Genomic DNA, 90,367 nt, shown 5'->3' on the forward strand with positions numbered 1-90,367 from the left:
AGCCTCGCCCTTGATGCCCTGAACATGGGATTGTGGGCGCGTTCGCGTGCCGGCCAGGACGTGGCCGGGCTGATCCACCACTCCGACCGCGGAGTGCAGTATCGAGCCATCCGCTACACCGAACGATTGGCCGAGGCCGAAGCGGTGACTTCGGTTGGCTCCAAAGGGGATTCATACGACAATGCGATGGCTGAGGCGTTCAACTCGTTGTTCAAAGCCGAATGCATCCGTAACCCGGTGATGCGCCCGCGAGGCGGCTGGGCAGGTGTGGGCGAGGTCGAGATCGCCGTCGCTGAGTACGTCGATTGGTTCAATCACCGCCGCCTGCACGGCGAGATCGGACACGTCCCGCCGGTCGAGTACGAGAGCGCCTACTGGTCGACCCACACCGTCACCAGCTACCGTGAGAACCCGGTCCCCGCAAACGCTGGAGCCAACTAACCGAGCCTCCAGCAAACCCGGGGCGATTCAGGTCGTGCAACCCCGCACGGATTTAACGATGGGCCAGCGCAATCACTACATCCGCGGCCGAACACACGCGGAGTTGACCGTATGACCAGGATCGACATCCTCCGCCATGGTTCCGAGCAATCGACGCCGGAGCAAAAGCTCTGGGAGATCACCAAAGAGGGGCAGCCAAGACTAAGAAATTGGGTGGGCATTCTTACGATCAGAGTAAGACGGATGGGCTCTGGTGGTCACGTGACACAGCGGGCCACGGAAGAGTTGTGTAGGAGGTTTTCGAAGAGGATGGTCGCGGAGTGCGCTGGATCGTCGACGCAGATGAAAGGGACCGGTGGGCAAGCTCATACCATGGAAGGATTTGAATTGATCGAGTCCGTTGCCGAATACCTTGCACTATGGGACAGCGAAGACCCGGACGACCACGATCGGGCTATTCACGATGAAGCGCCGACAGAAGTCTGGTTAGAGGTCATCGCAGCCCACCCCGAGTTTCGGGCGCTTGTAGCCCAAAACAAGACTTCACCGGATGAGGTTCTCTGTGCCCTTGCTGACGATGATGACCCTGACGTCAGGTTCTGGGTAGCGATGCGACGCGCTGCGGGCAAGAACGACTCCATTGCGCGGCTCCTGGTCTCCGATGCGAACCCGCGAATCCGCGCTGCTATCGCGCGCAATCCGAAGCTGAGTGTCGAACTGCTTCGCGAACTAACGCGCGACGATAATGAGTGGGTACGCACACAGGCTCTCGGCCACTTGACCCGTCGTACGACGTGAAGGTCGCGCCCCGCTCCGTCTGAAAGCGGTCCGTCGCGGGATTAGGTCACCGTCTTTCAAGGCAACGCTCACGTGTTGGTTCGCGAACGGCTCCTGGACAACACATCCTGACTGTGGTGACACCGAAGGGTTAACGGTATGGACAAGAAGAAGAGACCTTCAGATCCGGCAGTCATCGATTGCACCGAGCTCCCGCATTTCCACGTGACCCTCGAAGCAGCGTCGAAGCAACGTCCTCCGACCAACCGGAACACCGACGCCCAGAGGAGCTCCTACGCCTAGCGGAGGCAGGTAAAGTCGGGTGTTACCGCACCTGCGTTCGGGCAGCCCGGTGGCGGCATTCAATACGCGCTCCCCGATTCGGTGAAAACCCTCCGCCGAGAGGGCTGTCTGCGACTAGTCAATGAAAGGATGTTCGATGGCGGATTATGACGACCGGCGTCGGTTCGCTCCGAACGTTCTCGAGGAGAGCCTGCATGAGGTGGTCAAACGCTTCGAGGCCATCAGTGGGCGGAAGGTACGCAAGTCGGAACTCCCAGGTGAGTCTGCCGATGATCCCAACGGATTCTTGAGTGTTGACCCCGGTGGGACCTTTAGATTCGAGGTCCGCGAAAGGGGTCACCCTGTCGCCGAAACAGTCTCGGAGAACGTTGAAGATGTTCTATACGCGGTGATGGACGAGATTGTGCGCGCTCACGCGGGCAGTGTTGCATTGTCGAATCCGGCTTACGAGTCTATGCGCGACACCAGGCGACTGTGGTTCCCACTATGGCGGCGATGGATGGGTGAGCTGTCCTCCGACTGGGCCACGCGGACTCAGGAAGAGATCCAACGGATACTCGAGTCGTACCCATTCGAGTAGCAAAGGTTAAGTCCGCATATTTGTTTTGGGACGCATTTAGTCAATCCGACCGAATCGCAAGTGGTCACTTCGGTCTGGGCTCCTGAATCGCGGTGGCCGATGTCGACCATTGCTGATGTGCTCATCGATAGATCACGGAGCCAGTCCCGTCCCTGCCCGGCCTATCGGATCCGTCCGTCCCGGACATGTCCGTGGGTTGATCATGGAAGCCATCGATGTGGCCTCTCCTAGTTCTACTGTGAACTCATGGACTCCGACCCCACCCATCGCCTCGACGACCTCGCCCACATCGAGGCGATCAAGCAACTCAAGCACCGTTACTGGCGTTCTTGTGATGCCAAGGACGTCAACGGCTTCCGCGGTTGTTTCATTGCCGAGGGAGCACGCATCGACTACGGACCGCTCGGAACCTTCGACGACGCGGAGCCCATGGCAAAGATCTTCGGGCAGGTGGCGCTCCACCAAGTCGACGGCCAGTACGTCATCTTCGACATGCACCACGGCCACCATCCCGAACTCATCCTGACCTCCGAGACCACAGCGACGGGGCGGTGGACGCTGGAGTTCCGTCAGGTCAATCTGCTGGACCGCACCGAAACCCTGATGACAGGGGAGTACGACGACAAGTACGTTGTGGAATCAGGTGAGTGGAAGATGTCCGCTAGCAAGCTCACCGTTCGATGGTCAGTGCGACGCCCTCTCGGTGACGACGCCGAGGTGCGGGCAGGAACCTTCGATAGCTGACTCCAACAGGAAGTGATCGGCACGATGTTCGTCAGGTGCAACGAAACGTATGTCGACGGTTGCATGAGGGGCTTTTCGGGCCTGGAGTTGCAGGCTGGCGAACTCTATCCGTGCACCGCCCACAGCGTCGTGAACGATGACGCCCGCCTGCTCATCGGCGGCTTTTACCGGCCGAAGTGGCTCGAGGCACGGTACTTGGATGATGCCTACCCCGGACGTCCATGGCCGCTTTCAGCACAATGGGGCGTGCTCTCGGACCATTTCGGAGACCGCTGGTCCCGGCTCCTGATGGCACCTCGGCAGTTGCTGCCGCTCGCGGACCAACTGCAAGACGGACTCGGCATCGACGAGGAGATCATCATCGACGTCGAAGAAGCTTTCCGACGCGAAACCGCACGAGATGAGCTGATCCTGAACTTGTACAGAGCTGCCGACGGCAAGGTTGGCTGGTCGCGGTTCGCCACGTGGGCGCAGGAGACACTCGAGGAAACCTCTCCCAAGGCCATCCCGGTGTTTTCGGACGAACAGGTCGTTGTGCTTGCCGAGATCAGCGCGATGACCGATGCGCCAGACGATGTCGAGGCCTTCGTCGGCTGCGCCGTGACGAGAATTTGACCATTACGCCGGCTGCCGGACCATCACCGCCAGCCGTTCGAGGGTTTCCGTCATACCCTGCCGCAGATCGGTCTTCCGGTCCTTGAGGCCGTAGAGCGTGCCGATCAGGAACCACCCGAATGCGTTGAGCGGCTCGGTCACTTCGTACGATTCAGTGACGGTCGTGCCCGTCGCGTCAGGCTCGAAGCGGTAACTCCACCGCAGAGTGCCGCCGATCCACTCCGTCCGTTCGAAGGCGAACGCACGCCCACGATCGGCGACCGTGATGACGGGTTTGTTGAACCAGTCCGGTCCGCGGCCGGCGCTGTTGCGGGCCCGGAATCGCGCTCCTACGGCCGGACCAGTCGCCCCGTCGAGCCACTTCACATCCGCTATCTCCGAGGACAACTCGGGTGTGCGCGTGACGTCGGAGACGATGTCGTACAGCTCTTGGGGGCTCGCGTCGATGTGGCGCGACACCGAGTCGCTGGTGAGATCCTGACGCATGATGTTCCTTCCTGAGTGCCCCGAGATTCGCTCAGGGCGAATAGTGACGCACCCACATCTGCAGGGCGTCGTCGAGTAACCGCGTGTACGAACCGGATTCGTAGGTCGCGCCCGGTTCATTCGACATCTGCTGCGAACCGATGCCCGAGACGACCGATGTGAGGAGGCGCAAGGCAGCCTCGGAGTCGCCAGCTGGACTCAGTTCACCGCGTGCGACCGCGGTGGTCAGGTCCTCCCGAGCTTTGTCGACGATCGCCCGCGCCGGAGCGAACGCCGCCTCGCTCGGCTCGAAACCGGGAACCGGCCGCCAGAACAACAGCGCCGCCAGGCCCGGTTCGGTCATCGACCAGCGGATGATCGCCCGTGACTGTTCGAGCAGTTGATCCAACCCGGGCTCACGGCTGAGTCGTGCGTCATCGACGTACCGACTCAGCTCGACATTTCCCATCTCGAACAGCATGTCGTACAAGGCGTTCAGCGACGGGAAGTACTTGTAGAGCGACGGGGGTCGCATCTGCATCCGCCGAGCGATCTCGGAGATGGACACCGCTCCCGCTCCCTGCTCGGCGATGATGTCGCGAGCATGGCCGACAGCCTCGTCGATAGTCGTCTGCCGACGATCGGACTTTCGCGATGAGCTATAGGCTGTAGCCATAGCTAAAGGATATAGCTGCTGATGGCGCAGAACAATGGTTGCGGCGGAGAATCTCGTGTTCATGGCACCTTGGACCTATGACGGATCCGGAGCACACCCCCGACGGCCACTACGTGGTGATCAACGGTCGCAAGTGGCGTGCGACGGATCCGCTCATCCCGGACGAGCGACGGTCCGAACTGCAGTCGATCCTCATGGCCTGGCGACGGGACGTGAAACGGACACAGGGTGCCCCCGAATCGCGAGCCGGCGTCCAGGCCGCGAAGGTCGCGTTGGGGGAGCGAGGTACTCCGTGGTGGGAGCAGACCGACGACGAGCGTCGTACTCGTTGGGAAACGTCGGTCCCACGACCGACCGGCGAGTGACCCTCAGCGCGGCACTATCGACTCGGCCGCGTATCTCCCTGCCCGCTCGAAGGTTTCGGTGATATCGAGGTCGGGGTCGATCCGCCAGTAGCGCATCGTCGACAGGTAGATCGCCGCCACCATCTGGGCCAGGAACTCCACCGGATGATCAGTGCGCAGATCGCCTTGTTCCAGGCCGGGCTCCAACAGGCGCCGCACCTGCGTGGTGAACAGATGACTGCGCTCGCCAAGGCCCTCCGACGCCGTCGCCAGACGCTCGATCTCCCCGGTCACCACACGCATGTAGTCGGGATCGGAAAGCACGGTGCCGGGAAGACGACCCTGCTGACGACCCTGGCCGGATTGCTACCGCGTCTCGGCGGTGACGTCACCGTCGCCGGACAGTCGGTGAAACCGGGCGACGCCCGCGCGGCCGTCCGCGCCGGACTTGTCCTCGTGCCCGACGACCGGGCGCTGTTCCGCCGTCTGACCACCCGCCAGAACCTGCACCTGGCGACACGTCTGCGGGGACGGGCGCGTGCGGAGGCCGTCGACACCGTACTCGGCCACTTCCCGTCACTGACCAAACGCCTGACGGTGTCCGCCGGTGACCTGTCCGGCGGAGAACAGCAGATGCTCGCCATCGCCCGTGCGCTGCTGCAGAACCCGAGGGTGCTGCTCATCGACGAGCTCAGCATGGGGTTGGCGCCCATCGTCGTCGAGTCGATCCTCCCGGTTCTGCGCCAGGTCGCCGACGCGGACCGCACCGCGGTCGTCCTGGTCGAGCAGCACGTGCGGCTCGCCCTCGACATCGCCGACCGGGCCGTCGTGCTGGTCCACGGCGAAGTCGGGCTGGAGGATTCGGCCGCCGTGCTGTCGACCGACATCGAGCGAATCGAGGAGGCCTACCTTGGGACGGCACGCGCGTAGACGACCCCGTAGGCGCCTTGCCAAGGCGTCTGCCGTCTCGCCGGAGAGTCTCGGGTCAGGCGGTCTCGGGGTGCGGCCGGTAGATGGCGTCGGTGATGCGGTTGGCGATGTCGGCGTGGGTGAGGAACCGGGCGGGCGACAGCAACTCGGCACACACCGCGCTGACCATGAACTCGACGGCGGCGTCGGGGCTGGGGGACAGGTACCGCGCGATCGGTGACTCGATGATGAACGCGAGAGCGCGGTCGGTGACGATGTCGATCAGGGTCGGATGGCCCTCGCGGCGGATCAACCACGGCGTCAGCGACCCCGCGTCGTAGCGCAGTGCGGCCTGCACCAGCTCGTTGCCGGCGTTGTAGTCGAGGACCTCACGGACAAGCATGTAGATCGTGTCCCGCGGGTCGTCGGTAAATCTGAGGCGGCTCAACATCACCCGTTCCAACGCATCCAGTTCGGAGGAGACGATGGCCGAGATCAGTTGGTCGCGTGAGGCATACCGGCGGTAGATGGTGGCGCGGCTGATGCCGGCCTCCTTGGCCACCGCGGCGAGTGTGAGCGCGCCGACCCCGACGCGACGAGCCACGGCCCGTGCCGCGCTCGTGAGGTCTTCTCCGCTCGTCATGCCGACATCGTAGATTACTCCTGGTGAAACACTCTTGCGGAATTTGTCTCACACGTGAGACGCTTCAGTCATGTCTGTATCAGACCTGACTCGGACCAGTTCGCGCGAAACCGGCGGCGAATCCCCGTGGGATTCCCAGCACGAAGAGTTCGACTACGAGGTCGACGACATCGAGGGCCAGATCCCGTCCTCTCTGCGTGGCGCACTGTTCCGCATCGGGCCCGGTCGCTTCGAGATCGGTGGGCACCCGATGACGCATATCTTCGACGGCGACGGCATGGTGTCCCGATTCGACATCTCGCCCGACCGCATCCATTACCGCAATCGGTACGTCCGCACGCGGAGCATGAAGCGCGCCAACGAGACGAAACTCCCACCGAAAGGGTTCAACACCCAACGCGTCGGCGGTCCGCTGGCCAACGCGCTGAAGTTTCCCGAGAACCTCTCCAACACCAGCGTTCTCGTCCACGACGACGTGCTGTACACGCTCTGGGAAGGCGGACGACCCCACCGCCTCGACGCCGAGACACTCGAGACGCACGGCAGCGAATCCTTCGACGGCGCGCTGAAGCGCATCGGCGCATTCTCCGCACATCCGAAGATCGACCCGCGTACCGGTGACGTCTTCAACTTCGGCCTGGACTTCTTCCCGCGTCCGATGATCCGCTGCTACCGGCTCGACAAGTCCCGACATCTGCACAACGTCGGTACGGTGCCGATCCCGAAACTCGGCTTCGTCCACGACTTCGCCTTGACCGAGCGCCATCTCGTGTTCGTGCTCGGCCCGCTCGTCGTGAGCCGGCCCATCCCGGTTGCGCTGGGCATGCGACCGTTCGGCGAAGCCCTGTCGTACAAACCGGAGTTGGGCACCACCATCGTGCTGGTCCCGCGTGACGGCGGGAAACCCACACGCATCGAATACGATTCGCTCTTCCACTTCCACGTCGCGAACGCGTACGAATCCGGGCCCGAGACCGTCGTCGACATCGTCGCCCACGACGCGACCGGCGGCTGGACCCAGTGGAACAACTTCCTCTGCAACTTCCGCGAGAAGGCCGGACCCGCGTTCGGCGGCACACTCACCAGATTGCGGATCAATCGCAACACCCAGGCGGTCACGCGCGATCCGTTGAACGAGCTCGGATGCGAGTTCCCTCAGGTGGATCCGCGGTTCGTCACCACGACGCACCGCTACACGTACTTGGCCGAAGCGTCGGTGCGTGGTGGCGACCCCGACTCGATAACCACCGTCGACACGACGACCGGCGCCCAGGATCGATACACCACACCGGGCAACACCGTATGTGAGCCGCTGTTCGCCGAGGACCCCGAGAATCCGGGCGAGGGTCGCGGCTGGTTGCTCAGCCTCGAGCACCGCCCGTCGGACAAGCGATCCCGGTTGATTGTGCTGAAGGCCGACCGTCCGAGCGACGGCCCGGTTGCCATCGCGACGCTCCGGCATCACGTACCCATGACGTTCCACGGGGCGTACAAGCCGGCCGCGGTTTGAGCGGTCCGGCTGGCTTCGACACGGCTCCACCGCGGTTACTTCCGCTGGCCGAGTAGTCCTGAGGCGCTAGCCGAGGGACGTATCGAGGTCAGCCTTCCGCTCCCTGAGGTGCGAGGAGCGTTAGCGACGGCGGAGTTCCTGCTCCCTGAGGTGCGAGGAGCGTCAGCGACGGCGGAGTTCCTGCTCCCTGAGGTGCGAGGAGCGTCAGCGACGAGCCACGAAGGGCCTGGTGAGAAGGGTCGCCAAGCCGCCCGAGATGAAGTTTCGCGTGCGACTTCGATCGGGCCGGACGACCTCGGCTGATGTCGTTGCGCCGGAGCAAGCTCGCACGCGACATCAATCCCGAAGGGTCAAGCCCCGAAGCGCGAGTTTCGCCGCTGTCTAGTCAGTTCGTAGGGCCCGTCATAGCTTGTCCGACCCGCTTCGCGTAAACGAGGAATCGCCTGTCTGGCGCACCCCGCAAACTATCGGTGCCGCAGAAGATCGCGGCCAAGCTGCTCCGGCAGCGTGAACAGAACCGGGACCGGTGCGTCCGCCTCACCTGGATCATGCGCCGCCTGGTGCGTGAACAGGGCCGTCGCCTCACCGCTCAGGGCCGCATCGATGCCCTCGACGAGCTGTTCCACCTCACTCTGGGCGTCCTCATCGACCCACCCGAGGGTGTTCGCGAAACCATCGCGCGCCGGAAGGCCGAGCGCGAGAAGCTCGAACAGCTGCACATGCCGCCCATCTTCGCCGAGAAGTGGCAGGCCGCCGAGGTACTCAAGCCGCTCGAGGCGGGGGAGAAGCTCGACGGTATCGGAATCTGCGGCGGCAAGATCGTCGGCCGCGCGCGAATCGTGGAGCCGCACACCATCGACGACGTCGAACCGGGCGAGGTCATGATCGCCCACGTCACCGACATCGGATACACCGCGCTGTTCGGACACGTCGCGGCGGTCGTCACCGACATCGGCGGCGTCATGTCGCACGCCGCCGTCGTCGCTCGTGAGTTCGGCGTCGCGTGCGTCGTCGACACCCAGGTCGCGGCGTCGCGCATCCCGAACGGCGCCCTGGTCGAGGTCGACGGATCCGCCGGAACCATCACGGTTCTCGAACTCGGGATCGGCCGACCAAGCTGCGCTGGTGTCGAATCCGGGATGAGCACACCCAGCACCATGACAGCGGCGATCCGTGCCGTCGTCTTCGACTGGTCAGGGGTCCTCACCGAGTCGCCGCTGTCCGGACTGCGCCGGTACAGCAATGAACTCGGGCTTCCCGAGACCGCTCTCGATCGCTACATCCGCGGCGACGAGGAAATCTCGAAGGTGGAACGCGGGGAACTGTCGGTTCGTGACTACCTCAAGGGTGTCTGCGTTCGGGTCCGGGCGGAGCACGGCGTCGAGATCGAGATCCGACGCCTCGGCGCCGCGATGGCCGACACCCGCACGCTCCGCCAACCCATGCTCGACCTCGTCGCCGAACTCAGCGAGCATTACACCCTCGCCGTGCTGACCAACAACGTCGCCGAGAACCGGGAACACCTGGCGACGACGCTGCCGCTCAACCACTTCGCCTTCGTCCTCAACTCCGCGGATGTCGGGGTGCGCAAACCGGATCCGCTGATCTACCGGGAGTTGCTGCGTCGCCTGGATTGCGAGGCCTCGGAGGTCGTGTACATCGACGACTTCGCCGAGAACCTGCCGCCGGCAGCTGACCTCGGCATGGCGACGATCGAGTTCACCGATCCGGAGAACCTACGAATCCGCCTGGCCGAGTTGGGTATCTGAGCCCCGCCGGCCGAGTAGGTCCGAGGGACTTCCCGAGGACCGTATCGAGGTCAGCTCGGCGAGTGGTTTCGACACGGCTCCTCGCTGCGCTCGTCGCCTGCTCAACCAGCGGAGGTCAGTCCATGACATCCCGGACGCGAGTGTTCTCGTGTCCGGCGAGAAGGGCCTTGTTGGAGTTCTTCATGTGACGCTGCCAGTGGGCGGCGGCCTCGGTGCCGTCGCCGGCGCGGACGAGGTCGACGAGCTTCTGGTACGAGCGGATGAGCTTGGTGTACTGCGAGCGCGGCATCGGGCCGTCGTGGATGGTGCTGGCGATGTGACGCTCGGCGATCTCGTGGAGCATGCCGGAGATCATCGCCATCGCCGAATTGCCGGACAGCTCGATCATGCGGCGGTGGAACCAGACCGACGCCTGGGCCATGGTGCCGTCTTCGTATGCGTCCTTGAGTTGGTTGTCGATGATCGACTGGAGTTCGTCGAACGCCTCGGTGTTGCCGGTCTCGGCGAGCATTTCAGCGGCAGCGGGTTCGATGACCTCGCGGGCCCGCATCACCTCGGCGATCGTCGTCCCGGACAGCTCCAGCAGGAGACCTGCGGGACGCGCGACGATCTCGGGGCCGGGGACACGGATCCGGGCACCGGTACGGGAGCCGCGACGCACCTCGACGAGGCGCTCGGACTCGAGGACACGGACCGCTTCACGCAGCGTCGGGCGGCTCACCTGGAAGTGCGCCATGAGATCCGCTTCGTGGGGAAGAAAGTCGCCCTCCTTGAGCTGACCGTCGACGATCATCCGGCGCAGGGTGCGTGCCACCAGCTCAGCGGTTTTGGGGGACCGGATCGCACCGGTCGTGGTCGCGGGGACCATCATGGGAGCCAGGTTGACGGGCTTGGTCATGGGCGCCTTCCTCTTGCGTAACCACCGACGCACCCGAAGTGAGCGCGATGGCCGAACCGGATCTGAGCCCCTGGCCGATCTGATACACCCAGTTGTCAAACCCAGTAATACAAGTCGAGTCTACCCAATCGCGGCGAGTCGGTCGCCGGCAAAACCGATCGCGGCGTCGTTGAATCGTGCACGTGCCCTGCGCCCGACGAGAAAGCTGGGGCACGACAGGAATCCGACGTCGGGAAGATCGGTGCGTTTGCCGAGCATCTCGCTCGCCTGCGCGGTGTCCCCGCAGATCGCGATCGACCACAGCATGTCGTCGGAAACATGGTCGCCGATCGTCGTCGGCGCCTCACGGAAGGCCCGGCGGATGGCTGCGACCTCGTCCTGCCAGCCATGCAGTTCGACCAGCGGGTCGTAGGTCTTGACCGTGAGGTAGAAGGCGATCTGGCGGCGTGCGGCGGCGATCGCGGCCTCGGGATCGTCGTGGTCGACGGCGGTGATGACCCATCCCCAACGGGTGATGTCGTCGACCGATCGTCCGGAATCCGCTGCCCCGAAGGCGAGTTCGGGTGCAACCGCCTCTGACCACCAGCGGTCGGTGAAGATGCCGTGGCCGAGGATGCCGTCGGCGTCCCGGCCGACCGTCCGCACCATGTACTTGTTGAACGCGCCGATGAGGATGGGTATGTCGAGTGCCCCGAACACCGGGGCGCGTACATCGGCATCGATCGAGTAGAAGCGACCATCGAACGTGATGGGTTCACCGTTCTCGGCGGTGAGGAAGGCGCGGATCACCCGGATCAGCTCAGACATCCGCGGCGCGGCGTGACTGGAGTCGACGCCGAACCAGTCCCGATTCATGCGGAAGCTGGTCATCGCGGGCAGGCGACTCGCCGATGTCGTGTTGCCTATTGTCAGGTGTGGCCGACGTGTTCCATGCTCTCGACGATCCGACGCGGCGTGCGATCCTCGACGAACTCGCCGACCGCGACGGTCAGACGCTGTTCGAGATCTGCGGACGACTCACCACGAAGCGGGGCCTCAGCCTGACCCGACAGGCCATCTCGCAGCATCTCGGGGTACTCGAGGCCGCCGGACTGGTCCATACCGAGAAACGCGGGCGCGCCAAGTTCCATTACTTCGATCCGGCGCCGCTGGCAGAGATCACCAAACGGTGGCCGCCGACACGAAAGGCATGACATGCGAATCACATTGACCTCGAGCTTCGTCGACGACCAGCGCAAGGCGCTGAGTTTCTACACCGACGTACTCGGCTTCACCAAACACCACGACATCCCCATGGGGGAGAACACCTGGTGGCTCACCGTCAGATCACCGGAGGCGCCCGACAGCGCCGAACTCCTGCTGGAGCCGGCCGGGCATCCGGCGGTGAAACCCTACCGGGACGCGCTCGTCGAAGACGGAATCCCGTTGGCGCAGTTCACCGTCGACGATGTCGAGGCCGAGTACCGACGCCTCCGGGAACACGGTGTCGTCTTCACTCAGGAACCGACCGACATCGGTACCGCGGTAGTGGCGGTCTTCGACGACACCTGCGGAAACCTGATCCAGCTCGCCGCGATCAAGGAAGACTGACGAGCGGGTCCTCTCAGAGTTCGGTCGCGCGCGGATGACGCGGCTCGTACAGTCCGATCGACGCGCCTCCCGGCAACCGGAATCCGGTGAGAACGCCCCACCCTTCATCGGTGACCTCGTCGAACTCGACGCCGGATTCGGCCAGCTTCGCCATCGTCTCCTGCAGGTCGTCGGCCATCAGGTACAGCTCGTGGCGGGTCTCGCCGTCGGTGGGATGCACCGCGAGCTCGGCGGGCGGCAACCTGAAGATCAGCCAACCGTGCCCCGCGTCGACATGCGGATACTCGAGGACGTTCTGGAAGAACGCCCGGTCCGCGTCGGCGTCGTTGCTGTAGATGATGACGTGTGCACCCGTGATGGCCATGGCTCCACGATTGCAGACCGGCGCCGAACGGTGGAAGAGAATGATGCATGGCCCGCTCGAAGGTCCGCGTGCGGTTTACTGGTCCGATGAGCAATCTCGCGTCCAGACTCACGTGTGCCGCACTCGCCGCGGGCGCTGTTGCGGGTGCCGTGGTCGGCGTCGGGTCGGCCGCGGCAGCGCCCGCGGTCCTGGCCCCCGGGACGGAAGGCCTCGTTCCCGGCCTCGCCGCGTCGTACACATTCGCCTCGAATGAGGCTCGGGCGCAGGGGATTCCGATCTGGATCACCTCGGGGAAACGGTCCGACGCCGAGCAACGGCAGCTCTGGCGGAACGCGATCGCCACCTATGGCAGTCCCGAGGCCGCCCGACGCTGGGTCCTGCCCGCCGAGGAGTCGCCGCACGTTCGGGGCAAGGCGGTCGACGTCGGTCCGTGGGAGGGTGCAGCCTGGCTCGAACGCCACGGTCACCGGTGGGGGTTGTGCCGGACGTTCCTCAACGAGTGGTGGCATTTCGAGTTGGCTACCACGCCGGGGACACCGTGCCCGCCGATGTGGCCGGATGCCGCAGTCCGGGCGGATCGGCGCGGGAAGTGAGCCATCGGTCGTAGGCTGTCGATCGACGGGTCGCACGCTCGTCATCTCCTCACACGGACCGAAGGCCGGTCCTCGTGATCAGGAGGTCGACCATGCACTACTCACTCTTGCTGCACTACCCCGAGCACGACGCCTCGACGCTCGGCGACGAAGCCATCCAGGCCGGTCAGGCCGCATTCTCGGCCTACACCCGTGCGCTGCAGGATGCCGGCGTCCTCGTGAGTGCCGAAGTGCTGCGGCACTCGACCGCCTCCACGACGATCCGGAAGGTCGACGGCGAGCTCGTCGTTCAGGACGGACCCTTCGCAGACACGAAGGAGCAGCTCGGCGGAACGATCATCATCGATGTCGCCGACCTGGACACGGCCATCGAGTGGGCTCGTCAGGCGCCTCCGATCGAGTGGGGCGTCATCGAGATCCGTCCCGGTGCGACGTACACCATGAACGGGGTCTGGACCCCCAACAAATGACGCCCAACCGATGACCGGGGAACCCACGACCCGGGGCGGGGCGCACGCCGCCGCCGATCATGCCGCACGCGAATCGTATTCGCGGCTGGTCGGATTTCTCGCCGCGGCATCCGGCGACCTCGCACTCGCCGAGGACGCATTGGCGACCGCCTTCGAACGCGCGCTGAGCACGTGGCCGGTGAACGGCACACCCGAGAATCCCGCCGCGTGGCTGCTCTCCGTTGCCCGTAACCATCAGCGCGACGTCTGGAAGTCCGCGGCACATCGGAAGTCGACCGAACTCGACGACCGGGCCGACGCAGTGGGGGAGGTCAGCGTGACACCCTTCGACGAACTCGACCCCGATGCCATCGGCGACAAGCGTCTCGAGCTGCTGTTCACCTGTGCGCACCCGGCGATCGACCCCGCCATCCGGACACCGCTGATGTTGCAGGCGGTGCTCGGGTTCGAGGCAGCCGATGTCGCCGCGGCGTTCGCGGTGGCGCCTGCGACCATGGCACAGCGTCTCGTACGCGCGAAGCGACGCATCCGGGACGCCCACATCCCCTTCGTCGTGCCCGACCGCGCCGCGATGCCGGCACGCCTCTCGGCAGTACTCGAGGCGGTCTACGGGTGCTTCGCCATCGCCTGGAACGAGACGAACGGTTCTGGCACCGGCGCTGTCGACTCGATGGCCGGGGAGGCGCTGTATCTGGCGGTGACGCTCGCCGATCTCCTCGACGACGAACCCGAGGCATGGGGCCTGGCCGCTCTCATCGCGTTCTCGTTGTCACGGGCGCCCGCCCGTACCGGACCGTTCGTCCCTCTGGAGGAGCAGGACACCGACCGGTGGAACAGAGACCTGATCCGCGAGGGCGAGGCGATGCTGCATCGTGCCGCCTCCCTCGACGCACCGATGGGACGGTTCCAGCTCGAGGCCGCGATGCAGTCGGTGCACACCGATCGCGCACGCACCGGTGTCGTCGCCTGGGACGCCCTCCGGTCACTGTCGACCGCGCTCGTCGCCGTCACCCCGACCCTGGGTGCACGGGTGGCTCACGCGGCGATCGTGGGGCGCGCGGGGTCACCGGCCGAAGGTCTGGCCTTGCTCGACCAACTCGAGTCGGAGCACGATCTCGACGACTTCCAGCCGTTCCACGCCACTCGTGCGGATCTGCTGTTCCGCAACGGCGCGACGGCCGCCGCACGGCACCACTACGAGCGTGCCGCAACGCTGACACGTGACCCTCATGTCCGCGAGTGGCTACACCACCGAGCGGGTGGCGGGTACTGATCCCTATTCGGGTGGCGACGTTCGGGTCGCGACGGACGAGACCCGGTGCCATAGGAGTGGGCTAACTCTTCCATAGGAGCAAATCATCGGCTGCACAGCGCTTTCCGCACGGTTCACGGCCTAGGGTGATGACTCGGTACGACAAGTCGGACAACGGGTGTCCGCCGCCATTGGGAGGCCGAAATGACCGCAATCGCCGAGGCCATCACCGACCTGACCTCCGAGCCCCACCGCTCACGCCGCAACCACTGGAACAACCAGGTCCGCCGGCACGCGCAGATGACCCCCGACGAGCCCGCGCTCACCTTCCTCGGCGAGACCCGCACGTGGAAGCAGATCGAGGAGCGGTCCCGTGCGTTCGCCGCAGCGTTGAGCCGACGCGGCGTGGGATTCGGCGACCGGGTCATGATGGCACTCCTGAATCGCACCGAATACGCCGAGGCGATCCTGGGAGCGACCCTCATCGGCGCGATCGCAGTACCGGTGAACATCCGTAACAGTCCCGGCGAGATGGCCTACCTCATGACCGACAGCGGCGCGGACGTCGTCGTCACCGAGACTGCGCTGACCGGCATGCCCTCCGACTGCGGCACCTCAGCTGGGGCGGGGCGCCCGCGTCGGACACCGTGCTCAACGCCATCAACGAGACATTCCCCGGCGTACTCAACATGACGTCGTTCGGGCAGACCGAGATGTCACCGGTGACCTGCATCCTCGAAGGCCGGGACGCGCTGCGCAAGATCGGGTCGATCGGCAAGGTGGTGCCGGCCGTGACCGCACGGATCGTCGATCCGCTCATGAACGACGTCGAGCCCGGTGAGGTGGGGGAGATCGTCTATCGCGGCCCGACCCTGATGAAGGGGTACTGGAACAAGCCCGACGAAACCGCCGACGCCTTCCGCGGCGGCTGGTTCCACTCCGGCGATCTGGTCCGTCAGGACGAGGAGGGGTTCCTCTTCGTGGTCGACCGCGCCAAGGACCGACCGCGCCAAGGACATGGTCATCTCCGGCGGGGAGAACATTTCCTGCGCCGAGGTCGAGAACGTCCTCTACGGCCACCCGAGCATTGCCGAGGCAGCGGTCATCGGACGAGCGGACCCGAAGTGGGGCGAGGTGCCCGTCGCCGTCGTCGTCCTCGCCGACGGCGTCGACGACCTGAACCTGGCCGAATTGGAGCCACATCTGAACGAGAACCTGGCACGGTTCAAGCACCCCAAGGACCTCGTGATCGTCGACGAGCTGCCGCGCAACGCCGGTGGCAAGGTGACGAAACCCGTGCTGCGACAGCGCTTCGGCAGCAAGGACGCCGGTTTGTCCGATTGACCCGCCGAAAGCTCACGAGCAACCCGTCGAGTCTGCGTAGGGTGTGACGCAGACAACTGTGATGCAGGCAACAATGTCGAGCATCGCACGATCGACACGGGAGCCAGTGAATGACCGCAACGTACGAAGCCACCGCCGATCTGACCACCGAGCCGTATCGCTCGCGCCGTAATCACTGGAACAACCAGGTTCACCGGCATGCGCTCATGACGCCGGACAAGGTGGCGATCACCTATCTGGACAAGTCCACGACATGGAAGCAACTCGACGACCGGTCGAGGGCTTTCGGCGCGGCGCTGAGCCGACTCGGCGTGCAGTTCGGTGATCGCATCCTGATGGTGCTGCTCAACCGCACCGAGTACGTCGAGGCCGTCCTCGGTGCGACGCTGATCGGCGCGATCCCGGTTCCGGTGAACATCCGCATGAGCCCCGCCGAGGTCGCCTACCTCGTCTCGGACAGCGGCGCCAAGGTCATCGTGACCGAGAAACTCCTCGCACCCCTGGCCGACGCCGTCTCTGCGTCCACCGGCGGGATCGACACCCTGATCGTCGTCGACGGCAGCGAGAACCCGCAGCACCTCGAGTACGAAGGCCTTCTCGCCCAGGGTGATGCGGACCTGCCGGCCGTCGACGTCCCCGAAGACACCGTCGCGGCGATCATGTACACCTCGGGCACCACCGGAAAGCCCAAGGGCGCCATGCTGACCCATCAGAACTTCCACGCCCAGGCGGTGACCACGATGGCCACCACCGCCAATGCGGACGCCGATGACGTCGCATCGGTGGTGCCGCCGATGTTCCACATCGCCGGCCTGGCCGCCTTCGCCCCGGTCTTCTACCGCGGCATCCGCGCCGTCATCCACCCGCTGGGCGCCTTCGACCCCGACGCCATGCTCGACACCCTCGAAAGAGAAGGCACCACTTCGGTGTTCATGGTGCCCGCGCAGTGGCAGGCGGTGTGCGCGGCCCAGAAGGCCCGTCCGCGAGAGCTTCGTCTGCGCAACATCAGCTGGGGTGCAGCCCCGGCGTCGGATACCGTCCTCAACGCCATGGGGGAGGCATTCCCCGAGGCGCTCAACATGACCGCGTTCGGGCAAACCGAGATGTCCCCGGTGACGACGATCCTCGAGGGCAAAGACGCACTGCGTAAGAAGGGTTCGATCGGCAAGGTGGTGCCGGCCGTGACCGCGCGCATCGTCGACCCGCTGATGAACGACGTGAAGCCCGGCGAGGTGGGGGAGATCGTCTACCGCGGACCCAACCTGATGAAGGGTTACTGGAACAAGCCCGAAGCGACCGCAGAAGCGTTCCGCGGCGGGTGGTTCCACTCCGGCGACCTTGTCCGTGAGGATGAGGACGGTTTCCTCTTCGTCGTCGACCGCGCCAAGGACATGATCATCTCCGGCGGGGAGAACATCTACTGCGCCGAGGTCGAGAACGTGCTCTACAGCCACCCGGCGATCATGGAGGCGGCCATCATCGGTCGCGCCCACGAGAAATGGGGCGAGGTGCCCGTCGCCGTCGTCGTCCTCGCCGAGGGTGTCACCGATCTGACGCTGGCCGAACTGGAACCCCACCTCAACGAGAACCTGGCCCGTTTCAAGCATCCCAAGGACCTGGTCATCATCGACGAGCTGCCGCGCAACGCCGGCGGCAAGGTCGTCAAGCCGAAGCTGCGCGAGACCTACGGCAGCAAGGATGCCGGGCTGGCCGACTGAGAACTCCCGCACGCACGAACGAATCAACCCGCCACCTCGTCGAGGTGGCGGGTTGACGTTTTCAGTGGTGGATCTGTCCGACCGTCACTTCTTTTTCTTCTTGTCCTTCACCGGGCGGGTCGCCGCGAGCTCCCGGCCACGCCTGCGGTAGCGCCAGATGAACCAGCCGACGGCGATCGCCAGGACGACGCCGATGATCACGCCCCACAAGGTGGCGGCGCGGAATCCGGGTGCGTCGACGTCGAAGATGCGTTCACCCGCGTGCGCCCCGTTACCGCCGCCCGCGACGACCGACAACGTCAGCAGATTCGGGATCGCGACGATGACGCCGAGCACCGCGAAGCCGATGGCAGGGACGTTTCTCATCCGGCTGCGGCTCAGGAACGCGAACACGAACAGCAACAGCGGGACGAACGTGCAGACGACACCCAGCACCAGACCGGTCCAGACTCCGCTGGCCATCGACCCGTCGACCCGGCGACCGATCTGCCCGGCCCACCAGCGAGGTAGGAACGCCTCCAGGATGAAGTAGGTGATCACCAGGAGGGCCGCGATGATCAGGCCGATGACGACCTTCTTGACGATCGCGTTCGCACGTTCGGCGGCCGTCGGCTTCAGCGGCGCCTCGGTCGTCGTCGGCGCTGCCGGTGGTGTCGAGCCGGCTGCGCCCGGCGGCATGTCGCCGGCCGGTGCCGACGTGGGCGGGAGCGGCGCGGTGTGCGACCCGGGCGGCGGATCGACCGGATCTGGCGAATGGCCCGAGAACTGCTCGTTACTCATGAGGCCGAGTGTAAGCGCGGAAGATGACCTTTCAGGTGCGACGCCGCCGACCATCTGCAGACGGCAGAGAATCGGCTTCTCGAATCCCGCCGTAGATTCCCCGCCGCACGATCAACGGCTGCAGTACCGCGTCCACCGACCACGCGGGAAATCGGAATGCCCGACCGTTCGGCGCGAACACCTGCAAGCCGTCATGCTGCGCGCCGAGAACCGACCCCCACCGTCGCCGGGGCGGCACATAGCTTCGTGCGCGGCCGGGCCGACCTGACAGGTCCGCGCGGATGTTGTGGGCGAGCAGCCGGTCGGCGCGGTTGCGTGCCGAGCTCCGAAGAGCATCCGTCGCGGCGATGTCCCCGACGGCGTAGACGAGCTCGTGGCCGGGAACCCGCAGTTCCGGTGTCACACGGACGAACCTTTGAGCATCGAGGATCTCCGCGGGCAGCCACTCCGAGTTCGGGGTGACCCGACCGATTGCCCAGAGCACCGCATCGGCCTGCACGGGTTGTTGCCCGGTGGACCATCGCACGGGTCCGGTGGTGAGCTCATCGCAGGCGAAACCGTCGGGTACCTGCGCTCGGTGCCCGCCATGTACTCCGACGCCCAGGCTGCGCAGGCGCGCCGACACGTTCTGCCAGGTCCGACGGTGGTGACGGAGTAATGCGCGGTCGCCGGGGTGGTAGAGGTCGATCTGCTTGTCCGGCCACGTCGCGGCCAGGTTGGCGGCGGAACTCACCGCGGCGGCGCCACCCCCGATCACCACGATCGAATCCGCCTCCGCCAGCCGGGAATGCGCCGCGGCGAGGTCACGGTCGACGTCAGCCGGTGACTGGAGGCCCGGGCGGCGCCAGAAGCCGTTGCGGAGACCGGTTGCGATCACCAGGGCGTCGAACGGTTCGACGTGCTCGGTTCCGTCGGTACCGGTGACCGTCACCGTTCGTCCGTCGAGGTCGGCCGCGGTCAACGATCCGTGGATCGTACGAACACCGTCCAGCTTGCGGAACCGATCGAACGGGATCCGGTAGTCGCGGGCCCAGGCCTCTGGCCGGCTGAGACGTAGCCCGAGTTCCTGACCGCTGACCAGCCCGGGCTTCGACGAGATCCCGACGACGTCGGCGTGCCCGGACAGATGGATCGCGGTCAGTACTCCCGTGTCACCGAGGCCGGCGATGACGACGCGGGGTCGGGTCATCCCGGGATGCGCTCGGTGGATTGCGGTGGTCGGGCACCGCGCGGCGGCCGGGGTACGAACAGCGACACCCGGGCGACGACGTCGGCGTAACCGGGGCGTCGTGAGAGGCTGCGCTGCTCCATCATCGGGATACTCGCGCCGAGGAACATCGCCAGCATCACCACGACACCCACGAGCAACCACCACCAGTCGGAGGGTGCGGCGGCGATCCCGAACAGCGCCATCGCAACCCAGAAGGAGAACTCGCCGAAGTAGTTCGGGTGCCGGGACCACGACCAGACGCCGGTGTCCAGGACCGCTCCCGGCGCGCGATGTGCCGTGAAGCGACGCAGCTGCGCGTCCGCGACGTACTCGAGGGCGACCGCGGCGAACCCCACGACTGCGCCCAGTGCGGTCAGCCAGGCGAGCGTCGAACCCGTATGCGTCACCGCCACATATACCGGGACCATGCCCAGGAACACCTGGATGGTGGGGATGACGTGGATGGCGAACAGGTCGACGACGATCGCCGCACCACCGGCACGCTCCTTGAGCATCCCGTAGCGCCAGTCCTCGTGGTCCAGACCCGGCCACCCGGTCGCCCAGTTGGCGGTCAGCCGGATCGCCCACACCCCGACGACGACGGCGATGACCCAGCAGTGCACGGCATCGACGCCGACATCGCCTGCAGCCCACCAGTACACGAGCAGCACGGGTGGAATGACACTCCAGTAGGCGTCGTACATGCTCGAGTTCGCGTACCAGCGGCTGAAGCCGAAGATCACCAGCGTCCCCCCGAGGTCGGCGATGAGGGTGTCGAGCCACAGGTGGCCGGTGTCGGGCCCCAGCCACAACCACGCGGCGGCGACCCCGAGTGCCACCACGTAGGCGATGATCACACGCACGAACGACGTTGTCCGGCTCACGATGTCTCGTCCCTTTTCGTCTGCGGGTCACAGTTGTTTCTCGATGGACCCGACCAGTTTTTCGGGTTTGGTCGCCGGCGCGAAGCGTTCGACGACGATACCGTCGCGATTCACCAGGAACTTGGTGAAGTTCCACTTGATCCGCCCGCCGAAGACTCCCGACTTCTGTGTCCGCAGCCATTCGAAGAGAGGGTGGGCGTCGGGTCCGTTCACGTCGACCTTGGCGAACATCGGGAAGGTGACGTCGTAGGTCAGCGAGCAGAAGTTCTTGATCTCTTCTTCGTTGCCGGGCTCCTGATGAGCGAACTGGTCGCACGGAAAGCCGAGTACTCGCAGTCCCTGATCCTGGTAGTCACGATGCAGCGTCTCGAGCCCCTGGTATTGCGGCGTGAAGCCGCACTTCGACGCGGTGTTCACGATGAGAAGGGGGTTGCCCCGGAACGTCGAGAGGTCGACCGGTCGGCCGTCGATCCCGGTCGCGGTGAAGTCATACGCGGAAGTCATGTCGCCACGCTACTTCCGGTCGGCGCACAGCAGCAGGCAATGAACCGGACCCGCGGGCTGCGTCGTGTCAGTCGCCGAATCGCTCCGTGCGGATCCGGGACGGTTCGTGACCGGCGTCGACCATCCACTTCGCAGAGTCCTCGACGAACCGGTTCGGCCCGCAGATGTACACGGTCGGGGAGCGCGAGGGATCCAGTGTGAGTGCCGCCAGTTCCCCGGATTCCAGGCGCCCCGGCGGTCTCGTCGACCCCGCGGGCGCGACACGCGTGTGGATCACGTGGAGATCCATCCGCCGGTGTTCGATGAGCTGCCGGATCTCGTCGCGGTAGTAGACGCGTTCGGGGCTGCGCACCGAGTAGACCAGGTTGAAGGGCGTCAGCGGCGCCTCGACCTCGCGGCTCCGGATCATCGACATGAGTGGCGCGACCCCGGATCCGCCGCCGATGAGTTGCACCGGGCGGTCGTCGCCGGAAGCCCACGTGAAGTACCAGCCGTGCGGGCCGCTGATCTCCAGCGGGTCGCCGACCTCCACCACGTCGACCAGATACGGCGACACCTCCCCGTCGTCGAGACGTTCGACGGTGACCTCGATCGACCGTGTCTCCCGGGCGTCCGACACCGAGTAGGTGCGGGCAGTCGAGTAACCGTCCTCGGCGGTGAGTCGGATGTCGACATGCTGGCCGGGCAGCACGTGGAGAGGCTCGGGGAGTGACAACCGCAGCGTCCGAGCGGACGGGGTGATGTCGACGACGGACGTGACCGTCGTCAGCAGCCAGTCGGTCACGAGTACCGCTGCTCACGCCAGGGGTCGCCGTACATGTGGTACCCGCGCTCCTCCCAGAAACCCGGGGTGTCCTCGGGCATGAACCGAAGGCGCCGAATCCACTTCGCGCTCTTCCAGAAATAGAGGTGGGGCACGAGGAGCCGGGCGGGCCCGCCGTGCTCGGATGCCAGCGGTTCGCCGTCGTAGGTGTCGGCGATCCAGCCCTGTCCGCCGGTCAGGTCGGCGAGCGGAACGTTGGTGGTGTACCCGCCGTAGCAGTGCGCCATGACGTACGGGGCCGGTTCGAACGGCAGTGCACCGAGAAGGGTGTCGAAAGAGACCCCGCGCCAGCGCGTCGCGAACTTCGACCACCTTGTGACGCAATGGATGTCGGTGGTGATCTCATCGTGGGTCAACGCCTGAAACTGTTCCCAGGTGAACGTCGCGGCACGATGTTCGGCGGACTGGACGGCGAGCGACCACTTCTCCAGCGGCACCGATGGTGTGGGCTCGGCCGACAACACCGGGAAGTCGAGGGTCGTGTACTGGCCCGGGGGCAGACGGCGGACATCGCGGTCGCGGCGGCCCACGAAGCCTCGGTTGACGATCGCCATGGTGGCGGAGTCTACGCGCAGGCGTCCCGGGCGGCCGGACGATGAGGTTTGGCCGAGCGCTACCCGTGGGCATTCCGGATGATGGCGATCAGTGAGAACGACACCGTCCGTTGGAACACCTCGCAGGGTGAGACCGAGGGGACCGCGGAGGAGAAGCGCACCAAGGAGTTCACCTTCGAAGGGCAGAAGTTCAAAGCCAGTGAAGACGAACCGTATTGGATCGTGAAGTCGTCGAAGACCGGTGCCAAGGCGGCACACAAGGAGTCATCGCTGTCCAAGAAGTAGGCGCCGCCAGGCCGCGAGACCTCGAATAACCACGGCGAACCGCGTATCGTCGAAAACCGTCGGGGCCGAATCCGTCGCGCACGAAGGGTTGTCCCATGGCCACCGACTCACCCCATCCCATACGAAAAGCCCTGCGCCAGAACGCGTTGGCGTTGCTCTCTGTTCTCGCCGCCCTCCTGGCGACAACGGTGTCCATTTCGTCCGCCTCCGCCGCGCCGACCCCGACGATCGTGCTGGTACACGGAGCCTTCGCGGACTCTACCGGCTGGGATGGCGTCGCGACCCGGCTGTCGTCGAAGGGTTATGCCGTTCAACGGTTCGACAATCTGCTGCGTGGGCCCGCCCACGATTCGGCGCTGCTGGAGAAGAAACTCGCCACGATCGACGGTCCGATCGTGCTGGTCGGTCACTCCTACGGCGGCTTCGTCGTCACCAATGTCGACGACCCAGACGTCAGCGCCAACGTCTACATCGCCGCCTTCGCGCCGGCGCCGGGCGAGTTCGTTCAAGGCTTGCTGAACCCCATCGTCTATCCCGGCAGCCGACTCCTCCCACCGGCGTTGCAGGTCAAGGTGGTCGACGATCCTACGGGCGTGGCCGGGCGGAACGCCGACGGTTACATCGCGAAGCCGTACTTCCGTGAGGTCTTCGCCCAGGACGTGAGCGCCGCGACTGCTGCTGACATGTTCGCGCATCAGAAGTCCGCGGCACTCGTCGCCAATCTCGAACCCTCCGGTCCGGCGTCGTGGACGCGGGTGCCGAGCTGGTACCTGGTGTCGCGACAGGACCGCGTGATCCCGCCTGCGCTCCAGCGCTTCATGGCGTCACGCGCAGCGCCCGGACACACGTCGGAGGTCGACGCCTCCCACGTGTCGATGGTCTCTCACCCGGCCGCGGTGGCCGCGGTGATCGAGAAGGCCGCCACCGCTTAGGGCCGACTCGGTCTCGATTCGGGCCTACCTCACCAGCTGCTGTGCAACGATCAGGGCGATCGTCGATCCTGGAGGTTCGCCATGCCCAGCGGAGTGTTCGACGCCACCGGGACACCTGCCGACCTCGCCGTTGACGTCCGTGGTCTGCGCAAGTCGTTCGGCAGGTTCGAGGCACTGCGAGGGCTCGACCTGACGGTCCGTCGCGGCGAGGTCCACGGTTTTCTGGGCCCCAACGGAGCCGGCAAGTCGACGACGATCCGCGTGCTGCTCGGTCTCTTGCGCGCCGACGCGGGCGAGGTCCGCCTACTGGGCGGCGATCCCTGGCGCGACGTCGTCGAACTCCATCGCCGGCTGGCCTACGTCCCCGGCGACGTCTCCTTGTGGCCGTCGATGACCGGCGGCGAGATGATCGATCTCCTCGGCGCGATGCGCGGTGGACTCGACGAGGAGCGTCGTGCCGATCTCGTCCGACGTTTCGAACTCGACACCACCAAGCGGGGACGCCAGTACTCGAAGGGCAACCGCCAGAAGGTGGCGATCGTCGCTGCGCTGGCATCCGACGTCGAACTGCTGATTCTCGACGAGCCGACCTCGGGCCTGGATCCGTTGATGGAAAGCGTCTTCCAGGACGTGGTCGGCGAGGCGAAATCCCGTGGTACGACGGTCCTGCTGTCGAGCCACATCCTCGCTGAGGCCGAGACCCTCGCCGATCGACTCAGCATCATCCGCGACGGCGCGATCGTCGCCACGGGCACTCTTGCCGACCTTCGCGGCCACACCCGTACGTCGGTCCGTGCCGACCTCGACACCGTCCCCTCCGATGAACAGCTCGCCGAACTTCATGATGTCACCGTCGACGGTCACCGTCTCGGTGCCACAGTCGATTCGGACCGGATCGGCGACGCGATGGCGATGCTGACGTCGTGCGGCCTACGGTCGCTGACCGTCGAGCCGCCGTCGCTGGAGAGCCTGTTCCTCCGGCTCTATGAAGCCGAAGGTGCGATGCCGGGGGAGCGGTGAGATGACCGCCGCCTCGATCGCCGGTACACGACCACTGTTGAAGGCGTCGCTGCACCACGAGGGAAGAACCTTCGCCCCGTGGATCGTGCTACCGACTGCGTTGGCGGTGTCGTCGGTCCTCGTGTACCCGTGGCTGTTTCCCGATGCGCTGGAACGAAAGGCGTTCGCGGCGACGGTCGGGGCCAACCCGGCGCTGGGACTGATCTTCGGTCCCGCCTACGACCTGTCGACGACCGACGGCTTCACCGCGTGGCGCAGCCTCGCCCTCGGTGGGTTCATCGCGGCGCTCGGTGCGATCTTCGTCGTCGTCAAGGCCAGTCGCGGACAAGAGGACTCGGGTCAGGCCGAACTACTGGCATCTGGTGTTCTCGGTAGGTCGTCGCGACTGCTGGTTGCGCTGGTGATGGCGATGATGTGCTCGGTGGCGATCGGCGTCGTGTCCGGCGTGACCACCGGTCTGTGCGGCGGCGCCTGGGGCCCGTCGATGTTGCTCGGTGCCGGATTCACCGTCACCGGTTGGATGTTCGCCGCGGTCGCGGTGGTCAGTGCACAAGTGGGCGCCGATGCCCGTGCGGCGACGACCATTTCGGTGTCACTGCTCGGTGTGCTGTTCATCCTCCGTGGGTTCCTCTACTCGGTCAGCGCACCGACCTGGACGACCTGGGCCAACCCACTCGGCTGGATCCAGGAGACGCGGCCGGCGACCGGCGACCACTGGTGGCCGCTGGGACTCGGGGTCGCATTCGCGGTCGTGGTGGCCGGAGTGGGCTTCGCGCTGCAGGTCTCGCGGGACTTCGGGCAGGGACTGATCCCGCCGAAACCGGGCCCGCGGAGGGGCCGGATCGGATCGCCGACGGCCCTCGCCATCCGACTCAACCGAGCATCCATCGCATCGTGGTCGGTGGCCTTCATCGGACTCGGCGTCGTCTTCGGCTACTTCACCCGATCGGTCAAGAGTCTGCTGGAGACGAATCCGGCGCTGGCGATGGTCTTCGCGTCCGGTGCCGCGTCGCCGGCCGACCTGATTTCGGCGTTCGTCACGACGATCTTGAGCCTGGTCGGGATCATCGCCTCGGTAGCGGGTGTGCAGATCGTCAACCGTGTGCGCACCGAGGAACTCGAGGACCGAACCGAAGCGGTTCTCGCCACATCGGTTGCCCGCGTCCGCTACTTCGCCGCGAGCGTGCTGGTGGCGTTCCTGGCGTCGGGGGTGTTCCTGTTGCTCGCGGGGGTGGTGGTCTGTGTCTTCGCGTCGACCGCCGACATCGGCATCGGCTTCGGGAACGCGCTGCTGCAGGCGGTCGTGACGGTCCCGGCAACGTGGGCGGTCATCGCCTTTGCGGTCGCGGTGATCGGGGCCCGCCCCATGGCCCGGCCGGCGATCTGGCTCGGCGTGCTGGTGTCCTTCGTGATGACTATCCTGGGGCCGAGCTTCAACTGCCCGGCTGGGCACTGGGTTTCAGCCCGTTTCATCACGTTCCGGACGTGGCCGCCACCGGTACGGACTGGTGGGGCCTGTTGTGGATCGGCCTGGTGACCGTCGGGTTCCTGCTGATGGGCTTCGCCGGTTTCCGACGCCGCGACATCCCGTGAGGGGCATTCGGATGCGTATGACGTCGAGCCCGGGTTCCGGGCTCGACGTCATACCGAGATCCGCGTGGTGGCCCCGAAGACAGGTTGCGTTGTGTCTCGGAGACCGGGACACAACGCAACGTGATCAGTTCTGGCCGAGAGCCTCCGCGAGGCGACGCCACTGCTCCCGCGGGAACCCGCGGTGGTCCTTCTGGAGGACCTGGACGCAGACATGGTCGGCACCGGCGGAGCGGTGCTCGTCGATGCGGCCCAGGATCGCCGACTCGTCACCCCAGACGATCAGGGCGTCGAACAACCGATCGCTGACCGTGTCGAGGTCCTCGTCGGTGAAACCGAGGCGGCGGAGGTTGTTGGCGTAGTTCGGCATGGCGAGGTAGCCCGTGAGCCACTTGGTGCCGATCGAACGTGCCTCGTCGCGGTCTGCGGCGAAGATGGCGGTCTGCTCGGGTGCGAGTAGCGGCCCGGCGCCGAGGGTTTCACGTGCGGTCGCGGTGTGGTCCGGTGTCACCAGGTACGGGTGTGCACCGAGTGTGCGGTCTGCGGCGAGTCGGAGCATTTTCGGTCCGAGGGCCGCAAGAACCCGGCTGTCCGCCGGTACCGGCGTCGGCGCGGAATCGAGTCCGTCGAGGAACGCACGGGTCGTGGCCAGCGGCTTCTGGTAGCGACCCGCCTCCTTTGCGTCGATCAGCGGTGCGTGGCTGATACCCAGGCCGAGAAGGAACCGGGGACCGAACTCGTCGGCGAAACTCGCGTGCGCCGCAGCGACATCGTGTGGTTCGTGCATCCACATGTTGAGGATGCCGGTGGCGATCACGGCCTTCTTGGTGGCACCGAGGAGGTTGCGCACCGAGTCGAGAACAGGGCCACCGACGTCGGGGATCCACAGGGCGGTGAAGCCCAACTCGTCGAGCTCGGCTGCGGCTTCCGCGGCCTCCCCGGCGTCTCCATAGCGTAGTGGCGAACTCCAGATTCCAACCCCGTCGAGATTCATGTTCTCGACCCTACCGACGACATCCGGCGTCAGGGTACGAGCACCGGTTCACGCCTTGGTCGATGTTCCCGGTGCCGTCTGGGCCAGGCGGGCGTCGAAAGCGGTGGTCAGCTGTCGGAACACCTTGATACCGACCGCGCCGACGACGATCACGATGATCCCGGCCACCGCGCTCAACTCCTCGGTCAGCAGACCGGCGATGCCGATGGCAAGCACGTAGCCGGGCACCCAGTCGAACAGGTGGAGCATGCTCTGCGGTGTCTCGTCCGTGAGCCATCCTTCGCGCAGGGCAGCGTGGTAGGTGGCGTAGTCGGGGTAGAACTCCGTGAACGAGACGGCGAAGATGATGCCGCCGATCTGGATGATCCAGCCCGTCCAGAAGTTGTTCGAATCGTCGAGCACCAGATCCCCGACGGCACCCGAGATCGCTCCGACCGCGAACCCGACGACCCACGCCCACGTGATGACGTAGTTGATCCGCAGGAACAGCGGACTCGTCCAGAGTTCCTTCTCGGTGGTTTCTCGGGCGTACTGCAGGGTGAACGGCCGGCGCACGATGATCGAGCCGAGGGCGAAGGCGACCAACGCGATGTTGGTCATCTCGCCGCCCCATTGCTCCAGCCAACCGATGACGCCGGCCGAGGCGAACAGAGCGAGACCGGCCATCGCCGCGAAGTAGGCGACGTCGAACAACTCGAGCAGTTTGAAGCTGCTGCCGCGGCGGTGAGTCCCCACGACGAGGAGCAACGACAGGGCCAATGCCGAGGCCGCTGCTTCTTCGAAGCGGCCCGGGCCCGTCACCAGTGCCATCACGATCCATGGCGACATTCCCGCGAAGGGGGAGTTCAGAAAAGCTGTCAGTACACGACGCGCTCCCGACTCCGGCCCGGTTCCCGAAGCCGGTCGGTCAGCCGCCGAGTTCTCCGGCGCGTTCGACATGTCTGAATTGTGGGGCTTTCCTGGTGGTTCCGCACCGATCTGGCGAAATACGTTCGCAAAAAGTGCTGATAGGCGCCTGATCGCGGCGATCCCGGGTCAGACCTGGGGTGCGATCACCACCGCCGAGTTGTGGCCCCCCATGCCCAGGGAGGTCTTCAGTGTGGGGCCCGCATCCAAAGGCGTCAGTCCGTCGAGAAGTTGTGGGATGCCGTCGGAAACACTCGGTGGCGCCGGGATCTCACCCCGGTCGTATCCGAGCAGCGACGCGGCCAGCTCAACCGCACCCGCTGCGCCCTGGCAGTGCCCGGCAAGGGGTTTGACGGAGAAGACCTCACTGTTGGGCAGCATCGTCTCGGCGATGGTCGCCTCGGCGCGGTCACATTGCCGGGTTCCGGGACCATGCGCGTTCAGGTACCGGATCTCGTCCCCGGAGAGACCGGCGGTCGACAGCGCCTGTTCCACACAACCGACGACGTTCGTGAGCTGCGGATCGATCGAGGTGACGTGGTAGGCGTCGTGGGACATGGCCCCGCCCAACACATCTGCGTAACCTTCGGTCTCGCGGTTGGTCATCGTGAAAGCGATGGCCGCTTCGCCGAAGGTGAAGCCCCGGCTGCCTTCCTGGAACGGACGACAGGCGTCGAGTGCGTCGGTATCGGTGATGGCGACGCCGAGTTGGACGAACATGCCGACCACTTCCGGTCTGGCCGACAGATCTGTGGCGACCACCAGGACGTCGTCGACGAGATCGGCGTCAAGCCATGACTTTGCCGTCACGATCGCCGCCGAACCCGATGTGCACATCGCCGACACGTTCATTGCCGGACCGTGAAAGCCGTACTCCTGCATGAGCAGCGACACCGGCGTGGACGGTGTCACCGACAGATACTGCCGGCCGGTGTACTGCCCTGCACCGGAGGTCACCATCGGATACATGTCGAGATCGCCGAGCACGCAGGCGTGCACCAAACCGACCCGCGAACCGGCGCGCCAACCGTGTGCGATCGCGTCCTCGATGGCTTCCCGCGCCGCACTTCGCATTGCGCGGGCGAAGCGGGTGTTCCCGTCGGCCTGGTCGCCGCCCTCCGGCACGCGCACTATCCATCCCGGGCCACCGTCGTCCCCGGAACCGAAGCCCTCGTGCAACGCGGCTGCGGACTTCCCGGAGACCAGGCCGTTCCACAAGGCCTCTCTACCCCAGCCGTATCCGGTCACGGCCCCCACACCCGAAATGGTCGATCGATGATTCGTCATTGGTGAACCCTCTTCATGGATTTTTGAATTGTCGGTAGTTCTGCGAGGTCATCTGACCGAACGCCACCTCAAGAATCCCCCAGAGAGCGGCAATCGACTCATTTCGCGACGGACGGGGTTTCCACTCGACTTTCGCACGACTCTGCGTCGTTTTAGCCCACCCGACACCCCCTTTTTGGGGAACATGGACGGCGGGGTTGGAGCAAGGCCGGGGGGAGGGACTGACGCAGTGCCGGAATCGATGCCTACGGACGGTGGCCACAGTGATCTCGTCGCACCCCATGCCGAGCCCATGACCCGATCCAACGATGCCGCGGTGGCCGAACGCTATCGCCTTCTCCTCGAACTGAGCCCGGACGCGATCGCCGTACACCAGGACGGTGTCATCGTGTACGTGAACTCCGCGGCGCTCGACTTCGCCCGGGTCGCCGACCGGGAGGAGATGCTCGGCCGCCCGATCACCGACTTCGTCCACCCCGACGAACTCCCGCACATGATCGAGCGGATCGTCAGCATGGGCGACGAAGCCGGCGCGGCGACGTATCCGGAGGAAGTCGTGATGGTCGACGCCCATGGCGTGTCGCGTCCGATGGAGGTCACCTCGGTTCGCACCGTCTGGCACGACAAACCGGCGTATCAGGTGATACTGCGCGACATCACCGCGCAAAAGGCCATCGAAGCGGCACTGCGACGTCAGGCGGCGCTGCTCGATCATGTCAGCAACGCTGTGATCGCCGTCGACCGGAACATGACGGTGCGGTCGTGGAATCCCGCGGCGGAGCAGATGTACGGCATCACCGCCGACGACGCCGTGGGTCGCGAGCTGGGTTCGGTCACGGGCGGCAACCTCGACGTCCGGGCCGCGGTGGCCCTGGGCGGCACGGTCGACCAGCTCCACCGCCGCGCGGACAACAACCGGACCTTCCTCGCCCATATCTCGGTCACGTCGATGGACGACGGCTTCCTGATCGTCGCCGAGCCCACCCGCAGACCGCTGATCGAACGCCTGGGCACCATCCTCGCCGCACTCCATCAGGCGGTCGTCGTGGTTCGGGCGGACGGCAGGATCGAACTCGCGAATCCCGCGGCGGCGACCATGCTCGGCCCGCAGGGCGTTCCCGGTTCGTTCGTCCACGATCTGCCGCTCGACTTCGTCGACGGTGAGTCGCCGATCGTCCGCTGCCTGCGGACGCGGACTGCGATCACCGATGCCACGGCGACGATCAACACGCCGGGTGGCGAGCGGTGGTTGTCGTGCAGCTGCCGACCGATCGACGACGACACCACGGAAGCGGTCGTGCTGGTGTCATTCGCCGACATCACCGAGCGCTACCGCGAGCGCACCCGGCTGGCGTGGGACGCGGTCCACGATCCGCTGACCCGGCTGTACAACCGGGCCGGGATCCTCAACGAACTCGAGTCGCACATGGAGGCACTTACCGATCACGACACCGATTGCGTTGCAATATATTACATCGATCTCGACAACTTCAAACTCGTGAACGACTCGCTTGGTCACGCCGTCGGCGACGAGGTCTTGCACACCGTCGCCCAACGACTTGCGGGTGCGACGCCCCGGGAAGGCGCGGTGGGGCGGATCGGCGGAGACGAATTCGTCCTGGTCACCACCCACACGAAGGCGAGCACGCCGGCAGAGATCGACCGCCAGATCGAGTCGATACGAGCCGCGATCAGACCGCCGGTGAGCGTGACCGACCGCAGCGAACCCCTGACGGTGCGCGTGAGCATCGGCGTCGCCACCGTGGCCGCCGGCGACCGCTCCACACCCGCGGACCTCCTGCGGGACGCCGACATCGCCCTGTACCAGGCGCGCAAGGCATCTCGGGAACCATATGTCCAGTTCCGGACGCATCACCGCGAAGAGCTCCAGCGCCGTCAGCGGATCGAAGAAGAACTCCGGCGCGCGCTGGTCTCCGACCCTTCCCAGCTGGAGATCCACTACCAGCCGATCGTCTCCACCGAGAGCGGGCAACTCGTTGCACTCGAGGCCCTCCTGCGATGGAATCATCCCGAACTCGGCTCGATCCCGCCCACCGAGTTCATCCCTCTGGCAGAGCAATCCACGCTCATCGACAAGGTCGGCGCCCATGTCCTCGCCACGGCCTGCGCCGAGGTGGCCGGAACACCACAACTGCGGCAGGTGATGCTGTGCGTCAACGCATCCAGGCGTGAACTCACCAACGAGGAGTTTCTCCACTGTCTCCGCGAGACGTGTGCAAAGACCGGGATGGATCCCCGCTCCCTGTGCCTGGAGATCACCGAGAGCGCACTCGCGCCGCTCGAGAGCGGCCTGCTGAACCTGCTGCACGCCATCCGGGCTCTCGGCATCAGCATCTCGCTCGACGATTTCGGTACCGGCGCTTCCTCACTCAGCGAGCTGTACCGGCTGCCGGTCGGCATCCTGAAGACCGCCAAGGCATTCGTCGACGCCCTCGGGGAGAATCCGAGCGCACGCACGATCCTCGCCGGCATCGTCGACGTCGCCCACGCGATGGGGGTCCGTGTGATCGCCGAGGGAATCGAGACCGCTGACCAGGCAGCCACGATCGCAGCCGTCGGCTGCGACCTCGCGCAGGGATACCACTACGGACGACCGAAACCGCTCGTCGAGATACTGACCGGGACGTCGGTGATCTCGACCACGCCCGGTACCCCGGACGAGTCCTGACCCGGCGATCCAGACCAGATCGATACCGACGCGTGCTCGGATGTGCGCCGCCCGGCCTCACCGCCCGAGTAGATTGAGCGCGAAAACGTCGGAGACGACGACCATGCAACCGGACAGCGAGGTCACGGACATGTCCCAGGATTCGTGCTGCACCACACCGGCGATCGGGGTCAGGTGATGGCCGACCCGCAGCAGCGAGAGATCGCCGAACAACACACCGCAAAGGTCATCGGCGTCACGGTCGCCGCGGCCGTCGGTGGTTTCCTCTTCGGCTTCGACAGTTCGGTGGTCAACGGCGCCGTCGACTCGATCGAATCGAATTTCGGTCTCGGCAAACTGATGACGGGTTTCGCTGTTGCGATCGCGCTGCTCGGTTGCGCGCTCGGCGCCTGGTTCGCCGGGCGACTCGCCGACGTCTGGGGCCGCAAGCGCGTGATGCTGCTCGGCTCGGCGCTGTTCATCATCTCGGCGATCGGTACCGCCTACACACAGACGATCCCGGATCTGCTGCTCTGGCGCGTTCTCGGCGGTATCGGTATCGGCATCGCGTCGGTCATCGCGCCCGCCTACATCTCCGAGATCGCTCCGGCCCGGTACCGCGGCGCACTCGCCTCGATGCAGCAGCTGGCCATCACCACGGGTATCTTCGCGGCACTGCTGTCGGATGCCGTCCTGGCCAACAGCGCCGGCAGCGCGGCGAACACTCTCTGGTGGGGCCTGGAGGCCTGGCGCTGGATGTTCCTCGTCGGCGTGGTCCCCGCCATCGTCTACGGCGTTCTCGCACTGCTGATCCCGGAATCGCCGCGATACCTGGTGGGCCGCAACCGGGACGAGGAAGCCGCTCGCATTCTCCAGACGGTGACCGGAGAGAGCGATCCGCTCGACCGCGTCAAGGAGATCAAACTGACGGTCAAGCGGGAGTCCAAGACCTCGATCAAGGACATCGCCGGCCCGTCGTTCGGGCTTCATCCGCTGGTGTGGGTCGGCATCTGGCTCGCGGTCTTCCAGCAGTTCGTCGGCATCAACGCGATCTTCTACTACTCGACGACGCTCTGGCAGTCGGTCGGCTTCTCCGAGAGCGACTCGTTCAAGACGTCGGTGATCACCGCGGTCATCAACGTGGGCATGACCTTCGTGGCGATCCTGTTCGTCGACCGCATCGGTCGGCGGAAGCTGCTGCTGGCCGGTTCGGTGGGCATGTTCATCGGGCTCCTGATGGCGAGTGTGGCGTTCACCCAACAGATCGGCGAGGGCGAGAACGTGTCGTTGCCCGATCCGTGGGGCGTGATCGCGTTGATCGGCGCCAACCTGTTCGTCGTCGCCTTCGCCGCCACCTGGGGTCCGGTCATGTGGGTGATGTTGGGGGAGATGTTCCCGAACCGGATCCGCGGCGTCGCTCTCGGCGTGTGTACCGCGGTCAACTGGCTGGCCAACTTCACCATCTCGATGCTGTTCCCCCCGATGACCGATTCCGTCGGACTGGGAATCATCTACGGCTTCTTCGCCTTCTGTGCCGCGGCGTCCTTCCTCTACGTCTTCAAGAAGGTCGACGAGACCAAGGGACTGGAACTCGAGGACATGGATTCGGTCGCAGAGTCGCGGTTGTCCCGATTGGCCACCGCCCGCGGAACACACGACAAGGAATGACCAGAGGAGCATCGGCGCATGGTTGACCTTCGAGACCTCGCCGTACCGGTCGTCGGGGCACCGATGGCCGGCGGCCCGACGACGCCCGAGCTGGTGGTCGCCGTCGGCGGTGCCGGCGGACTCGGCCAGTTGGCCGCCGGGTACCTGTCGCCTGAACGCGTCGCGGCCGACATCGCGGCCGTACGCGCCGGCGGCGTCGACACCTTCGGCGTCAACATCTTCGTTCCCGAAGCCGAGCCGGTGGATCGGGACGCCGTGGCCCGTTACCGCGAGCGGTTGCTCGACTACGCCATGTCGCTCGGCGTGGAGTTACCCGCCGTCGAGGATCTCGGGGATGACGACGACCACTTCGACGCCAAGATCGCGTTGATGTGCGAAGAGCGAATCCCGGTCGTCTCCTTCGCCTTCGGCTGCCCACCGGCGGATGCGGTCGCCGAACTACGACGACACGGTTGCACCGTCGGGGTCACGGTCACCACCACAGACGATGCGGTCATCGCCGCGGAGGCCGGGGCCGACTGGCTCTGCGTGCAGGGACCCGACGCAGGCGGACATCGCTCGGTGTTCGACCGCCGGACCGAACCGCCCACCCAGCCACTCGACGACCTCCTGGAGGCGGTGCGTACTCGCGTCGCACTTCCGCTGGTGGCGGCCGGGGGAGTCGCGACCCGCGATCGAGCCGACCGGCTGCGGTCATCCGGGGCGGCCGCCGTTCAGGTGGGCACCCTTCTGCTGCGTACCCGGGAGGCCGGCACGAAACCCGCTCACGCCGATGCCCTGGCCGATCCGGCGCGCACCGAGACGGTGGTGACCCGCGCGTTCAGCGGACGTCCCGCGCGGGCGCTGCGCAACCGCTTCACCGACGAGTTCTCCGAGGCCGCGGTCGCCGAGTATCCGGCGGTCAACAAGCTCACGGGAGGCATCCGACGCGCCGCCGCCACCGATCCAGACGGCATCAACCTGTGGGCCGGGACCGGTTTCCGCGAGGCGGTCGTCGAGTCCGCGACGGATACGATCCGTCGTCTCGGCTGATTGATGTCGCGGCCTTCGCCGCGTCTCGGCGCCTAGACTCGGGGGCACGACCCGAGGGGACGCCATGACCGTGCAGGAGATGCAGCAGTCGGCGGAACCGGACACCGCGAGTCCATCCGACCGGCCGCGATCGACGACGCCACGATCCGATCTCTAGGACGCTCGATGGCCCGTCGTACAGGCACGAAGCCCGCCGATCCCCCTTCTCGGGAGATCGCGGAGGATCTGAGCGCAGCCGGTTTCACCGACGCCCGGGTCACGGGACGCGGCGGCTTCGGCGTCGTCTACCAGTGCCACCAGCCTTCGCTCGACCGGGAAGTGGCGGTCAAGGTGCTGCGGACCGGTGGCGATGAGACCGACCGGGTGCGGTTCCTCCGCGAACAGCAGGCGATGGGGCGCCTGGCCGGGCACCCGAACATCGTCCACATCCTCGAGGCCGGCGTGACGCGGTCGGGATTCCCGTTCATCGTCATGCCTTTTCACGTCCGAGGATCACTCGACACCCGTCTCCGGCGGCAGGGTCGCTGCGATGTCGCCGACGTCATCGACCTGGGCATCAAGATGGCCGGGGCGTTGGAGACCTCACATCGTGCCAGCGTCCTGCACCGCGATCTGAAACCGTCGAACATCCTGCTGACCGAGTACGGGCAACCACAGCTGACGGACTTCGGCATCGCCCGCCTCGCGGATCGGGACGACACCAGCCGTGGTCTGGTCCTCGGAACCCCCGCCTACACCGCACCGGAGGTCCTGCGCGGCGACTCGCCGTCGGTGGCCTCGGACGTGTACGGGCTCGGCGCCACTCTGTACGCCGCGCTCGCCGGGCGACCGGCGTTCGGACGCCGCAAGAACGAGGACCTCGTCGCCCAGCTCCTGCGGATCACCACCGACGAACTCCCGGACCTGCGGGCGCAGGGTGTTCCGGAGCCGGTGTGGACGGTGATCGCGCGGTCGGTGTCGCGGACGCCGGCGGATCGCTATGCGACCGCACTCGAGTTCGGCGAGGCACTGCGGCCGGCCGGCCTCGAACTCGGCCTCCCTGTCGCCGACGTGCCCGTTCCGCTTCTCACCGACCTCGACGGCCCCACGCGCATCGACACGGACTCGTCGATGGACACGTCGGGGTACCTCCACCTCGGCAGCCCGGGCAGTGGGTCGGAGTCCGGGCGCCCACCCGTCGTCGCCACCAGATACCGGCCGCCGGTCCTGGCCCACGCCACGGTTCCGCGCACGCGGTTGCTCGAGCGACTCGCCACCGACAACCGAGCCCGTCTGATCCTGATCCACGGACCCGCCGGTTACGGCAAAACGGTTCTGGCCATCCAGTACGTCCAGGCGGCCGAGGCCTCCGGGGGTAAGACCGCCTGGTTGGCGATCGACGAGGACGACAACACCCCCGCCTGGTTCCTGTCCCACCTCGTCGATGCCATCAGCGTGACGTTGCCGGGCCTCGGTACCGAGCTCACCCGGACGTTGGAGGAGTACGGCGAGGGGGCCGAGCGGTACGTGTTGACCACGTTGATCAATCGCGCCCACACGACCGACGAGCACATCCGCGTCGTGCTCGACGACTGGCATCGGATCACCAACCCGGAGAGCCGGGCGATCGCACTTGTTCCTCATCGACAACGGTTGCCATCACCTGCAACTGGTCGTCACCAGCCGTACCCGCCTGAATCTGCCACTCAGCCGCCTCCGCGTGAAGAATGAACTGATCGAAATCGACGCCACCGCTTTGCGTTTCGACATGGACGAGTCGCGTGAGCTGCTCATCGGCGGCACCGGGTTGTCGATCGACGACACCGATGTCGCCGAACTCGAGGAGACCACCGACGGGTGGGTGGCCGCCCTGCAGCTGGCGTCGTTGGCGCTGCGCGAGCATTCCGATCCGCGGTCGGCGATCCGACAGTTCTCGGCGAACCACCGGGAACTCGGCGACTATCTGGCCGAGAACGTCCTCGACAGTCTCGACCCCGATCTGCTCGACTTCCTGCTGGCGACGTCGGTGGCGGAACGGATCTGCGCGTCCCTCGCGACCGCGTTGACCGGTCGACGACGCGCGCAGAGCGTGCTCGAGGAGATCGAGGAACGCGACCTGTTCCTCACCCGGCTCGACCCCGAAGGACAGTGGTTCCGCTTTCACCATCTGTTCGCCGACTTCCTGCGTCGCCGACTCGAGAAGCAGGAACCCGACCGCTGCGACGAGCTCCATCGGCGTGCCGCCACGTGGTTCGCCGACCGGCGCATGTTCAGCGCGGCCGTCGATCACCACCTCGCCGCAGGCGACGACTCCGACGCGATCGACCTGGTCGAACGCGAGGGCTACGACATGCTCGAGCAGTCCAAGATGATCACCGTGCTCGGCCTTGCCACGAAACTCCCGCTCACGACGCGCCGGACGCGGCCCGATCTGCAACTGGTGATCGCCTGGGCGCACGCGCTGCTGCACCACCGGGCGCCGGCGAACACGGCGCTGGCCTACATCGACGCCGCACTCCCGGCCGGGTCCGAGTCCGACAGCGATGTCGCCGACATCCGTGCGGAGACGGCCCTCATCCGTGCCGCGATGACCGTTCTCGACGACCAGCTCGACGGCCTCGACGAGGCGGTCGAGGCGTGTGTCGTTCGTGCCGACAATCTCCGCCCGTGGGTCCTGTCCGGTGTCGCCGCGATCGCGTCGTTCCGTGAGGTGCAGCGTTTCGCCTACGACGAGGCTCGGGACTGGCAGCGCTGGGCGCGGCCGCACCATCGGCGGACGAACGGGCCGTTCAGCGTCATCTACGGGTACATCCTCAACGGCGTGGCATCGCGGGAACAGCTCGATTTCGATGCGGCCGAGGCAGCGTTCCGCCACGCGATGAGCCTCGCCCGCGCGTCTGACGAGGACCGGTCCTACGGGTCGCGCCTCAGTGGCGCGTTGCTGGGGGAGTTACTGTACGAAAAGGGTCAGATCGCCGAGGCTGTGCGGCTCCTCGACGACACCTACAACCTGGGCGCGGAAGGCGGCATCGTGGAGATCATGCTCGCCACCCATGTCGTCGGAGCACGTGCGAAACATGCTCTCGGGCAGAATGATCAGGCCGCTGAACGCCTGGACACCGGGGAGCGGCTGGCGCAGGCACTGCACCTGCCGCGAATGGCGGCGCACATCACCGCCGAACGTCTCCGCTCGGGAATCGGCGCGTCGGCCCTGACCGTGGAGTCGTTCCCCGCCGCGATGCCACACGACCTATCCGACGGCATCGTCCAGGTCACCGCCGAGAAGACCGAGGAAGCGGCCATCCGGGCGCTACTGGCCGTCGGCGACGATGACGCCCACCACGAGGCGTGCCGTCGCGCACGCGCCCTCACCGCATCGATCGACGAGCAAGCCCGACCGCGAGCGGCGCTCAACGCCCAGCTGTTGCTGACCGAATGCGTCGCCGCGAACGGGGCGAACGCCGAGGCGGAGGAACTGCTGCTCCCGATTCTCGACCGGTGCGCTCGGCTGGGTCTGGTGCAGCCCGTGCTCGACGCGGGATACGCAGTCCGACAACTTGTCCGGAGACTCGGCACCACCGGCCGTGGGGAGGTCGATCCCGCGGTGGTCCCGTTCCTGGACAGGTTGTCCTCGACGCCGCGCGGCGAGTGACGGCGGCGAGGTCAGTGCCGGTCGAGCTGGTTCAACGTTGCGACGACCTCGGCGTAGTCCCCACGGGACTCGGCGTGACGGAGAAACTTGACCCGTTCCACCTGGATCTCGGTGGCGTCCGGCTGCAAATCGATCAGCTCGACCACCTCGGTCACGAAATCGTCGAGGGGCATGGCGAATTCGCTGTCCCGCTGTCCCGGCATCAGGTCGGTGCGGACCGCCGGCGGTACGAGTTCGACAACCTCGACCGACGTTCCGTCGAGTTGCAGACGGAGAGACTCGCTGAGCATGTGGATGGCCGCCTTGGTGGCGTTGTAGGTCGGCGTCACCCGGAGCGGGGTGAAGGCCAGACCCGACGACACGGTCATGATCGTTGCGTGCGGACGTGTCTGCAGGTGCTCGATGAATGCCCCGATCAAGCGGATCGGTCCGAGGAGGTTGGTGGTGACGGTCGCCTCGGCGGTCGCGAGGAATCCGGCAGGCGAGGTCCAGTCCTCGGTGCGCATGATGCCGGCCATCGTGACGAGTACGTTCAGATCGGGATGGTCGGCGATCACCGATGCGGCTGCGGCGTCGATGCTGTCGGGGTCGGTGGTGTCGATGGCGACGGTGTGGATGTCGGGATGTTCGGTGCGGATCTGTTCGAGGAGTTCGGTACGCCGACCACCGACGATGACGGTGTTGCCCTTCTGCTGACAACGGAGCGCCAGTGCGAGGCCGATCCCGCTGGTGGCGCCTGGGATGAAGATGGTGTTTCCGGTGATGTGCATGCACTCAGTGTTCGCCCGGGTCCGCGGGACATCCAGAGAGCCGCCATCGGGGGATCGGCGACCCCTGGCTGAGGCGTCGGCGTGCGAGCGATACTGCACAAGTGGATCGTGATGCGCTCGCCGGCTTCCTCGTCAGCCGGCGCAACAGCCTCCAGCCGTCGGATGTCGGCCTGGTGACCGGTGCGCGCCGCCGGACCGCCGGCCTGCGACGTGAAGAGGTCGCACAGCTCGCGACGATGTCCACCGACTACTACACCCGACTCGAACAGAAGCGCGGACCGCAACCGAGTACGCAGATGCTGGCGGCATTGGCCCGTGCACTGCGGCTGACGCCGGATGAACGCGACTACCTGTACCGCGTCGCCGGGCACAGTGCTCCCGATCGCGTCGTCGGCTCGGACTACATCGCACCCGGTCTCCTGCGGGTTCTGGACCGACTCACCGGCACCCCCGCGCTCATCCTGTCCGCACTGGGGGAGACGCTGGTCCAGAACGATTCCGCGCGAGCGCTGTTCGGCGACGTCAGCCATCTGACCGGCTTCGAGCGCAGCGCCATCTATCGGTGGTTCACCCGCCCCGACGAGGAGCGACGCCGCTACCCGGAAGACGACCATGATCGCCAGAGCCGCGCCCAGGTCGCGTCACTGCGAGCCGCCTACGGTGTCATGGGCGCACGATCCCGTGCCGGCGAGATGGTGCGCGAATTATGCCGTCGGAGTGAGGAGTTCGCCTCCCTGTGGGACACCCATCTGGTCAGCCGACGGTTCGAGGACCACAAGACTCTCGTCCATCCCGAGCTGGGACCCATCGAGGTCGACTGTCAGGCACTGTTCACCGAGGACGAGACCCAGGTCCTGCTCGTTCTCACCGCGGCTCCGCGAACCGACGCCGCTGCCAAGATCGAGCTGCTCAACGTCCTGGGCACGCAGCAGATGAACCCGAGTCGCGAATGACGCTCAGCGAGAGTCGGGCTCGACGTTGTTGATCCGCCGCCCGATCGCCGACACCTGTCGTAGTTGGGTGCGGGTCAGACGGTCGACGACGAGCCGACGCACGTTGGCGACATAACCCGGCGCAGTGGCCACCACCTTCTCCCATCCCGCCTCGGTCAGCACGGCATTGGTGAAGCGTCCGTCCTCCGGACATTGGTAGCGGCGAACCCATTTCCGCTTCTCCAGCCGGCTCACCACATGGGAGAGCCGCGAGAGGGAACCGTAGGACATCTCGGCGAGCACACTCATCCGCAGGGTGCGATCGGGCGCCTCGGAAAGCGCTGCGAGGACCTCGTATTCGAAGTGGGTGAGCTGAGCGTCGCGGAGCAGTTGGGCGTCGAGAGCGTGGGGGAGCCGGGCCAGCGCCGTGGCCACCTGGATCCAGGCGTCCATCTCCTCGTCGTCGAGCCACTCGGGCTCCTGCTCTTCGGACACCCGGGCAGTCTATCGGATCGATTGACTTGAAGCGTCACTTGACTCTTCAACTCAACCCACCTAGGTTCGTCAATTGACACGTCAAGTCAACCCTCTCGAGTTCAAGGCGGTTTCCATGTCCAATCCCATCGTCCGCAGCGTGGGAATCCTCCTCGCACGCATCGCCATCGGCGTCGTGTTCCTGGCCCACGGCCTGCAGAAGTTCCAACAGAACGGCTGGACCGGACCGAAGGCCGGATTCGAGATGATGGACGTTCCGCTGCCTGCCGTCTCCGCGTTCCTGGTCACCTGGCTCGAGATTCTCGGCGGCATCGCACTGATCGTCGGCGCGCTCACCCCGATCGTCGCGATCCTCTTCGTCATCGACATGCTGGGCGCGCTGTTCATCACCCACATCGACAACGGCCTATGGGCGTCGGACGGCGGCTACGAGTTCGTGCTGACCCTCGGCGCCGGCGCACTCCTCCTCGCCGTCGTGGGCGCAGGCCGGTTCAGCGTGGATGCGATCCTCGGCACCAGGCTGCCCTGGCTCGCCGTGGACGGAAACCGTCCGGCAACTCCCGTCGGTGCCGCCAACTGACCGGACACGCAACCGGTTTCGGACCCGCAGCAATGCTGCGGGTCCGTTCTGTACCGGAGTAGATTCACGCGCAGTGCCCATCTCACCGAAGGACCCCCATTGCCCTGGATCCTCCTTCTCGGCGCGATAGCGTCCGAGGTCGCCGCCACGTTGTCCCTCAAGGGTTCTGAATCGCTTCCAGCCCTCTACGTCGTCGTGGTCGTCGGTTATGCGACGGCATTCCTGCTGCTGGCCGCAGTTCTCAAGCGGGGGATGGGGATCGGCGTCGCCTACGGCGTGTGGTCGGCGACCGGCGTCGCCCTGACAGCTGTACTTGCGTCGCTGATCTTCGACGAGGCGTTCAGTCCCGTCATGGCGGTGGGGATCGTGTGCATCATGATCGGCGTGGTGCTTGTCGAGTCGGGGTCCTCGTCCCACGCACCTGTCGCGACATTGATCGACGAGGCCTGAACGTGGGGTACGTCTTCGTCATCCTCGCAATCGTCGCGGAGGTCGGCGCCACCCTGGCACTCCGCGTGGCCACCAACGGGCGGCCGCGGTTCTACGGGATCGTCGTGACCGGCTATCTCGCCGCATTCGCCGCGCTGACGGTGGCGCTCCGGCAGGGTGTTCCCCTCGGCGTCGCCTACGGGATCTGGGCGGCGACCGGCGTCGCAGCGACGGCCGTCGCGGCTCATTTCCTGTTCCGGGAGCGGCTCACCCCGAGGATGCTGGCCGGCATCGGCGTGATCGTCGTGGGGGTGCTGCTGGTGGAGCTGGGAGCGGTGCATTGAGACTCCCCGGAGTCGGTCGATCGACCAGCTCACCCGGCGCTCTGTACCATGTCTGAATCGACATGTCTCGGTAATCCGTGATTTTGCTCATTTGCTCCTGTGCTTATCCTGAGGAGCGTGACCCCCACAGTAGGTAGTTCCGTGCCATCGGGACGTATTCGCAACACCGCGTTCGCATCGAAGGTGATGTCCGCCGACGACGCCGTGAAGTACATCCAGCCCGACGACACCGTGGCGATCAGCGGTTTTGCCAGTGCCGGAACACCAAAGGTCATGATCCCGGCGCTTGCCGAGAAGATCAGAGGCGCCCGGGCGACCGGCTCGAATTTCACGATCAACCTGCTGACGGGCGCTTCGGTCTCCACCGAGACCGAGCGCCTCCTCACCGAGGTCGACGGCATCGCGCTGCGAATGCCGTACCAGTCGGAGAGCACCGCCCGTAAGCGCATCAACGACGGCCGGATGGACTACGTCGACATCCACCTGTCCCACGTGGCGCAGCAGGTCTGGGTGGGCTACTACGGCCAGGTCGACGTCGCCGTCGTCGAGGTTTCCGGGATCACCGAATCGGGGGAGCTGATTCCGGCCGCGTCCATCGGCAACAACAAGACCTGGCTCGACGTCGCCAAGAAGGTGATCCTCGAGGTCAACTCGTGGATCCCTGAGGCCGTCGAGGGCATGCACGACATCTACTACGGCACCGCGTTGCCGCCGGACCGCAAGCCGATCCCGCTGACCCGTGTCCAGGACCGGATCGGGCAGCCGACGTTCCGGATCGACCCGGCGAAGGTCGTGGCGGTGGTGGAGACCAACTGCCGCGACAGCGCCAGCCCGGTGACGCCGCCCGACGCGATCAGCGAGGCCATCGCCGGTCACGTCCTCGAGTTCTTCGATTACGAGGTTCGCAACGGCCGGCTGCCCGCCGACACTCTGCTGCCGCTGCAGGCGGGCATCGGCAACGTCGCCAACGCCGTTCTCGGCGGTCTGGACCGCGGCCCCTACAAGGGGCTGACGTGCTACTCGGAGGTCATCCAGGACAGCATGTTGCGGCTGATCAAGGACGGGACCGTGGCACACGCGTCGTCGACCGCTCTGGCGCTCAGCGAGTCCGGCATCGAGGAGTTGACGGCCAACGTCGACTTCTACCGGAACCACATCACCCTGCGTCCGCAGGAGATCAGCAACCATCCCGAGGTCGTCCGGCGTCTTGGTGTGATCGCGATGAACGGCATGCTCGAGGCCGACATCTACGGCAACGTGAACTCCACGCACGTGATGGGCACCAAGATCATGAACGGCATCGGCGGTTCGGGCGACTTCGCACGCAACGGCTACGTGTCGTTGTTCATGAGCCCGTCCACCGCGAAGGGCGGTGCCATCTCGTCGATCGTCCCGATGACGCCCCACGTCGACCACACCGAACACGACTGCCAGGTGATCGTCACCGAGCAGGGACTCGCGGACCTGCGTGGCATCTCACCCCGGCGCCGCGCCCGCGAGATCATCGAGAAGTGTGCGCACCCGGAGTTCCGGCCGATGCTGAACGACTATTTCACCCGCGCCGACGCGATGCCCTCGGCCGGCCAGACCCCGCACATCCTCGGTGAGGCGTTCAGCTTCCATCAGCGGTTCATGGACACCGGCTCGATGCGCTGAGCCGTCTAGCGCGGTTCGTCGTCGCCCGGACCGTCCGAGGTGCTCTCGCCGTTCGTCCGGTCGTCACGAGGGTTGTCGAAGGTCACGTCGATCTCCTGGAACCCCTTGTTCCGCTGCGCCCGCACCTGCGCCGCATACGCGGCTTCGTCACCCTTGGTGAGGATGACGTTGTCGGTGAACGGCGTCAGCAGGGACCGCGGATACAGGTGGTCCACGCGCACGGCGTTCGCTTCGAGGCAGACGACCAGCACGATCGTGGTCACGTAGAGGAATGCGAGCAGGCCGAGGACGATCGCGAAGACACCGTTCGTCGAGCTCGCATTGGCGATGACGCGCTCGACGTACACCGCGCCGAAGGTCTGGATGACCTGCCAGCAGATCCCCGCCGCGAGCGCACCGGGGAGTACGTCGCGCACGGACAGGTCACGTGCGGTGCCGAACCGGAACGCCACGATGAACACGCACGTGCTCAGCACCACGGAGCCGAGGATCGCGAACCACCGCCCGGCGACACCTAGCTCGAAGCTCGCGGCGATGCCGTTGACGACGGTCAGTCCGATGACGGCGAGGCCGACCGTGGACAAGAGCACCAACCCCCGCAGTCGCACGAAGATCGGGTCCGGTCGTTCGTTACGGGGCACGGCCCAGATGGTGTTCATCGCATTCTGAGCCGCGACAGCGACGCCCAGGCCGCCGTACAGCGAGACGAGCACACTGATGATGAGTGCCGGGACACCCCCGCTGAGCTTTTCCGGCTCACCGAGTTGGCTCCCGATCACCGGGATCTGACTCATCGCCGAGTCGAGGATGCGCTCCTGCAGCGCCGGATTGTCGGCGAGCACGATGCCCAGGATCGTCGAGAACAGCAGCAGTAGCGGGAACAGCGAGATGAACGCGTAGTAGGTACACAGGGCTGCCAGATAGGCGCCTTGGTCGTCGACAAACTTGTAGATCACCGCGAGCGGGAAACCGGTCGCCGGGTGTCGTCGCTGGAAGTCGTCGATCCGTTCCGACAGCGACACCCGCTCACCTTCTGCTCGTCGTCCAGCCGGTCTCACCGGCACCGCCCGGGCGGCGGGTGCGCTGACTGTATCCCGGCCGACAGCCGATCAGCCGTAGCCCGGTCCGGTCCGTGCCGCGCTGAATTCGATCTGTGCCTCAGTGAAACGGGTTCGCGGCCGGTACACCGAGGGTGCGCAGCGGCCAGCCGAGCCGCCAGTACGCCAGCCCGACGATCCCGCGGGGAAAGAAGCGGTGCGTGGTGGTGACCTCGGTGCGAGCAGGATCGCCACCGAGGTCGCGGAGCGCGTACTCGACGAACCCGTTGCCACGCGAGTCCTCGCACACCTGGACGCGGAGGAACTCCGGCTGCTTCTCCGCGATCACGCGTCCTCGCCGCTCGAGGGACTCCCAGACTTCGTCGGGCGTGCCGTCCTCGACGGTCGTGGACGTGGTCTCGAACACTTCCTCGCCGGCCCAGTCCGGGTCGGTCGGGATGGGTTCGGCCGCCGGGGTGTCCGCGGTCGCGTTCGCCCATGTCGCGGCTCGCGAGCCGCGTTCGGCACGGCTCAGCGTCTCGGCGACCGCCCGGCTGTAGGGCGTCAGGCCGCCCGGCGGGCGGGGGATGATCGAGTCGATGTCACGGTTCCGGCACACGGCGTCGCACTCCAGCGACTCGATCAGCGGTCGCGCGATCTTGCCCCGGATGGGGGTCACCAGGCGGACCCACCGGCTTGCCACCGATGGAGTGAGGAACGGGAGAACGACCATCGTGCGGGGACGCAGACCGGCGACTCGCGCGTAGACCTGCATCATGTCGCCGTACTCGAGGACGTCCGGACCACCGATGTCCCAGGTCCGGGACTCCGGGACCTCCGCGGTGGCGGCCTCGACGAGGTAGTGCAGCGCGTCGGCGACGGCGATGGGCTGGATCTTGTTGCTCACCCAGCGCGGCGTCGTCATCGCTGGGAGGCGCTCGGTGAGGTGGCGGATGAGTTCGAATGATGCAGATCCGGACCCGATGAGCGTTCCCGCCTGAAGTGCGACGGTCTCGATCGACGAGTCGATGAGGATGTCGCCGACCTCGGCTCGCGATGCCAGGTGTTCGGACAGTTCGGTGCCCTCAGGATGGAGGCCGCCGAGATAGACGATCCGCGATACGCCGCACGCCTGGGCAGCCGCCACCACGTTCTCCGCGGAGCGTCGTTCCTCGGCCGCGAAGTCGGCGTCGTTGCTCATCGAGTGCACGAGGTGGTAGACGACGTCGACGCCACGGAAGGCAGAGATCAGCGAATCCCGGTCCGAGAGATCACCTTTCGCGACCTCGGCGCGCGAGTCCGACGTCCATGGCGCGTCGGACAGCTTCGACGGTGTCCGCGCCAGCGCACGGACGCGATGTCCGCGTTCGAGCAGCCGGGGTGCCAGGCGGCCTCCCACATAGCCGGTGGCTCCGGTGACCAGGCAGGTTCGCGCTTCGTTCACATGACTCCTCTGTACCTTCGGGCGGTACCCCTCAGGCTAAGAGCGGAAACGTCGGCGGCGGCCTGGTCGGGGGGAGTCGGTGCCGGATCGTTCCCAGCGGCCACGGGTTGGTAACGCGCCGTCTCAGGTATTGCCCTGCTCGAGGGGCGAGTTCACGAACCAGAGACTCTCTTCGTGCAGGCGTTCGCTCCGCCAACCCGTTTCGGTGCGGACCATCGAATGGTGATAGTTGCCGCCGCAGGTGCTGAGTTCGGTCATCCCCACGAACTGCATGGGGTTGTAGAACATCGCCCGGACCTGTGCACGGTCGTCGTCGAACGAGTACTCGATGTTGGTGATGAAGTGCTGACTGACCGAGACGAACGCGAAGTTCTCCTCGAGCCACGCGGCGATCTCGTCCCGATTCCCGGCTCGCCCGGCCGGAGCCGAGGTGTAGTCGACGGTGGCGTCTGCGGTGAACACCGACCGCCAGAGATCCCAGTCCTTGGTGTCGACTGCACGGGCGTACCGGTGGAGCGTGTCGGCTATCTCCAAGCGGTCCGCGATCTCCTGGGTGTTCACGACTCTCCGTTCTGGTCGCGCTGCGCGACGCCTCGGTGGATCCACGGGTGGGGAAGCGCGCCGATTCACGTTGCCGCAGTAACACTTCAGAGTGAGGTCGACCTGCTCCACGCTGAACTATAGACACTCGAGGACCGCAGCACGTGCGGCTCCGCGATACCGATCGCCGGCGTCAGGAGGCCAGGAGGTTGCTCACCACGCGGAGATCGGCGACGAAATCGTCGAACGCCTTGTCCCGCTTGTCCGACGGCCCACGCAGGATCGACGACGGGTGAACGGTTGCGATCACGTCCTCGACCCGTTCGGGACCGACGTCACCGTCGTCGGCCAGATTGAACAGCTCTCCGCGGTGCTGGGTGAGCCGAAACTTGCTGCCCAGCAACGCCTGTGCCGCGGTTGCTCCTAGACAGACCACGATGCGGGGTGCGACGGCGTCGAGTTCGGCCAGCAACCACGGGCGGCAGGCGACCACCTCGGTGCGCGAGGGTTTGTCGTGGATCCGACGTTTCTGCCCGGCCGCCCGGGTGAACTTGAAGTGCTTCACCGCGTTGGTGACGTAGGTGAGTTCGCGGTCGATGTCGGCGGCCTCGAGCGCACGATCGAACACGCGTCCTGCCGGTCCGACGAATGGCTCACCCGCTCGATCTTCCTGGTCACCGGGTTGCTCGCCGACGAACATGATCGTCGAGCCCGGCGAGCCGGCACCGAAGACCGTCTGATCGGCCGCCTCGTAGAGGTCGCAGCCGCGGCACGTGCGCGCAGCCGCGATCAGATCGTCGAGGTCGCGCGAATTCGGCAGGTACTGTTCTGCACCAGGGAATGCCATGGCGCTCCTTCCCGGCGATGCTCGGCCTGGGTCGGACTTACCCGGATGCACAGGACATCACACCTGGTCAGTTCTTCGGCGAGGTTGCCGCCTTACCGTTCAACCACCTCAGCGCCTGTAGCTCGGAGGTTAGGCCGACGCCGTGGCCGAGGAATGTACCCGGCAGGATGACCGGAAGGTGCATCGTCTCGACCGTGACATCGGCGCCCTTGGCGCGCCAGGACCGCACCATGCGATCGGTTCCCCGTGGATCGACCACGTCGTCGCCACGATTCTGGCTCACCAAGACCGGCATCCCCGGGGCGACTCTGCCGAGTCGCTGGTCGTTCACCGCCGTCAGCCACGGCTCCTTGCGCAGATGCGCCGCGATCGGACGGCCATCGCTGGTGTAGAAGGTCGTGGGTACGAACGGCAGCATTCTCAGCACGTCGAACACACAGTACGAGTTGACATCTCTCAGAACACTGCGACCGAGCGGGTTGAACGCGGCGAGGAACTTCTCGCGATGCTGCGGGTACGCGGCGATGAAACCGTTGACGACCCAGCCCACGCCACCTCAGAGGAGGCTCCCGTCTCCCAGTCGCGCCAGGTCCGCGAGATCCGGTGCCGGGGCACCCGTGAAGGCCGCGAAGATCGGGAGTTCGGGGGCGTATGTGCCGGCCAGTTCGGCCGCGGATCCGGCCACGAACCCGCCCTCGGAGTAACCCCACAGCGCAACCGGGGCTTTCGAACTCATACCGAACTTCGGGTTGCGCGCCACACGTGCCATGTCGAGCATCGACGTCCCGAGCGACCTGCGGTTCAAGTAGGGATGGTCGCCGGGCGTACCGAGTCCCTCGTAGTCGGTCAGCGCCACCGCATAGTTGTTGGCGAGCAGCGCCCCGATCGCGAGCTCCTCGTAGGCCTGCCCGTACCGCAGCAGACGCGACGGGGCGCACTGGTCACCGGCACCGGTGGTCCCCGAGCCGACCACCACGACCGGACGCTCGCCACGTCCGGTCCACGGAGCGCGGGGGACGAGAACACTGCCGGTCACGGCCGTCGGAGGGTTCCGCGCGCCGGTGCTCGCATACATGACCGTCGTGGTCCGGGCGTCGATGTTGGCGCCGGTGAACGGGATGACCGCGGCATAGGACGGCGCCGACTTGATCAGCGACCCGGGCCGCGGGTCGAAGGTCGACGGCGGTTTGTAGAAGGCGGCGTAGGGGTCCGCCGTCGACGACCCGACACCGACCAGCGAGACAGTGGTGGCCACCGCACACGCCACGACGACCGCAACCCAGCGGCGTCGGCCTCGTCGCACGCGATCACCGCTGAACTGCATTCTTCCCCGACCCCCGTTGGACATGTGTCCATCAGTCATGGCGTCGGCCCGTTTGTCAGCAGATCCGGGAGAATCGCCTCTCGGCGAAGACGACGGTCTGGGTCAGTGACCCCGCGCTCGCCGGAGAGCGGCGCGCGACACCAACCCGGCAGCGGCAGCGGCCGCGACCCACGGCCCGCCGACGAGGATCGGATCGAGCCAGGCGTGGTTGTTGTCCACCCGCTTGCGCCCGGCCCGCGAAGACCAGCCGTGGTGACTGAGTTCGGTCCCGATGCCCGTTTCGGTGAGGGGGTTGTCGGGCCGTCCCTGGGCGATCGAACGCACGTGGGCCTCGGCCGCGCCGACGCGATCGGCCCCGATGAGAATCAGCCAGTGCGCGGCACGACCCTCGCTGAAGCGGTAGGCGGATCGTCGGATCACTCCGGACAGTCCGCTCGGTGGTGTCGAGGTCCCGAAAACCGGTGTGAGAAACGCATGTTCGTTGGATCGTTCTCTGGACTCACGGTTGGGTTGATCTTCCGGGACGTCCCAGTGCACGCCGGCGGCCGGCCCGACGGGGAGTTCCTTCGGCACGGCAGGGCGGTTGGCCGGGTCGGCGTCGACGCCCCAGCCGGGTATGCGGTCGACGAGCTCGGTGGTGTCCGGGTCGTTGGGTCGGTCAGCGGGATAGGCGGGCATGCTGTTGTCTCCTCAGCCGGCGTCGGCGACGATGATGGGCTTGATGCAGCCGTCGAGCTTCGACGAGAAGATGTGATACCCGTCGGCGATGTGCTCGAGCGGAATGCGATGCGTGACCAGGTCATTCGGTTTGAAATAGCCGTTGCGGATGTGTTCGAACAACCGGGGCCATTGGCGTTTGACCGGGCACTGGTTCATGTTGATCGTCAGGCCCTTGTTCATGGCGTCGCCGAACTTGACCGCGCTGAAGATGGGGCCGTAGGCACCCATCACCGAGACCGTGCCGCCTTTGCGGACCGAGTCGATGGCCCAGTTCAGGGCGACCGGCGATCCGCCCTGCAACTTGAGCTTGGCGGCGGTGACGTGCTGGAGGAAGTTCCCGTCCGCTTCGGCTCCGACGGCGTCGATCACGCGGTCGGCGCCGATGTTGTCGGTGATGTTCTTCAGGTGGACGATGATGTCGTCGTAGTCGGCGAAGTTGTAGGTCTCGGCGTAGGCGAAGGACTCGGCCTTGTCGAGACGGTATTGCAGGTGATCGATGACGATGACGCGCCCGGCACCCATGAACCACGCCGAGCGGGCCGCGTACAGCCCCACCGGACCTGCCCCGAACACGATGACGGTCTCACCCTGACGGATGTCGGCGAGCTGTGCCCCGAAGTAACCGGTCGACAGTGCATCGGTGAGCAGGAGTGCGTCTTCGGGATCCATCCAGTCCGGGATGACACTGGGCCCGACGTCGGCGAAGGGCACCCGCACGAACTCGGCCTGCCCGCCGTCGTATCCGCCACAGGTGTGCGAGTAGCCGTAGATCCCGCCCACCGCAGTCGCGTTCGGATTCACGTTGTGACAGTTGGAATACAGGCCCCGGGCACAGAAGTAGCAGGTGCCGCAGTAGACGTTGAACGGCACCATGACACGGTCGCCGACCTTCAGGTTCTGCACCGACCCGCCGACCGACTCGACCACGCCGATGAACTCGTGACCGAACGTCATGCCGGGCCGGGTGTCCGGCATCATCCCGTGGTAGAGGTGCAGGTCGGAGCCGCAGATCGCGGCGTGGGTGACCCGGACGATCGCGTCGTTGGGATGCTCGATGCGGGGCATGGGTTTGTGTTCGACACGAACCTTGTACGGGCCTCGATAGACCATTGCCCTCATCGTGTCGGTGCTCGTCGACGCTGTCATGTGGTGGCGGGTACCCGGCTGCTTTTCAGGCAAACGTCGCGGTCGGGAGGCCGCGACGACCGACTCCGGTGCGACGGGAGTAGTGCTGGGGGTGTACAAAAGGACCCGGTTCATCTACGAACCTCGAAAGGATCGAGCAATGTCAGTGGTGTCGTATGTGATCGCCGGGTCCGAGGCGACCGGTGGCGCGGGAATCCAGGCCGACCTGCGTACTTTCGCTCAGCTCGGCACCTACGGCGTCGGAACCATCACCTGCATCGTGTCCTTTGATCCGAAGGCGGGCTGGGGCCATCGCTTCGTACCGGTGGACGCCGGCGTCATCGCCGACCAGATCGAGGCGGCCACGGTTGCGCACGAGCCCGAGGTCGTCAAGATCGGCATGCTCGGAACCCCCGCGACCATCTCGACGGTCGCCGAGGCGCTGGCATCGCGGACCTGGCGACACGTGGTCGTCGACCCCGTCCTGATCTGCAAGGGTCAGGAACCCGGTGCGGCCCTCGACACCGACAATGCTCTGCGCGCGGAGATCCTCCCGCTGGCCACCGTGGTCACGCCCAACCTGTTCGAGGCCGCCACGCTCGCCGGCATGGACGATTTGACCAGCGTCGACGATCTCGCCGAAGCGGCTCGTCGGATCGCCGACCTCGGGCCGAAGTACGTCATCGTCAAGGGCGGGGTCGGGCTCGCCGGGGACGAAGCCGTCGACGTCGTCTTCGACGGCAGCGACATCACCATCCTGCGTGCGTCGAAGGTGGGTGACGAGCGCGTGTCCGGCGCGGGTTGCGTGTTCGCGGCCGCGACCACGGCCGAACTGACCAAGGGCACCGACGTCCTCGACGCGGTCCGAGCGGCCAAGGAGTTCACCCACCGCGGGATCGTCGGGCGCATCAGCTCGACGGCCCCGTTCGACGCCGTCTGGCACGGACAGCAGTAGAGCCCGGACGCAGGTCCGCGCCCACCCGCCGGAGCGGATGGGCGCGGTTCGGTCGTTCGAGAGTCACTCGGTGGGGACGACCTTGCCGTCGACGGTCACCTCGACCTTGTCCGTGGCCTCGGTCCAGGTGATCTTGCCGTGTTCGAAGGTCGACTCCTTGACCCCGTCCTTCTCGGTCTCGTCGCTGGTGGCGACGCCGAGCGGCCCCTGTGAACCGCCCTTGCCGTCGGGGGAGGGCGCACCCTCTTCGTTGCGCGGCACGTTCCAGGCGTCGCGGATCTTGCCCCACGTGATGTAGGCGGGGGTGTCCGCGTCGTCGTCCTTCGCGGTGATGACACCACCCTCGAACTGCTGGAACACGACGCCGTTCTCCCCTTCACCGGCCGCCTCGGGGCCGGTCAGCGGTTTGCCCAGATCGGCCTTCTGCGCTTCGGTCGCCGAGTCGTACTTGGCTGCGATCGATCCGCTGAGCGTGACCTTCGCGCCGTCCGGGGCGGTGAGTTCGACCTTCTTGTCGTCATCGGCGACCTCCGACTTCGCCGAGGAGATGGCCGACTCGGCCTTCGACATCCCGGACTCGACCGCACCGGACACAGCCGAGGACACCGCGGACGTGTTGTCGTTGTCGTCGTCGTTGCTGCAACCCGCCAGGCCGAGCGTTCCGATGGCCACCGCCGCTGCCGTTGCAACCAGACGTCGTGTGACGCTGTTGTGCTTCATGACTTCCTCTCGGTTCACAACCTTCAGGATCAGGAGGGCCACTGCCCACCCGCATCGGACCCTAACGAACAAAATCCGCTGATGTGGATGATCTTCGATACCGGCGCGTCATCGCCAGACCGAACGTGTCGGCACCTGACGTCCCGGGTATGCGACCGGCAAGCCCTCGGCGCCGAGCCGGCGGCGGCATCGTCGAACACTGAGGAGAACCATGGCGGAGACAGTCGCCGACGTCGTCCTGAAACGCCTACGCGAATGGGGGATTCGGCAGGTCTTCGGATACTCGGGGGACGGGATCAACGGATTGTTGTCGGCATGGGTGCGCGCCGACGACGCCCCTCAGTTCGTGCAGTCCCGCCACGAGGAGATGAGCGCATTTCAGGCCGTCGGGTACGCGAAGTTCTCCGGCGAGGTCGGCGTGTGTGCGGCCACGAGTGGCCCGGGAGGGATTCATCTGCTGAACGGGCTGTACGACGCGAAGCTCGACCATGTTCCGGTGGTCGCCCTGGTCGGACAGACCGAGCGTTCCGCGATCGGTGGGGCCTACCAGCAGGAGATCGACATGCACGCGCTCTTCAAGGACGTGTGCAGCGACTTCGTCCAGATGTGCACGGTGCCCGAACAGCTGCCGAATCTGCTCGACCGTGCCATCCGGGTCGCCCAGGCCGAACGGGCACCGACCGCCATCATCTTCCCGTCTGACGTCCTCGAGCTCGAGTACGAACCGCCGGCCCAGGCCTTCAAGCAGGTGCCGTCGAGCTTCGGTGTCGAACCAGGGACCCCGGTGCCCGACGAAGGTGCACTAGCGCGGGCCGCGGACATCCTCAACGCCGGCGAGCGTGTCGCCATGCTCATCGGCCAGGGCGCCCGTGACTGTGTGCCCGAACTGACCGAGGTCGCCGACATCCTCGGCGCCGGCTGCGCGAAAGCCCTTCTCGGACGAGATGTCCTACCCGACACGTTGCCCTGGGTCACCGGATCGGTCGGTCTGATCGGCACCACGGCCAGTCACCGCATGATGACCGACTGCGACACGCTCCTCACCGTTGGGTCGAACTTTCCGTACTCGCAGTTCCTTCCGCCGTTCGGACAGGCCAGGGGCGTGCAGATCGACAGCTCGGCGAAGCTGATCGGCATGCGGTACCCGAATGAACTCAACGTCGTCGGTGACGCCCGGGCCACGTTGCGCGCGCTGATCCCGATGCTGGACAGGAAGCCCGATCGCTCCTGGCGCGAGAAGGTCGAGGCCGACGTGTCGCGATGGTGGTCGACCGCCGAGCATCAGGCGATGACCGCTGCCGACCCGGTGAACCCGATGCGGATCTTCCACGAGTTCTCGCTGCGTGCACCGAGCGACTCGATCGTCACCGCCGATTCGGGCAGCGCCGCCGACTGGTACGCGCGGCACATCGTCTTCCGCGACGGCATGCGTGGATCGCTGTCGGGGACCCTTGCCACGATGGGTCCGGCGGTTCCGTACGCCATCGGCGCCAAATGGGCGCATCCCGGCCGGCCCACGATCGCCTTCGAGGGTGACGGCGCGATGCAGATGAACGGGCTCGCCGAGATGGTGACCGTCGCCCGCTACTGGGAGCAGTGGGACAACCCGACCTTCGTCGTGGCCGTCTTGCACAACAACGACCTCAACCAGGTGACCTGGGAACAGCGAGCGATGTCCGGATCGCCGAAGTTCCCACCGTCTCAGACACTTCCGGATGTCGACTACGCCGCATTCGCCCGAGGGATCGGTCTCACCGGGATCAACGTCGACGACCCTGACCGACTCGGCGAGGCGTGGGATGAGGCGCTGGCCGCCGGTCGTCCCGCGTTGCTCGATGTCCGGTGCGATCCCACCGTGCCGCCCATCCCGCCGCACTCGACCCGCGAACAGGCCAAAGCCCTGAGTGAGGCGCTGGTGAAGGGCGACGAGGACGCCTGGGACGTGGCGAAGAACGTCGCCAAGCACAGCCTCGAACAGTTCCTACCGGGCCGACACCGCTAGCGGGACCGGTTCACGGTTGACCGCGCTTCGGCGTCTGCTCGGCGACACCGTGGCGCAGCGGCGTGGTCGCCTCCGCTGCGGTGTCCGGGCCGACAGATGACCCGGCGTCGGTTCCCTGAACCGGGGGCGCCTTGGCGGCCGGCGGTGGACCGCTCGTGTTCCAGCAGCTGTCTGACCTGGTCGAGCTGGAGAGACCTGATGCGGTGTGTGATGTCTCCGACGGATAGTTGGTCGAAGTCGGGTAGCGGAGTTCAGGTGTTGCGCGCATGTCGTGGGCGTACCCGGACAGACGCTTTCCCAACGTGGTTCGACGGGATCGACCGGGCTCGGTGCTGTCCCGCCGCCGGCTGAGGCATCCTGGATGCAGTACCACGCCGCACAGCCCAGGAGTTTCAGTGAGCGCACCAGAACACGTCGACGTCCTGATCGTCGGAGCCGGGATCTCGGGGATCGGCGCCGCCCGCTATCTGCGGACCGAACAACCGTCGAAGACGTTCACGATCGTGGAGGCACGCGGCGCTGCCGGCGGCACCTGGGACCTCTTCCGTTACCCCGGCATCCGCTCGGACTCGGACCTGCACACCTTCGGCTACGAGTTCAAGCCATGGACGGACAAGCAGGCGATCGCCGACGCCCCCCGCATTCTCGACTACCTGCACGAGACCATCGAGGAGAACGACCTCACCGACCACATCCGGTATCACCACAAGGTCCTCTCCGCCGCCTGGTCCTCGGACGACGCGCGCTGGCTTGTCGACATCGAACGAACCCACACCGGCGAGCGCACACAGATCAGCGCGGGATGGATCTTCTGCGGTTCGGGTTATTACGACTACGACGAGGGTTTCAGCCCCGAATTCGTCGGCGAGGACCGGTTCCGCGGCCAGATCGTCCATCCGCAGCACTGGCCGGAGGATCTGGACTACGCCGGGAAGCGCGTCGTCGTGATCGGCAGTGGCGCAACGGCGGTCACACTGCTGCCGGCGATGGCCGACGAGGCCGAGCACGTGACGATGCTGCAGCGGACCCCCACCTACGTCATCCCGCTGCCGCGCGAGGACGCCCTGGCCAACACGCTCAAGAAGATCTTCGGTGACGAGCGGGGATATGCGCTCACCCGCCAGAAGAACGTCGCCCAGCAGCGAATCCTCTTCGAACTGTGCCAACGGTTCCCGAAGGTCGCACGGCGGATGATCCGGAAGATCAACAAGTCGCAACTGCCGGAGGACTTTCCCGTCGACGTCCACTTCAATCCGCCCTACGACCCGTGGGATCAGCGTCTGTGTGTGGTGCCCGATGCCGACCTGTTCCGCACCATCCGGGCAGGCAAGGCGTCGATCGTCACCGACAGGATCGCATCCTTCACCGAGACCGGGATCCTCTTGGAGAGCGGTGCCGAGATCGAAGCCGACATCATCGTCACCGCAACAGGTCTCAACATCAAGATCATCGGCGGCATCGACCTCACCGTCGATGGGGAGCCTGTCTCGCTGCCGGAGACCGTCGTCTACCGCGGCATCATGCTGTCGGGAGTTCCGAACTTCGCGCTGGCGATCGGGTACACCAACGCCTCGTGGACGCTGAAGATCGGCCTGCTCTGCCAGTATTTCTGTAAGTTGCTCGGTTACATGGACTCTCACGGCCACGACGCGGTCTGGGCGGTCGCCGATCCGGACATGCCCACACGTCCGCTACTCGACTTCGGCGCCGGCTACGTCCAGCGCGCTCTCGACACCCTGCCGAAGCAGGGACCGCACGCACCGTGGGTGATGTCGATGAGCTACTACGCCGACCGCCGTCTGTTCAAGGGCGATGTCGCCGACGAGAACCTACGGTTTGCCCGGGTGCGGCAGCCCGAGGTGCTCACGTAGCGTCGTCGAGTTCGCGGCCGTCCGGTTCACTCCGACGCCGAGTCCCGCCCGACTCTCGTCGCCCCAAACGCTGGGCGACGAGACCCACCCCGAAACCGTGCAGCACGACACTCGCGAGGACCGTCACCGTCATCGCGTACAGCGTCTCGTTGGCGACCATGCCGTCGAGTTCGTTGAAAGCGAGCAGCCCGAAGACGATCGACGCGGTCCCGCGCGGTCCCAGCACGCCGATCAGGAGACGGTCACGAGGGCCGATGTCGGTGCGCAACAGTGCCAGATAGACGGGGACGATCCGAAGGACGGTCAGCGCGGCCAGGGCCAGGACGACGATCTGCCAGACGAACCCGAGTTCGAAGACCAGCACGGCGGCACAACCGAAAACGAACCACATCGTGAGTGCCGCGAGCGCGCTGACGTCGTCGGCGAGGCGCAGTTGCTCATCGCCCGGACCATCGGCTCGTGCCGCCTTGTAGGCGATTCCACAGAGGAAGGCCGCGACGAAGCCGTTGCCGCCGAGCTGTACCGAGCATCCGTAGGCGAGGATCGGGATGAGGACGAGGCTGATCCGGATGGACTGTTCGGTGGCCAGCCCGCGACGCATCGAGAAGTTGGTCAGTCGCGCGGCGAGGAGTCCGATGACGCTCCCCGCCAGAACCGCCCACAACGCAGACGGCACCGCCTGTTCGAGTGCTTCGGCGGGGGAGGAGGCGTGCTTATGGTCGCCCGCGAGTGTCAGCGCGAAGATGAAGAGCGGTGCGATGATGCCGTCGTTGTAACCGCTCTCGATGTTCAGCAGGTGTCGTACCCGTGTGGGGATCCTTCGATCACGAACCAGCGACGAGGCCGGCGTCAGATCCATCGGGATCACCACGCACGCAATCAGGAGTGCGACACCGACCGACATCGAGGGAAGAAGAGCGACACCCAGAAGGGTCGCGAGGGCAACGGACAGCGGCATCGCAATGACCAACAGCCGCAGCGATGTTCGTCGCTCACCGGCGAAGTAGCCTCCACGCACCTCGATCGCGTCGACGAACAGCAGAAGGGCCAGAATCAGTTCGACGACGGGTTCGGCTGCGTCGGTGTCGAGCGCGTTGCCGATCGAGTTGTTGGTGGTCAGCCCGATCACGATGCCTGCGACCACCATCACGATGGCCCCGGAGATCTGGAGCCGCGACAACCGGCCCGCGACCAGGGTCCACCCGACGATCACCACGATCGCGATCAATACGGGGGTCATCGACCTCGCCCACGTGTCCGCATTGACGGATCGTATCCCGACCGGCTGCGTAGACCGGGTAAGGCGCAACGAGATCGGTACACCTGGGGAGCGACCGGAGAAACGGACTCGGCGAGGACCGCCCGTGTCGGGGCGAGGACGCGGATAGGCTGACTGCCATGGATTTCGAGGACATCTTCACCGCGGTGGCGGTCGCATTCGAAGCGCTCGGCGCTCTGGCCATGATCATCGGCTTTCTCATCGCGCTCGTCCTCGGCGCGCGGTCGCTGTCACGCAAGGAAGCCGGAAGCGAAGCCTTCTCGATCCTCCGGACAACCCTGGGCTCGGCAATCCTCCTCGGCCTCGAGATCCTCGTCGCCGCAGACCTCATCAGGACGATCACCTCGAAGCCCTCGATCGAGGACGCAGTGATCCTCGGGATCATCGTGGTGATCCGAACGGTCCTGTCGATGTCCATCCAGATAGAGATCGAGGGCACGCTACCGTGGCGGCGGGCCGTGCTCACCAATGGCGGCCAGCTGCTCAGCAAGGCGGTGGCACGCGACGCGGCTGCGAGTCGAGCAGCCAAGGAATCGTGATCGGCTGACAGACGACAGTGGTGGCGACCCCACTCCGCGTCGACGCATAGTGGGAGGGGACGACGGTCGCCCCCCGGCCGTCGACAGATGGGAGCCCCGATCATGACCACGATCCGCCGCGCACTGATACTCGTCGACGTCCAGAACCAGTACTTCGACGGCCCGCTGACGATCCAGTACCCGCCCCGAGACACGAGCCTGCAGAACATCGTTCGACTCATTGACCATGCGGAGGAGCAGGGCATCCCGGTGGTCGCGGTCCAGCACACGTATCCGGCCGACGCACCGGCGTTCGCGGAGGGTTCGCCATCGTGGGAGTTGCACCCGAAGGTGGCTGAGCGGGCGACACCGTCGTGGAAGCGGGTGCGCAAGAACCTCGGCAGCGTGTTCGCCGGCACCGACCTGGCGGACTGGTTGCGGGCGCAGGACGTGAACACCGTGACGTTGGCGGGTTACATGACGAATAACTGCGACCTGGCCTCCGCCGCCGGCGCCGAGGAACTGGGCATGGCCGCCGAGGTGATCTCGGATGCCACCGGTGCCATCCACATCGCGAACGCCGCCGGGAAGGCCTCGGCCGAGCAGGTTCACAACACGTTGATGGCGATCCTCAACTCCAACTTCGCCGCAGTCGCCACCACCGAACAATGGATCGAGGCCAGCGCCGGGGGAGCTCCGCTCGACAAGGACGATCTGGTCGCATCGGCGGTCCAGGGACAGGCCGCGTTCGGCGACTGACCCCTCGACTTCCTCGCCGAACCCACCTGATCCGACGCCCACCCGGGGCGTCTATGCCGATCGTCATAGAGTAGCGTGGACCGAGTTATAGCGGTCGTCATAATGCGTGAGGAAGTCTTGACATGCCCACACTCGCCGAACTCGTGTCGGGTTTCGACCCGACCTCTGAATTCGTTGTGCCCACACAGTGGACGCAGGGTCGTACCGCCTACGGCGGACTGACCGCGGCCATGTCGGTTCTCGCCGCGCAGCTGACCAAGGGTAAGCCGCTGGCACCGCTCAAGTCGGCACAGTTCCTGCTCAGCGCGCCGGTCGTCGACTCCGCGACCTTCACCGCACGCCGACTCCGCGAGGGGCGGTCGGCCTCGAGCGTGGCCGTCGAAACGGTCAGCGGGGGACAGGTCGCTGCGCACGCGTCACTGATCTTCGCACAGCCGCGTCCGAGCGCGATCAGTCATGACCATGTCGGCGTTCCCGAGGTTCCGGCACCGGAGGAATGCGCACCGTTCGGCGACGCGTCGGCGCCCCTTCGTCCGGCGTTCGTCGACAACATCGAAATGGTTCAGGCGGGCGGCACGGTGCCGCTGGCCAACGACGGGGACCCTCGGTTCCGCGCCTGGGTGCGGCATCGCGGCGCCGAGGGAGTCGATCCGGCAGTTGCTCTCGTCGCGCTCGCCGACGCCCTGCCGCCGGCGACGACGGCCGCGTTCACCGAGTGGGCACCGGTCAGCACGATGAGCTGGTCGCTGCACATCTGCACCGACGACCTGCCGAAGCCGACCGACTGGATGCTCTTGGAATCATCGAGCACCTTCACCCTCGACGGCTACTCCCATCAGTCGATGACCCTGTGGGACAGCGCATCGCGTCCGATCATCCAGGCTTCTCAGACGGTGGCACTGTTCGCCTGACCGTCCCCAGAGAGTGGTATGACGTTGTGCCCGGGCCACGGGCACAACGTCATACGCGAATTTCCACTGAGCAGCGCGGCATCAGCCGCCGTGAGATTCCCTGAGGGCCCGGCCCTTCTCGATGTCCTCCTGGTGGATCTTCTCGTTCTTGTCCGAGACGGTGGTATCCCGAGGCGGCAGCTGTAGGCGCTCCTCGGCAGCCATGCCCGCCTGGAGCTGACGCCCACGCTCGAGTTCGGCGTCGAACTCGGCACCGAAGAGCAGGGCGAGGTTGGTCAGCCACAACCACAGCAGGAAGACGATGACGCCCGCGAGCGCTCCGTACGTCTTGTTGTAGCTACCGAAGTTCGACACATACAGCGCGAACGCCGCGGAGGCCACGATCCAGGTGACGATCGCCAGCACTGCCCCGGCACTGATCCACCGGAACTTCGGTTGCTTCACATTCGGTGTGGCCCAATACAAGACCGCGACGATCACCACGACGAAGACCAGCACCACGGGCCAGCGGACGATGTTCCACACCGTGAGTGCAGTATCGCCCAAGCCGATCGCGTCGCCGATGGACCGGGCGATCGGCCCACTGACCGCGAGCATCAGGGCCACGGAGGCGGCGAGGATCAGCGCCACCAGCGTCACCAGCAGCATGGCAGGTCGAAGCTTCCAGATCGGACGCCCCTCATCTACCTCGTACATGCGGTTCATCGCGCGTCCGAACGCGCCGACGTATCCCGATGCCGACCACAGGGCACCGACGAGACCGAGCACCAGGGCGAAGCCGGCACTCGGCGCGGACACCAGTTGCTCGACGGGCGCGCGCAGGGTATCCACCGCATCCGACGGTCCCAGATCCTCGACCATCGTCAGGACCGCGTCGACCGTCTTCTCTCCCTGCCCGAAAACTCCGAGGAGAGAGACCATGGCGAGTAGTGCGGGAAACAGCGACAGCACCGAGTAGTAGGTGAGCGCAGCCGCCAGGTCGGTGCACTGGTCGCGGGAGAACTCGCGGGCCGTCTTACGCAGCACGAACATCAGTGACGGTTTGGTCAGATCGGTGGGCGATTCGGGCTTGCGGGGATCGTCGGGATCGGCCCGAGTCGGGTCATCGTCGACGTCCCGACCGGTCTTGTCGATGGTCTGCTCGTCCTTGCTCATACCCCGGTGTAGCCGCCGGGTTCGCAGACCAAACTCTCCGTCCCCTGACCAGGCGAGACAGGGAAAGGGGAGCGCACCCCGGTGGGGGTCAACCCGCCGAGGCGACCTCACGCGACAGGGCGAGCTCACGGCCCGCCGCGCGCGCGTTCTCCTCGGCCTCCAGCTTGAGTTCCGCCGCGACCTCGGCGAAGGCGTCGAGTGCAGGATTCACCCCGACGAGCGTGAACTGGCGTTTGACGACCCGGAGGTCGAGGCCCCAGACATCCTCCAGCACGCGGCGCAGCCACGGCGTCGAATGATCCCAGCCTTCCTTCGGTGTCCCAGGGTCGTAGTTGCCACCCTGGGTCGCGACCAGGACCCCGGGCTTGTCCGCGCCCGATCACGCGCCCCGCACATGCGACGAGGCGTTGCGCCGTGCGTTCGGGTTTCTGGGAAAGCGGTGGAACGGCATTCTCATCGCGACGCTCATGAACGGGCCGGCGGGGCTCGCCGAATTGCGTTGCGCTGTCGGGGGAACCAGCGATTCGGTGCTGTCCGGACGACTTTCGGAGCTCACCGAGGCCAATCTTGTCGAGCGCCTGGTGGATCCCGGACCGCCGGTATCGGTGTCCTACGAGCTCACCGAATCGGGACGCGCACTCATGCCGGCGCTGACCGCCCTCACCGCGTGGGCGTGGGAGAACCTGCCCCCGTCGGCGTCAGCAGACTGACTCGGCGAATCAGGCAGCCCGACACACCTCGTCGACCACGCCCTGCAGATCGCTCTGGATCATTCTCGTCAGTGCGGCCGGCGTCTCGTCCTTGAAGCCGGCGAGGTCGACAGGGTTTCCGAAGGTGACCATCGGACGAGCTCGATCACCGTGGGGCGGGTAGGCAATACCGGCGGACACCAGCGTGACGTCGACACCGGCTTTCAGCGCACGGTAGGCAATGTGGCCGATGCCTGTTCCGAGCTTTTGCAGCCGGGTGACGTCGCCCTCGTTGCAGGTTCCCTCCGGGAAAACGGCGATACTGTCGCCACGGACCATCCGCTCGACGCAGACACCGAACATCTGCCGACCGGCTTCCGCGGCGGCCCGAACACCGTGATCCTTCTGACGGAAGACCGGGATACCGCCCAGGGTGTCGATCTTGCGTCGCTGTTCCGGATCCTCGAAGAGCTCGTCCTTCGCCAGCACGCGCATGTGACCGATCCGGGGACGGAGGGGCGAGCGGAAACCTGCTGCCGCCAGGACCAGCGGATCGCGCTCGGACACGTGGTTGGCCGCGATCAGCAAGGGCTTTCTGCTGCGGACCGCACGAACCAGCCGATCGCGAGCCGTGAATCGCACGACGGGCCGGATCCTGGCGGCGAGCACCCCGTACATCAACTTCGCGCGCACACGATCCTGCTGGTGATCCAGATAGTGCGCGTACACGGCTTCAGACTGGGTGAGCTCTACATCCACGTAAGTTACGGTACCGTAGGTTAGCGTTCCTGCCCAAAGAACGACGAAACCCGTTCAGCCCGTCGGCCACGTAGAACCGCAGGTGACGGGCTTGCACTGACGGCGGGTCAGTGATCAGTCAGGCACCACAACGGCGCGGCCACGAAGTTCATTCGCCGCCAGCCGTCGGTAGGCCTCGACGCCGTCGTCGAGTGAGAACCGCTCGACTGCCACCTCGAGAACACCATCGCGTGCGAGATCCAGCACCTCGATGAGTTCGTCACGTGCTCCCCAGTACGGTGCCCGGACCGACACCTCGTAGGGCTGGGTGAAGAAGCCGACCTTCGCCGCGGCGACCATGTCCCCGATGCCCACGATCACCACGTCACCCATCGTGCCGACGACGCCCATCGCGATGTCGAGAGTGGGTTGCAGGCCGACGAAGTCGAAGACGGCGGTCGCACCGTCGTTCCCGGTGATCTTGCGGACGCCTGCGACGGCATCTGCGTCGGAGAGCACCACCTCGTGAGCCCCGACCTCGCGGGCGAATGCGAGCTTCTCCTCGCTCACGTCGAGTGCGATCACCCGCGACGGGGTCAGGTGGCGGAGCAACTGGATTCCGACATGCCCGAGACCACCGGCTCCGATGACCACTGCCGTCGTGCCACCCACGAGCTTCGGGAGCGAGGGTTTGATCGCGTGGTAGGGCGTGAGACCGGCATCGGTGAGCGAGACTGCGGCCACCGGGTCGAGTTCACCGAGGGGCGCCAGGTGACGTGCATCGTCCACGAGCAGGTACTCGGCCATCGCACCCTGGTTTCCGAGACCCGGTGGTGCGATGCCGAGTTCGCCGGCCCGGCTGCAGTAGTTCTCGAGGCCGCGCGAGCAGAAGTGGCAGACCCCGCAACCCCACGCTCCGTACACGGCCACCGAGCTGCCCTCGGATATTCCGGTGACACCGGTACCGACCTCGGCGACCACGCCGGCCCCTTCGTGGCCGAGCGTCATCGGCAGGGGATAGGGGAAGCCTTCTTCGGGCAGGTTGAGGACGAAGTCGTCCGAGTGGCAGGCACCGGCTGCGGTCACCTTGAGCAGCACCTGCCCCGGGCCCGGCGCGGGCTTGTCGACCTCACGTAGCTCCGGCGGCTTGCCCGGCTGGATGATCTGAATGGCCTTCATGCGCACACCTTTCGACCCGGCGGAGAGGGGAAACCCGTCTTCCGGTCTACTCGGTCGGTCGTCAAGGCAGGCGTCTTTCGGCGAACTCGGCACGATCCTCGCGACGTTGCGGTTCGGTGTTCACCACCGGCGGGACGGATTACGCGCCGCGCACTGCACACACTGCCGGGCCGCGGGGAGCACCTCGAGACGCTCGGGATCGATGATCTCACCGCACGTCTCGCAGCGGCCGTACGCTCCGCGACCGACCCGCTCGAGGGCAGCGTCGATCTCGTCCAGACGGACCCGCGATCGTTCGAGCTGGGCCACCAACTGGCCGCGCTCGACGGCGAGCGTCGTCCCTTCTGGATCGTGTTCGTCGTCGGAGGCGGCGTCGGCGGTCGCCTCGATGACGGCGGCGAGGCGGGCAGACAACGACTCGATGAGCGTCGCGGTTCTCTCGCGTTCGGCGATCAGCGATGCTTCCGATTCGTGCGGGTCGGACCGGGTCACGACCGCACCCGGGTGTGTCGTCTCACGGATCCATTTGTACGCCGCATGTCCGACGATCGCGTTCACTCTCGAACGTCGCGGAGACCGACGGCGCCGCGCAGGCCGGAACAGTTGACGCACCCCACGCAGTCGACGCAGTCCGTGCACCGGACGCAGCCGACACATCCAGCGCATCGCCGGCACAGCAGACAGGCCACGACACCGACACTGCCTGCGACCCCGACACTGATTGCGGTGGCGAAACTTCCGGCGACGACAAGACTGGCCATCGTCACCGCCGAACCCGTCACGATCGCGCTCGCCACCGTAGCCGCCGAGGAACTGACACCGGCACTGGACACCGTGCCGGCCGACCCCGCGACGGCAGCGCTCGCGACGGTGCCGACCGAGCCGGCAACTGCCACGCTCGACGTGGTCGCGATCGAACCCGCAACCGCGGTCGAGTTCACGGTCGAGGGAGAATCGACGACAGAGGTCCCATCACGCGTGAGCGTCCACATGAAGTCCATGGTCGCGCAGTCGGAGTGCACACGCTGGGGTTCAGAGGCAACTCACCGCTGTTCCGCAGAACCCTCCGGCACTCAGGTCCCGCAGAACGTCTGAAACGCCGATGTGAACTCGTCCGACGCAGGGGCGGTGTACTTGACCCAGTCGACGCGCCGGTCGAACGGGTGCGTCACCACGTCGAGCAACTCCTCGAATGGCGCGAGGTCGCCCTCGTGCGCGGCACGGAGCGCGGCGTCCACCATGTGGTTACGCGGGATGTAGAGCGGGTTGACGCGGTCCATCGCGTCAGCGGTGGCGCCGTCGTCGCGGCCGTGTCGTGCGAGCGTCTCTCGCCATCGTGCGAGCCAGGGCGCCGAGAGCTCCCGTGGGAGGAGCTGGTCGAGGGGAGCCGTTCGTCCGCGGAGTTCGTCGGCGAGCGCACGGAAGGTTCCGGTCCAGTCCGCGCGGTGTTCTGCCATCAGGCCCAGCAGGTCGTCGATGAGGGCGTGGTCGACGAAGGCGTCGGCCAGCCCGAGCTTGGCGGACAGACCCTCGTTGAGGTGCTGCTCGTACAGACCGTCGAAGGTGGACAGGGTGGCGGTTGCGATGGCGATCGCGTCGTCCGGCGTGGGGCTGATCGGCCCGAGTAGGGTTTCGGCGAACCGTGCGAGGTTCCATTTCAGGACGGCGGGCTGGTTGCCGAAGGCGTAACGGCCGCCGTGGTCGATGGAGCTGAACACCGCCGCCGGGTCGAAGGCGTCGATGAATGCGCACGGTCCGTAGTCGATGGTCTCGCCGGAGATGGTGGTGTTGTCGGTGTTCATCACGCCGTGCACAAAACCGACGAGCATCCACTGAGCGACGAGGCGCGCCTGCCGTTCGACGACGCGCTCCAGCAGCTTCGCATAACGATTCCCGGCGCCGGTCGTCGGCAGATCGGTCAGGTCGGGGTAGTGGCGGGCGATCGCGTAGTCGGCGAGGGGCTGCAGGATGTCGCCGTTACGTGCGGCGAACTCGAAGGTGCCCACTCGCAGGTGACTCGATGCGACGCGGGCGAGTACAGCCCCGGGCTCGACGCCGTCGCGGTGGACCCCGCGCCCCGTCGCCACCACCGACAGCGACCGCGTGGTGGGCACACCGAGGGCGTGCATCGCTTCGCTGATCAGGTACTCGCGCAGCATCGGTCCGACGACTGCGAAGCCGTCTCCACCTCGCGAAAACGGTGTCGGGCCAGAACCTTTCAGCTGCAGATCGACACGGTGACCTTCGGTGTCGAGCAGTTCGCCGAGGAGAAGAGCCCGACCGTCGCCGAGTAGCGGGGCATATCCGCCGAACTGGTGTCCGGAGTACGCCGTCGCCACCGGCCTGCCGTCGGCGGGCACGGCTGCGCCGGCCAGGATCGCAACGCCGTCGTCGGAGCGCAAGGTCGCAGGATCGATGCCCAGCGACGCAGCGAGCTGATCGTTCACGACGAGAAGCTGCGGATCGGGCACGTCGGCGCCGCGCCATTCGACGGTGAGCGGCGTCAGCTCGTCGGCGAAAGTGCTCTCGAAGCCGGTGATCGCGTCGGAAGTGCGGGCGGGGGAGTCGGTGGCAGCCACTCTTCGAGCGTAACCACTCATCGCGATGTCCGACTTTCGCCGATCCCTAGAGGGCGATGGCAGCGCCGCAGATGCCGCAGGACTCGAACTCGCGGCGCCCCCAGCGGGCGATCGGGATGAAGAACACGGTGAACTGCTTGAACTCCCGCATCCGGGCCCACTGGGTGGTGTTGTGACAACGGGGGCAGGTCCGGGTCTGTCCTGCACCGAGCTGCTGCTGCTTGGGGCCGTATCCGAAGAGGAAGAACACTCCGTCATCGTAGGCACGACACCGACCGACGCGCCCGAGCTCGGATCGACACCGGACACCCACCAGTCGCACGCGTGTGCGAACATGGACGCGTGAGCTCGCAGAAGAGGACCGGCCTGACCGCCGGTGACCTGGAATCTCTGTCCGCGGCACTCGCGGCCGGCAAGCGTGTGACCGTCTATCTCCGTGACCCGATGCCGTCGCTCGGACTCGACGCCGGAACATCGGCGCGCGTCCTGTCCATCGAGGGTTCGACGGTGACGGTCCGACCCAAGGGCGTCGACGATCAGTTGCCCTTCGAATCCGACGAACTGCAACGCACACGTTCCGCCGCGGCACCGGCCAAGTCCGCTCCGCGTTCCGCAAGGACCGTTGCCGACCAGACGTCGACGCCGGCCCGCCCTGCACCAACACCGAAAGCAGCTGCAGTGGAACCGAAGCCGACACCCGAGCCCGCTCCGCGTCCGGAGGCCACGCCGGCTCGAGCAGCCGCGCCGAAGCCGGCTCCGGCCAAAGCTGCACGACGGTCGAAGACCTCCACGGCTGCGGTGAGCGTGACCATCACGTCAGCGGGTGAGAGCACCTGGACGGTGTCGGTGGCGCACGGCAGCAAGAAGGGCAAACTCACCGAGGTGACCGCGGACCGCGTGGCCCGCGCCATGCAGGAGCTGGGCGACGACGCGGCGATCACGGCGGTGGACGAGGTCATCGAATCCGCGCGCGAGGCCGCACAGAGGAAGATCGAGGAACTCACGCGCGAACTCGAGAACGCGCGAGCCGCGCTCGCCCACCTCGACGTCGGGCCCGCCGAGAGCTGACTGGCGTCATCCGGCCGGCGGGGCGAAGAATTCGAGCGCGATGTTGTCCGGATCGCGGAACGATATCCCTGATCCGTAGTGGGCGTGTTTGATGCCGCTGTGCGCGATTCCGGCCTTGTCCAGACGCGAAACCCACTCCTCGAGTTCGGACTGGCTGCAGGCGAACGCGATGTGGTCCAGTCCGACGTTCCGTTCGTCGAAACCGGCGGTGTCCGGCCCGCTCGAGGTATGGGTGTGGAGTCCGAAAAGCGTTCCACCGCCGAGTGCGAAGACCGTGTGATGGAAAGCCCCGGATTCTTCGTCCTCGTCAAGGACAGGTTCGGCGTCGAACAGTTTCTCGTACCAAGCGGTACTCGCGGCCAGGTCACTCACAGTGATCGCGACGTGGGTGAGCGCGGGAAATGCAGGCATCGGATGCCTCCTCCAGGAAGGCCGCCGGATGGAACTCCGGACGCACCGAACAGTTTATCGCCGGAGCCCAGGACCAGACCGCACGTTCTACCGATCCACGACTTGATCAGGTGATGGACGCACGCCACCGACCAGCCGTACTGACCGGTGCCCAGAGATACGTGGTTGTCCACGTGTGCGGCCCTTCGGGTACATCGGGTCGAGGCTCGGCAACCCGACCGTTGCACGAATGACACGTGCACAGCTGACCGATTCGTGACATCGTCGCTCCGGACGGGTGAACACTGGCTCCATGAGCCGTAGGAGATCTGCTGTCGCGGCCGGCGCCGCCACCACCGCGGCCGCGGTTGTCGTTCGTGATCTGTTTCAGCGCAGACATTCGTTGCTACGCAATTACCCGCTGATCGGGCATGCGCGTTACCTGCTGGAGACGGTCGGTCCCGAGCTGCGCCAGTACATCGTCGCTTCGAACGACGAGGAGCGTCCGTTCAGCCGCGACCAGCGACGCTGGATCTATTCCTCGTCCAAGAAGGAGAACAACTACTTCGGGTTCGGCACCGACAACGACGTCGAGTACACATCCGGTTACCCCGTGATCAAGCATCGAACATTCAATCCGGGTTCGGCGCCGGCCTCGACACCCGAGGCCGGCCACGAGGTCGTGCTGCCCTGTGCAAAAGTTCTCGGCGAAGCGCGCCGGCGGAGGAACGCATTCCGTCCGGAGTCGGTGGTCAACATCTCCGGGATGAGTTTCGGGGCTCTGTCCGCGAACGCCATCGAGGCCTTGAATCGCGGGGCCGCCCTCACGGGCGCGCTGCACAACACCGGCGAGGGCGGGATCTCGCCCTATCACCGACACGGTGGCGAGCTCGTCTTCCAGCTCGGCACAGCCTATTTCGGCTGCCGAGACGCACAGGGACGGTTCGACCTCACCCGATTGAAAGACCTCGTGGCCGAAGCCCCGGTCCGCGCCTTGGAGATCAAACTCAGCCAGGGAGCCAAACCCTGCCTGGGCGGCTTCCTACCCGGCCCCAAGGTCTCTGCGGAGATAGCCGCGACGCGCGGCGTCGCCGCCGGACGTGATTGTGTGAGCCCGTCACGCCATGCGGAGTTCACCGACGCGGACAGCATGCTCGATTGGGTCGAGCTCCTCGCCGCCGAAACGGGTCTGCCGGTCGGGATCAAATCCGCAGTCGGCGACATCGATGCCTGGTATCAGATCGCCGACCTGATGGCGGACACCGACCGTGGCGTCGACTTCATCACCATCGACGGAGGGGAGGGCGGCACCGGAGCTGCGCCCCTGTTGTTCTCCGACTCCGTGTCGCTGCCGTTCCTGCTCGGTTTCAGCAGGGTTTATCGGGTGTTCGCCGAGCGAAACCTCCACGAGCAGATCACGTTCGTCGGAAGCGGCAAACTGGGTCTGCCCGACAATGCGGTCCTTGCGTTCGCACTCGGGTGCGACATGGTCAACGTTGCGCGCGAGGCGATGCTGTCGATCGGTTGCATCCAGGCCCAGAAATGCCACACCGACACGTGCCCGACCGGCGTCGCCACCCAGAACAGCTGGCTCACAAGGGGACTGGTGCCAGACGAGAAAGCAATTCGAGCCGCGAACTACATCACGACGCTGCGGCGTGACCTGGTCAAGGTGTCGCAGGCCTGCGGAGTGGAGCACCCCGGACTCATCTCGACCGACTCAGTGGAGATCGTCGACGGCAGGCAGGGTTCCAGCCCGTTGCATGACGTGTACGGATACTCGCCGGGTATGGGTCTGCCATCCGAAGCGGATCGCGCCGCGGTGATCCGGCTGATGACCGGCCAGGGAAGTGGCGGGTCGGCGCCGCCATCGGCAGCGGGCCCGAGCTGAGCAGAGCACGCCGCGGACCATCCCAGCCGCCGGTTCGGCCGCTCAGTCCGGGTCGGCGAACTGTGGTTCGCGCCGGGCCATTCCCGCGTGAACGGCCTCGAGCTGGTTCGGTGAACCGATCAGCTCGACCTGCAGTTTGCTCTCGAGCAACAGCGCGGCCGACGGGTCGGCCCCGGTCCACGTCTCGTCGTAGAGGCGCTTCGCGGCGCGAACCGCGTGCGGGGACTTCGTCGCGATCTCGTGCGCGAGCTCCAACGCGCGGGCGAGCGGGTCGTCGGCAGTGCCGGTGACCAGCCCGAGTTCGTGGGCCTCGGCTCCGGAGAGCACACGACCGGTGAAGGTGAGTTCCTTGGCGACGTCCGCCCGAAGGAGACGCGGAAGCGTCTGGGTGATGCCCATGTCCGGCACCAGACCCCACTTGACCTCCATGATGGACAGTCGCGCCTCGGGGGTGGCGTAGCGGATGTCGGCGCCGAGCGCGATCTGCAGGCCACCGCCGAAGCAGTTGCCGTGAATCGCGGTGATCACCGGTGCCGGCACGTGGCCCCAGTCGAGAGACACCCGTTGCGCGTGGTTCCCGCGGTCTGCGTCATCGCGATCCAGCAGTGAGCCACCCAGTTCATCGCCGCCGAGGGAGGAGATGTCGAGACCGGAACAGAAACTCTTCCCGGCTCCGTGGACGACAACCGCCCGAATTCGACGATCCGCCGCCAGTTCGCTTGTCACGGCCAACAACGCATCGAACATCGCGGGGTCCAAGGCGTTGTGCTTCGCCGCCCTGTTGAGCGTGACCGTCGCGACGCCCGCATCGTCGACATCGAGCAGAATCCGTTGTTCCGTCATCGTCTTCACCACCTCGCCGTGTGTCGTCCGCCGTGCAATGAGCCCGGCCGCGTACTCCGAGCGCTTACACTACGGCCGTGGCGGAATCTGTCTGGGAATTCACCGAATCCGATGGTTCAATTGTCGTGCACACCGACGTGGGCGGACGGGCGGCGCGCACCGGCCACCGACTGATGATCGCGATGCGCACCTGGTCGGCGTCGGTGACGCTGACCGACCTCGTACCGACGAACCTGAAGGCCACGATCTCGGTCGACTCGCTGCATGTGGAATCCGGGGAAGGCGGACTCACCCCGATGACCGGGGCCGAGAAGTCGCTGGCCCGGGTGAACGCCCTGAAGTCCATGGACGCCGAGAAGTACCCCGAGATCGCCTACGAGGCAAGCACATTCAGCGCCACAGACGACGGTTACCACGCCGACGGAGTGCTGACGATCCACGGCAGGTCACGCCCGCATGCGCTGGACCTACAGGTCGTCGAGGCCCCTGATGGCTGGCAGATCTCGGCCGAGTCCACCGTCACCCAGAGCGACTTCGGGATCAAACCGTACTCATTGATGATGGGCACACTGAAAGTCGTCGACGACGTCCGCATCGTCGTCGAGGCCGCCCGCACTCGCTGACCGCCGGAGAGACGCACGCCGGGCCGAGCCCGGTGCCGGTGCCATCCCGGTCGGTACGCTCGAAGGTGCCCGATTTGTCGGCCAGGCCCGCCCGCGCTCAGCGGCCTGGGCGGACGAGTCCGTCGGACACGCACGAGCTGGAGAGAATCATGGAAGCACTGATCTTGATCGCCCTCATCGTCCTGATCGTCGTCGGGGTGGTGGTCGTCGCACAGCAGCGCTCCGGCACCAACGCCGCTCGGACCCTCGACGATGCAAAGGCCGACGCGCGACAAGCCATCGAACGTCTCGGCGGGCAGGTGTTCATGCTGGTGGGCGACGGACCGGCCTCCAAGCAGGCTCTCGCCGACGCCGGGGAGCGCTATACCGCGGCGGGGTCACAGATCGAGCAGGCCAACTCGCCCGCGCAGGCGCGCCTGGCCAAGCAGACCGCGATCGAAGGTCTCTACTACATCCGTGCGGCGCGGGTCGCGATGAACCTCGATCCCGGTCCCGCCATCCCCGAACTCGAGGGTCAGCAGAGCGCAGGCAAGGTCACCGAGGATCGCAAGGTCGAGTTCGAGGGACGTCAGGTCGAGGCGTCGCCCAACCCGTCCGATCGGACGCCGAACTACTACCCGGGTGGCCGCGTCGCCGGACGTCCGGTTCCGGCCGGCTGGTACTCCGAGCCCTGGTGGCGGCCGGCGCTCGTCGCAGGCGCCTGGGGAGTCGGGTCGATGTTCCTGTTCTCCGCGATGTTCTCCGGCATGGCCGGCGTCCCGTACGACGCTCAGGGCTTCGAGAGCGGCGTCGGTGACGGATCCGACATGGGTGCCGTCGAGGGCGGCGCCGGAGGCGACGATTTCGGCGGCGATACAGGCGGAGACGGTGGTTTCGGCGGAGACGGTGGTTTTGGCGGAGACGGCGGTTTTGGCGGAGACGGTGGCGGCTTCGGAGATTTCGGCGGCGGATTCGACTTCTGATCACCGGCGGACCGTTCCAGAGCGCTGATCACCGGCCGCGGCGCGTGTAACCTCCGCGGACGCCACTTCTCCTGCCACCCCGTCTGCGCCGGCGTCGCGTGGGATCGGTGATCCGTCAGGAGCGAAGGTGCCTCGAGGTGTCGCCGACATGAGTAATGTCCCCGTAGTCGCGACTCGCGAAGTGCCAGACACCCTCTTCGTCGACGACGAACGTGTCGTGGTGTCGGCCGACCATGACGACATACTCACCGTCCGGGCCATCCTGTGTGACCGTGTATTCGCAGCTGGCAGCTGCGCGGCCCTGGTCGTCGATCTGGATGGACGGTTCCCCTAGAACGTGACGGGTGCGCGGCGTCCCGTCCTCGTAGAGGATGACGGTGTCGCTCAACAGTTTCTCCACGAACGGACTACCCGCTCCGATCTGGTTTCCCGAGACGAACACTTTCGCTCGGTCGAAAAGCGCTGCGACACCGGCCAGGTCACCGGCATCCAGGCGTTGGACGTAAGTGGCCAGCAGGGTCGTGATGGTCGACTCAGGTGATGCCATCACGCACTCACCTGGACGGGTAGCGTGCGGAGGCGTCGGACGAGAAGACTTCGCTCCCACTGAGGATCCGCGGTGTCGACGGTGAACCCGCCCGGTGTGTGGTCGAGGAGATGTACGACCGCGAGGCGCCCCTCCAGTCGGGCGAGCGCCGCGCCCACACAGAGGTGGATTCCCTTGCCGAACGCCATGTGCGAGCGTCGATTCACCGGATCGGGGTCGATCCGTTCCGGGCGGTCGAAGGTCTCCGGGTCGCGGTTGGCCGCACCCCACATGAGGTACAGGTGCGAGCCGGCCGGGAGGTCGACATCGGCGAGGACGGTGTCGGTCACGACGTGGCGATAGTGCCCTCGGAATGGCGATTCCAACCGCAATGACTCCTCGACAAAGAGTGGGACGAGCTCACGGTCGCGGCGAAGTTCGTCGACGACGCGCGGATGGCGGCCGAGCAGGTACACGGCGCTCCCGAGCAGGCTTACTGTCGACTCGGCGCCCGCCGCGACCAGTTGCAGGCCGATCATGACGGCGGTGCCCTGGTCGAGGTCGCCCTGGTCGACGAGCCGGGCCAGATCGCCCATCACGTTCTCGCCCGGGTCGTCCATCGCCCCGTCGTCACGGAGCCCGTCGGACCACAGACGCTCGAGAGTGGCGGCGATGAACGGTTCGAGTGCACGGATACGTTTGGCCACCAGCGACGGCATGACCATCGCGCGGTGGTTGCGGTGTATCGGGTCGTCGGCCGTGGCCAACACGTGGATGGGAGAACCCAACTCGGCTATCGGGTACTCCTCGACCTTCCCGTCCTCTTTCCACACCATCGTCGCGGTGAGATTGGAGGAGAATTCTTCGGGCCGGGCGACCGCCTCGGCGATGGCATCCCATCCCGTCACGAGATAGAAGGTCGAGTCACCGATACGGCTGACAGGTGCGGTCCGGGTCAGGGCCAGGAGTTCGGTATAGGGGTCGTCGAGATCATGCACTCCACAAGGGTGTACGTCACCGTCCCTCGCGTTCGGCAGTATCGGCAGAGTCGAAACGATTGCCGCGTCTCATTGGCCTGCAATCGTCTCAATGGACCGCGTTGACCAGCATTTATCCGTGAACCGAACGTGTCCTGCTGTCTCACAGTGAGATCGCGCAGACTGCGTCCGGCGCCGGTCAGGACCGGGCCCGGGCATGGCGGACACTAGTCGGCGACCGGCTCGATCGACACGGCACTCGCCGTCAGTTCTTCACCGCACCGATCACATGCCAGGCGCGGACGGAACTCATGTCCCGTACCGCGGTGCGTGAAGATCAGCGCGGGACCTTCGGGAGCGCGGAACCAGCGTTGGCCCCAGGTGATCATGAAGACGACAACCGGGAAGAAGGCCACCCCCTTGGGGGTCAGGCGATAACTGACCCAGTCCGGGCGGTCGGGATTGGGTTCGGTGTCGATGGCCCCCAGCCGGACGAACCGCGCCAGCCGATCGGCGACCATTGTCGGTGGAGCGCTGGTCCGTTCGGAGAACTCGCCGAACCGTCGAGCACCGAGGAACAGTGCGCCGAGTATGGCCGCAGACCACCGGTCACCGATGAGCTCCATGGTGTGCGGGATGACCTGGGAAGGCTGTTTGGCTCCCGCCGAGCGTCGTCGGGTGATCGAAGCGGGCACGCTCCGTGGCCACGCACCGCTCGGACCGAGTTCCGCAACGACGTCGTGGGCCTCGACGCCTGCGCCGCACTCGCCACACGTCGTTGCGGGGGAGAAGAACTCGCCGCATCCCATGTGCCGCATCCGCGGTAGCGGGGGAGTCGCCGGTGGCGCCCACGTCTGCTCCCACGCCCACATCGTCAGCAGGACGGTCCAGATGTCGGCGCCGCGGCGAGTCAGCACGTATTCGTAGCGGTCCGGGCGGTGGGCGTACTGCACGCGGTCGAACAGGCCCTTGTCGGTGAGCGCCCCCAGGCGCGAGGACAACACGGAGTTGGAGATCGCACCTTCGCGCATCCAGTCGCCGTATCGTTTGGCACCTTCGACCGCGTGCCGCAGGATCCACAGATTCCACTCGTCGCCGAGGATGCCGAGGGTCACCGCAATGGCATTGTCGCCGCCGGGCTCCAGGCTGGTGAAGCTGTCGCGGTCTGGTTCCACCTCGAAGACCCTAGTCAGCTCGACGCGGCTGTATCGTCACCGGGGAGCCGACGACGAAGCTCACGACCGTCGTGGTGCTCCCGCCGATGTTCAGCGTGGCCGCACGACGTGCGTCGTCGACCTGGTAATCACCTGCGCCGGCGACGATCTGACGATGACAATCGAGGAGCATGCGGATTCCGCTGGCGCCCACCGGGTGTCCTCCGCCGAGCAGACCACCGCTGGGATTCATCGCGACCCGGCCGTCGATCTCGAGCTCGCCGGATTCGATCGCCTTCCAGCTCTCACCCGGCGCGGTGAGTCCGAAGTGGTCAATGGCCATGTACTCACTGGTCGTGAAACAGTCATGGGTCTCGATGACGTCGAGGTCGTCGACGCCTGCGATGCCCGACCGACCGAAGGCATCGGAGATCGCCTGGCGGACATGGGGAAACATCAACTCGTCGTCTGCACTGCGGGCCAGCTTGTCCTCCAGGAGCAACCCGACGGTGCGATGGCCCCAGCCCAGGATTGCCGACAAGCCCGTCGTCTCGAGTTTCGGGTGCGCCCGTCGGTATCGATCGGAGACCAGCACGACGCCGGCACCGCCGTCGGTGAGTGGACCGCAGTCGATCTTGCGGAGGTGACCCTCGACGATCGGGTTGGCGGTGTCGTCGGCGGTGAACGACTCCGGTACGTGTTCCCAGCCGCGAGTCTGGGCAAGCGGATTCCGACGTGCGTTGCGGGAGTTCAACTCTGCGATCTGCCACAGATGCTGTGGATCCAGCCCGTAGCGCTTGTCGTATTCCTCGGCGATGCGGCTGAACATGTACGGCCACATGAAGTTCGCGTCCTGACCTTCTTCGCCGATCCACGCCGCGCCGGCCATGTTGCGCGCCCCGTCGTCGCCCGGGACGTTCTTCTCGAGTTCGGCGCCGACGACGAGCGCACAGTCGTAGCGTCCGGACTCCAGATCTGCCATCGCGGCGAGAATCGCCAGAGACCCGGACGCACAGGCGCCCTCGTGCCTGCTCGCCGGGATGCTCCACAGCTCCGGGACGACCGACGCAGGCATGGCGCCGAGGTGCCCCTGACCGGTGTAGACCTGCCCGAAGGCATTGCCCACATGGATCACGTCGATGTCGCCGACCGGTATTCCCGACGCCGACACCGTTCCCGACACGACCTCATCGAAGAGCTCGGGGAGTCCACCCGTATCGCACCGGCCCGTGGCGTCCTCAGACCACCGAGTGGAAGGCCGATGACCTGACGGTCGTCGCCGGCGAGATCCCCGCCGACCTCGACGGCGTGTACCTGCGCAACACCGAGAATCCGCTGCATCCGGCGGTCAAGAACTACCACCCTTTCGACGGCGACGGCATGGTCCACGTCGTCGGCTTCCGCGACGGGAACGCGTTCTACCGCAACCGATTCGTACGCACGGACGGAATGCTGGCGGAGAACGAGGCGCAGCGTCCGCTGTGGGCCGGTACCGCGGAGATGCCCGATTGGGCCGAACGCGAAGACGGCTGGGGTGCTCGGCGACGGATGAAGGATGCGTCGAGTACCGACATCGTGGTGCACCGGGGCACCGCCCTGTCCAGCTTCTGGATGTGCGGCGACCTCTACCGCCTCGATCCGTACTCGGCGAGGACGTTGGGCAAGGAGTCCTGGAACGGCGCATTTCCCTACCATCTTGGAGTGTCGGCCCATCCCAAGGTCGACGACCGGACCGGCGAGATGCTGTTCTTCAACTACGGCAAGGAAGCGCCGTACATGCACTACGGCGTGGTCGACGAGAACAACGACCTCGTCCACTACGTCGACATCCCGCTGCCCGGCCCCCGGCTGCCACACGACATGGCGTTCACCGAGAACTACGCCATCCTCAACGACCTGCCCATGTTCTGGGACCCGGAACTACTGGAGCACAACGTGCATTTCCCGAAGTTCCACCGGGACACACCGTCGCGGTTCGCCGTCATCCCACGGCGCGGACAGCCCTCCGACATCAAGTGGTTCGAGGCCGATCCCACCTACGTGCTCCACTTCGTGAACGCCTATGAGGTCGGCGAAGAGATTGTGTTGGAAGGGTTCTACCAGAGCGAGCCCGAGCCGACAGCCGACGGAATCACCGACAAATGGCAGCGCGCCTTCCGTTACCTGGCGCTCGATCACTTCCAGTCGCGCCTGCACCGCTGGCGGTTCGATCTCCGGACCGGTCAGACGACCGAAGAACGACTGACCGACACGATCACCGAGTTCGGCATGATCAACGGCGGCCACGCCGGCAGCAAGCACCGCTATGTCTACGCCGCATCCGGCGTCGACGGATGGTTCCTGTTCAACGGACTCGTCCGCCACGACACCGAGACCGGCGCCGAGGAATCGTTCCACCTCGGCGAGGGGGTCTTCGGCAGCGAAGCGTCGATGGCTCCGCGCGTCGGCAGTACAGGTGAGGACGACGGCTACCTGATCACTCTCACCACCGACATGAACGACGACGCGTCCTACTGCGTGATCTTCGACGCGGCGCGTGTCTCCGACGGCCCGGTATGCAAACTCGCACTCCCCGAACGCATCTCCAGCGGAACCCATTCCACCTGGGCAGCGGGCAGTGAGCTACGCCGGTGGCGGGAGACCGACACCGCCGCCGAGGCGGTCGGCCTCTAAGTGAAGACGGTTCGCTCGTCGCTTGCTCGCGACGTCTACGTATACGACGCCGTCCGCACCCCGAAGGGCCGCGTACGTCGCTCCGGCGGAACACTCGCCGACGTCCCCGCCCACGAGTTGCTGGCCGGCCTGTTGCGCGCGCTCGCCGCGCGCGGCCTCGACCCGCACGTCGTGGACGACATGGTCATCGGCACCAGTACCGCAGCCGGAGAACAGGGGAGTGCCATCGCACGCGCCGCGACGCTGTGGGCCGGCTGGCCCGACACGGTGCCCGGCGGCGTGGTCTCGCGTCTGTGCTGCTCCGGCATCGACGCCATCGGATCCGCCACCGCACGAGTCGCATCCGGAATGGCCGACGTGGTCGTGGCGGGCGGCGTGGAGTCGATGTCGCGCGTGCCGTTGCTGCACGACAAGCCGGCGTTCGCGTTCGACGGCGACCTCCGCGACCGGACCGGCTTCGTGACGATCGGCGTCTCGGCAGATCTGACCGCCGCCGACGCCGGGATCACCCGCGACGAGCTCGATGCCTACGCGGTCCGCTCACATCACCGAGCCGTCAAGGCCCCCACATCCATGTCGGTCGTCCCGGTGATGTCGCGCTGGGCGACACTCGCCGGCGACGAAGGAGCCCGTACTGACGCCGACGTGATCGGATTCGGCGCTTTGCCGACGCTTTTCGAGGACGACCCGTCCTGGGATCTGGTCGCCTCCCGACTGCCGGATTCGACGCGTCCGGCCGGCGGCCTGCACACCATGGCCACGGCTCCGCAGCTTGCCGACGGTGCGTCGGCGGCCCTGCTGGGTGGTGCGGAGTCGGAGCAGACCTTGGGATCGCATCCTCGCGCACGCATCCTTGCCGTCACCCAGGCAGCGGTCCGGTCACCCAGACTTTACCGCCGCGGTGGACGCAGCACGAAAAGCATTGGCACAAACCAGTCTTCGCCCGAGCGACCTCGATGTCGTCGAGGCCAACGAGTCCTTCGCCGTGTCCCCGCTGCTGCTCACCCGCGAACTCGATCTCGACCCCGCCCGGGTGAACCCGAACGGCGGCGCGTGCTCCACCGGGCACCCGCTCGGCGCGACCGGCGGTGTGCTGCTGGTGAACGCGCTCGATCACCTGGAGCGCACCGACGGCGAACTCGCTCTGCTCACGATTCCCGGCGGCCTCGGACTCGGCGCCGCAGCGATCGTCCAGCGGCTCAGATAGGCCGACGGAATGGCGAGCAGTGCCAGAACTATGGCGTGGTCTTGCTTCGGACCGCAGCGAGTTGCGACGCGATCGGTACGTCGAGGTCGGCGAGTGCACCGCGGTCGACCGGCAGACTCTGTGCCAGAACGCGTTTGCTGAACATGAACTCTTGCGGGCGATTGACGCAGTCGGCCGCGATGAGATCTCCCGCCCGCAGGTAGAAGCAGGCGAACTCGCGGTCCGTTGTCGGGTCTCCGCGGAGGACGACGGTGTCGTACCCGGTGTTGAGTCCGGCGATCTGCAGCTTGAGATCGTACTGATCGGACCAGAACCACGGAAGGGCCGAGATCGTCGTCTCTTTGCCGCACATGGTGGCCGCGGCGACCTTGGCCTGCTCGCCGGCACTGGGTACCGACTCGAGCCGAGTCTTCCCGTATCGCACATCGTGGTACGTGACGCAGTCGCCGGCCGCGGTGATCCGAGGATCGCTGGTGCGCCCCTGCGCGTCGACGACGATGCCGTCCTCGACGGCGAGCCCGGCCTCGTGCGCCAACTCGACATTCGGGCGGACACCGATCCCGACGATCACGAAGTCCGCCGGGACCATCTCGCCGTCGGCGAGGCGCACCGCGGCCACGCGACCGGTTCCGTCGTCGCCCTCGAAGCCGACGACGGCGGCATCGGTTCTGACGTGGACACCCTCGGCTTCGTGGATCCGACGGAAGAAGTCGGAGACCTCCGGTGCGGTGACCCGCTGCAGGACACGGTCGGCGGCCTCGACAACGGTGACGTCGAGACCGAGTTTGCGCAGCGAAGCCGCAGTTTCGAGACCGATGTAGCCACCGCCCACGATCACGGCGCGCCTGCTGCCCGGAACGTCGGCGCGGATCGCCTCGACGTCCTCGGCGGTCCGCAGGTAGTACACGCCACGGAGTTCGGCTCCCGGAATCCCCAGGCGCACAGGGCGGGCACCGGTACACAGGGCGAGTCGGTCATACGACAGCGACTCGCCATCGCTCAGGACAACGCGCTGCTCGGCACGATCGATGCGTTCTACCCGGGCACGACGAACCCGGATGTTCTGCTTCTCGTAGAACTCGGTTCCGCGGATCAGCAGGTCATCGATCCCGACGGTGTCCGCAAGGTACGTCTTGGACATCGGCGGACGGTGGTAGGGCAGGTACGGCTCGTCGCCGATCAGGACGATGTCGCCGTCCCAACCCGACGACCGCAGCTGGGCACTCAGTTGGGCACCGGCATGGCTGGCGCCGATCACGACGGCACGTCCCGAGGTCATGACGGTGTCTTGGGCGTGAGTTCGACCATCAGCTTGCTGTACCCACGGACGAAGTTGGACTGCACGTACTCGGGCTCTTCGAGCACCTTGATGTCGTCGAAGCGCTGCAGCAGTTCCTCCCAGAGGATCCGGAGCTGCAGTTCGGCGAGACGGTTGCCCATGCATCGGTGCACGCCGTAGCCGAAGGCCATGTGGTTCCGCGCATTCGGGCGGTCGATGATGAGCTCGTCGGCACGCTCGAACTTGCTCTCGTCCCGGTTGCCCGAGGCGTACCACATCACCAGCTTGTCGCCCTTGCGGATGAACTGCCCGTTGAGGATGGTGTCCTTCGTGGCGACCCGCCGCATGTAGGCCAGCGGAGTCTGCCAGCGGATGATCTCCGAGACCATGTTGGGGATGAGGCTCGGATCGGCCTTGAGCTTGTCGAATTCGCCGGGGAACTTGTTCAGTGCGTAGACACCGCCCGACATCGAGTTGCGCGTGGTGTCGTTTCCGCCGACGATCAGCAGCGTCAGATTGCCGATGAACTCCATCGGCCGCTTCACCAGGTCCTTGGTCTTCTCATTGGACTGCAGCATGCTGATGAGATCGAATCCCGGTGCCTCCCCGGCCTCCAGACGCGCAGCCTTGTCATGCCACAGTTCCGCGAACGCGCGGACCATCTCCAGAGCGGCCTGGAACACGACGTCGGGATCGCTGCTGCCGCCGGTCGCCTCCTCGCTGCCGGCCGCCAGGTCGGACCAGCGAACCAGCTTACGGCGTTCGTCGTACGGGAAGTCGAGGATCGTCGCGAGCGTCCGCGCCGTGATCTCGACCGAGACCCGATCGACCCAGTTGAACGGTTCGCCGACGGGAAGGTTGTCGAGAACCTCGCACACGCGTTCCCGGATCAGCCCTTCCATCTCCTTGAGGTTCTTCGGTGCCACGACGCCCTGAACCGCCCGGCGCTGCTCGTCGTGTCGGGGTGGGTCCATCGCGATGAACATCTCGACGTCGAGACCCGGTGGGGGAGTGCCGATCACGATGAAGGGTTCGGCCGAGAAGGTTTCATGGTCCTTGTCGACGGTGAGGATGTCGTCGTACCGGGTCACCGACCAGAACGGGCCGAAACGACTGCTCGCCTGATAGTGGACCGGCGCCTCGTCGCGAAGTCGGGCGAAGTAGGGAATCCACTGACCCTGCCGGTACATGAACGGGTTGCTCATGTCGATCTCGTCCAGACCGACTTGGTCCACCGGCGGGATGGGCTTTTCCACATAGGATTCCGGCCGCGTCTCGCCGAGCAGCCGAGCGCGGGTCTTGTGGAAGAGCTGGAGGCCCTGAACCTGACGGTCCAACGGGATGTTCGCCTGCACCGTCTCAACGACGCGGTCGAGGATCTGCATCAGTGGTTCTCCGATCGGTTCAGAACTGGAATTCGGGAAGATTGACGACGAGACCGTCGTGTTCGGCGGAGAGTGCGATCTGACACGACAGTCGCGAGTTCTCCTGACAATCGGGATTCATCTCGAGCATCTGCGCTTCGGTGGCGTTGCGACTGCCGGTCGCGGCGGCCCACTGGTGGTCGATCATCACGTGGCAGGTGCCGCAGGCAGCGTCTCCGCCGCAATCGCCATCGATCCCCGACACCGCGTTGTCTGTCGCGACCTGCATCAGGTTCTGACCCTCGACGAACGGGACTTCCTGCTTTTCTCCGTCGTAGGTGATGAAGGTGACGGTGGCCATGAGTTCCTCCTTGAATACCGCCCTGGGCTGTGACGGTCACCACTAGGTGTTGGCAGTGTCAACATAGAATGAACGACGATGTTGTCCCTGTCAACATCCGTTGGCATGAAAGGAGGTCGTGTCGGGTTCACCCAGGTCGGGGGACTGGCCCAACCTCGGTAGAGTGACCGCCATGGCATCGGAGCGCACCACCTATCACCACGGCAACCTTCGCAATGCCCTCATCGACGAGGCATGGGAGCTGGCGCGCAGTAGTGCTCCCGAGAAGGTGACCATCCGCGAGGTGGCGCGGCGCGCCGGCGTTTCCCACAACGCCGCCTATCGGCATTTCGCCGATCGTCAGGAGCTGATGACGTCGATTGCCGACCGCGCCCTCGCAACACTCGCCGATCTGATGCGCCAGCGGATCGCGACGGTCTCCGATGACGAGGCACCCGAGGAGGTCGCGCGCTCCCGATTCCGTGAGACCGCGCGAGCTTATGCCCTGTTCGCAATCGACGAACCGCATCTGTTCCAGGTCGCCTTTCACGCCGAGTTCTCCCGACCGGGCGTCAATCCCGACGTGTCCGCGCGCCGCGACGGCCCATACGCCATCCTGCACAGCGTCCTCGACGAGATGGTGACCGTGGGAGAGATCCCGCCCGAACGCCGCCCGGACTCCGAGATCGTCTGCTGGGCAGCGGTTCACGGATTCGCCGAGCTCTGCATCAAGGGACCTCTGGGACTGTTGCCCGAGGCCGAACGCGAGAACTACTTCGATCGGCTCATCGGCACGATCCTGCACGGACTCAAGGCGCCGTTCGCCTGACACCGACCGCCGATGGCGCTCATCGCGGATGACCCGTCATGAACTTCTGTGTCGCACGACGATTCGACTTCTTCCGGATTGCCCACCCGCGGCGTCGAGCTGACGTATGTTCACCTGAACCCAATGCCGAGGGAATCGGGTGTCTCCGCACGGGCGAGTCCGCAGCAGATGCACTGCTGCGGAACGATCGGACACTGCGGAAGAGGTACCGGATGTCAGCCAGGAGTCGCCGGAGCCGAACGACGCGCATGATCGCGGCCATCACCGTCAGCGGGCTGGCGGCCGTCGGAACCGCTTGCGCCCAGCCCACCGACGCGGGCACAGGGGAGTCGCTGCAGATCGTGCTGGGTTCGCCCCCGCCGGCGTCGCAGATACCACTGGTATACGGCGTCGGGGAGTACGGACGCGATTCCGGGCTGAACCTCAGCGTCGACGGGAACGTGACGATCACCGGCACTCACACCGACGCGGTGAAGACCTTGTCCGACGGCGATGCCGAGGTTCTCGCAACGTCGTTCTCGGCGATTCTCGATGCGCGGGAGCGGGGCGAGGATCTGAAGGTGTTCTGCCCATACGTCAGCATGGACGACTTCGTCCTGGCCGGCGCCAATGGCGTCGACACGGCCGGCCAGCTGTTCGAGCCATCGACCCGGGTGGGCGTCGACAGCCCGGGCGGCGCAGGGGCCATCGTTTTGAATGCGCTGTTGAGCGGCTTCGGTGAGGCACGTGACGTGCACGAGATCCCGAATCCGCGAATCATCGAAAACGCAACCGCCCGAACGGAAGCCTGGGCCACCGGACAGCTCGACGCCACCGTCATTCACGACACGCAGTTCGACGCCGCCCGATCGACGGTGGACCGACCGGTGTTGATCGCCACGCTCTACGAGAACGCCCCAGGTTTCCTCAAGGTGGCCCAGGCCGCCGAGGCGGGCTGGCTCGCACAGAACAGAGAACTGGCCACGCGATACTGTGCCACCACGCTGCGGGCGATGACAACGCTGAAGAGCGACTTCGCACTGTTTCGAGCGGCGGTCGGCGAGTACGTCGACGAACCTCCGTCCGAACAATCGCTTCGAGAGCTCTACGACCTCATCCAGAAATATCCGTTCTGGACAGAGGATGGCGGGCTCTCCGACGACAGCGTGGGGTTCATGATCGACATCGCGACCGAGTCGGGCGTCCTGACCCAGCCGATGAACGCCGGCGATGTCGTCGACCGGGAGACGCTGCGTCGGGCGGCCGAGCTCGCGAACACGCCGTCGAGAGGGTAGCCCTACGGCTTTAGGCAGATGCTCTGCAACGACAACGGGGCGTCGACGAAGTGATGTGCCGACTCAGACAGCGTCTCGTTCCATTCCGGAAACGATCGCGTGATGAGCCACATGATGACCCAGCCGCCGAGGAGGTTGGCCAGCAGCGTACCGACCCAGAGCTTGATCAGCTGAAGGACAGATCCCTTACGCGCCACCACCGCGGCGATGGGCATCAGGAAGTCCTCGGTGAACAGCTCGCTGTGCGCGAGGTAGATCGCGATGAGTCCGATACTGAAGGCGAGGCCGCCCAAGAGGTGGCTGCCTGTCTCGTGGACGACGGCCAGCATCGCCATGACACCGAGTCCGACCTCCAGCCCGCCGAAGAAGCCGGTGATGAGCACTGTGCGCACCGCCCGGTACAGGCGTTCGGTGCCCTCGGTCACGACTTCGTCGAAACTCTCCTCGAGCTGCTGTTCGAGGGGGCCTTCCGCGCGACCGGCCGCGCGTCGATCGTCCTCGTGGTCGCGCTGGTTCGCGGTCATCGCGCGATTCCTCTCGGAACGCGGGCAGGCGGCAGGCGCCGCCCTGGGCGGTCCCGCGCTGCTGCAGGTGCGACCCAAATGCTACGCGTCGTCGACGACCACCCAGGGGAACCGACCAGTGCGCAATCGGCGTGTTTCACCGGCGACCCCGGGCCATTTGGCGCGAAGGGGCATCCGAACAGGTTGCGACGCAGTGGTTTCCGGTCCGCTGGCCACTGCCGTGGGGAGTGTCAGGCCGGCTCCAGCGCCCGGTTCGCCTTCTCCAGAGCGGCGAGCGTCCGCAGGATCGAATCCCGCTTCGCGGTCAGGTCCGACACCTTGGCCTTGCCACTCAAGCCGGAGTCCTTCTGCGCGATCGTCAGGCGTTCCTCGATCTCGGCGAGCTGCGCCAGCAGGTTCTTGGCGCGGCTCATAAGTTCGGCGCGGTCCGGCCGGGTGACCCCGGACTTGTCGTTCTGGGTCTTGGGGGCCGGCGTCTTGCTGCTCGCCTTCGGCGCGGTGGTCGCGGTGCGGGTCGCAACGCGCTGTTCCGGCTTGGACTTGCTGCGCGTAGGCGTCTGCGAGCGGGTCTGGTTCAGCAGCACCCGGGCCTCGCGCGCGGCCACGCGGTGTTCGTGTTCCTCCTCGTCCTCGGAGGCGAGCGATCCACCCAAGGGCCGCAGACCGTACAGGCCGACGAACTCGCGGGCCGCAGCGATGGTCTGTTCTGCAGTGCGGCACCGCCCGCACCGCGGTTCGCCACGGAGTTCGGCGATGTCCTCGGTGGACGAGCACCACACGCAAACATGCGAAGTGAGGTCGGTCATGAAAGCATCGTCAGCAGCGGAGTTCACGTGAGAAAAGACTACGGCACATGGCTTTTCGTTCTGCAGCGGGGTTGCACCCTCACTTCGACGGGTGGTCCGGAGGACGATCTTCCGAGGACGCCGCCGCCTCGATGACCTCCGCAAAGGGCGACGATGTCTTCGCCGCGACCCATGACAGTCGACGGCGGCGACTGTCATGGGTCGCCCAGACGGTATCTAGCCGTCCAGAATGCGCGCGTCACTGTCCGCGAGTTGGTCGCGTGAGGTGTCCTTGAGCGCGACTCCGGATCTCCCGAGTTTGCGGGCGCCGTCCACCAGGGCCGCGGTGATCGCGGCGGCGGTCGTGTAGTCGAGACCGTCGGGCGGGTGGATGTTGGAGATGCAGTTGCGGTCAGCGTCATGGCGTCCCGCCTGCGGGAGATGGGTGAGGTAGATGCCGAGACTGTCGGCGACCGAGAGCCCGGGGCGTTCGCCGATGATCATGATCATCGTCTGGGCACGGAGGGCTTCGCCGATGTGGTCGCCGAGTGCGACCCGGGCCTGGGTCGCGATCACCGGGGGAGCGAGCGAGTAGCGCTCGCCGAGGGTGTCGAGGAGCGCGTCGAGCAGTCCCCGTCCGTGGTCGGCGAGTGCGCGCGCTGAGAGTCCGTCGGCCAGCACGATGGCGAGGTCGGCGCCGGTGTCGGGCAGATGAGACAGGTCCGCGGGCTGCCGTCCGAGATCCGGTCGCCTCAGGTACTCGCCGCGGGAGTCGGCCCGGCTCTGCACATGCAGTGCTGGTTCCGTGTCGAGTTCGCTGATCTGCCGGGTCAGGTCGTCGACGTCGAGAGGTTCGTGCACGGCGTCGCGCGCAGCGGAATGAGCAGCCTTGAACTCCAGCACTCGACGCGAGGGGAGTGAATTCCCGGCCCGGCCCAGGCCGATCCGCGCCTGCGTGGTCAATCGTAGGTCGGCCCAATGGTCCTCGGCCGGTTGATCGGCGGCGTTCATCGGGCCACCGTCAGCGAACGCAAGGGAGAGTTGACCACGTCGACCGGCAGGATCCGCCCATCGGTGTCGGCCATCCCGAGCCCCGCCAGCCAGGTCTCGAATTCGGGAGCGGGTCGGAGGCCGAGTGCCTGACGCACGTAGAGCGCATCGTGGAAGGACAGACTTTGGTAGCCGAGCATGACGTCGTCGGCGCCGGGGACGGCGATGACGAACGCCGCGCCGGCGACGCCCAGAAGGGTCAGCAGTGTGTCCATGTCGTCTTGGTCTGCTTCGGCATGGTTGGTGTAGCAGACGTCGACCCCCATCGGGAGGCCGAGGATCTTGCCGCAGAAGTGGTCTTCGAGACCGGCGCGGATGATCTGTTTCCCGTCGTAGAGGTACTCGGGTCCGATGAACCCGACAACGGTGTTGATCAGGAGTGGTTCGAGAACTCGCGCCACCGCATATGCGCGAGTTTCCAGGGTCTGTTGATCTACGGGTTTGCCGCCGGTGCCGAGATGCGCATTCGCCGACAGCGCGGAGCCCTGCCCGGTCTCGAGGTACATCACGTTGTCCCCGACGGTGCCTCGCTTCAGGGATCGGCCGGCTTCGTTGGCTTCCCGCAGGATCGCCATGTCGATCCCGAAACTTCGGTTGGCGCCTTCGGTTCCGGCGATCGACTGGAAGACGAGGTCGACCGGTGCGCCTTTCTCGATCAGGTCCACGGTGGTGGTGACGTGGGATAGGACGCAGGATTGCATTGGGATCCCGAAGCGCTGCCGGATGTCGTCGAGCAGGTACAGCAACTCCGACGTGGCGTGAGGTGAGTCGGTAGCCGGGTTGATGCCGATCACCGCGTCTCCGCAGCCCATCAGCAATCCGTCCAGAGTCGCTGCCGCGATACCGCGCGGATCGTCGGTCGGATGGTTGGGTTGCAGTCGGGTGGCGATGCGCCCTGGGAGACCGACCGTGGTGCGGAACGCCGCGGTGACCGTCGCGGCCGCGGCAACCAGGATCAGGTCCTGGTTGCGCATGATCTTCGACACGGCGGCGACCATTTCCGGGGTCAGCCCTGGTGCCACAGCGGCGATCTGATCGGCACTGTCTGCGCGAGTCGAGGTCTCGAGGAACCAGTCGCGCAATCCGCCGACGGTGAGATGTGCGATCGACTGGAACGCCACCCGGTCGTGGGTGTCGATGATCAGTCGGGTGACCTCGTCGGACTCATACGGGACGACTTGCTCCTCGAGGAAGGCTGTCAACGGTAGATCGGCGAGTTGCCATGCCGCAGCGGCCCGTTCGGCATCGGACTCGGCGGCACACCCGGCGAGTTCGTCGCCGGAGCGGCGGGGAGTGGCCTTGGCCATGAGTTCGACCAACCCGTCGAAGGTGTAGGTGGTACCCGAGATCGACTGGGTGTAGATCATCGCAGGTCGTCCTCCGCCTCGGCGAGGGCAGCGAACTCCTCGTCGGGGGAGTTGGCGACGAGCTTGTGGCGGCTGTACACGGCGAAGTAGAGCATGAACAGGGCGAACACCCCGAGGCAACACAAGGCCGCCACCACGTCGACGAGGAACGTGGCGATGACCGCGATGACCGCGACGACGAGGGCGAAGCCGGTGGTCACGACGCCGCCGGGGGTGCGGTACGGGCGCTTCATGTCCGGCTCGCGGCGACGGAGAACGATGTGGCTGACCATGATCAGCACGTAACTCGACGCGGCACCGAAGACGGCCATGTTCAGCAGGAGGTCGCCCTTGCCGGTCAGTGACAGCAGGAAGCCGACGACCCCGGGCACGATCAGTGCGAGCGTGGGCGCCTTGCGTCGGTTGGTCACCGACAACACCGTCGGCAGGTAGCCGGCTCGGGAGAGTGCGAACAACTGGCGCGAGTAGGCGTAGATGATCGAGAAGAAGCTCGCCACCAGACCGGCGAGTCCGATGTAGTTGACCACCTTGGCCATCGACGAGTCGCCCAGAGCCTCGACCAACGGGTTCCCCGACTCCGACATCGGACCGGCACCACCCGCGCCGGTCGTGAGGAACAGCACGGTCACGCAGGTGACGAGCAGGACGCTGATCGCGGCGATGATGCCCCGCGGAACATTGCGTTCGGGATTGGCGGTCTCTTCCGCCGCCAGCGGTACACCTTCGATCGCCAGGAAGAACCAGATCGCGAACGGAATGGCCGCCCAGATACCGATGTAGCCGAACGGCAGGAAGGACGACGACCCGGCGGCGTCGTTGGGTGCGATGTCGGTGAGGTTGGCGACGTCGAAGTGTCCGATGGCGGTGATGGCGAAGATGATCAGACCGACCAACGCGATGGCGGTGATCGCGAACATCACCTTCAACGCCTCACCTGCGCCGGACAGGTGGATCCCGATGAAGATCATGTAGACGACCAGATACACCCACCAGCCGTCGGTGATCCCGAACAGGTTCAACGACTCGACGTAGGCGCCGATGAATGTCGCGATCGCCGCAGGGGCAATCGAATACTCGATCAAAATCGCAGTGCCCGTGGCGAATCCACCCCATGGGCCGAGTGCGCGACGGGCGAAGGTGTAACCACCGCCGGCCGCAGGCAAAGCCGAGGACAGCTCGGCCATTCCCAGTACCAGACACAGGTACATAGCGGCGATCACGACCGCGGCGATCGCGAGACCGCCGAAGCCGCCGTGTCCGAGACCGAAGTTCCAGCCCGAATAGTCGCCGGAGACCACGTAACTCACACCTAGACCGGCGAGCAGCAGCCAACCGGCGGTGCCGCCCTTGAGCTGCCGCTTGGCGAGATAGTCCGCCGACTCCGCGTGACTGTCCACGCCACCGATGTGGTGGTGCGGACTCTGAGATTCGTCGATAGCCATGACCGGCCTCCTCGGGACAGGACCTGGACCCAGTTACCCAGGCCATACTGATCCGTAAACGTGACGCCTGACATTAAGGCGAGCAACGTTGCAACCAGGTTGGTCAGGTGGTGGGCTGTCCGAAAGGGCAGGGAACGTAGCGGTGAGACGTCGGGACCGACATGCCGCCCGATCGGCAAGACTGGGCGAGTAGGTGCTCGGAGAGGCCCTCAGCGCAGTGCGGCCACGACCTGGTCGGCCATCGCCTTCTGACCGAGTTCATTGGCGTGCATCGCTGGGAAGCTGACCGCACCCAACGTCGGCTCGACCCACCGCCGAGCGCCCGCGCATGCGTCGTGGCCGGCGGAGACCTTGGTCATGTCGACGAAGGTGGCCCGTGTGGTTGCGGCGGCGCGGCGCATGGCGTCGTTGAGGACGACAAAGGCACGGTGAAGGTATGCGGTATCTCCGGGCGTCGTGAGCAACGACGCCGAGCAGAGGGCAGTGCCCTTGGCCGGGAAGATCTGCGGATACCCGACGAGGACCACGCGGGCCCGCGGCGCGGCGCGGTTGATGCCGCGCAACGCTTTCACGAGGTCGGGATAGGTCGAGGACTTGATCTTGTCCACAAATGAGGTGCCGTACCTGTCGCGGCACGGGGTGGCCGACAACGGCGCCGACAGCCAGGCCTGCTGGCAGGCCGACGTCGCGAAACTGAAGAACCCGTTGTTGTTCGCGCCGATCGTCAAGGTGATCAGGCGGGTCGCCGGTCCTACCGCCTTGATCTGCGGTCCCTGCCACAAGTGTTGCGGCCGAGTCAGATCCTCGGTCGTCGCGCCTGAGCAACTGGCATCGACAACCGGGGTCCCGCGTCGCTCTGCGACGAGGTGGGAGTAGTTGACGAGCGAGTTGGAGCAGAACATCGCCGCATTCGTCGCCTGGGGAAATACCGATGCGCCCGCGCTGTAGCTGTCACCGAGATTGACGTACGGATGCCCGTCGGCTGCCTGGGCCGCGCCCGCATGGACGAGTCCGCCGACAAGGGCGGCGGCGGTGGCCGCCGTGGTCAGCATTGTTCGGATGCCGAGTCGTCGGCGCTTGCTGTGGCCGTACGGCACGGGCATTCGGGGCACTCCAGATCGTGGTGCTCGTGTTACTGATGTTGCTGATGAGACTAGCACGACTGGGTCCGAACCAATCCACGGTCACGCGTGAACTTTCTTTGCGTACATCGAGACGTCGTGATGAAACAACTCAACTTAGTGAGGGAGTCGGGCGAGCCAATCCAGCAGTATGCCGGTGAGGCGTTCAGGGGCGTCGAGCTGGATGAGGTGGCCCGCTTCAGGGACGATGCGGAGTTCGGCGCCGGGGTCCGACAGCAGCTTAAAACAATGCGACTCTGGAGGGCTGAATCGCCCCGGGTTTGCTGGAGGCTCGGTTAGTTGGTTG

89 protein-coding genes and 9 pseudogenes are annotated in these 90,367 nt (G+C 66.0%); 48 read left to right on the forward strand and 50 right to left on the reverse strand.

What is annotated here, in order from left to right; translation table 11 throughout:
* From M1L58_RS16340 to M1L58_RS16360, 6 genes and pseudogenes are all read left to right on the forward strand, one after another.
* Positions 1-441 (forward strand): integrase core domain-containing protein (locus tag M1L58_RS16340; RefSeq protein ID WP_248659692.1); only part of this gene is annotated, 441 nt, incomplete at its 5' end.
* 111 nt (positions 442-552) lie between these two features.
* The gene (locus tag M1L58_RS16345; protein ID WP_248659693.1) at positions 553-1,239 is read left to right on the forward strand and encodes a HEAT repeat domain-containing protein; all 687 of its coding nucleotides are present in this window, start codon (positions 553-555) and stop codon (positions 1,237-1,239) included.
* A 300-nt stretch (positions 1,240-1,539) separates the two neighbouring features.
* A pseudogene (locus tag M1L58_RS23640) lies at positions 1,540-1,671 on the forward strand (glycohydrolase toxin TNT-related protein); the annotation flags it as partial.
* Positions 1,658-2,101: an immunity 63 family protein gene (locus M1L58_RS16350; protein ID WP_248659694.1), complete on the forward strand. Its 444-nt coding sequence runs from the start codon at positions 1,658-1,660 to the stop codon at positions 2,099-2,101. The pseudogene M1L58_RS23640 and the gene M1L58_RS16350, both read left to right, overlap by 14 nt.
* Before the next feature lie 246 nt (positions 2,102-2,347).
* The gene (locus M1L58_RS16355) at positions 2,348-2,845 is read left to right on the forward strand and encodes a nuclear transport factor 2 family protein (protein WP_248659695.1); all 498 of its coding nucleotides are present in this window, start codon (positions 2,348-2,350) and stop codon (positions 2,843-2,845) included.
* Positions 2,846-2,857: 12 nt separating this feature from the next.
* A complete protein-coding gene (locus M1L58_RS16360; protein WP_248659696.1) occupies positions 2,858-3,460 on the forward strand; it encodes a hypothetical protein in 603 nt (200 codons plus the stop codon).
* A 3-nt stretch (positions 3,461-3,463) separates the two neighbouring features.
* Here the strand turns inward: M1L58_RS16360 and M1L58_RS16365 are convergent, their stop codons facing one another.
* Both M1L58_RS16365 and M1L58_RS16370 read right to left on the reverse strand, forming a co-directional pair.
* Positions 3,464-3,946, reverse strand: a complete 483-nt coding sequence (locus tag M1L58_RS16365) for an SRPBCC family protein (RefSeq protein WP_248659697.1) — start codon at positions 3,944-3,946, stop codon at positions 3,464-3,466.
* 31 nt (positions 3,947-3,977) lie between these two features.
* Positions 3,978-4,601, reverse strand: coding sequence for a TetR/AcrR family transcriptional regulator (locus M1L58_RS16370; protein WP_248659698.1), 624 nt, complete (start codon positions 4,599-4,601; stop codon positions 3,978-3,980).
* Between the two features lie 77 nt (positions 4,602-4,678).
* Here M1L58_RS16370 and M1L58_RS16375 point away from each other — a divergent pair, with 77 nt between their 5' ends.
* Positions 4,679-4,966, forward strand: a complete 288-nt coding sequence (locus tag M1L58_RS16375) for a hypothetical protein (RefSeq protein ID WP_248659699.1) — start codon at positions 4,679-4,681, stop codon at positions 4,964-4,966.
* A 3-nt stretch (positions 4,967-4,969) separates the two neighbouring features.
* On the opposite strand, the pseudogene M1L58_RS16380 reads toward M1L58_RS16375, so the two are convergent.
* A pseudogene (locus tag M1L58_RS16380) lies at positions 4,970-5,266 on the reverse strand (TetR/AcrR family transcriptional regulator); the annotation flags it as partial.
* Here M1L58_RS16380 and M1L58_RS16385 point away from each other — a divergent pair.
* Positions 5,180-5,875 (forward strand): ATP-binding cassette domain-containing protein, encoded by a 696-nt coding sequence (locus M1L58_RS16385; RefSeq protein ID WP_374112739.1) that lies wholly within the window; start codon positions 5,180-5,182, stop codon positions 5,873-5,875. The pseudogene M1L58_RS16380 and the gene M1L58_RS16385 sit on opposite strands and share 87 nt — an antisense overlap.
* Before the next feature lie 55 nt (positions 5,876-5,930).
* On the opposite strand, the gene M1L58_RS16390 is transcribed toward M1L58_RS16385, so the two are convergent.
* On the reverse strand, positions 5,931-6,497 hold the full coding sequence (locus tag M1L58_RS16390) for a TetR/AcrR family transcriptional regulator (protein ID WP_248659700.1): 567 nt from the start codon (positions 6,495-6,497) through the stop codon (positions 5,931-5,933).
* Between the two features lie 70 nt (positions 6,498-6,567).
* On the opposite strand from M1L58_RS16390, the gene M1L58_RS16395 reads away from it, so the two are divergent.
* Positions 6,568-8,007 (forward strand): carotenoid oxygenase family protein, encoded by a 1,440-nt coding sequence (locus M1L58_RS16395; RefSeq protein ID WP_248659701.1) that lies wholly within the window; start codon positions 6,568-6,570, stop codon positions 8,005-8,007.
* Between the two features lie 470 nt (positions 8,008-8,477).
* Positions 8,478-9,776 (forward strand): HAD-IA family hydrolase, encoded by a 1,299-nt coding sequence (locus M1L58_RS16400; RefSeq protein WP_248659702.1) that lies wholly within the window; start codon positions 8,478-8,480, stop codon positions 9,774-9,776.
* A 115-nt stretch (positions 9,777-9,891) separates the two neighbouring features.
* On the opposite strand, the gene M1L58_RS16405 is transcribed toward M1L58_RS16400, so the two are convergent.
* Positions 9,892-10,674: a FadR/GntR family transcriptional regulator gene (locus tag M1L58_RS16405; protein WP_006864827.1), complete on the reverse strand. Its 783-nt coding sequence runs from the start codon at positions 10,672-10,674 to the stop codon at positions 9,892-9,894.
* A 120-nt stretch (positions 10,675-10,794) separates the two neighbouring features.
* Positions 10,795-11,532, reverse strand: a pseudogene (locus M1L58_RS16410) (LLM class flavin-dependent oxidoreductase); the annotation flags it as partial.
* Positions 11,533-11,564: 32 nt separating this feature from the next.
* On the opposite strand from M1L58_RS16410, the gene M1L58_RS16415 reads away from it, so the two are divergent.
* Together M1L58_RS16415 and M1L58_RS16420 are read left to right on the forward strand one after the other, a co-directional pair.
* On the forward strand, positions 11,565-11,867 hold the full coding sequence (locus tag M1L58_RS16415; RefSeq protein WP_248659703.1) for an ArsR/SmtB family transcription factor: 303 nt from the start codon (positions 11,565-11,567) through the stop codon (positions 11,865-11,867).
* Position 11,868: 1 nt separating this feature from the next.
* On the forward strand, positions 11,869-12,264 hold the full coding sequence (locus M1L58_RS16420) for a VOC family protein (RefSeq protein ID WP_248659704.1): 396 nt from the start codon (positions 11,869-11,871) through the stop codon (positions 12,262-12,264).
* Positions 12,265-12,277: 13 nt separating this feature from the next.
* Here M1L58_RS16420 and M1L58_RS16425 read toward each other — a convergent pair whose 3' ends face one another.
* Positions 12,278-12,628: a VOC family protein gene (locus tag M1L58_RS16425; RefSeq protein ID WP_248659705.1), complete on the reverse strand. Its 351-nt coding sequence runs from the start codon at positions 12,626-12,628 to the stop codon at positions 12,278-12,280.
* An 86-nt stretch (positions 12,629-12,714) separates the two neighbouring features.
* On the opposite strand from M1L58_RS16425, the gene M1L58_RS16430 reads away from it, so the two are divergent.
* The 5 genes and pseudogenes from M1L58_RS16430 (at position 12,715) to fadD5 (ending at position 18,005) form a co-directional block, all read left to right on the forward strand.
* Positions 12,715-13,221: a M15 family metallopeptidase gene (locus M1L58_RS16430; protein ID WP_248659706.1), complete on the forward strand. Its 507-nt coding sequence runs from the start codon at positions 12,715-12,717 to the stop codon at positions 13,219-13,221.
* 92 nt (positions 13,222-13,313) lie between these two features.
* A complete protein-coding gene (locus M1L58_RS16435) occupies positions 13,314-13,691 on the forward strand; it encodes a YciI family protein (RefSeq protein ID WP_006864848.1) in 378 nt (125 codons plus the stop codon).
* A gap of 10 nt (positions 13,692-13,701) precedes the next feature.
* Positions 13,702-14,964, forward strand: a complete 1,263-nt coding sequence (locus M1L58_RS16440; protein WP_248659707.1) for an RNA polymerase sigma factor — start codon at positions 13,702-13,704, stop codon at positions 14,962-14,964.
* A 183-nt stretch (positions 14,965-15,147) separates the two neighbouring features.
* A pseudogene (locus M1L58_RS16445) lies at positions 15,148-16,287 on the forward strand (AMP-binding protein).
* A gap of 110 nt (positions 16,288-16,397) precedes the next feature.
* Positions 16,398-18,005, forward strand: coding sequence for a fatty-acid--CoA ligase FadD5 (gene fadD5 / locus M1L58_RS16450; protein ID WP_248659708.1), 1,608 nt, complete (start codon positions 16,398-16,400; stop codon positions 18,003-18,005).
* An 84-nt stretch (positions 18,006-18,089) separates the two neighbouring features.
* Here fadD5 and M1L58_RS16455 read toward each other — a convergent pair whose 3' ends face one another.
* The 6 genes from M1L58_RS16455 to M1L58_RS16480 all read right to left on the reverse strand — a co-directional run bounded on the left by M1L58_RS16455 (position 18,090) and on the right by M1L58_RS16480 (position 22,760).
* Positions 18,090-18,785: a hypothetical protein gene (locus tag M1L58_RS16455; protein ID WP_248659709.1), complete on the reverse strand. Its 696-nt coding sequence runs from the start codon at positions 18,783-18,785 to the stop codon at positions 18,090-18,092.
* Positions 18,786-18,816: 31 nt separating this feature from the next.
* Positions 18,817-19,974 carry an FAD-dependent oxidoreductase gene (locus M1L58_RS16460; protein WP_248659710.1) on the reverse strand — a complete coding sequence of 386 codons (1,158 nt, stop codon included), beginning with the start codon at positions 19,972-19,974 and terminating at the stop codon, positions 18,817-18,819.
* Positions 19,971-20,879, reverse strand: coding sequence for a DUF1295 domain-containing protein (locus M1L58_RS16465; protein ID WP_248659711.1), 909 nt, complete (start codon positions 20,877-20,879; stop codon positions 19,971-19,973). The genes M1L58_RS16460 and M1L58_RS16465 overlap by 4 nt, the downstream gene beginning before the upstream one ends.
* Before the next feature lie 27 nt (positions 20,880-20,906).
* Complete coding sequence (locus M1L58_RS16470) at positions 20,907-21,383, reverse strand: glutathione peroxidase (protein WP_248659712.1); 477 nt, start codon at positions 21,381-21,383, stop codon at positions 20,907-20,909.
* A 67-nt stretch (positions 21,384-21,450) separates the two neighbouring features.
* Positions 21,451-22,167 carry a ferredoxin reductase gene (locus M1L58_RS16475; protein WP_248659713.1) on the reverse strand — a complete coding sequence of 239 codons (717 nt, stop codon included), beginning with the start codon at positions 22,165-22,167 and terminating at the stop codon, positions 21,451-21,453.
* Positions 22,164-22,760, reverse strand: coding sequence for a sulfite oxidase-like oxidoreductase (locus tag M1L58_RS16480; RefSeq protein WP_248659714.1), 597 nt, complete (start codon positions 22,758-22,760; stop codon positions 22,164-22,166). Before M1L58_RS16480 ends, M1L58_RS16475 begins: the two co-directional genes overlap by 4 nt.
* Positions 22,761-22,841: 81 nt before the next feature.
* Here M1L58_RS16480 and M1L58_RS16485 point away from each other — a divergent pair, with 81 nt between their 5' ends.
* From M1L58_RS16485 to M1L58_RS16500, 4 genes and pseudogenes are all read left to right on the forward strand, one after another.
* Positions 22,842-23,045, forward strand: a complete 204-nt coding sequence (locus M1L58_RS16485; protein WP_248659759.1) for a DUF2945 domain-containing protein — start codon at positions 22,842-22,844, stop codon at positions 23,043-23,045.
* A gap of 95 nt (positions 23,046-23,140) precedes the next feature.
* Positions 23,141-23,977, forward strand: coding sequence for an alpha/beta fold hydrolase (locus M1L58_RS16490; RefSeq protein ID WP_248659715.1), 837 nt, complete (start codon positions 23,141-23,143; stop codon positions 23,975-23,977).
* An 81-nt stretch (positions 23,978-24,058) separates the two neighbouring features.
* Complete coding sequence (locus tag M1L58_RS16495; RefSeq protein ID WP_248659716.1) at positions 24,059-24,997, forward strand: ABC transporter ATP-binding protein; 939 nt, start codon at positions 24,059-24,061, stop codon at positions 24,995-24,997.
* A gap of 1 nt (position 24,998) precedes the next feature.
* A pseudogene (locus M1L58_RS16500) lies at positions 24,999-26,590 on the forward strand (ABC transporter permease).
* A gap of 124 nt (positions 26,591-26,714) precedes the next feature.
* Here the strand turns inward: M1L58_RS16500 and M1L58_RS16505 are convergent.
* From M1L58_RS16505 to M1L58_RS16515, 3 genes are all read right to left on the reverse strand, one after another.
* Positions 26,715-27,581 (reverse strand): LLM class F420-dependent oxidoreductase, encoded by an 867-nt coding sequence (locus M1L58_RS16505; RefSeq protein WP_248659717.1) that lies wholly within the window; start codon positions 27,579-27,581, stop codon positions 26,715-26,717.
* Positions 27,582-27,629: 48 nt separating this feature from the next.
* Complete coding sequence (locus tag M1L58_RS16510; RefSeq protein WP_248659718.1) at positions 27,630-28,520, reverse strand: hypothetical protein; 891 nt, start codon at positions 28,518-28,520, stop codon at positions 27,630-27,632.
* Positions 28,521-28,616: 96 nt separating this feature from the next.
* Positions 28,617-29,774, reverse strand: a complete 1,158-nt coding sequence (locus M1L58_RS16515) for a beta-ketoacyl synthase N-terminal-like domain-containing protein (RefSeq protein WP_248659719.1) — start codon at positions 29,772-29,774, stop codon at positions 28,617-28,619.
* Between the two features lie 292 nt (positions 29,775-30,066).
* Between M1L58_RS16515 and M1L58_RS16520 the strand changes: the two genes are divergently transcribed.
* From M1L58_RS16520 to M1L58_RS23515, 5 genes are all read left to right on the forward strand, one after another.
* On the forward strand, positions 30,067-32,463 hold the full coding sequence (locus tag M1L58_RS16520) for a sensor domain-containing protein (RefSeq protein WP_248659720.1): 2,397 nt from the start codon (positions 30,067-30,069) through the stop codon (positions 32,461-32,463).
* A 177-nt stretch (positions 32,464-32,640) separates the two neighbouring features.
* Positions 32,641-34,110 carry a sugar porter family MFS transporter gene (locus tag M1L58_RS16525; RefSeq protein WP_248659760.1) on the forward strand — a complete coding sequence of 490 codons (1,470 nt, stop codon included), beginning with the start codon at positions 32,641-32,643 and terminating at the stop codon, positions 34,108-34,110.
* An 18-nt stretch (positions 34,111-34,128) separates the two neighbouring features.
* The gene (locus tag M1L58_RS16530; RefSeq protein ID WP_248659721.1) at positions 34,129-35,142 is read left to right on the forward strand and encodes a nitronate monooxygenase; all 1,014 of its coding nucleotides are present in this window, start codon (positions 34,129-34,131) and stop codon (positions 35,140-35,142) included.
* Between the two features lie 165 nt (positions 35,143-35,307).
* Positions 35,308-36,852, forward strand: a complete 1,545-nt coding sequence (locus M1L58_RS16535; protein WP_248659722.1) for a serine/threonine-protein kinase — start codon at positions 35,308-35,310, stop codon at positions 36,850-36,852.
* The gene (locus tag M1L58_RS23515; protein WP_248659723.1) at positions 36,842-38,773 is read left to right on the forward strand and encodes a hypothetical protein; all 1,932 of its coding nucleotides are present in this window, start codon (positions 36,842-36,844) and stop codon (positions 38,771-38,773) included. Before M1L58_RS16535 ends, M1L58_RS23515 begins: the two co-directional genes overlap by 11 nt.
* Positions 38,774-38,784: 11 nt before the next feature.
* Here M1L58_RS23515 and M1L58_RS16545 read toward each other — a convergent pair whose 3' ends face one another.
* Positions 38,785-39,543 carry an SDR family oxidoreductase gene (locus M1L58_RS16545; RefSeq protein WP_248659724.1) on the reverse strand — a complete coding sequence of 253 codons (759 nt, stop codon included), beginning with the start codon at positions 39,541-39,543 and terminating at the stop codon, positions 38,785-38,787.
* A 101-nt stretch (positions 39,544-39,644) separates the two neighbouring features.
* Between M1L58_RS16545 and M1L58_RS16550 the strand changes: the two genes are divergently transcribed.
* Positions 39,645-40,496: a helix-turn-helix transcriptional regulator gene (locus M1L58_RS16550; RefSeq protein WP_248659725.1), complete on the forward strand. Its 852-nt coding sequence runs from the start codon at positions 39,645-39,647 to the stop codon at positions 40,494-40,496.
* A 3-nt stretch (positions 40,497-40,499) separates the two neighbouring features.
* Here the strand turns inward: M1L58_RS16550 and M1L58_RS16555 are convergent, their stop codons facing one another.
* Complete coding sequence (locus M1L58_RS16555; protein WP_006864871.1) at positions 40,500-40,970, reverse strand: MarR family winged helix-turn-helix transcriptional regulator; 471 nt, start codon at positions 40,968-40,970, stop codon at positions 40,500-40,502.
* A 115-nt stretch (positions 40,971-41,085) separates the two neighbouring features.
* Between M1L58_RS16555 and M1L58_RS16560 the strand changes: the two genes are divergently transcribed.
* From M1L58_RS16560 to M1L58_RS16575, 4 genes are all read left to right on the forward strand, one after another.
* A complete protein-coding gene (locus M1L58_RS16560; RefSeq protein ID WP_006864872.1) occupies positions 41,086-41,550 on the forward strand; it encodes a DoxX family protein in 465 nt (154 codons plus the stop codon).
* Positions 41,551-41,649: 99 nt separating this feature from the next.
* Complete coding sequence (locus M1L58_RS16565) at positions 41,650-42,000, forward strand: DMT family transporter (RefSeq protein ID WP_154881693.1); 351 nt, start codon at positions 41,650-41,652, stop codon at positions 41,998-42,000.
* Positions 42,001-42,002: 2 nt separating this feature from the next.
* A complete protein-coding gene (locus M1L58_RS16570; RefSeq protein ID WP_006864874.1) occupies positions 42,003-42,323 on the forward strand; it encodes a DMT family transporter in 321 nt (106 codons plus the stop codon).
* 141 nt (positions 42,324-42,464) lie between these two features.
* A complete protein-coding gene (locus M1L58_RS16575; RefSeq protein WP_248659761.1) occupies positions 42,465-43,979 on the forward strand; it encodes an acetyl-CoA hydrolase/transferase family protein in 1,515 nt (504 codons plus the stop codon).
* A gap of 5 nt (positions 43,980-43,984) precedes the next feature.
* Here M1L58_RS16575 and M1L58_RS16580 read toward each other — a convergent pair whose 3' ends face one another.
* The 7 genes and pseudogenes from M1L58_RS16580 to M1L58_RS16610 all read right to left on the reverse strand — a co-directional run bounded on the left by M1L58_RS16580 (position 43,985) and on the right by M1L58_RS16610 (position 51,010).
* Positions 43,985-45,001: a YihY/virulence factor BrkB family protein gene (locus M1L58_RS16580; protein WP_248659726.1), complete on the reverse strand. Its 1,017-nt coding sequence runs from the start codon at positions 44,999-45,001 to the stop codon at positions 43,985-43,987.
* A 136-nt stretch (positions 45,002-45,137) separates the two neighbouring features.
* Positions 45,138-46,460 carry an NAD(P)H-binding protein gene (locus M1L58_RS16585; protein ID WP_248659727.1) on the reverse strand — a complete coding sequence of 441 codons (1,323 nt, stop codon included), beginning with the start codon at positions 46,458-46,460 and terminating at the stop codon, positions 45,138-45,140.
* 123 nt (positions 46,461-46,583) lie between these two features.
* Positions 46,584-47,021, reverse strand: a complete 438-nt coding sequence (locus tag M1L58_RS16590) for a nuclear transport factor 2 family protein (RefSeq protein ID WP_154881696.1) — start codon at positions 47,019-47,021, stop codon at positions 46,584-46,586.
* Between the two features lie 172 nt (positions 47,022-47,193).
* The gene (locus M1L58_RS16595; RefSeq protein ID WP_006864879.1) at positions 47,194-47,847 is read right to left on the reverse strand and encodes a UdgX family uracil-DNA binding protein; all 654 of its coding nucleotides are present in this window, start codon (positions 47,845-47,847) and stop codon (positions 47,194-47,196) included.
* A 67-nt stretch (positions 47,848-47,914) separates the two neighbouring features.
* Positions 47,915-49,210 (reverse strand): annotated as a pseudogene (locus tag M1L58_RS16600) (lipase family protein).
* Between the two features lie 63 nt (positions 49,211-49,273).
* Entirely contained in the window at positions 49,274-49,849 is a 576-nt protein-coding gene (locus M1L58_RS16605; RefSeq protein ID WP_248659728.1) for a hypothetical protein, read from the reverse strand.
* Positions 49,850-49,861: 12 nt separating this feature from the next.
* Entirely contained in the window at positions 49,862-51,010 is a 1,149-nt protein-coding gene (locus M1L58_RS16610) for a zinc-dependent alcohol dehydrogenase (RefSeq protein ID WP_248659762.1), read from the reverse strand.
* Positions 51,011-51,176: 166 nt separating this feature from the next.
* Between M1L58_RS16610 and M1L58_RS16615 the strand changes: the two genes are divergently transcribed.
* Entirely contained in the window at positions 51,177-51,971 is a 795-nt protein-coding gene (locus M1L58_RS16615) for a hydroxymethylpyrimidine/phosphomethylpyrimidine kinase (RefSeq protein ID WP_248659729.1), read from the forward strand.
* A gap of 63 nt (positions 51,972-52,034) precedes the next feature.
* Here M1L58_RS16615 and M1L58_RS16620 read toward each other — a convergent pair whose 3' ends face one another.
* Positions 52,035-52,691, reverse strand: a complete 657-nt coding sequence (locus M1L58_RS16620) for a hypothetical protein (RefSeq protein WP_154881699.1) — start codon at positions 52,689-52,691, stop codon at positions 52,035-52,037.
* A 211-nt stretch (positions 52,692-52,902) separates the two neighbouring features.
* On the opposite strand from M1L58_RS16620, the gene M1L58_RS16625 reads away from it, so the two are divergent.
* Entirely contained in the window at positions 52,903-54,693 is a 1,791-nt protein-coding gene (locus M1L58_RS16625; RefSeq protein ID WP_248659730.1) for a thiamine pyrophosphate-requiring protein, read from the forward strand.
* A gap of 395 nt (positions 54,694-55,088) precedes the next feature.
* Entirely contained in the window at positions 55,089-56,564 is a 1,476-nt protein-coding gene (locus M1L58_RS16630; RefSeq protein WP_248659731.1) for a flavin-containing monooxygenase, read from the forward strand.
* On the opposite strand, the gene M1L58_RS16635 is transcribed toward M1L58_RS16630, so the two are convergent.
* Positions 56,557-57,804, reverse strand: coding sequence for a cation:proton antiporter (locus tag M1L58_RS16635; RefSeq protein ID WP_154881703.1), 1,248 nt, complete (start codon positions 57,802-57,804; stop codon positions 56,557-56,559). The two genes, M1L58_RS16630 and M1L58_RS16635, sit on opposite strands and share 8 nt — an antisense overlap.
* A 158-nt stretch (positions 57,805-57,962) precedes the next feature.
* Here M1L58_RS16635 and M1L58_RS16640 point away from each other — a divergent pair, with 158 nt between their 5' ends.
* The 3 genes from M1L58_RS16640 (at position 57,963) to M1L58_RS16650 (ending at position 60,031) form a co-directional block, all read left to right on the forward strand.
* Positions 57,963-58,382, forward strand: a complete 420-nt coding sequence (locus tag M1L58_RS16640) for a DUF1622 domain-containing protein (RefSeq protein WP_154881704.1) — start codon at positions 57,963-57,965, stop codon at positions 58,380-58,382.
* 102 nt (positions 58,383-58,484) lie between these two features.
* Entirely contained in the window at positions 58,485-59,120 is a 636-nt protein-coding gene (locus M1L58_RS16645) for an isochorismatase family protein (protein ID WP_248659732.1), read from the forward strand.
* Between the two features lie 122 nt (positions 59,121-59,242).
* Positions 59,243-60,031, forward strand: a complete 789-nt coding sequence (locus M1L58_RS16650) for a thioesterase family protein (protein WP_248659733.1) — start codon at positions 59,243-59,245, stop codon at positions 60,029-60,031.
* Positions 60,032-60,112: 81 nt separating this feature from the next.
* Here the strand turns inward: M1L58_RS16650 and M1L58_RS16655 are convergent, their stop codons facing one another.
* Together M1L58_RS16655 and M1L58_RS16660 are read right to left on the reverse strand one after the other, a co-directional pair.
* Positions 60,113-61,186 carry a YihY/virulence factor BrkB family protein gene (locus M1L58_RS16655; RefSeq protein WP_006864892.1) on the reverse strand — a complete coding sequence of 358 codons (1,074 nt, stop codon included), beginning with the start codon at positions 61,184-61,186 and terminating at the stop codon, positions 60,113-60,115.
* An 88-nt stretch (positions 61,187-61,274) separates the two neighbouring features.
* A complete protein-coding gene (locus M1L58_RS16660; RefSeq protein WP_248659734.1) occupies positions 61,275-61,460 on the reverse strand; it encodes a hypothetical protein in 186 nt (61 codons plus the stop codon).
* A gap of 91 nt (positions 61,461-61,551) precedes the next feature.
* On the opposite strand from M1L58_RS16660, the gene M1L58_RS16665 reads away from it, so the two are divergent.
* Complete coding sequence (locus M1L58_RS16665; protein ID WP_248659735.1) at positions 61,552-61,896, forward strand: winged helix-turn-helix transcriptional regulator; 345 nt, start codon at positions 61,552-61,554, stop codon at positions 61,894-61,896.
* A gap of 9 nt (positions 61,897-61,905) precedes the next feature.
* Here M1L58_RS16665 and M1L58_RS16670 read toward each other — a convergent pair whose 3' ends face one another.
* From M1L58_RS16670 to M1L58_RS16680, 3 genes are all read right to left on the reverse strand, one after another.
* Positions 61,906-62,634, reverse strand: coding sequence for a lysophospholipid acyltransferase family protein (locus M1L58_RS16670; protein WP_006864895.1), 729 nt, complete (start codon positions 62,632-62,634; stop codon positions 61,906-61,908).
* A 114-nt stretch (positions 62,635-62,748) separates the two neighbouring features.
* Positions 62,749-63,792: an NAD(P)-dependent alcohol dehydrogenase gene (locus tag M1L58_RS16675; RefSeq protein WP_248659736.1), complete on the reverse strand. Its 1,044-nt coding sequence runs from the start codon at positions 63,790-63,792 to the stop codon at positions 62,749-62,751.
* Between the two features lie 120 nt (positions 63,793-63,912).
* Entirely contained in the window at positions 63,913-64,284 is a 372-nt protein-coding gene (locus tag M1L58_RS16680; RefSeq protein ID WP_040535021.1) for a TraR/DksA family transcriptional regulator, read from the reverse strand.
* A 234-nt stretch (positions 64,285-64,518) separates the two neighbouring features.
* Between M1L58_RS16680 and M1L58_RS23520 the strand changes: the two genes are divergently transcribed.
* Entirely contained in the window at positions 64,519-64,887 is a 369-nt protein-coding gene (locus M1L58_RS23520; RefSeq protein WP_308221823.1) for a hypothetical protein, read from the forward strand.
* Here the strand turns inward: M1L58_RS23520 and M1L58_RS16690 are convergent.
* Positions 64,866-66,371, reverse strand: coding sequence for a protein adenylyltransferase SelO (locus M1L58_RS16690; protein WP_441316552.1), 1,506 nt, complete (start codon positions 66,369-66,371; stop codon positions 64,866-64,868). The two genes, M1L58_RS23520 and M1L58_RS16690, sit on opposite strands and share 22 nt — an antisense overlap.
* Before the next feature lie 46 nt (positions 66,372-66,417).
* Positions 66,418-66,621, reverse strand: a complete 204-nt coding sequence (locus M1L58_RS16695; RefSeq protein ID WP_006864900.1) for a zinc-ribbon domain-containing protein — start codon at positions 66,619-66,621, stop codon at positions 66,418-66,420.
* Positions 66,622-66,713: 92 nt separating this feature from the next.
* Here M1L58_RS16695 and M1L58_RS16700 point away from each other — a divergent pair, with 92 nt between their 5' ends.
* On the forward strand, positions 66,714-67,439 hold the full coding sequence (locus M1L58_RS16700) for a DUF6319 family protein (RefSeq protein WP_248659738.1): 726 nt from the start codon (positions 66,714-66,716) through the stop codon (positions 67,437-67,439).
* A gap of 6 nt (positions 67,440-67,445) precedes the next feature.
* Here the strand turns inward: M1L58_RS16700 and M1L58_RS16705 are convergent, their stop codons facing one another.
* Complete coding sequence (locus M1L58_RS16705) at positions 67,446-67,850, reverse strand: VOC family protein (protein WP_248659739.1); 405 nt, start codon at positions 67,848-67,850, stop codon at positions 67,446-67,448.
* A gap of 292 nt (positions 67,851-68,142) precedes the next feature.
* Between M1L58_RS16705 and M1L58_RS16710 the strand changes: the two genes are divergently transcribed.
* Complete coding sequence (locus tag M1L58_RS16710) at positions 68,143-69,720, forward strand: FMN-binding glutamate synthase family protein (protein WP_248659740.1); 1,578 nt, start codon at positions 68,143-68,145, stop codon at positions 69,718-69,720.
* 42 nt (positions 69,721-69,762) lie between these two features.
* Here M1L58_RS16710 and M1L58_RS16715 read toward each other — a convergent pair whose 3' ends face one another.
* On the reverse strand, positions 69,763-70,563 hold the full coding sequence (locus M1L58_RS16715; RefSeq protein WP_248659741.1) for a crotonase/enoyl-CoA hydratase family protein: 801 nt from the start codon (positions 70,561-70,563) through the stop codon (positions 69,763-69,765).
* Positions 70,564-70,640: 77 nt separating this feature from the next.
* Between M1L58_RS16715 and M1L58_RS16720 the strand changes: the two genes are divergently transcribed.
* Entirely contained in the window at positions 70,641-71,186 is a 546-nt protein-coding gene (locus M1L58_RS16720; RefSeq protein WP_248659742.1) for a YceI family protein, read from the forward strand.
* Between the two features lie 149 nt (positions 71,187-71,335).
* Positions 71,336-72,148 (forward strand): DUF1542 domain-containing protein, encoded by an 813-nt coding sequence (locus tag M1L58_RS16725; protein ID WP_248659743.1) that lies wholly within the window; start codon positions 71,336-71,338, stop codon positions 72,146-72,148.
* A 115-nt stretch (positions 72,149-72,263) separates the two neighbouring features.
* Here M1L58_RS16725 and M1L58_RS16730 read toward each other — a convergent pair whose 3' ends face one another.
* The 4 genes and pseudogenes from M1L58_RS16730 to M1L58_RS16745 all read right to left on the reverse strand — a co-directional run.
* Positions 72,264-72,695, reverse strand: a complete 432-nt coding sequence (locus M1L58_RS16730) for a nuclear transport factor 2 family protein (protein WP_248659744.1) — start codon at positions 72,693-72,695, stop codon at positions 72,264-72,266.
* Positions 72,695-73,672 carry a cytochrome P450 gene (locus tag M1L58_RS16735; RefSeq protein WP_248659745.1) on the reverse strand — a complete coding sequence of 326 codons (978 nt, stop codon included), beginning with the start codon at positions 73,670-73,672 and terminating at the stop codon, positions 72,695-72,697. The genes M1L58_RS16730 and M1L58_RS16735 overlap by 1 nt, the downstream gene beginning before the upstream one ends.
* Before the next feature lie 206 nt (positions 73,673-73,878).
* The gene (locus tag M1L58_RS16740; RefSeq protein WP_248659746.1) at positions 73,879-74,826 is read right to left on the reverse strand and encodes a winged helix-turn-helix transcriptional regulator; all 948 of its coding nucleotides are present in this window, start codon (positions 74,824-74,826) and stop codon (positions 73,879-73,881) included.
* Positions 74,827-74,836: 10 nt separating this feature from the next.
* Positions 74,837-76,006, reverse strand: a pseudogene (locus M1L58_RS16745) (acetyl-CoA acetyltransferase); the annotation flags it as partial.
* A gap of 8 nt (positions 76,007-76,014) precedes the next feature.
* Here M1L58_RS16745 and M1L58_RS16750 point away from each other — a divergent pair.
* The 3 genes and pseudogenes from M1L58_RS16750 to M1L58_RS16760 form a co-directional block, all read left to right on the forward strand.
* Positions 76,015-77,478, forward strand: a pseudogene (locus tag M1L58_RS16750) (carotenoid oxygenase family protein); the annotation flags it as partial.
* Positions 77,479-78,219: pseudogene (locus M1L58_RS16755) on the forward strand (acetyl-CoA C-acyltransferase); the annotation flags it as partial.
* Positions 78,220-78,379: 160 nt separating this feature from the next.
* Positions 78,380-78,685: a hypothetical protein gene (locus M1L58_RS16760; protein WP_248659747.1), complete on the forward strand. Its 306-nt coding sequence runs from the start codon at positions 78,380-78,382 to the stop codon at positions 78,683-78,685.
* Between the two features lie 28 nt (positions 78,686-78,713).
* On the opposite strand, the gene M1L58_RS16765 is transcribed toward M1L58_RS16760, so the two are convergent.
* From M1L58_RS16765 to M1L58_RS16775, 3 genes are read right to left on the reverse strand one after another with little or no spacing between them, the layout of a single operon-like run.
* Entirely contained in the window at positions 78,714-79,964 is a 1,251-nt protein-coding gene (locus M1L58_RS16765) for an NAD(P)/FAD-dependent oxidoreductase (protein WP_248659748.1), read from the reverse strand.
* Entirely contained in the window at positions 79,961-81,349 is a 1,389-nt protein-coding gene (locus M1L58_RS16770; RefSeq protein ID WP_248659749.1) for a cytochrome P450, read from the reverse strand. Before M1L58_RS16770 ends, M1L58_RS16765 begins: the two co-directional genes overlap by 4 nt.
* A 19-nt stretch (positions 81,350-81,368) precedes the next feature.
* On the reverse strand, positions 81,369-81,689 hold the full coding sequence (locus tag M1L58_RS16775; RefSeq protein ID WP_248659750.1) for a 2Fe-2S iron-sulfur cluster-binding protein: 321 nt from the start codon (positions 81,687-81,689) through the stop codon (positions 81,369-81,371).
* A 172-nt stretch (positions 81,690-81,861) separates the two neighbouring features.
* Between M1L58_RS16775 and M1L58_RS16780 the strand changes: the two genes are divergently transcribed.
* Together M1L58_RS16780 and M1L58_RS16785 are read left to right on the forward strand one after the other, a co-directional pair.
* Positions 81,862-82,497 (forward strand): TetR/AcrR family transcriptional regulator, encoded by a 636-nt coding sequence (locus M1L58_RS16780; RefSeq protein WP_248659751.1) that lies wholly within the window; start codon positions 81,862-81,864, stop codon positions 82,495-82,497.
* Between the two features lie 248 nt (positions 82,498-82,745).
* The gene (locus M1L58_RS16785; RefSeq protein ID WP_248659752.1) at positions 82,746-83,771 is read left to right on the forward strand and encodes an ABC transporter substrate-binding protein; all 1,026 of its coding nucleotides are present in this window, start codon (positions 82,746-82,748) and stop codon (positions 83,769-83,771) included.
* A gap of 2 nt (positions 83,772-83,773) precedes the next feature.
* Here the strand turns inward: M1L58_RS16785 and M1L58_RS16790 are convergent, their stop codons facing one another.
* The 7 genes from M1L58_RS16790 to M1L58_RS16820 all read right to left on the reverse strand — a co-directional run.
* Positions 83,774-84,295 (reverse strand): formate/nitrite transporter family protein, encoded by a 522-nt coding sequence (locus tag M1L58_RS16790; RefSeq protein ID WP_248659753.1) that lies wholly within the window; start codon positions 84,293-84,295, stop codon positions 83,774-83,776.
* Between the two features lie 230 nt (positions 84,296-84,525).
* Complete coding sequence (locus M1L58_RS16795) at positions 84,526-85,101, reverse strand: hypothetical protein (RefSeq protein ID WP_248659754.1); 576 nt, start codon at positions 85,099-85,101, stop codon at positions 84,526-84,528.
* A gap of 216 nt (positions 85,102-85,317) precedes the next feature.
* Positions 85,318-86,091 (reverse strand): ethanolamine ammonia-lyase subunit EutC, encoded by a 774-nt coding sequence (gene eutC / locus M1L58_RS16800; RefSeq protein ID WP_248659755.1) that lies wholly within the window; start codon positions 86,089-86,091, stop codon positions 85,318-85,320.
* Positions 86,088-87,497 (reverse strand): ethanolamine ammonia-lyase subunit EutB, encoded by a 1,410-nt coding sequence (locus M1L58_RS16805; protein WP_248659756.1) that lies wholly within the window; start codon positions 87,495-87,497, stop codon positions 86,088-86,090. The genes eutC and M1L58_RS16805 overlap by 4 nt, the downstream gene beginning before the upstream one ends.
* Positions 87,494-88,939 carry an ethanolamine permease gene (gene eat / locus M1L58_RS16810; RefSeq protein ID WP_248659757.1) on the reverse strand — a complete coding sequence of 482 codons (1,446 nt, stop codon included), beginning with the start codon at positions 88,937-88,939 and terminating at the stop codon, positions 87,494-87,496. Before eat ends, M1L58_RS16805 begins: the two co-directional genes overlap by 4 nt.
* Positions 88,940-89,148: 209 nt before the next feature.
* Positions 89,149-90,042, reverse strand: a complete 894-nt coding sequence (locus M1L58_RS16815; RefSeq protein ID WP_006864925.1) for an SGNH/GDSL hydrolase family protein — start codon at positions 90,040-90,042, stop codon at positions 89,149-89,151.
* A 135-nt stretch (positions 90,043-90,177) separates the two neighbouring features.
* Positions 90,178-90,367: alpha/beta fold hydrolase (locus M1L58_RS16820; RefSeq protein ID WP_248659758.1), on the reverse strand; the 190-nt coding region annotated here is incomplete at its 5' end.

Origin of the sequence: Gordonia sp. C13 (genome assembly GCF_023218005.1) — a bacterium.
Classification (GTDB): domain Bacteria; phylum Actinomycetota; class Actinomycetes; order Mycobacteriales; family Mycobacteriaceae; genus Gordonia; species Gordonia namibiensis.

What these genes read in the sequence shown, in the direction of transcription:
- M1L58_RS16650 (WP_248659733.1), top strand. Translation starts at nt 59,243, where the DNA reads ATGCCCACACTCGCCGAACTCGTGTCGGGTTTCGACCCGACCTCTGAA.
- M1L58_RS16675 (WP_248659736.1), bottom strand. Translation starts at nt 63,792, where the DNA reads ATGAAGGCCATTCAGATCATCCAGCCGGGCAAGCCGCCGGAGCTACGT.
- M1L58_RS16645 (WP_248659732.1), top strand. Translation starts at nt 58,485, where the DNA reads ATGACCACGATCCGCCGCGCACTGATACTCGTCGACGTCCAGAACCAG.
- M1L58_RS16545 (WP_248659724.1), bottom strand. Translation starts at nt 39,543, where the DNA reads ATGCACATCACCGGAAACACCATCTTCATCCCAGGCGCCACCAGCGGG.
- M1L58_RS16635 (WP_154881703.1), bottom strand. Translation starts at nt 57,804, where the DNA reads ATGACCCCCGTATTGATCGCGATCGTGGTGATCGTCGGGTGGACCCTG.
- M1L58_RS16595 (WP_006864879.1), bottom strand. Translation starts at nt 47,847, where the DNA reads ATGGCATTCCCTGGTGCAGAACAGTACCTGCCGAATTCGCGCGACCTC.
- M1L58_RS16770 (WP_248659749.1), bottom strand. Translation starts at nt 81,349, where the DNA reads ATGCAGATCCTCGACCGCGTCGTTGAGACGGTGCAGGCGAACATCCCG.
- M1L58_RS16480 (WP_248659714.1), bottom strand. Translation starts at nt 22,760, where the DNA reads ATGGCGATCGTCAACCGAGGCTTCGTGGGCCGCCGCGACCGCGATGTC.
- M1L58_RS16705 (WP_248659739.1), bottom strand. Translation starts at nt 67,850, where the DNA reads ATGCCTGCATTTCCCGCGCTCACCCACGTCGCGATCACTGTGAGTGAC.
- M1L58_RS16370 (WP_248659698.1), bottom strand. Translation starts at nt 4,601, where the DNA reads ATGGCTACAGCCTATAGCTCATCGCGAAAGTCCGATCGTCGGCAGACG.
- M1L58_RS16460 (WP_248659710.1), bottom strand. Translation starts at nt 19,974, where the DNA reads ATGACCCGACCCCGCGTCGTCATCGCCGGCCTCGGTGACACGGGAGTA.
- M1L58_RS16495 (WP_248659716.1), top strand. Translation starts at nt 24,059, where the DNA reads ATGCCCAGCGGAGTGTTCGACGCCACCGGGACACCTGCCGACCTCGCC.
- M1L58_RS16560 (WP_006864872.1), top strand. Translation starts at nt 41,086, where the DNA reads ATGTCCAATCCCATCGTCCGCAGCGTGGGAATCCTCCTCGCACGCATC.
- M1L58_RS16730 (WP_248659744.1), bottom strand. Translation starts at nt 72,695, where the DNA reads ATGGCATCACCTGAGTCGACCATCACGACCCTGCTGGCCACTTACGTC.
- M1L58_RS16375 (WP_248659699.1), top strand. Translation starts at nt 4,679, where the DNA reads ATGACGGATCCGGAGCACACCCCCGACGGCCACTACGTGGTGATCAAC.
- M1L58_RS16715 (WP_248659741.1), bottom strand. Translation starts at nt 70,563, where the DNA reads ATGACGGAACAACGGATTCTGCTCGATGTCGACGATGCGGGCGTCGCG.
- M1L58_RS16785 (WP_248659752.1), top strand. Translation starts at nt 82,746, where the DNA reads ATGATCGCGGCCATCACCGTCAGCGGGCTGGCGGCCGTCGGAACCGCT.
- M1L58_RS16725 (WP_248659743.1), top strand. Translation starts at nt 71,336, where the DNA reads ATGGAAGCACTGATCTTGATCGCCCTCATCGTCCTGATCGTCGTCGGG.
- M1L58_RS16605 (WP_248659728.1), bottom strand. Translation starts at nt 49,849, where the DNA reads ATGCCCGCCTATCCCGCTGACCGACCCAACGACCCGGACACCACCGAG.
- M1L58_RS16365 (WP_248659697.1), bottom strand. Translation starts at nt 3,946, where the DNA reads ATGCGTCAGGATCTCACCAGCGACTCGGTGTCGCGCCACATCGACGCG.
- M1L58_RS16390 (WP_248659700.1), bottom strand. Translation starts at nt 6,497, where the DNA reads ATGACGAGCGGAGAAGACCTCACGAGCGCGGCACGGGCCGTGGCTCGT.
- M1L58_RS16515 (WP_248659719.1), bottom strand. Translation starts at nt 29,774, where the DNA reads ATGACGAATCATCGATCGACCATTTCGGGTGTGGGGGCCGTGACCGGA.
- M1L58_RS16505 (WP_248659717.1), bottom strand. Translation starts at nt 27,581, where the DNA reads ATGAATCTCGACGGGGTTGGAATCTGGAGTTCGCCACTACGCTATGGA.
- fadD5 (WP_248659708.1), top strand. Translation starts at nt 16,398, where the DNA reads ATGACCGCAACGTACGAAGCCACCGCCGATCTGACCACCGAGCCGTAT.
- M1L58_RS16620 (WP_154881699.1), bottom strand. Translation starts at nt 52,691, where the DNA reads ATGAAGCACAACAGCGTCACACGACGTCTGGTTGCAACGGCAGCGGCG.
- M1L58_RS16510 (WP_248659718.1), bottom strand. Translation starts at nt 28,520, where the DNA reads ATGTCGAACGCGCCGGAGAACTCGGCGGCTGACCGACCGGCTTCGGGA.
- M1L58_RS16780 (WP_248659751.1), top strand. Translation starts at nt 81,862, where the DNA reads ATGGCATCGGAGCGCACCACCTATCACCACGGCAACCTTCGCAATGCC.
- M1L58_RS16625 (WP_248659730.1), top strand. Translation starts at nt 52,903, where the DNA reads ATGGCGGAGACAGTCGCCGACGTCGTCCTGAAACGCCTACGCGAATGG.
- M1L58_RS16345 (WP_248659693.1), top strand. Translation starts at nt 553, where the DNA reads ATGACCAGGATCGACATCCTCCGCCATGGTTCCGAGCAATCGACGCCG.
- M1L58_RS16350 (WP_248659694.1), top strand. Translation starts at nt 1,658, where the DNA reads ATGGCGGATTATGACGACCGGCGTCGGTTCGCTCCGAACGTTCTCGAG.
- M1L58_RS16610 (WP_248659762.1), bottom strand. Translation starts at nt 51,010, where the DNA reads ATGAGGGCAATGGTCTATCGAGGCCCGTACAAGGTTCGTGTCGAACAC.
- M1L58_RS16355 (WP_248659695.1), top strand. Translation starts at nt 2,348, where the DNA reads ATGGACTCCGACCCCACCCATCGCCTCGACGACCTCGCCCACATCGAG.
- M1L58_RS16765 (WP_248659748.1), bottom strand. Translation starts at nt 79,964, where the DNA reads ATGACCTCGGGACGTGCCGTCGTGATCGGCGCCAGCCATGCCGGTGCC.
- M1L58_RS16815 (WP_006864925.1), bottom strand. Translation starts at nt 90,042, where the DNA reads ATGCCCGTGCCGTACGGCCACAGCAAGCGCCGACGACTCGGCATCCGA.
- M1L58_RS16415 (WP_248659703.1), top strand. Translation starts at nt 11,565, where the DNA reads ATGTCGTGTTGCCTATTGTCAGGTGTGGCCGACGTGTTCCATGCTCTC.
- M1L58_RS16615 (WP_248659729.1), top strand. Translation starts at nt 51,177, where the DNA reads ATGTCAGTGGTGTCGTATGTGATCGCCGGGTCCGAGGCGACCGGTGGC.
- M1L58_RS16530 (WP_248659721.1), top strand. Translation starts at nt 34,129, where the DNA reads ATGGTTGACCTTCGAGACCTCGCCGTACCGGTCGTCGGGGCACCGATG.
- M1L58_RS16775 (WP_248659750.1), bottom strand. Translation starts at nt 81,689, where the DNA reads ATGGCCACCGTCACCTTCATCACCTACGACGGAGAAAAGCAGGAAGTC.
- M1L58_RS16440 (WP_248659707.1), top strand. Translation starts at nt 13,702, where the DNA reads ATGACCGGGGAACCCACGACCCGGGGCGGGGCGCACGCCGCCGCCGAT.
- M1L58_RS16520 (WP_248659720.1), top strand. Translation starts at nt 30,067, where the DNA reads ATGACCCGATCCAACGATGCCGCGGTGGCCGAACGCTATCGCCTTCTC.
- M1L58_RS16405 (WP_006864827.1), bottom strand. Translation starts at nt 10,674, where the DNA reads ATGACCAAGCCCGTCAACCTGGCTCCCATGATGGTCCCCGCGACCACG.
- M1L58_RS16430 (WP_248659706.1), top strand. Translation starts at nt 12,715, where the DNA reads ATGAGCAATCTCGCGTCCAGACTCACGTGTGCCGCACTCGCCGCGGGC.
- M1L58_RS16455 (WP_248659709.1), bottom strand. Translation starts at nt 18,785, where the DNA reads ATGAGTAACGAGCAGTTCTCGGGCCATTCGCCAGATCCGGTCGATCCG.
- M1L58_RS16490 (WP_248659715.1), top strand. Translation starts at nt 23,141, where the DNA reads ATGGCCACCGACTCACCCCATCCCATACGAAAAGCCCTGCGCCAGAAC.
- M1L58_RS16535 (WP_248659722.1), top strand. Translation starts at nt 35,308, where the DNA reads ATGGCCCGTCGTACAGGCACGAAGCCCGCCGATCCCCCTTCTCGGGAG.
- M1L58_RS16805 (WP_248659756.1), bottom strand. Translation starts at nt 87,497, where the DNA reads ATGATCTACACCCAGTCGATCTCGGGTACCACCTACACCTTCGACGGG.
- eutC (WP_248659755.1), bottom strand. Translation starts at nt 86,091, where the DNA reads ATGAACGCCGCCGATCAACCGGCCGAGGACCATTGGGCCGACCTACGA.
- M1L58_RS16385 (WP_374112739.1), top strand. Translation starts at nt 5,180, where the DNA reads ATGACTGCGCTCGCCAAGGCCCTCCGACGCCGTCGCCAGACGCTCGAT.
- M1L58_RS16435 (WP_006864848.1), top strand. Translation starts at nt 13,314, where the DNA reads ATGCACTACTCACTCTTGCTGCACTACCCCGAGCACGACGCCTCGACG.
- M1L58_RS16420 (WP_248659704.1), top strand. Translation starts at nt 11,869, where the DNA reads ATGCGAATCACATTGACCTCGAGCTTCGTCGACGACCAGCGCAAGGCG.
- M1L58_RS16795 (WP_248659754.1), bottom strand. Translation starts at nt 85,101, where the DNA reads ATGACCGACCTCACTTCGCATGTTTGCGTGTGGTGCTCGTCCACCGAG.
- M1L58_RS16790 (WP_248659753.1), bottom strand. Translation starts at nt 84,295, where the DNA reads ATGACCGCGAACCAGCGCGACCACGAGGACGATCGACGCGCGGCCGGT.
- M1L58_RS16425 (WP_248659705.1), bottom strand. Translation starts at nt 12,628, where the DNA reads ATGGCCATCACGGGTGCACACGTCATCATCTACAGCAACGACGCCGAC.
- eat (WP_248659757.1), bottom strand. Translation starts at nt 88,939, where the DNA reads ATGGCTATCGACGAATCTCAGAGTCCGCACCACCACATCGGTGGCGTG.
- M1L58_RS16640 (WP_154881704.1), top strand. Translation starts at nt 57,963, where the DNA reads ATGGATTTCGAGGACATCTTCACCGCGGTGGCGGTCGCATTCGAAGCG.
- M1L58_RS16710 (WP_248659740.1), top strand. Translation starts at nt 68,143, where the DNA reads ATGAGCCGTAGGAGATCTGCTGTCGCGGCCGGCGCCGCCACCACCGCG.
- M1L58_RS16655 (WP_006864892.1), bottom strand. Translation starts at nt 61,186, where the DNA reads ATGAGCAAGGACGAGCAGACCATCGACAAGACCGGTCGGGACGTCGAC.
- M1L58_RS16470 (WP_248659712.1), bottom strand. Translation starts at nt 21,383, where the DNA reads ATGACTTCCGCGTATGACTTCACCGCGACCGGGATCGACGGCCGACCG.
- M1L58_RS16485 (WP_248659759.1), top strand. Translation starts at nt 22,842, where the DNA reads ATGGCGATCAGTGAGAACGACACCGTCCGTTGGAACACCTCGCAGGGT.
- M1L58_RS16525 (WP_248659760.1), top strand. Translation starts at nt 32,641, where the DNA reads ATGGCCGACCCGCAGCAGCGAGAGATCGCCGAACAACACACCGCAAAG.
- M1L58_RS16395 (WP_248659701.1), top strand. Translation starts at nt 6,568, where the DNA reads ATGTCTGTATCAGACCTGACTCGGACCAGTTCGCGCGAAACCGGCGGC.